The following is a 112,433-nucleotide window of genomic DNA, read 5'->3' on the forward strand; positions in this document are numbered from 1 at the left end:
CCGCATCGGAAACAGCCGTAAGCTGAGGGACACCAACGCCGGCCACGATCCGTGTGGTGCAGATCGAGCCTGGACCGATGCCCACTTTCACGGCATCGGCACCTGCATCGATCAGTGCACGGGTCGCATCATAGGTCGCAACATTGCCCGCCACGACCTGCGCATCCGGCCATTCGCGCTTCACGCGCTCGACCGCTTCGGCAACTTTGGAAGAGTGGCCATGGGCGGTGTCGATGACGAGGACATCGACACCAGCGTCGATCAGCGCAGCCGCGCGTTCATACCCATTGTCACCGACGGTGGAGGCGGCAGCGACGCGCAGGCGGCCTTCGGCATCTTTCACCGCATTCGGATGCCGCTCCGCATTCTCCATGTCCTTCACGGTGATGAGACCCACGCAGCGATTGTCGTCATCCACCACGATCACGCGCTCGATCCGCCGCTCGTGGATCAGGTCCCGAACGCTCTCCATATCGGCGCCAGCTTTCACCGTCGCGAGGTTCTCGGAGGTCATCAGTTCGGCGATCTTTTGGTGCGGGTCCTTGGCGAATCGCATGTCCCGGTTGGTCAGCACGCCAACCAGCCTGCCGATCCCCGCCTCGTCACGGTCCTCGACCACCGGGAACCCGGAGATCTTCCTGCTCGCCATCACGTCGCGCGCATAGCCGAGCGTGTCTTCCGGGGTGAGTGTCAGCGGGTTCACCACCATGCCGCTTTCATAGCGCTTCACTTGGCGGACCTGCTCGGCCTGCTCTTCGACCGTGAGGTTCCTGTGCAGCACGCCGATGCCGCCGAGCTGCGCCATGCCTATAGCCATGGGCGCTTCGGTCACGGTGTCCATGGCCGCGGACAGGATCGGGATGTTCAGGTGGATCGACCGGGTGAGGCGGGTCCTGACGCTGACCTCGGCCGGGAGAACCTCGGAGGCACCGGGCTCGAGCAGGACATCGTCAAATGTAAGGGCGTCGCGTATTTCCATGCGGGCGCATAGCAGCGACTCGAACGCTTGCAAACCTCCTCCCGCCCAGCCTTTCCGTTCTGAAAGACTGGTGCCGGCCGCCCGTCAGCGCGTGCCCCTGAAGCCTGTTCCCACGACATACATCTCGGCCGAGTCAGACCGGCTCGATTCGGGCTTTGCGTGGTGGACCTTGCTGAAATTCTTCTTCAGCCGGTCCAGCAATTCCTTTTCGGAACCGCCCTGCAGGACCTTGGCGACGAAAGCCCCGCCCGGCGCGAGCACTTCCTCCGCAAACGCCAGCGCTTCATCGGCGAGGGAGATGATGCGCAAGTGGTCGGTCGCCCGGTGGCCTGTGGTCGGGGCGGCCATGTCGGACATCACCACATCTGCCTGCCCGCCCAGCATTTTCTTCAATTCGACCGGCGCCTCTTCGTCCTGGAAGTCCATCTGCAGGAGTTCTGCGCCGGGGACATCTTCCATTTCGAGGTAGTCAATGCCGACGACCTTTCCCGTGCCGCCTGTCCGGGCGACGGCGACCTGGCACCAGCCTCCCGGCGCGGCGCCGAGGTCAACGACGCGGCCTCCCTTCTTGAAGAGACCGAATTTGTCGTCGAGTTCCATGATCTTGTAGGCTGCGCGGCTCTTGTAGCCCTCTTTCTTCGCCCGTGCGACGAAGGGATCGTTGAGTTGGCGCTCGAGCCAGAGCTTCGAGCCGAGCTTGCGCCCGCGAGCTGTTTTCACCTTCACCGTCAGCTCGCGGTCGGCGACTTTCTTCTTCTCAGGCTTCACCCGCCTCGTCGTGTCCTCGCCGCCAAGCGCGTTGGGCTTTCCGCCATGTCCTTTTTTCTTTGGCACAGGAGCTACTCCGCAGCTTGCACGGCCTGCCGGCCACCGGGGCGGGAGCCTTTGTCCGCCATCAGCTCCGTGATCAACCCCTCGCGCAAGCCGCGATCCGCGACGCGGACCCGCTCGAACCCGGTGGCATCCAGGATACCCTGCAGGATGGCCACGCCCGGCATGATGAGGTCCGCCCTGCCCGCACCGATGCAGGGCTGGGCAGCCCTTCCGAGATAACCGAGACCTTCGAGCCTGTCGGCGAGCCCGGTGATGTCCGTCGTGGTCAGCCAGCTCCCATCGACCTCCCGCCGCCGGTAGCGTTGAAGCCCCTTATGCATGGCGGCAAGGCTGGTGGCTGTGCCGGAGGTCCCGATGATGTGGTCGCGGCACGGATCGATCTCGAAGCCTTCCGGCATCCCTTCGAGCACGCCATCCCTGACCCGCTTTCTGATTCCCTTGAAATGCTCGCCCGCAAAGCCGCCCTCGGCCAGGCCCTCGCTCAGGCGGACAACGCCGAAGGGCATGGAGATGATCTCCTCCAGCGAGAACGAGGGCTTCGGTCGCGTCTGCTGCACGTCGAGAAAGCACACCTCGGTCGATCCGCCGCCGATGTCGAACAGCACGACCCGTTTCGCGCCGTGGTCTATCAGGCTCGCGCAGCCCGAAAGCGCCAGCAACGCCTCCTGCTCCGGCCCGATCACCTCGAGCTTCAGCCCTGTCTCTCGGCGCACCCGCTCGACAAAGGCGTCGCCATTGGCTGCGCTGCGGCAGGCTTCGGTGGTGACGGCGCGCAAGGCGGTCACTTCCCACCTTGCGATGATCTCCGCGCACATTTTCAGCGCATCGAGAGCGCGCTCCTCAGCAGCTTGTGAAATGCGGCCTGTCGAAGCGATCCCTTCGCCCAGGCGGACGATGCGCGAGAAGCTGTCGACGACGATGAATCCCGACCGGCGCGGAAAAGCGATCATCAACCGGCAGTTATTCGTGCCAAGATCCAGCGCCGCATAGGCTTTCCTCCTACGCGGTCCCGCTTTTTCTGCACAGTTGACCGTCGACAAGCTCATCTTGCCTGCGCGTACTCCACTTTCGGACTTGCGAAACAGCAGAATATCGCGGCAAAGGCATCGGCATGAAGCTCGACCAGATCGACCGCAATATCCTCCATCATCTGCAGCACAATGCGCGCATTACCAACGCAGAGCTAGCGGAAAAGGTGGGACTGTCCCCCACGCCGTGCCTGCGCCGCCTGCGCAGGCTGGAGACGGAGGGCATTATCAAGGGCTACCGAACCGAGGTGAACCGCGAGGCGGTGGGCCTGCCGGTGACCGTCATCATCCTCGTCAAGCTCGAGAAAGAGGACGAGGAGAGCCTCCGGATCTTCGAGGAAACGGTGAAGTCCAAGCCCGAGATCATGGAATGCCTGCTCGTGACCGGCAAGTTCGACTATTACCTCAAGGCCGTGCTGCCGACGCTGGGCAGTTACGAAGCCTTCCTGTCGGACAGCCTCCTGCGTACCGAGAATGTGGCCACCATTGAGTCGAGCTTCATGCTCCGCGAAGTCTCCAAGCGCGCGGCGCTGCCTTCGACCTAGGCCTCTTCCGGTTCCTCGACCGGTGGCCACGCTTCTTCGGGCTCGATGCAGCCGCAGGCCGGTTGCATCGAAGAACACCCTGCGAGGACAGCCAGCGCCGCCACGACGGTCACCAATTTTCTCACGGCCTCTCCCTCAATTCGTCCGGCTTGCCTGCCATTCCAGCAGATCGGCGAGCACTTGGGTATCCTTGCTGACATCCGCCAGCGCGGCGCGCGCCTCGTCATTGATCTGGGCGAGCTTGGCGCGGGTGCCGTCTTCTCCATACAGGCTGACAAAGGTCGCCTTTCCCTGGTCCTCGTCCCTTCCCGCAGGCTTGCCGATATCCTCCGCTGTCATCGTCACGTCGAGAAGGTCGTCGGCGACCTGGAAGGCGAGACCAAGCTGGCGTGCGTAGCGCCGCAATGCTTTGGTATCGGCCTCGGGCGCGCCGCCGACGAGACAGCCCATGGTCACCGCGGCCTCGATCAGGGCGCCGGTCTTCCGCGCCTGCAGCGCGATGATATGGGCTTCGTCATTCCCTTCGGGGTAGAGGTCCATCATCTGCCCGCCGACCATGCCCAGCATTCCCGAGGCGAGCGCCAGTTCGCGGCACAACGGCGCCGCAAGGGCGGCCTCGTAGCTCGTCAGCACCACGAATGCTTCGGTCAGCAGCGCGTCGCCCACAAGGATCGCGATGGCTTCGTCATAAGCCTTGTGGACCGATGGCTTCCCCCGCCGCAAATCGGCATCGTCCATTGCCGGCAGGTCGTCATGGACCAAGCTGTAGGCGTGGATCATCTCCAGCGCGACGGCGGCAGGCATTGCCTTCTCATCCGCCCCGTAAAGCGCGGCCGTCTCCAATAACAGGAACGGCCGCATGCGCTTTCCACCTTCGGTAAGCGCATATGCCATCGCCTCTTGCAAGCGCGCGATCGCCGCTTCATCGCTGTGAGGAGCTAACGCTTTTGTCAGCGCAAGTTCGACTGCGTCAGCACGCTTCTTCAATCTCTCAGCGATATCAGTCGGGATTTGATGCATTGCGGTGACCTTAATAATCGATACGCCTGGGAACGATCCCGTTTGAAGCGGCGTTTTGGGCAGAGTTCCATGATTTTATACCGCCTCACCCTTCTCGCGCTCGTTTTTGTGCTGGCGAGCGCCCTTCCCGGCGCGGCGTCCGCGCAGGGGCTCGAGGTGAAGGTCACCATCGAGGGCCTCGAGAAAGCACTTCAGAAGGAGCTTCGCCCCCTGTCCTCCCTCGCCCGCAAGCCTGAAAGCTTCAGCGCCCTCGCGCCGATCCGCAGGGCGGCGAACGCCGATGCCGAGGCCCTGCGCGCCGCACTCCAGAGCAAGGGCTACTACGCAGCCCTCGTCGAGCCGACCGTCGATCGCGAAGGCTCGGTCGTGAACGTCACTTTCCGCATCGAACCCGGAAAGCGCTTCCGGATCACCGGCTATGAGATCGACTATCTCGATGAACAGCCAGCAGAACGGATCGAGACGCTGGAAGAGGCAGGTATTTCACCCGACGGCTCGCCCACAGGCGAAGCCCTTCAGGAGATCGAAGCCCGGCTTCTCGACCATTACTGGGATGCGGGCTTTCTCGGCGCGGAGATCCGCCACCGCGAGGTCCTTTCTGACTTCAGTGAAGGCACCGGCGTTGCGCGCTTTCGCGTCCGCACAGGGCCGAAGGCGAGCTATGGCGAGATCAGGGTCGAGGGCCTCGAGCGCACCGACCCCGACTTTATCCGCCAGTTCAGGACCTTCGAGACAGGCGAGACGGCCCAGCGTTCCGAACTCGACACGTTCCGCGAGCGGCTCATTGAAACGTCCTTGTTCAACGAGGTCGATGTGCAGCCGCAGCTGCCCGCAGAGGACGGCACGACGGACATCCTCGTCCGCCTGCGCGAGCGACCGCACCGCACGCTCGGCGGTGGTGTGTCTTACGCGACAGACGTCGGTCCGGGGGCCAATGCTTTCTGGGAGAACCGCAATCTCCTGAGGCGCGGCGAGACCCTCCGTGCCGAGATCATCGCATCGGCGCCGGTGCAGGAGGGCTCCCTGAGCTTCCGCAAACGGCGGCCGCGCCTGCCTGGTTATTACACGTTCGCCACGGTCCTCAGGAACGAGGACACCGATGCCTTCAACGCCCAGACGGTCGAAGTCGGTGGTGCGCTCGCCAAGCTCTGGATGGACCGCAACCTGACCACTGAAGGCGGCGTGCGCTTGCAATACTCCGACATCACGGAGAAGGACTGCATCCTGCCGAGCGGCGTGCCGATCGATGTTGGCGAAGAGCAAACCTGCGAAGGCCGTGGCGGGACCCGGCGGGGCAGGCAGCGGACCTTCCAGGCCGTCAGCGTACCCATGTCCGTCCTCTGGAACAGCCAGAAGGAACCGCTCGACCCGCAGGACGGCTGGGCTGCCGGCCTCGTCGTCACGCCCTTCTTCGGCACGGTCGATTTCCAGCGCATCACGCTCAGCTATACCGACCGCGTCTTCTGGGGCCGACGCGACGGCGGCACGCTGGCAGGCCGCATGAAAATTGGCGCGATCTACGGGGCAGGCCGCGGATCCATTCCAGCAACCGAGCGTTTCTATGCAGGCGGCGGCGGCTCCCTGCGCGGCTTCGCTTTCCAGGAAGCCAGTCCCATCGATCGCCTGACCGGCGAAATCCTGGGCGGCGCCTCCCTCGGCGAGTTCAACATCGAACTGCGCCAGCACGTCACCGAAGCCATTGAACTCGCGGTCTTCAGCGATATCGGCGGCGCTTTCGAAGACAACACGCCTTCCTTCGACCAGGTCCTCGTCGGCGCGGGGGTCGGCGTCCGTTACCACACGGCCATCGGTCCGGTCCGGGTCGATGTCGCAGTGCCTGTCAATCGCCGCCGCTTCACCATCGCTGACACGATCCGCGATGAAAACACCGATCCTGATGTGGTTTTCGAGGATAGCGCTTTCGAGATCTATATCGGTCTGGGGCAGCCCTTCTGATGTTGCGCCGTGTCCTGACCTATATTGGCATCGGACTTCTGGTCCTGATCGGCCTCGTGCTCCTGTCGCTCATCCCGTTGACGCAGACAGCGCTCGGCATCTCGCTGGCTGACCGGTTTTCGCGCCCGATCATCGAAGACCTCGTCGCAGACCGGCTTGGCTCGGAGGTCTCCTATGCTCCTCTCGCAGGCCGCCTGCCCAATCAGATCGTCATCCGCGACCTCGAGCTGAGGAAGGACGGCGAGGTCTGGGCCCGTGCGGAGCGTTTCGCCTTGCGCTGGGACGCAATGAAGCTCCTCTCCGGCGAGATCCATATCCGCGAGATCGTGCTTGCCGATGCCGCACTCCTCGACGAACCGACCATCGAACCGAGCGAAAAGCCTGATGAAGATCCTGACGATGAACCCCTCAGCCTGCCCGACATCCGGGTCGACGCCCTGGTCATCGACGACTTTCTCATTGGCGAGAGAATCTTCGGCCAGCCCTACGGCTTCTCGCTCCAGGGCGAAGGCCGCTACCAGGACCCGGGCCTGCGCTTCTCGCTCTTCGCGGAGACTGATGAGGGCACGGACAGCCTAAGGATGAGCGGCCTCTTTGACGGAAAAGCCATCGACGGCGACATTTCTGTTCTCAGCCGCGACAACGGGATCATCTCCACCCTCGCAAAGGCCGAAGGCCCCATCGCTCTCGAAGCCGTCGCTACCGGCCCGCTCGAAAACCTCCGTGCTGAGATCAAGGCCGATGCCGCGATCTACGGCAAGCTGGAAGGCACGCTCGGCGGCTCGATGGACGAGATGGACGCTCTCTCCGCAACACTCACTTACGCGCCGGGCAGCCTCCTTCCCGAGGACGCTCGCAAGGCACTTGGCGATGCTGTTCGGCTCACCGCCACGGGTATCTACCGCGAGGAGCGCGCCACACTGACGATCGACACGTTCGAAGGCGCTTTCGGTGCCATCAATGGCGAGATTTCGGCGGATCTTGGCGAGGTCCGCGCCGCCAACGCGGTGCTCCGCGGTGAGATCGATCCCGATGTCCTCGCTCCTTACGACGCCGAAGAGCTCGGAGGAGCAATGGAGCTCGACGCGGGCATCGAGGAAAGCGGTGATGGTTTTCTCTTCTCCGGTGCCGTCACCGCAGGCCAGGCGCGCCTTGCGGTTCGCGAAGGCCAGTCATCAAACGAGGTCCCCTTCTCGGGCAAAGTCAACATTCGCGCTAAAGGCTTGACCATCCAAGACCCGCGCATCGACCCCATGCTGCGCGAAGGCGCCACCGTTGAAGCCATTGTCCGCTACAATGCAGACGGGCTCATTCGTGCCCGGAATATCAACGCAGTCATCGGCACGACGCAGGGCCGTCGCCTGATGCTGACGGGCGATGCGCGCTACGGCCTCGAAAGCACCGCTCTTGACGCCGATGTCACCCTGCGCGCAGGCCCCCAGGCTCTTGCTCTTCTCGCAGGCACTGGCTCCTACCAGTCACCTCTCACCCTCACCGCGACCGCCAACGGGACGGCCCAGCAGTTCAAGCTCGATGCCAACGCCGCCCTCCCCGCGGGCGCGATCGACGGCAATGCCTTCGGTGCAGGCAACCTCACGGCCCAGATCCGCGGCCTTCCCTCCGCGCCCTCGGGCACCATCAGGCTCACCTCGGCAGGAGATGACTATAACGGAGAAGTCGCCTTCGACGTGCGCGGCAAGGACCTCAACGTGACGCGCATTGACCTCAATGCAGGCGCGATCAGGGCCGAAGGGCGTGCCCGGATCAATCTTGACACGCAGGCCGCGACTGTGGACCTGACGATTGACGCAGGCCGCCGCTCGACCCTGGTCACGGGGCAGGTCGTCGGTGGACAGATCGATCTCGACGCGAATATCGGCAAGGGACTGAACCCTGTCGCAGTGACGCTCAGCGGCAGGGACCTTCGTTTCGAAGAGAACGAGATCGGCGACCTGACGCTTGATGCGAACGGCCCCCGCAGCGCTGTGCGCTTCAACCTCGCCACAACTGACATCAGCGCTGGTTCTGTCCTCCTGCAATCTGTCCAGAGCGAAGGCTCCATCGACTTGCGCGACGACCAGGCTCTTTATCTTGAGCGCCTGCGCATGACCCTTCTCGGAGACGATGACCAAGTGGTCGAACTCTCCACGCCGACGGTCATCTCGTGGCGCGAGGGCATCTCCATCGCTCCGACCACAGTCGATTATTTCGGCGGCGGCGAACTCAACCTCTCCGCCGACATCGGCAAGAGTCGCTGGCAAGCCAGTATCGACGCCAAAGCCATGCCCGTGCCCAGGGCCAACGCCATCGCGGACTTCAATCTCGATCTCGATACATCTGCCCCAACCCCGGCCACCTTTGCGCTTAAAGCGCAGGCGAACACCGATGACGACGAATACAGCCTCGTCGCTGACGGTGCATGGTCGGGCAGTCTCGTCACCCTCGATGCCGCGATCCTGCGCGGGACCAGCGAACAGCTCGGTACGATTGACGCCCAGCTCCCCGTGCGGCTCGTCCGTAGTCCGAGCATCGGCGTGGAAGTTGGCGACCGCGATCTCGATATCCGCATCGCCTATTCCGATCGAATTGCGCCGCTTTGGGCCTTCGTACCGATCGATGGCCAGCCGGTCACAGGGGAGATCGCGGCGGATATCCGCATTACGGGCTCCCCATCTGAGCCCCTCACGGAGGGCACGATCAAGCTCAAAGGCGGCCGGTTCGAGGAAAGCACGATCGGCATCACCCTGACGAACCTCAATGGCACGGCCAGCTTCAATGTCGCGCCCGGCGGAACCCGTGGAGAGGTGAACATCACCGGCTCAGGGGCCTCGGGACGCAACGAATCGGTCAGGCTTTCCGGAACTGTCAGCACACGCGGCACCGAATCCTCCCTCGACCTCAACCTCGATCTCGATAATGCCCAGATCGCGGACAGCCCCGAACTCGAAGCCCGCGTCACGGCCAGTCTCGACCTTGAAGGCAGCTTCACGGAGATGACGCTCAGCGGGCCAATTATCCTCGACGAACTCGACATCCACATCCCCGAGATCGAATCCTCCGACAGCGTCCCGACCTTCGCCCCTGTCAACGTCGTCCGCATCGACGGCACCGAAGAAGACCGTGCCAGAAAGGTCGAGACGCCCGATGAGACCCCTGTCACCGTCAATCTCGATATCTCCGTGGAGGCGCGCAATGGCGTCTTCATCCGCGGTCGCGGCCTTGAGAGCGAATGGGCCGCGGATCTCGAGATCCGAGGGACGGCAGATGCTCCGATCATCGGCGGCGACGTCAATCTGCTGGATGGTTCGCTCGACCTCGCAGGCCGCGAGTTCGACATCACCAAAGGCGCTATCGCTTTCCAGCGGACCAAGAAAATCGACCCGATCATCGAAATGGAAGCTGAGACCGAAGCTGGCGACCCGCCTGATACCGTCACCGCCATCGTCAATGTCTCAGGTCCGGCTTCGGACCCGACAATCTCGTTCCGATCGAACCCGAGCCTGCCGGAGGAGGACGTCCTTGCGCTCATCCTCTTCGGCCGCAGGGCATCCGAGCTGGGCGCAGGCGAGGCCCTGCAGCTCGCCCAGGCCGCCGCACAGCTTTCGGGCGCGTTTGGCGTCGGCCCCGGCATCGGCGGCACGCTCCGCTCTGGGCTGGGGCTCGACAGGCTCAGCATCGACCCGACCGGGCGGTCACTGACGGTCGGCAAATATGTCTCGGATGACGTCTATATCTCGGCGCGTCAGGGGTTCGGCACCGTCGGCACCGTGATCAGCGTGGTCTACGAAGTGTCCCGTTTCTTCAACCTCGAAGCGACGCTCCAGCCCGACGGCGCGCAGACCATCGGTGCGAACTACAAGCGGGACTACTGACCGAGCGAAGGACTGCCCGGTCTCGACACTTTGCAACTGCAAGATCACCTAATGGGGGAGCGACGACCTCTACGCAGTGCCAGAACGCCTGAATGGCCTTGAGATCAGGCTGAAAAACCAGATCGCAAAGATCAGGGCAGCGCTGACCATCGCCCAGATGATGACCAGCGCCGGGATCGCCATCAGGACTGACAGTTCTGCCTGAACGGCGAGGTTTCCGAAGGAGTCGCCGCGGATGCAGGATATGCCGGACCCCAGCGCGCCCTGGCACCCACCGAAAGCATAGAGCAGTCGCGCGAGAGCCACGAACAGGCCGTAGAGGATGGCGGGGCCGAAGATCAGCGCGAAGATCGCGAGGGCTTTTCCAAAGATCCGCATACGAAAACGGTCGCTGTGTTCTTGGCAGACGACAAGCTCTTTCAGCAGTGCAATGAAGACGTGTTTTCCACCTTGCAGCGCAAGACAAGGCGCGACAAGAAATCAAGGCTCGAGTTCGGTGTCCCAGTAGAGGTAGTCCTGCCAGCTTTCATGCAGGTAGTTCGGCGGGAACGACCGGCCCTTTTCATTGAGCTCGAACATGTTCGGCTGGCGCGGTGACTGTGCAGGCCACATGCGCGCGTCCCTCGGCATCTTCCCGCCCTTGCGAAGATTGCACGGGCTGCAGGCGGCAACGATGTTGTCCCAAGTCGTCTTGCCCCCCTTCGAACGCGGAATGACGTGATCGAAGGTCAGCTCCTCACGGTCCCCCTTGCCGCAATACTGGCAGGAAAAGCTGTCGCGCAGGAAGACGTTGAACCTCGTGAAGGCCGGCTTGCGGCTGTGGTTCACGTAGCTTTTCAGAGAGACGACGGAGGGCAACCGCATCGAGCGCGACACCGAATGCACTTCAGTGTCGTACTCCGCCACCACATCGACACGATCGAGAAAGACCGCCTTCAGGGTGTCCTGCCAAGACCACAGCGAGAGGGGGAAGTAGCTCAGCGGTCTGAAATCGGCATTCAGGACCAGAGCGGGACACCCATCGGGGGCTTGGCGGACGACGTTCATGGCTTTCTAGCTCCTGCACCTCGGGAAGCGCAGGCACCGCATTCGAAAGTGGCTTTCCATTCGGCCACTCACGAAAGGGATCATATGCAGGTCAGCGATGCTGAAGGCGCCCGGCTCCGTTGGTTCTTCCCATAAGGGTTACACCACAAAAGCTTAGCCGATTCTATGTGACAGTTCGATCATAACGCCCTGGCGGCAAACTTTTTCGCCCCGCAACGCAACATCCTGCTCAGAAGCGCAGTGAATCAAGGCTTTGTATAGAACTGGACGTCGTATCTACGGTTGCGAAGGCAGGCATCCGAAACCCCGGTCGTATCGGCCCAGAACTTCCCGACCTGCTTCACCGCTCGTTCGCCGAAACGGTCAGCGGGGATCTCGGCCAGCAGCCGCTCACCTTCCACCTTGCCGTCTCGGTTCAGGTGGAAGCCGACGATCACCGCGCCATTATATCCCGACTGGGACGCCGGGAAACGCATCGGGTTCTTCTTCCACTTGATCGCGTCGCAGCGTTCCGAGCGGATGATCCCGGTCCTTCTCCTTGGAAGGCTCGCGATGAAGGCCTCGACTCTCGGCCCGTTCGCATAGCTTCGGTAATAGGCCGTGGTGAGGCCCTCCGAGGCCTCGGTCTTGGCAAGGACGGGGTTGTAGGTCTCGATCGATTTCTGTGGTGGGAAGCGATTCATGTGCCGCCGCCAGTCGAAGAGCACTTTCTCCAATCGGTCGATGAACGTGTCCGCGCCCACTTCCGGCTGCAGGTTGGTGAACCGCTCACCGATCGGCAGGTCGGAAAACGCCGCCACCATTCTGAGCGACAGGTCCGCCTGCAGAGCTTCAAGGTCATAGCCCTCTTTAGAGAACGCCTGATCCGTCAGCGGCGTCATCAAGTCGAATGCCTTATCGCCTGCCTCGCGCTCAATAAGGCGTTTGGCGAGCAGCCGCCGCGCCAGCGCGCTGTGCGGCGCGAGGATGGCATTCCCCGTGACGCCCTCCGCAGCCTCAACCGCAGCGAGCGCGAGGGCCATGTTCCGCGGCTTCTCGGCAGACCGGACATAGGCCCTGAAGAACAGGAGGTTCGGCAGATCGTAATTCGACGTCCCGAACCCCTGCTCCGCGTGCAGAATGGCATCCTCCAGCGCAGGCAGCGCCGCTGCGGGATCATCCGAGAACATCGCAATGGTCGCGAAGTTCTGTGCAAGTGCCGCCCGGTTTTCCGAGACCGGGAGAGACACCTTCGCGTCCTCCCAAGCTGTGCGGGCGTGGACGAGAGCCGCCTGCCCGTCACCGGACTGCATCGCGGCCTGATAGGCCCGGTAGCTCTCTTTCCAGTCCGCAGACGCGAAGCCCAAGGAAAGCGCGGCCATGGCGAACGCAGCTGCGAAAGATCTCATATTGGTCCCCCGGGATAAGCTTGGCGTGGAACGATCAGATGCCGGCTTCGGTGTAGAAGCTGTGGATCTGGAGCTGATTGATCCGGCATTCCTCGCGGACATTGCTCACATCGGCGCGCCAGGTCGAGACGAACCGTTCGACCGCGTCGGCGAAACGCTTGCCGGGAGCCTCGGACAGTACACGGATGTTCGTGGTGCGACCTTTGTCGTCGAGGTCATAGGCATAGACCACGACGCCGTTGTAACCGAATTCGCTGGTTGGGAACCGGCCATCCCGCGGCTTGTACTGGATGGTCGGGCAGTTTGCGGGAACGTAGATCAGCGGCTTGCCGTTCCCGAGCCTGTCGAGGAACTTCCTGCCATCATTCGAACCGAGATAGCTGTACGCGAACGTCGCGAGGAACTCTTCATAGGCGAAGAGCTGCGCGAGATTGTCATCAAAGGACGTCACGCTCTGCTAGATCGGGTAGACGGCGCGGGCGCGCCGGATGGCACGAATGCCTTCGCCAACCCTGTCGAGGAACTCTCCGACCTTCGGGTCCTTCACCCGGGCACGCGATGTCGCAACGCCATTCTCGCCCAGCGGCTTGGTGTTCGAGATCGCCACGGCCCTGATGCCTTCGGCATTGACGATCAGGGAGCGCGCACCGCGAGCGTTCTGCAGGTCCTCGCTGAGCTGGCCGGCGAAGCTCGCCGCATCTTCCGGCCGGTTGTGCGACAGGAGGCGCCGCGCCACGAGCATTCGTGCAAGCACCACTTCGGGCAGCATCGCGTCGGCGGGATCGACCTTGCTGAACGCTTCGAAGGCACGGTTCGTCGCGCCGCGGTTGCGCTGGTTCAGCCATGCCTCGGCGGACTCGAGCAGAAACTGCAGCGTCGCCACGGGCATGTTGTCATTGCCATAGCCAAGCTCACCCAGGCGGACTGCGTCCTTCAGCGGCTCGATCGCGGCCTCCATGTCGGACTGGTAGACCAGCTCGACATAGTTCTGCGCGAGATAGGCTTTCGTGTCGCCGTCAGGCAGAGCCTTGCGGCTGCCCCGCCATGCGCTTTCCGCCGCCGTGCGGGCCTTGTCCCACTGCCGCGCCTCCATCGCCGCCGAATAACTCCGGTAGTCGTCCTGCCAATCCAGCGCCTGCGCGAAACCGGTTGCTGCCGCGACGCAAGCTGCGGCCCCAATCACTAGAATTTTCAATTTCTTGCCCCAAATTCTCGCCTCGAGCATTAAGGTTGAGAGACCCGAGATCAAACCCCTTCGGCAGAATTTGGCCTGCGGTCACGCGCTTGCCCTTTATCCCCGCGGCGTGGCACCGTCTGGGGGAACTTTTGTCGGATAGGGCCCACCATGCGCAGCCGTGTTTTTCTTTCGATCTCGCTTCTCGCAGCAGCCGCTGCTCCGGCACAGGCAGAGACCCTCCTTGTCACCGCCGACCGGCTCATCAATCCGGGTTCGGAGCGGATGGTCGAGGATGCAGCGGTGCTGATCGAGGACGGTGTCATCGTCGCGAGCGGTCCGGTGTCGTCCGTCTCCGCGCCGGAAGGAGCACAGACCATCGCGCTGGGCGCCATGACCCTCCTGCCCGGCCTCATCGACATGCACACCCATCTCGAAGGCCCCTCGGACAAGGGGCGGGGTTATGACCGCTATCAATATGCCCAGGACCGGGCGACGATCTGGGCCGTGGCAAACGCCAAGAAGACCCTCGACGCAGGTTTCACGACAGTGCGGAATGTCGGCGGAACCTTCGGCATGCTTTCGGTCCGTGACGCAATCAACGAGGGCGAGATCCCCGGCCCAAGGCTCTTCGTTGCAGGTCCGCCGGTAGGCGTCACGGGAAGTCACTGCGCCGATGACAACTATCTCCCCTATGACCGCCCGACGACCGGCGAAGGTGTCGCCGATGGCCCCTGGGCCCTGCGCGCCAAGGTCCGGCGAAACATCAAATACGGCGTCGACCTCATCAAGACATGCTCCACGGGCGGCGTTTTCTCCCGCGGCACGGTCCTCGGCGCGCCGCAGTCCACCCTGGAAGAGCTGAAGGCCATCGTCGACGAGGCCCATCTGCGAGGCTTGAAGGTCGCCGTGCACGCTCACGGGACCCAAGGTATCAAGAACGCCATCGAAGCGGGTGCCGACACGATCGAGCACGCCTCGATCCTCGACCGCGAGGCAATCCGCATGGCCGTCCGCAACGGCACCTTCTTGTCGATGGACATTTATAACACCGAATACACGCTCGCGAAGGGCGAGGAACTCGGCATCCCCGAGGAGAGCATGGCCAAGGAACGCGAGGTCGGCCAGGTCCAGCGCGAAAGCTTCCGCAATGCCGTCAACGCAGGTGCAAAGGTGATGCTCGGCACCGATGCTGCCATCTATCCGCATGGAGACAATGCCAAACAGCTACGCGTGATGACCGAGTTCGGCATGAGCCCGATGCAGGCCATCCGCGCGGCAACCATCGTGCCCGCAGAAGCCTTGGGCCGCGAAGGCAAACTCGGTTGCGTGACCGAGGGCTGTCATGCCGACCTCATCGCGGTCAGCGGCAACCCTCTCGAGGATATCCAGACGCTCGAAACCGTCAGCTTCGTGATGAAGGACGGCGAGGTGGTCAAGGGCGGTCAGTAGGCTGACCTCACCCTCTAACGAATGGTGTAGAGGCTGAGCACCGCTGTGCGGTCACGCATGCAGGTCCCGGAGAGGTTGGTGACATCGGCTTGCCACTTCGCCACCTGCTGCAACATGGCATCGCCGAACCGCTCGGAGGGCAACTCCGACAGGATGCGCAGCCCGGTCGTCCTGCCATCATCGTCGAGATGATAGCCGATCACCACGGCCCCGTTATAGCCGCTCATCCGATCGGGGAAGTCCAGCGGCTGCCGCTCCCAGGGAATTTCCATCTTGCAGGCCCCCTGCAGAACGGTGGGCGCCACCGGCATTCTCCGGTCCCTCCCCCGCGCATCTGGGTCGTAGGAGCCCTGATAAGCCGTGACCATGGTGTGCCACGCCATGGCCTGCGCCAGGAACGGATCGAACCGCTCAAGAGATTCCTGCGGCCCGATTTCCTTCTGGATCGCTGCAAAACGCTCGACGCTCGCATCCATCCTCTTGGCGTAGCGTCTCCCCTCTCGGCCCTCGTCCATCGTCGTTGCTCCGCGGTGGCCGTCGCGCGGTGGATCGGAGAGCACCGCAATAAAGCGCAGTGCTTCTGCTTCTATCTTTCTCTGTGCACTGACATCGGGCATCGAAGCGTAGTCGTCGCTCATGCCGCCAGCGACCGCCTCCAGCGAACCCCACTGGCGCTTCTCCTCGGAGAGGGAACGCAGGCGAATGCGGGCCTTGAGGATCGGCTCGGAGGTTCTCTCCTGTAGGGAGATACGAGGGATGAGGTCCGCGGCCCGACCGATCGTGCGTCCCGAAGGCGACATCGCAGCCTCCGCTTCGGCCACAAGAAAACGGAGCGTGTCCGGACCATAATTCTGCACGCCGAAACCCCGCTCGCTCAGGGCGAGCGCGTCCTTGAGCGCCGGAAGCGCTGCGCCCGGATCCGAAGTGCCGGCCATCAGGCCGGAATTTTGTGCCAGGAGAGCGCGGTTCTCGCCGGGTTCACGCTGCCTGCTCGCGGCAAGCCACGCAGCCTCTGCGTGCTGGATGGCAGCCGCCTCGTCACCGGCCGTCATCGCAGCGGCGAATGCCCGGTAGTGCTCGCGCCACGACGTCTCCCCCGCTTCGACAGGTGACATGCTGGCGAGAGTCAGGAACATCGCCGACAGGATTGAACGCATTGAGATTCCCTCGATCCAAACCAGTTACGCACAGGCAAGACCTCGGATCAACCGCCCCGTCAGAGCGGCGCGCGGCCCCGGACATGAGCGATCTGCCCCCAGAGGATGTGCGCCGCCACCCCGCGATGCGGGGCATAGAATTCCTCCGCCCACGCATCGAAGGCCTTGATGTCCTGCCGCCCGAAGGTACCCCCGGCCATTAGGTGGGCGGCAAGAAGCGCAACATCGCCTCTCGGCCAGAGATCGCGGCGGCCCTCGCAAAAGAGGAGATAAACCGCCGCAGTCCAGCGTCCGACGCCGAGAAGTCCCTCAAGCGCTTCGGACGCCTGCCGGTCATCAAGGCGCTGAAGCTCAGCGAAATCAAAACGGCCCTCCGTCACGTCCGCCGCCAGAACCTTCAGGTAACGGATCTTTGGCCGCGACAGGCCGAGGCTGCGCAGGTTGTCTTCACTGGTACGCAGCACATGCTCCGGGTCGAGGCCTGCGGTGGCTGCCTGCACCCGCTCAAGGATGGCGTTCGCGCTTGCGACCGAGAGCTGCTGCTCGATGATGATGCGAGAGAGGCCCTGATAGCCGCCCTCGCGGGCACGCCAGCGCGGCGGGCCTGTCACGTCGAGGATGTTGGACAGGACACGGCATCGCGCCGCCAGCTCCCGGCAGGCTTCCGCCGTCCGGCGGTCACCGCCGCGCAAGCCCGTCAAAAGGCGTAGCGCTCGAACAGGGTCCGTTGATCGGCCCCCGCCTCGACATCCCGCAGAAGCTGGCACGCGAAGCTCTCGCCCTTGCGCGCAATATCGAAAAGCGGGGCGAGGAAGCCGCTTTCATCCGCACCCATCGTGTCTTGTTCCGCGCGGCGCTTGAGCCCTGCACTGGAAATCTCCAGCGCCTTGAGCGCAACGTCCTGGACCTTGATGCGCCCGACCTCTGCCGCCATCCCGTCCTTGGCCGCAGCCCCGCGCAATGCCTCGCGCTCCTCTTGCGTCCAGTCCTTCACGAGGTCCCAGGCCTCGGCGAGGCTCTGGCTGTCGTAAAGAAGCCCGACCCACAGGGCAGGCAGGGCACAGATCCGGCCCCAAGACCCTGAGTCCGCCCCGCGCATCTCGAGAAACGTCTTGAGCCGCACCTCGGGAAACGCCGTAGACAGATGGTCTTTCCAGTCCTCGATATTGGGTTTCTGCCCCGGCGCGACATCGAGCTTGCCTTCGAGGAAGTCTCGGAAGCTTTTCCCGGTAGCGTCGAGGTACTTGCCATCGCGCCAGACGAAATACATCGGGACGTCCAGCATGTACTCCGTATAGCGCTCGAAGCCAAAATCGTCGTCGAAGACGAAATGGAGCATGCCCGTGCGGTCAGGGTCCGTGTCCGTCCAGATATGCGCCCGCCAGCTCCTGAAGCCGTTGGGCTTTCCTTCCGTCAGCGGAGAATTGGCGAACATCGCCGTTGCTATCGGCTGCAGCGCGAGGGACGTGCGGAACTTCTGCACCATGTCTTCTTCGCTCTCGAAGTCGAGGTTCACCTGCACGGTGGCGGTGCGGTGCATCATGTCGAGCCCGAGATTGCCGCGCTTTGGCATGTATCGCCGCATGATCTCATAGCGCGGCTTGGGGACCTTGGGCATTTGTTCCCTGGTCCAGTATGGCGCAGCGCCAAAGCCGATAAAACCGACATTCATCGGCTCACAGATGGTTTTCAGCTGGTCGAGGTGGTCATGCACCTCGTTGCAGGTCTGGTGGATGTGCGAGAGCGGCGCACCGGAAAGCTCGAACTGGCCGCCGGGCTCCAGGGTGATAGACGCGCCCTCCTTCTTCAGCGCCACGAGGTGGCCTTCTTCCTCGAGCCTTCCCCAGCCGAACTGCCGGGACAAACCATCGAGCACCGCCTGGATCGAGCGCTCGCCCGAGAAAGGCAGTGGCTCCAGCGTGTCGCGGAGGAAACCGAACTTTTCGTGTTCCGTTCCGATCCGCCACTGGTCCTTCGGCTTGCAGCCCGAGCGCAGATAGGCCGTCAGTTCGGCCTTGTCCTCAACGGGCTCGAGGTTCTGGCGGGCACTGGCGTCGAGCTGGGTCACGGCATCTCTTTCGGCAAACGCAGGGCCTGAACTTCGCCCTCCAGCGCCGTTGAGCAAGCTTCTTCTCGAGTGCGAAGGGAAAAATGCTGCCCAGCGGCGATAGATTCCCTCACGCAAGATCACCGAAGCGAAGCTGCCAGAGGGTCAGCGCCACGATCGCTGCCGTTTCCGCGCGTAGGATGCGCGGTCCGAGCGAGATCGGGAGCGCCCGCGAATCGGCCCGCAGCCTGGCCCGTTCCTCAGGCGTGAAGCCGCCTTCCGGGCCGATCAGGATTGCCCGCGGAGACGCATCCGTGGACCCGAAAACCTTTGCAGCGAGCGGGGCCCGCCCTTCATCGCCGCCCCACGGCTCGCTCTCGTTGTCACCGGCTTCGTCGCAGAACACGAACCCGTCGACCGCCGAAAGGGCCGCGTCCAGTGCAACCGGCTCTTCGACCCGCGGGATTGTCAGACGCTCGCACTGCTCGGCAGCCTCGATCGCGATGGTCTCCATCCGGTCGGTGCGCAGCTTGTCGCGATTGGTCCGCGCGGTGATGACGGGCTGGAGCGTGCCGACGCCGAGCTCGGTGGCCTTTTGGACAAGGATTTCCGTCGGCCCGCGCTTCAGCGGTGCGAAAAGAAGTGTCGGCCCTTCAGCCTCGACCTGCTCGCGCCGGTGCTCCAAGGGTCGGGCCTCGCCGGACCGCTTCGTGATCTCGGTGATCTCATAGACCCACTCGCCGTCCCTACCATTGAACAGGCGCACGGTATCCCCAGCGCCGAGGCGCAGGACCGATCCGAGATACCGTGCCTGGGCCTGGTCGAAGCTGAAGCTTCCACGGCCAAGGCCGGCTTCGGTGTAAAGGCGCGGCGCAGGACGCATCAGTCGCTCTTAGAACGGAATGTCGTCGTCCAGGTCGTAGTCATTGCCGCCGCGCTGCTGCTGGCCGCCACCCTGGCCGCCAAAATCACTGCCGCCGGAGATCTGCTGGCCGTAGCCGCCGCCCATCTGGTCACCGCCACCCGAACGGCCGTCCAGCATCGTCAGCTCCGAGCGGTACGGCCGCAGCACGACCTCGGTGGTATAGCGGTCCTGGCCGTTTTGGTCTTGCCATTTCCGCGTCTCGAGCTGGCCTTCGATGTAAACCTTCGAACCCTTTTTCAGGTAGTTCTGAGCCACCCGGATCAGCGGTTCGGAAAAGATGGCGACCCGGTGCCATTCGGTCTTCTCGCGCCGCTCGCCGCTTTGCTTGTCTTTCCAGGTTTCCGACGTCGCAATCGACAGGTTGCACACCTGCCCGCCATTGCCGAACTGCCGGACTTCCGGATCCTGTCCCAGATTACCGATCAGGATCACCTTGTTGACGCTTCCCGCCATCACCAACCTCCATACCTTGCCCACAGGCGTAGGGAGCATCGCCCTCCCCGGCCAAGTGCATGTTTTCCACTTGCGCGTTCGCAGAATGTTCCGGCGCCGTCAAATCTCTGCCACAGTTGGGGTGCATGACCGATTTTGAATTCCCGCAAGGCGAGTGCCTTGGGGTACGGTTAATTGATCGCTGCGAAAGCCACGGGGCGGGTGCGATCGCACGAAAGGGCACGTCATGAAAAAGCTTCTCCTCACCGCCGGTGTCGCGCTGGCCAGCATCTCCACGGCCCACGCGGGCGGCGGCTATATCCAGGTCCATGGCGGCCTTTTCCAGCCGACCGAAGACACGGTCGAGTTCGCAAGTGACAATTTCCTCGGCAACATCCTTGACCAGCAAGTGGATAGCGGTGCGGACATGGGCTACGCCGTCGGTGGCCTGATTGGCACCTACATCCTGCCCTTCATCGCTCTCGAAGGCGAAGTGACGCTCCGCACGACCAGCACGGATGACGTCTCCATCGGCAATGCCGGCGCGGCGATCACCGACGATCCCCGCACCATCGCCTTCATGGGCAACGCGGTCCTTCGCCCGACCCTTCCGCTCCTGCCAGACCCCTATATCGGCATTGGCGCAGGCTACCTCACCTCGAACCTCGAGACCGTCGATGGCGAGGATGTGGACGGCCAGTTCGCCTATCAGGTGAAGGCCGGCGTCGGCTTCGGCTTCCCGCTCGTGCCCGGCACGATCGGCATCGAGGCAAACTACCTCGCCACCGACGACTTCGATCTCTCTGGCGATGTCGGGACCGACATCGTCGAAGCCAACTTCGCCTATGGCGGCTTTACGGGTCTCGTGACCTGGAAGATTGGCTTCTAGGCCAACCTCGCCTACCCTCCTCCTCGGGACATCGGTCGATCTCGAGGAGGAGTGTTTCAGTGATCCGGTCGGCCTTGCTGCTCAGTGCAGCCATCTTCGCAACGTCCGCCGCACATGCGGGCGACAACTACATCCAGGTCCACGGCGGCTCGTTCTCGCTGACGGATGACGACATCCGCTTCCAGCAGAGTACGCTCACGGGCACACCGGTCAGCGGACCGGACGGCGGCGACTACGACTCGGGCAGCACCTTCGGTGTGCTCATCGGCTACCGCCTCTTTCCCGACATCGTGCTCGAAGGCGAAGCGACCAAGCGCACCGCCGATCTCGACATGCTCACCTTCTCGGGCGCGGAGCCTGCGGGCGTGACGCTCGAGAACGCGCAGGAGGCCTGGGCGTTCATGGCCAACGTCGTGTGGGAGCCTGACCTACCGATCCCGCTCGTCACCCCCTATGTCGGCGTCGGCATTGGCTACGCGCTACCGGCTCTTGAAGGTTTGCGCGGCGAGAATCCCGACGACACCATCGCCTACCAGATCAAGGGCGGCATAAGGATCAACGTCCCGGTCATCCCCGGCGAGGTCGGCCTCGAAGCCAACCACTTCGCCACCGAAGACGTCGACGTCCCCGGCCTCGTCGAGACCTCAGCAGGCATCGAGGAGACCGACTACATCTTCGCTTTCGGCGGAACGAGCGTCCTCTTCACTTACCGCATCGGTTTCTGACAGCACAGGCGAAATTGCGCTTGTAAATCCCTCAAATCAAGGGATGATTGCCACCGTTTCTCAACGGGACAATCATCCATGCTCCGCACCCTTACCGCTGGCATTGCCTGCGCCATCGCCAGCTTGTCTCTCGCTTCCGCGGAAGACGCCACGAACCCCTGGTATGTCGGCTACAACGCAGGTCTCGGCATTGAGTCCCGGGATTATTCGGGCAGCGAGACGCAAAACGGAATGATCACGCCGTTCGGCTTTACGAACGACGAGCCAGGACTTGCCACGAGCCTTTACCTCGGCCGCAGGCTGACCTCCGCTCTTTCAGCAGAACTTGAGACGTTTGCGCTGTCGAACGACTTCGACAGTCACCGGACCTTGGGGTTCAACCTCTCGGCCAAGGCTGATCTCGGCGAGCGGTTCTACGCCTATGCTGCGCCCGGCGGGGCCCTGCTTGCCCGAGACAACGTTCTTGGCGACGATGACGTCTCCCTCAGGCCGACCGTCAAGGCAGGCCTCGGCGTCAGGACCGGTGCGTATGGGTCGCTCGTTCTTGAGGCCCGCTGGATTTCTCTCGTCTCCAATGCCGAGGACTCTTTCTCCTATGATGTCGGAGGCGCGACGCCAGATCCGGTCGTCGTCCAACGGACCTTCGACGCCAGCGCTACGTCCTATACGATTGGCTACCGCTTCAACTTCTAAACCGTCACACACCTGCGCCCGTTCGTCCCTTGTTCTAGGGGGCGCAGGGGCATAGAGGCCTAGCTTTCCGGCAGAAGACGGTAAGGCGGTTTCATGTCCACGAAACACATCACGGTCACCGGTGCGCGGGAGCACAATCTCAAGGACATCACGGCGGAGATACCGCGTGATGCGCTGACCGTGATCACGGGCCTTTCCGGCTCCGGCAAGTCCTCCCTCGCCTTCGACACGATCTACGCCGAGGGCCAGCGCCGCTATGTCGAGAGCCTCTCGGCCTATGCGCGCCAGTTCCTCGAGCTGATGCAGAAGCCCGACGTCGACCAGATCGAGGGCCTCTCCCCCGCCATCTCCATCGAGCAGAAAACCACGTCCAAGAACCCCCGCTCGACCGTCGCCACCGTCACCGAGATCTACGACTACATGCGCCTCCTTTGGGCGCGGGTTGGTGTTCCCTATTCTCCCGCCACCGGAGAGCCGATCACTTCCCAGACCGTCTCCGAGATGGTCGATCGCCTGATGGCCGAGGGCGAAGGCAGCCGCTTCTACCTCCTCGCGCCGATGATCCGAGGCCGGAAGGGCGAATACCGCAAGGAACTCGCCGACCTCATGAAGCGCGGCTTCCAGAGGGTGCGCATCGACGGCGAGTTCTACGACATTGCGGACGCCCCTGCCCTCGACAAGAAGTTCAAGCACGACATCGACGTCGTCGTGGACCGCTTGGTCATCAAGGAAGGCATCGAAAGCCGCCTCGCGGAAAGCTTCGAGACCTGCCTCGAACTCGGCAATGATCTCGCCGTGGCCGAGAGCGCACCGAAGTCGGGCGAGGAGAAGAAGGTGATCACCTTTTCTGCAAAGTTCGCCTGCCCGGTTTCCGGCTTCACGATCGAGGAGATCGAGCCGCGGCTCTTTTCCTTCAACTCGCCTCAGGGCGCTTGCCCGAAATGCGACGGCCTCGGAACATCGGTCTACTTCGACCCGGACCTCGTTGTCCCCGACCACGACATCAACCTGCGCAAGGGCGCCATCGCTGCCTGGTCCAAGAGCCAGAGCCCCTATTATACCCAGACCCTCGAAGCCCTCGGCAAGAAGTACGGCTTCAACGTCGAGACCCCGTGGCGCAAGCTGACGAAGAAGCAGCAGGACATCATTCTTTACGGAACGGGCAAGGAGAAGGTGACCTTCGTCTACGACGATGGCCTGCGCCGCTACGAGACGACCAAGACCTTCGAAGGCGTCATCCCGAACCTGCAGCGCCGCTGGCGCGAGACCGACAGCTCCTGGGTGCGCGAGGAGATGGAGAAATTCCAGTCCATGCACCCCTGCGAGGCCTGCGACGGGGCGCGCCTCAAGCCCGAGGCCCTTGCGGTCAAGGTCGGCGGCCAGGACATCTCCCAGGTTGCCAGCCTCTCGATCCGCGAGGCCGATCTCTGGTTTGGCACCCTCGACACGCAGCTCACGGAGAAAGAGAAACAGATCGCCGTCCGTATCCTGAAGGAGATCCGCGACCGGCTGCACTTCCTCAACAATGTGGGCCTTGGCTACCTCACCCTCTCACGCTCTTCCGGCACGCTCTCCGGTGGCGAGAGCCAGCGCATCCGCCTCGCAAGCCAGATCGGCTCGGGCCTGACCGGCGTGCTTTACGTCCTCGATGAGCCGTCGATCGGCCTTCACCAGCGGGACAATGACCGCCTGCTGACGTCGCTGATGGGCCTTCGCGATCTCGGCAACACGGTCATTGTGGTGGAGCATGACGAGGACGCGATCCGCACTGCCGACTATGTCCTCGACATCGGCCCTGGCGCTGGCGTGCACGGAGGAACTGTCGTCGCCGCAGGCACCCCTGCCCAGATCGAGAAGAACAGGAAGTCGATCACCGGCGACTATCTCGCAGGCCGCCGCGAAGTCCCGGTCCCTGAGGAGCGCCGCGTCTTCGATCCGGAGCGCGTCATCACCGTCGAGGGGGCCTGTGCCAACAACCTGCGGAATGTCACGGCCCAGTTTCCCGTCGGCCTGATGACCTGCGTCACCGGCGTCTCCGGCGGCGGCAAGAGTACACTGACCATCGAGACACTGTATAAAGCCGCATCCCGCAAGCTGATGAACTCGAAGCAGGTTCCCGGCAAGCATGACCGGATCACCGGGCTCGAGCATCTCGACAAGGTCATCGACATCGACCAGTCACCCATCGGCCGGACGCCCCGCTCGAACCCTGCGACTTATACCGGCGCCTTCGGCCCGATCCGCGAGTGGTTCGCTGGCCTGCCCGAGGCGAAAGCCCGCGGCTACAAGCCCGGCCGCTTCTCCTTCAACGTCAAGGGCGGCCGCTGCGAAGCGTGCCAGGGCGACGGCGTCATCAAGATCGAAATGCACTTCCTGCCCGACGTCTACGTCACCTGCGACGTCTGTCACGGCAAACGCTACAACCGTGAAACCTTGGAAGTGAAGTACAAGGACAAATCGATCGCCGACGTCCTCGACATGACGGTCGAGGAGGCTTTCGAGTTCTTCAAACCCGTCCCCTCCATCCGCAACAAGATGGAGACCCTGAACCGCGTCGGCCTCGGCTATATCAAGGTCGGCCAGCAGGCGACGACCCTGTCCGGCGGCGAGGCCCAGCGGGTGAAACTCGCGAAGGAGCTCTCCAAGGTCGCCACCGGCCGCACCCTCTACATCCTCGACGAACCCACCACCGGCCTCCACTTCGAGGATGTCCGTAAGCTGATGGAAGTGATCCAGGAACTCGCCGACAACGGCAACACCGTCGTCATCATCGAGCACAATCTCGACGTCATCAAACAGGCCGACTGGATCATCGACCTGGGCCCCGAAGGCGGCGACGGAGGCGGCCAGATCGTCGCGGCCGGCACCCCTGAAGACGTGGCGGAGACAGAAGGTAGCTACACAGGCGAGTTCCTCGCCGAGGTCCTAGCCAGGCACGACGAACGAGCCGCGGCGAAGGAGGCGAAGAAGAAACCGCGTGCACGGAAGAAAAAGGCGGCTTAGACGAAACGCCCGCCCCTCTCCCGCAAGCAGGAGAGGCACTTTGAACCACTTCCCGATTTTTTTCACGCCGCCTTTCAATTCGCGCTGCCCTGCTGGTCGCTGCGGAGAGCCGCAGGGCGGTCCGCTTGCTCCACGGTCGCCGCGCGCGCCGCCGATCATTCCTGCGCGCTCCCTGACTGCATTTGATGGATGACACCTCTCGTGGCAGGCATAGACTTCCCGGCCGTAGGCTCACACAAAGGGAGAAAGCCATGTCACTCTCCAACATGGGCGGATCCGACCGGATCATTCGCCTCGTCGTCGGCGTCGCTATCCTCGCCCTGACATACTTCACGGGTGCCGTCCCGACCGGGCTGCTCACCATCATCGCCTATATCGTGGGCGCCATCATGGTGGTGACGGCCGTCACCGGGATCTGTCCGCTCTATACGTTGCTAGGGATCAAAACAAAGAAGGGCTGACAGGCCGACCGCACCCGCAATTCCGCCACGGCCAGAACGAGGTGAGCCCCCGCGGTTGCATCACCCCAACGCGGCAACTACCGTTGGCGGATGCACATCCTCGGGCTCCTCATCACCGTCCTTATCGGTATCTCTGTCTGGTGGTGGCGATTGCGCATGTTGAAGGAGGCGAGTGACACCGTCATCGACGCCGCGGACAGGTTCCGCGGCGCGCAGCGGCGGAAGGAAATCGCGAGCCGGACAGAGATGTCGCCGATTACGGCGATCGACCACCCGGTTACCGCCGCTGCCACCTACATCCACATGGTCATCGGTCGCGAGGACTGGCCCATGGCGAGCGGTCGCGTCAAGATGCAACTGGCCGAAGTCAGCAGCGAATCCGAAGCCGACGATGCGATCACCTATGCCGAATGGGCCGTGCGCCAACCAATCGACCAGCAGATGGCCCTCCGCCTGCTGACGGAAATGCTACGCGACTGGCTGACCCTCGAAGAGCGTGAGGATCTCGCCGAGATGCTGCGCAGCGCCGCCGAAAGCAGCGACGCCGTGGTCCAGTCCGAAGCCAGCCGACAGGCCATCGCCCTCATCAACTAGGGAAGCTTGCGCCGTGCCTCGACCGCTGCCTTGCGCAGCGCCACCAGCCGCGGCTGATCGCTGCCATAAAGCGTGACAATCATAGCGTTGAGGAACGCCCGCGTGTTGTGGAGCCTGCCAAGCCCGGCCTCCGAATTCATCGCTGCCTGCCACGTCCAGCCCGAAGGCTCGGCAAGCGAGAAGAAGGCTTCCCGCATCGCCTCGGCCTCGATCTCCGAGCCGAGATAGAGATAGGCTACTGCCCGCGCCACGCGTTCAGGTTCGCCGAAGCGGAAGAAGACCTTCCCCGGAGGCTGGATCTTTCCGGTCAGGACCTTGATGAGTTCCAGTCGCTGCTCGTCCGTCACCCGCGGGTTCAGTCCCAGTTGCATGGCGAGATCCGAGGCATGGGCGAGATGGTGACGCCAGCCCTGCTCATCGTCGAAGCCGCGAAAGTCGTTCACGTTGTAGATCACGAACTCGGTCAGATCGACGAGGTCAGCGAGTTCCTCGTCGGTCAGGAACGGCTCGATCCGGTCCACACGAACAATCTCGGTGAAGTAGAGCGTCAGGAACGAAGGGCGCAGGCCCCGGTTTTTCTTCCTGGTCCCGCGATCAAGATAGCGCGGCAGGATCCGAAGCAGCTCCGTGTACTGTCCGTAGAGCTCACGCACGGTCTCTTCACTGACATCGCCGCTGCGAAGGATCGTGGCCATGCCTTCATAGCCGATCCGGTCGCGCAGGAAGGGATCGGGCTCACCGGCGCAATCCGCGAGATCGAAAAGGAAGGCATCCCGCTCCTCCGCGCTCTCGATCGCGAACTCGGCATTGCGCAGTGCCTCCAGCCCGTCACGGTCTAGGCCCAGCGGCGAACAGGATGCAGCCAGTGCGGCGAGAAATGAGAGCACGGCTAGGCCTCCCGGAACTGGCGGACGATGGCCCCGAAAAACCCTGAGACAATGCCCAGCGTGAAAGCCTCGAAAAGGATCGAGATCCCATAGCCGATCAGCAGGCTCGTCCAGGTACCGAGCTCGGAAATCCAGCCCTCCGCTGCGAAATCGAGCCCGAAGCCACCCAGCAGCTGCGGAATGAAGGCAAAGAGCCCCGCGATGAAAAAGCCCAGCGAAGCGATCAGCTGCGCGGCCCACGACGTGACCCAGAACAGGAACCACAGGACCGCGAGCACGAGCAGAAGGCGAATGATGTTGAACCCGGCGCTCGCTTTCAGTGTGCGGCGGAAGACCTTCCCTGTGCCCGCCGCCACGAAGCTGGGAAGCAGGAGGAGTCGCAGGGCGACATAGCCCATGCCTGCGAAAGCGACGACAGTGATCGGCAATTCAAGGTTCCGGATCGGATGGCCGTCTTCGTAAAGCAGGTTCTTGCTGCCCTGGTGGAGGCTCCCCTCAACGAAGCGATAGACCTCGATCGTTTCCTGCTGTCGGGCGAAGGCGTCGAGGAATTGGAGGCTGTAATTGTAAGGTCCCCAGAGCAACAGGCCAACCATCCCGATCCCCAGAAGCCCCGACAGGACATAGAGGAATTCGCGCGGCCCGATTGCGAGATGGGCGCTGCGGTGATGCGGCGGATAGCCGTTCACCGCTGTCCTGATGAGCGCGACCATGACGCTGGCCTGCAGCAGCACCGAAAGAGGCGCGAAGATGAGCCAGAAAAGGAACTCCGGCTGGATGCCCCAGCCCGGTCCCTGCGCCACGGCAAAATTCGCGATCCCCGGCCCAGCCAGCATGATGAGAGCGATCGGGAGCCAGCTCAGGCGCAGGACTTCGCTGTAGCGGCCCGCGGCGAAGCCGAGCCCATCATGGAAGGCGCCGACAATGTCGATCTTCTGAAACATGTTAACAGCTTGGACAGGGAACTTCCGGGCCGCAAGCGCGAAATGCGCCGGAGGGCCTGCTAGCGCCTCAGAAGCGAGAAGGCGAAGTCCGTCCCGTGCCCCTGCTTGATCGCCAGGGTGATGACGAGCCAGGCCAGTTCTTCGAGCTGGCGTGCATGTTCGAGCCCCCGCACCACCACGGTGTCGAAGCCAAGATCGTCAGAGAGCTGACGGACGACAGAGGCTGCCACCTCGTCATTGGCGCAGACAAGGCTCAGCACCTTGCCACCGGGATAGTCCGCATTCGCCATGTTCGATGCGGTGGTGTGGTTGAAAGCCTTCACTACACGCGCCCTTGGCAGGAGCTGCTTGATGTATTGCGCGCCAGAATGGGCACCGCGGCGGTCGAGCCCGTCGAAGCTCTCGTTGATCGGGTTGGTGGCATCGACGAGGATACCCCCGAAATTCTCTCCGATCCCGGCGCAAGCGTCATCGATCGCGCTCCACGGTACGGCCAGCACGGTCACGTCGCTCTTCGTCAGGCCGCTTCCGACAGTCTTGCGCTTCTCTCCCGGAAGGTCCGCATATTTGGGATCGTCAGGATTCCGAAGGTTCCAGACGATCTCATGCCCGGCCCTGTGCCAGACCCCGCCAAGGGCCCGGCCCACATTGCCCGCTCCGACGATCGCAATACGCACTTCAGCCTCTCCTTCACCGGACACTTGCTAGCGTATTGTCCACCGCCAGACCTGTCCAGCATGGCATCGGCGACCCCGCCCTGAGGGGCAGGATCGCGCGTTCCATCAGTCAGCTGAGCGCCGATGCACGGGTTCACCGTCCAGAATGACTGCCGTGACATGGGTCCGGTACTCGAAGGGGTCGCCGTCGAACAGGACCAGGTCCGCGTCCCTGCCATCGGCAATGCTTCCTACACTGTCATCGACTCCCAGAAGCTCCGCAGGAGCCTTGGTCATCGCGGCGATCGCCGCTTCATCAGGCAGGCCATTCGCCACCGCCATCGCAGCTTCGAAAAGCAGGACCCGCGTCTTCGGCACGTATCCTTCCTGATGCGTGGCAAAGACGATCGGCACGCCTGCGTCATGCAGGATCGCCGCGTTCTCCAGCGACGCGTTCAGCGTCTCGAGGCTCCCCGCCGCGCGGCCGAGAACAGGGGTCACGATAACCGTCACCCCCTTCTCCGCCAGCTTGTCGGCGATAAGATAACCCTCTGTGCCGTAGGCGATATGCGGCGTGAAGCCGAACTCCTCGCCGATCCTAATCGCCGTCATGATGTCGTCGGCACGGTGCGCCGCGAACACGGCGTCGAGGTCGCCGGAAAGCACCTTGGCCAGCGCTTCCTTCTCGAGGTCGACGCCCGCGTCTTCCTTCTCCGACCATTCCTTGGCTTCAATAAAGGCCTTGCGGATGAGCGCGGCCGTCGCCATCCGTGTCGACGGACCGCCATTTCCTCCGTAGACGTTCTTCGGGGTCTCGCCGAGGTTGAAGAGGAGCGCCGCGCTCTCCGACAGCATGGCCTCGTCCAGCCGTTCGCCAACGGTCTTCATTACCGCCGACTGGCCGGAGATCGGGTTCACGTCGCCCGGCGTGACATGCATCGTCGTCACGCCATAGGCGCGGACATACTCGATCAGCGGCTCCAGCGGGTTGTAGGCGTCAATCACCCGCAGCTCGGCGCCATTCGGATCGGTGTCTTCGTCCGCATCCTGATCGGCATCGACATTGTAGAGGCCGTTGACCCCGACCACCGTGCGTCCGTCGACAAAGCCCGGCGTCACCACCGCAGCTTCCATCATCTCCGCATCGTCATCCCATTCCATGTCGTCAGCAGCGCCGACGTCCATGATCTTGCCGTCTTCGATCAGGACCGCGGCATCCTCGATCACGCCATCGCCGGTGAAGAGCTTGCCCGCCATCACCACCATGTCCTGGGCCGAAGCAAAACCAACGAGTGCCGCCGCCGAGGCGGCCGTCAGAAGAAACTTTCTCATCGTCCTTACTCCCCCCGGTCCGGATAGCGGTCGCCGGCATAGAACCCGCCGGTCGCATAGCGCCTGTCGTCTTCATCCGAGCGGTCGAAGACCTTCTCGCCTTCGATCCAGGTTTCAAGGACCTTGGTCCTGAGGGCGAAGGGCTCTCCGGACAGCACCACGAAATCCGCATCCTTGCCCGGCGTCAGCGTGCCGACCCGGTCCTCGAGACCCAGCATCACCGCACCATTGACCGTCAGAGCCTGGAGCGCGCCTTCTTCGCTCATCCCCTCACGGATCGCCAGCGCGCCCGTCCTCAGGAAGAACCGCGAGCCGATGATCGGGTCGTCCGTGTGAAGAGCGACCTTCACGCCAGCTTTCTCCATGATGCCCGCGCCCGAAAGCAGCAGGTTCACGGCCTCATGCTTACCGCCCGGCGCGTCGATCATGATGAAGCTCACCGGGATGTCCTTTTCCGCCAGCACGTCCGCCACCTTCCAGGCTTCTGAGCCGTGCTGGATCACCACCGGGAAGCCGAACTCCTCGGACAGCCGCACCACGGTCAGGATATCGTCCGCGCGGTGGGTGTGGTGATGAACGATCCGTTCACCCCGCATCGCTTCGAGCAGGGCTTCCTTGCCTAGGTCCCTGGGCGGAGAGGTGAAATCGTCCTCGTCATCATCGCCGCCGAAGACGCGCTCGATGAAGCCGGGTTCGTCCTCCTCGGGCGGGGTCGCCTTCTCGCCATATTCCTTGGCTTCGAGATAGGCTTTCCGCGCCAGGGCCGTGACGCCCATCCGCGTCGTCGGCGCAGAGCCCCTCCGGCCGTAGCCCTTGGGGTTTTCGCCATTGGCCATCTTCAGGCCGCCGATCTCGCCCTCGATCAGCATCTCGTCCAGCGTGTCGCCGCGATACTTCACGTAAGCCGTCTGTCCACCGATCACATTCCCGGAGCCGGGCATGATGTTCGCCGTCGTGATACCGCCCGATGTCGCCATGCGAATGCCGGGGTCTGCGGGATTGATGGCATCGATCGCGCGAAGCTGCGGCTGAACCGGACCGGAGCGCTCGTTCGAGTCGCTATCCCCGCCCCTCGTGCTGATGCCGACGTGGCTGTGCGTGTCCACCAGTCCGGGGATCACCACCTTGCCCGAGAGGTCTACCGTCTCGGCGTCCTCGGGCACGTCGACGTCGTCAGCCGTGCCGATCTCCGTGATCTTCCCCCCGGAGACCAGCATCACGCCGTCCTCGATCGCCTCGCCGTCCACCGGGTAGATTTTCGCCCCGGTATAGGCCGTCACTTCCTGGGCGCTTGCGAAGGACAACGACAGCGCCGTCCCCACCATCAGGCCGAACGCGGCCCTCTTCACTCCGGGCATAAGCCCTCCCTTGCGATACTCAGCAACGGCTAGCAGCGGGTGCGGTGCGGTAGGAAGGGGGGTGGGCAGTGACTGTGAATCAACCAGCCGAACGCAACGACCTTCTTCGAAACACCGGGATTGATCGCACTTGCTGGCTTCAGAGCTTCGTCTAAGGTCCCGTTCCGAGGGGCTATTCGGGGACCGGGGCAGTGTCGGATGATAACGTGATGGCTGACACGCCGATTGCGCGGCGTGCGTTCATGATGATCGGCGCGAGCCTTCTTCTCGCAATGGGATCGATGGCATCAGGTTTTGAGTGGAGAAGCTTTGGCACCGAGCCGGGCGAACTCCCACTTTCCATCTTTCTCGGCTTGAACGCCCTGACCTTCGTCCTCGCAGGTCAAGTGACGAAGAGAAACCCATTCCTCGCCTTCAACGTGGCTTTCCCGGCATCGATCGCCTGCCTCTTCGTTGGGGGCGCTCCATTTTTCTTAGATTATCCTGAAGGAAGCGAAGCTGCACGGGGAGGTATCACTGGGGAGCACGTCTGGGCGCTCGCGCTTTTCGCTCAGGGCCTGGTGGGCTTCGCTCCGTCATTGGCTATGATCATTTTCAGAAAGCCCGGTCTCGCCCAGGGCTCCGGAATGAGTGTCGATGAAGCGGCCGAGGCGTTCTCGGGAATCGATGAGGACGATCCGCCGACTTTCAGCATGCTGACGCCTTTTGGATACGCGCTGCTCACTCCGGCCGCGATGGTGGCGTTCTGCGTCGGTGCCGCAGGCGTGACCCTGTTGATCGACCGCCAATTCGACGAGATCATACTTCCAGCGTCGCAGTACTTGGCTGACTACGCGGAGATTTTTTCTGACGACGCCATCATAATTCTTATCGTGTTCGGGTCGATGGCTTATTTCGCGGCCGGGTGGGATACCGATTCTCTCCGCGAAGCTCCGTTACGCAAAACTCTCAAAATTGGGCACAGCAGCTTCAAGACCGTTCACTGCTGAGGAACGGGAGTTCGTCATGGACGCGGCCGAAAGGGCCGCTGATTGGATCGAAGAGGCTGTCCCGCCGCTCAAAGTCTCGTGGCAAGTCCTGCAGCAGGTTGCGGTCAGTGTACCCCTGCTCGGTTGGCCCATTTTCTTAGCGCTTGATCCGTTCAGCTTCGCCTTCTCCGATTTCTTTGCCGAGCGCCTTTTGACCGAGGAAAGCTTGCTGTTAATCGATGCGCCTGGACCAGGAGACGTCCTCTTCATCCCGGTAGGTCTGGCTACGGGAGGTCTTGCCGCTCTGACCTGGTGGAGCATCCGTTCGGACGAGGCAGCGGCGCTATCCCTTGCCAGCCAGCATGAGGGAATTCATTGCTGCAAGGCCAATCTCGAAACGCTCGGCCGCGAAATCCGCACAAAGACTGTTGATATTCGTCAGCCCTTCGACCCCGCAGCATTCTTCGCTCGTCGCCATAAAGCGTATGCTACCCTTGTCCTGCGCATTTCTATCCCCGTCTTCTTGCTCGGGGTCGTGTTCTTTGGCCTTGAGCGAATGACATACGTCGCGTTCTTCGAAACAAGGATTGAGTTCCGAACGCTGATGAACTTGTCCGCCACGAGCGTGGATTACCGTGATCTGTCCGAGCTAAGTGTCGTGTGCGGCGAGGGAGAGATCGAACCGAGGCTCGCCTGGACGCTCGATGGTCCGAAGGGGGAGGAACTTGGTCCAGCACCATCGCCAGGCGCCGTCCGATCGTTGGCGGAGGAAGACCTGGCAGTCTGGCGTCTGATCGACCGTGCCATCCGAACCGGCGGCGTGCCCTTCAATACCGAACGCTACGACCCTGAGACCTGCCCGGCGGAGCTGGCGGATTTCCTCGGCCCCGACTTGGCCCGCGAGGTGGAACCCCTCTTCACCCCGACCCCCTAAGGCCGGATCAGTCCTGCGGTCAGCGCCTTCGCCACCGCTTCGGGAAGCGTCCTCGCCCCAAGCTTCTGCCGCGCGGTCCTGAGGTGCACACTGACGGTCACTTCCGCCAGCGCCAGCCGGTGCGCGATGTCCGCGACCCGCGAGCCCATTGCGGTAAGGGTGAGACATTCCCGCTCCCGCGCGGTCAAGGCGCTCCAGCCTTGCGCCTCGCCATATATCATCGGCGTGAGCTGCTGCTCGACGGAAAGCAGGAAGGCGACGATTCCCGCGCCGTGGTTCTCCAGCAGCCTGTCGAAACCCTCTGCATCCTCAGAGCTCCAGAGCGCGAAGCCGCTCGCCACTTCCTCCTTCCCGATCCGCGACCAGCGCGGTACGGTCAAGCCACTGACGATCCCGACCTCTGCCTGCTCGTCGAACATCCGGGTCTCCGCGGCGGACATGTCATCATAGAGATCACTGTAGGCCTGTCCGACCTTCAGCATCGCCGGGTCGCGCTCGATCGCGTGCTTCCGCAGGCCGTAATCCGCCTGCGCCAGGTCCTCGGTCTGGTAATAAGCAAACCAGTCCGGATCGACATGGGCGATCCACTGCACGCCGAGCCGCCGGTGAGGCCCGGTTTCGCTCTCCTCCGCCGTGATCAAAGCCGCGGTGTAGGAATGGATGTCATACCGTTCGAGAAACCGAGCAACCGTCTCCACAAGCGCCTCGGCGCTCTCGGCGTCCTGCGCCGCTTGGATCGCATCAAGGACATGCGCATCGAGAATAGCCCGGTCCTCCCGGACCCGATCCTAGCGAGCGCACCGGCGAAAGCAAAAAAGGTGCGCAGTCCACGAGACATCCCACGGCCTTTCAAGGCGCTGGCTCAGGCGAGACTATCGTTTCTGATAATGGAACCGATGCTGGGCTTCCGGTATGAAGAGCTGTCCCTGAGGGGGGACCCTGACACCGGCGGGTTGCTTTCTCACCAGGGCAGCCCGTCGGAAGAGCTGCGTCTTCGGAGTCGGTTCGCGCGCAGCTCGCCAACCTCCGGCGGGTCGCGGCGGCAGAGCGTAACCCGCCCCTCTTTTCCCACGGCACAAGGCCACGCCTTTATTCACAGGTCCGCACCCGCTATCCCCCGGCCATGACAAAGATCCACATCATCGGCGCGGGGCTCGCAGGCTCCGAAGCCGCCTGGCAGGCTGCTGAAGCCGGTGCGCAAGTGACGCTCCACGAGATGCGCGGCGTGCGCGGCACCGAAGCGCACAAGACCGACCACTGCGCGGAACTCGTCTGCTCGAATTCCTTCCGCTCCGACGACCACGAGTACAACGCCGTGGGCCTCCTCCACGAGGAGATGCGCCGCTGCGGCTCGCTGATCCTGCGCGAGGCGGACAGCCACAAGCTCCCCGCCGGCGGCGCGCTGGCCGTGGACCGCGACGGGTTCTCCCAAGCCGTTACCCGCGCGCTGGAGGCGCACCCGAACATCACCATCGTCCGTGAGGAGATCAAGCGCCTGCCGCCCGAGGATTGGGGCCCGACCATCATCGCCACCGGCCCCCTGACCTCCGAAAGCCTCGCGGCGGAGATCCTGAAGCTCACCGGCGAGGACGAACTCGCCTTCTTCGATGCGATCGCCCCGATCGTCTACAAGGACTCGATCGACTTCTCGAAGGCGTGGTTCCAGTCGCGCTACGACAAGGTCGGACCCGGCGGTGACGGAAAGGACTACATCAACCTTCCGCTCGACGAAGATCAGTATAACGCGCTTCTCGATGCGATCATCGAGGGCGAGAAAACCGACTTCAAGGAGTGGGAGAAAGATACCCAGTACTTCGACGGCTGCCTGCCTATCGAAGAGATGGCCCGCCGCGGTCGCGAAACCTTGCGCTTCGGCCCAATGAAACCGGTTGGCCTCACCAACCCGCACAACCCGACCGTGAAACCCTATGCCGTCGTCCAGCTCAGGCAGGATAATGCTCTGGGTACGCTCTATAATATGGTGGGCTTCCAGACCAAACTGAAATACGGGGCGCAGGGCGACGTCCTGCGCATGATCCCGGGGCTGGAAAATGCCCGTTTCGCAAGGCTCGGCGGCATCCACCGCAACACCTTCATCAATTCGCCCAAGCTTCTCGATCGGGAAATGCGCCTCAAGGTGCGTCCCCAGTTCCGCTTCGCTGGCCAGATCACAGGTGTCGAGGGCTATCTCGAGTCAGCCGCGATCGGCCTGCTCACCGGCCGCCTCGCCGCTGCGGAAGCTCTCGGTACGGAAGGCCGCCTGCCCCCACGGACAACCGCGCTCGGCGCCCTCCACCACCACATCACCGAAGGCCACGTCGACGGCGGCAAGGGCAGCTTCCAGCCCATGAACGTCAATTTCGGCCTCTTTCCCGAGATCGAGCAGCCCACCAAGGACGCCGAAGGCAACCGCATCAAGGGCAAGGAGAAGGGCCGTGCAAGGAAGAAAGCCATGACGACGAGGGCGCTGGCAGATCTCGGCGCATGGCTGCAAGGCGATCTCAAGGCGGCCTGAGCGCGTCTCCGACAAGGTCCGATCCTTCATTCTCGCGGGAACGTCCGGCTTCTCGCCCTGTTCGCTCCTCGAAGACTTATTGAAAGGAGCACAGACATGGCGAAAAAGGTTCTCATGGTCCTCACATCGCACGACAAGCTCGGCGATACCGGTGAGAAGACCGGTTTCTGGCTCGAGGAGTTCGCGGCGCCCTATTACGTGCTGAAGGATGCAGGGGTGGAGGTCACCCTCGCCTCGCCCAAGGGCGGGCAGCCTCCCCTAGACCCGAAAAGCGACAGCGAAGACGCCCAGACCGACGCCACCCGGCGGTTCAAGAGTGACGAGGAAGCCCAGAAGCGCCTCACCAACACGGTAAAGCTGTCCGAAGTATCGGCCGACGATTTTGACGCCGTCTTCTACCCCGGTGGCCACGGCCCCCTCTGGGACCTCCACAATGACGAGAAATCGATCGAGCTGATCGAGACTTTCTGGGAGAGCGGCAAGCCCGTCGCCGCAGTCTGCCATGCGCCGACCGTCCTTCTCAATGCGAAGGACAAGGACGGTGCGCCCCTGGTCCGCAACCGCAAGGTCACCGGCTTTTCCAACAGCGAGGAAGAAGCCGTCGGCCTCAGCGATGTCGTGCCGCATCTTGTCGAGGACGCCCTCAAGGAAAAGGGTGGCCTTTACGCCAAGGCGGGCGACTTCGAGCCCTTCGTGCTGGAGGACGGCCACCTCATCACTGGCCAGAACCCGGCATCGTCCGAACCTGCAGCGAAGGCGCTCCTGAAGCAGCTTGGCCTTTGACCTCAGGCGGCGCGGTTGACGAAACCGCGCCGCGCGCCCACGCGAAGGGATGGCTTCCCTCTTCGAAGAACTCGATTACGCGGCGACGCCCATCGGTCCGATCACCCTGCGCCGCCGTTTCGACCCGACGCTGCGAAAAGACGTCTTCGAAGTGAAGCTCGGCGAGGAGTTCCTGATGTCGAGTGCCTACACGGCGTCGGAGGTCGCGCTCTCGAAACTCGCGCTCGATCGCCTCGAAGGCGAGAACCTCGACATTCTCGTGGCGGGGCTGGGCCTCGGTTACACCGCCAAGACCGCCCTCGATGACCCCAAAACGGGCAAGCTCCTGATCGTGGAGTATCTCGAGCCGGTCATCGACTGGCACCGCAGGGGGCTTCTGCCGATGGGTACAGCCATCCCCGGCGATCCGCGCACGGAGTTCGTTCTCGGAGACTTCTTCAGGCTCGTAGAGGGGCAGCGCTTTGGCTCAGCCTCCGGCCCACAGAGCCTCGACGCCATCCTTGTCGACATCGACCACTCCCCTGAAGCCCTCCTCTCAGACCACAGCAGGCCGTTCTACTCCAAGGAAAGCCTCGAAAGGCTCAGCACCATGCTCCGCCCCGGCGGCATTTTCGGTCTGTGGTCAGACGACCCACCAGACGAGCGCTTCACGCAGATCCTCGAAGCATCCTTCGGCAGCGCCACCGCCGAGCCCGTCACCATCGAACGCCCCCTCGCAGGCACCCCGATCATCCAGACGGTCTACCTCGCTCAGACCTGACCCCGTAGGGCGGATTGCGAAGCCATCCGCCGTCCGATCTTTCCAGCAGCGCAGCGCGAGGGCCCACTGCGGTTGGCTCTGCAATCCGCCCTACGCGCCCGCGACCTCTCATCGCCGAACAACGGGACTGCGACCGCCCATTGACTCACGTTTCGACGTTTATCTAAACATCAAAACATGAGCACGGTCTTCAAAGCCCTCTCGGACCCCACAAGGCGGAAAGTTCTCGAGCTTCTCCGCAAGGGCCCGATGTCCGCAGGGGACCTCGCGGACCACTTCTCAGTGTCCAAGGCGACCATGTCCTCGCACTTCGCGGTCCTCCGCGAGGCGGGCCTCGTCGTCTCGGAGAAGGACGGCAAGCAGGTCATCTACCACCTGCGCCTCACCGTCCTCGAAGACGCGCTCTTCGAATTCACCCGCCTCTTCGGCTGGAGCCTTGCGCCTGCGGAAGAAAAACCGACAGAGAAGGAGACGCCATGACAACGCCAGGCCGAGCATCCCTTATCGCAGGCGGCATCGTCCTCGCGCTCCTCGCGGCAGGCGTCGTCACGAAGCTCGGTATCGAGGGTGGCGACGGCGCGGCCCGCCTGGTCACGCTCAGCGCCTTCGGCCTTCTACTGGCCGTCCTCGGCAACCTCGTACCGAAGATCGCTCCGCCTGCGGACGGTGCCTCGGACCTCCGGCAGCGCAGCGCAGGCCGCACCCTCTTCCTGACGGGCCTCGCAGTCCTCGCGACGGCCCTCATCGCCCCGCCTGGCGCAGCCCTGGCAGCAGGTTCAGCCCTCGGCCTCCTCGGCCTCGCCTTCGCAGGCGGAACCATCTTCCTCAGCCGATCCAGAAAGGATCACACCACCATGTCGGAGAAACCATCCCCCATCAGCAGGGCCATCCTCCTCCTCTTCGTAGGCCTCGGAGGCGCCTTCGGGCTCATCATCCTCGACCGCCTCTTCGGCGACCAGGTCGCGCAGTGGAGCGCTGTCGTCTGGGTCCTGATCCTCGGCTTTGTCGCCGCGGCGACAACCACCGGCCTCCTCGGCAGGCGCTAGAAACCGGCTTCGACGGCTGGCCCCGGCCAGCGAGCCCCAGTCCAGCCGCCTCAGAGGCGCGACAACCGACCCGGCCTGACTCGCAGGACCGTAGGGCGGGAGGCCAAGCCATCCGCCACCGCACTTCTCAATTCACCGCCGCTGCAGAACACTGCAAGAACATTCTTGATGTTCTTTTTCTGTTCCCTTAGTCTCCGCACCATGCAAGCGCCACTGACCTTCGCCGTCGACAACCGCCTTCCGGAGATCCTCGAACGGGTGCTCCAGCTTCTGCCCAAGCAGCGCCCGGTCGCGGACACCAATCCGCTGGACCAGTTGCTCTACGGCGTCGTGGCCCAGGGGCTTTCGTCCGCTGGTGCCACGGCCTGCTTCCGACGGGTGAAAGAGCGTTTCCCCAGCTTCGTGTCCCTGCGCGATGCCGAACCCGAGACTCTCCGCAGCCTGATGGTGGGGGTGCCGTCCGCGGCACTCAAGGCCGCCGCGATCCCGGACATCCTCCGGCTGATCGAGGAGGCTTTCGGCAGTCTTTCCCTCGAGCCGCTGTCCCGGCTCGACCAGGAGCTGGCCTTGCGCTTTCTCACCCGCCTGCCTCGGGTGACCGAAGAGATCGCCGTGTCGGTGCTCCGTTTCACGGGCACCGACCGGCTGGTCCTTCACATAGACAGGGATGTCGCGCGGCCCCTCCGCCGCCTCGGCCTCGCCGAGCCCGGCGCGCCGCTCTCCGCCCTGCCGCGTCAGTTGATCGAGCGCTCACCGGTCGCGTGGCGCTCAGAGGATTTCGCAGCCCTCAGCCGCGGTCTCACCCGCGTTGCTGATCGCTTCTGCCACCAGGGTCGGCCCGATTGCTCGAGCTGCCCGCTGGCGAGCCTCTGTCCGGCTGCGGAGAAAACCGAAGGGAAAGTCGTCACCTTCCCCTTTGGCAAGCGAAAGGCCAGCCTCGCCTAGGCCCTGCCCGTCAGGACACCGCGAAGGATCGCCAGCTTCTGGCCCAGCGGATTCTTGATGCGGATCACCCGCTCGCCTTGCGCCTTCGTCAGGCGCAGCGGCAGCGCCGGCAGCGGAAGCTCCTTATCCCGACGGCTTGCGCGGTAGGATAGAATGGCCTGTGCCAACTCCGCTTCCAGGGTCTTGCTCCGCCCCAAGGCACGCGAGAACCGGCGCGCGGGCGGCTCCACACCGTCCTCGCCAGGCAGGGCGTCGCCGTCGGGCGCGCTGCGGCTGAGCGCGTGAAGGACGAGGCCATCGCCGCCGCCGGGCGTCCCTGCAAGCGCGCCGAGCGTTTCAGCCAGCGCGCCATAAACCGGACGCCGCACCTCAAGCGCTGCCTCGATCGAGCTGTCGGTGCCGTGGGAAAGGAAAGCCTCCATCCCGTCGATCACCTGCTCCAGCCTGGCGCGAAGCTCGACATGCGGACGAAGCGTCGTCGCCAGCGCCCCGACCCCCGGATGCTCGCGCACAGCGCCATCGCTGAACACCTCGTCCAGCGCCTCGCGCCACCATTGGAGCCTGATCCGCCCGAGCATGCCATTTGACACCCGCCCCGGCGCGCCGATCGCCTCGGCGGCAAAAGCGAGGACGGCCAGCCAACCGCCCCGTGCCTCGTCGGGCACATAAGGAAGAACAAGAGCCCAGTCCGGCTCAAACGCCTCCACCTGCGCGAGCAGGTAGGAGGCATCCTGAGGATCGAGCGGAGAAAACCCCTCCGGCTTCACGGCCGGGCGTCGGCCGTGGCCGGCGTCTTGTTCTCCGACCAATCCCGCTTCACCCCCGTCGAGACGAGCAGCGGCGCCGCGATGAACACGGTCGAATAGGTGCCGACCAGCACGCCCCAGATCAGCGCAAAGCTGAACCCGCGGAGGACCTCGCCGCCAAACAGGAACAGCGAAACCACCGCCAGGAGGGTCGTCAACGAGGTCATGATCGTCCGCCCGAGGGTCTGGTTGATCGACAGGTTGATCACGTCACGCAAGGGCATCGCCTTGTACTTGCGCAGGTTCTCCCGGATCCGGTCGTAAATGACGACCGTGTCGTTCATCGAATAGCCGATGATCGTCAGCAGCGCCGCGATGATGGCCAGCGTGAACTCGAACTGCGTGACGCAGAACACGCCGATGGTCAGGATGACGTCGTGGGTCAGGGCGAGGATCGCGCCGATCGAGAACTGCCACTCGAAGCGGAACCAGATATAGGCGAGCATGAGCAGGATCGCGACGACCAGCGCGGTGACCCCGGCCTGAACCAGCTCCCCGGAGACCGTCGGCGTCACCGAGTCCACCCGGCGCATCTCGATGTCGGCTCCGAGGGCTTGGCGCAGGGCTTCCTGCACTTCGCCGGCGACGGCGGCCTGCCGTTCCTGGCCACCCTGCTCTTCAGTGATCGCCTCGACCGCGACCACAATGCCATCCGCGGCGCCAGCGGTTCCGCCGATCGACTGCACCTGCACATCGCCAAGGCCAAGGGCTCCCACGGCGCTGCGCGCGGCGCTCAGGCTCTGGTCATCGAAGGTCTCGCCGGGTGGCGGCCCCACCTCGACAGTCACCCCGCCGCGGAAGTCGATGCCGAAATTGAGGCCCAAGGTGAAAAAGGCCGTGATCGAACCAATGATCGCCAGCGCGCTGATGACCTGCGCAATGCGACGGTACTTGATGAAGTCGATCTTCGTGTCGGACGGGATCAGCTGAAGTGCCATGCCAGCCTCCTCAAATCGCCAGCGTCTTCGGGCGGGCCTTGAGGACGTAATGGCCGGCGAAGATGCGGGTGATGACAAATGCAGTGAAAACGGAGGTGACGACGCCGATACCCAGCGTCACGGCGAAGCCGCGCACTGGCCCGGAGCCCAGCATGAACATGATGAACGCCGCGATCAGCGTCGTCAGGTTCGCGTCGATGATCGCTGACAGCGCATTGCGGTAGCCTGACTCGACGGCCGCCACCGGCCCTTTGCCGCTGGCCAGTTCCTCGCGGATCCGTTCGAAGATCAGCACGTTGGCGTCGACCGCCATGCCGATGGTCAGAACGATCCCCGCAATACCGGGAAGCGTCAGGGTCGCCCCAAGGAGCGACAGGGCGCCCGCGATCAGCAGGACATTGGCGAGAAGCGCGATGTCTGCGTAGATTCCGAACCGGCCATAGGTCACCGCCATGTAGATGATGACCAGGCCAAAACCGATCAGCAACGCGATCGTTCCCGCACGGACCGAGTCCGCGCCCAAGTTCGCGCCGACCGTCCGCTGGTCGAGAACCGTCAGCGGTGCAGGGAGCGCGCCCGACTTGATGAGAATCGCGAGCTCATTCGCTTCTTCAGGCGTGAACCGGCCGGTGATGCGGCCCGAACCGCCCAGGATCGGCGTCTGGATCGTCGGTGCCGAGATGATCTCGTCATCGAGGACGATGGCGAAGCGACGGCCAAGATTTTCACGCGTCACGTCGGCGAAGCGGCGTTGGCCCCGCGCGTCGAAGGCGAAGTTCACCTGGAAGCCGCCGCCGTCGGTGTTCGGCGTCGCCGACGCATCGGTAATCATGTCGCCGGTGATGTCAGCGGTTTCAAACAGCGCGAGCTGGCCGCCCGTATCGACATTGGGAAGCACGATCCGCCGCGGCGGGATGCGCCCTGCCGCGATATCGCTCGGGGAAACCGTGTCATCGACCATGTGGAAGGTCAGCTGGCCCGTTCGTCCGATCACGGACTTGAGGCGTTCGCTGTCGCCATCGCCCGGCACCTGCACCACGAGGCGGTCTTCGCCCTGGCGCTGGATCTGCGGCTCGGTCGTGCCGAGCGCGTCGATGCGGTTACGGACGGCGGTGATGGACGAGGTCACGGCATCGTCAATATAGAAGTCCTTCGCTTCTTCCGTCAGCGTGATCGAGAGGCGGCGATTGGCCTCGTCGGCGATGATCCGGGTGTCGCGGCCCGGCGCACCGGGTAGCGGGCGCGACAAGCGGCGCAGCCGTTGCTCGGCAGCCTTGAAGTCCTGCCCTTCCGGAATACGCATGGTGATCATGTCGCCTTCGCGGCGCAGCTCGGCAAAACGGATGCGCGGATTGGCGGTCCTGAATTGCCGGGTCACCTCACCGCGCAGGTTGTCGATCCGCGCGTCGATGACTTCCTCCGTACCCACACCGAGCAGGAGATAGGAGCCACCCTGCAGGTCGAGGCCCAGGGTCACGCCCGTGTCCGGAAAGCCGGGCACCGGTTTGTCCTTCGGGAAGAAGTTGGGAACCGTGACGTAGGCAGCGAGGGCTATCAGCACCGCGATGCCGATGATCTGCCAGCGGTTGAAGCGAAGCAAAGCGCTGCTCCCTTAGCTTTTCGTGTCGTTGGCAACCTCGGCCGGCTCGCCCTTGACGCGCACGTCGGCGAGAGTGGCCTTGATCACCTGGACCTCGACACCATCGGCGAGCTTGACGGTCACTTCGGGTCCATCGGAGACCTTGGTCACCTTGCCGACCAGGCCGCCGGCGGTAACGACAGTGTCGCCGCGCTTCACGCCTTCGACCATCTGCTGGTGCTTCTTCCGGGCCTGCTGCTGGGGCCGGATCAAGAGGAAGTAGAAGATCACGAAGATCAGAAGGAACGGGATCATCTGCGCGATAAGGCTGGGGGCGCCGGGGGCACCGGCATCCTGGGCTGCGGCCGTGCCGATGAAGAAGGTCAGAGCAAGCATGAGGCGGGCTTTCGTTGTGTGAGAAAGATCGTTTCGGATCAGCGAGGGCTATAAGCTGCCCTTGGGGCGGACCGCAACCATCCGCGGGTGTCCCGCAGCGTCCTGTTTCGTCCCGACATCCCTGCCGGGCAGTGCATCGCGGTAGATCGCCTCGGCGCTCTCGCCCTGGTCATGGCCGATTTCGATGAAGGCGGACCCCGAAGGCGCGAGCATGTTGGCGATGACCTGGGCCACTTCGCGGTGGGCGTCGAGGCCGTCTTCGCCGCTGAAAAGCGCTTCCTGAGGTTCGTGATGCGCGACGCTGACAGGCAGCTCTGTGCCTCTGGGAATATAGGGCGGGTTCGAGAGGATCAGGTCAAAGAGCTGCCCGCGCAGCATCACAGGCGCTTCGGAAAAGCGCATCTTCTGCAGCTCCGATCGGTCAGCGACGCGCAGGGCCTGCCTGTTCCGCTCCGCGATCAGGAGTGCCTCACCGCTGGCATCGATTCCGATACCGGTCGCCTCGGGGATCTCGAGCAGTGCGGAGAAGAGAAGACAGCCCGAGCCTGTCCCGAGGTCCAAAATTCGCCGGGCATGGAGGTGCTGGCACGCATCGATCAACATTTCGGTCTCGGGCCGCGGGATGAGCACGCCCGGCCCCACCGAGAAGTCGCGGCCATAAAATTCCTGCCGCCGCGTGATGTAGGCGACCGGCTCTCCTTCCCGCCGCCGCTTCAGATAGCCCGCATAGCGGTCGAGCACGTCGTCCGGCACGACATCGTTCCCATGGGCGATCAGCGCTGCGTGGTCGTAGCCTGAGGCCAGCATCATCAGGACCCGCGCGTCGAGGTCAGGGGTCGGCGACTCCCTCAGCCGCCGCCGCCCGCGCGCCAGCGCATGGGCGTAGGTCTCTTTGCGGAACATCATGATGGGTCGTCGTTCATCGCAGCCAGCCTCTCCGTCTGGTCCTGCAAGATCAGTGCATCGATGAGTTCATCAAGGGCCTCCCCGGCAATGATCTTGTCGAGCTTGTGGAGCGTCAGGCCAATCCGGTGGTCCGTCACCCGGCTCTGCGGGAAGTTGTAGGTGCGGATCCGCTCCGAGCGGTCGCCCGAGCCGACCTGGCTCTTGCGGTCTGCGGAGCGCTCGGCGTCGATCCGGGCCCGCTCGGCGTCATAGAGCCGGGCGCGGAGGACCTTCATCGCCTTTTCGCGGTTCTTGTGCTGCGATTTCTCGTCCTGCTGGCTGACCACGACCCCCGTGGGCAGGTGCGTGATGCGCACGGCGGAGTCCGTCGTGTTCACGGACTGGCCGCCGGGACCGGATGCGCGGAAAACATCGATCCTGAGATCACCTTCATTGATCTGGATGTCGACATCCTCGGGCTCCGGCAGGACGGCGACCGTCGCAGCCGAGGTGTGGATGCGCCCCTGCGTTTCCGTCTCCGGGACCCTCTGCACCCGGTGGACGCCGCTCTCGAATTTCAGGCGGCCGAAGACATTGTCGCCCTGGATCGAGGCCTGGATCTCCTTGTAGCCGCCGACGCCGCTCTCGGAGGCTTCCAGCACCTCGACCTTCCAGCCCTTGTCGGCGGCGTAGCGCTGGTACATCCGGAACAGGTCGCCTGCGAAGAGCGCGGCCTCGTCCCCGCCAGTGCCGGCCCGCACCTCGAGGATGACCGGTGCGTTGTCCGCCTTGTCCTTCGGCAACAGCATGATCTGCAGCCGCTCTTCGAGGGCGGGAATCCGCTCTTTGAGGGTCGCCACCTCCTCCCGCGCCATCTCCGCCATGTCGGCGTCGTCGCCAGCAGCCATCTCCTCGGCGTCTGCCAGCTCCTTCCGGGCCGCCGTCAGTTCCCGCGCCGCATCGGCAATCGGCTTCAGCTCGGCATGCTCCTTGGAGAGCTTGACGATCGCGTCCGCGTCCGAGGCGGTCTGCATCTCTTTTTCGACGGCATCAAATCGGGCGATGACGGCGTCGAGCTTGTCCTGAGGAATCATCCGCTGCGCTTAGAGCGATGCGCACGCGCTGTCAGCACAGGAAACCGGCGTGCTGGCACTCGCGGGTTTGCCACAGTCCGCAGCAGCGGTCGGTGCGAAGCTCCTGAGAGGGTTTTCAGCATCTCCAAGAGCACCGCGGCGGGCGCAGGCCTCGCCCAGCCTTCCGCGGGCTAGGCAGCTTCGGCACCGCTGGCCTCGGGCACCTTGTCCGTATAAAGATAGTCCCGCGTCAGGGGCACCACCTCGCGGCTTGCTGCAAGCTGGAGCTGGAACACAACTTGGTCTCCCGCCGTAAAGGCCGCCTCGGAGCCACAGAGATAGAAGCGCCAGAGCCGCACGAAGTCCTCGCCCTTCTCCCGCTCAATATGATCCGCGTGCTGTTCGAAACGCTCCCGCCAGGCGCGCAGGGTCTTGGCGTAGTGCAGCCGCAGCACCTCGAGATCGGTCAGCCAAAGCCCCGAACTCTCCAGCGGAGAGGCAAGGTCCGACAGCGCCGGAAGGTGCCCGCCGGGGAAGATGTATTTCTTGATCCATGGACTGGTCTGGCGCGGCGGTCCCGCCCTGCCGATGGAATGGACAAGGGCCGCCCCGTCCGGCTCCAGGAGCTGTGCCAGCCGCCGGAAATAGACCGGCAGGTCCCGCGGGCCGACATGCTCCAGCATACCCACGGACACCACCCGGTCGAAACGCTCCTCGATCTCACGGTAATCCGTAAGCAGAAAACGGACCCGACCGGAAAGGCCCGCACGCTCTGCGCGCGCCTCGGCGTGAGCAAGCTGGCTCGGCGACAGCGTGATGCCCGTCACCTCCGCGCCATAGTCCCGAGCCAGGGTCAGCGCCATGCCACCCCAGCCGCAACCGACATCGAGCACGCGCATCCCCGGCTTGATCAACAGCTTCTCGGCAATGTGCCGCTTCTTGGCCTCCTGCGCCTCCTCCAGCGTACGCACGCCAGGTCCCCAGTAGGCGCAGGAATATTGCAGGTCCTCGTCGAGGAAGAGCCGGTAGAAGTCGTTGCCGAGATCATAATGATGCTCGACATTGTGCCGGGAGGTTTCGGGCGGGTTCCGCCAACGGCTGAATCGCCTCGTCGGAGCACTCGGTCCGCCTCTCGGAGGCAGGAGCGCTTCGATCACTTCGACCAGCTCGCCGCGCAACAGCTCGATCTTGCCTTCCGTGTACAGCTCACCGAAGGCTAACGGCGGGTTCAGGCATAGCCGCCGCGCCGCGTCCTTGCCGTGGAGGGCAACCTCGAACGGTGTCTCCGCTCCCGTCGACGGGCGCAGAACGCGACCGCTCGGAAGATGAACAGTGAACAGATGGCCCGCGGCTTCACGCCGGATGGCGCGGGCGAGAAACACTTCCCACATAACGCACCGGTCTTCTATCGCACTTCGTTTGACCACATCAGCCTACCCATAGGCTTGTGTTGAATCAAATCCGAAGAACTCGCTGGTTGCAGTAGGTTTTATTCATGAATGCGTGAGCGAAAGCGCGATGAAGGTGATAAAGACACGGACCGCGCAGCTCAGGTCACAACCGGCAGCGTCGTGACCGACGGCACGTGTCCAGCCCCCGCGGCGAACATGCCGACGCGCCCGAAGTTCTACCCGTCTCCGCAGAAGTCGCAGCGCCAAGACGGCCTGGCGACATGGTTTGTTCTACCGCCGGCAGGACGGTGAATGATCGGCATTGATGGAGAGAGACGCGCGACCGATCCAACCGGCTCTGATTGCCCGCGATCGTGCCAAACGCGACATCGAGCTCCGCAGCAGGACCGTCATCCCCTGAAGGGACTATTCCGCAGCGGTCTGCGCGGCTTCGATCTCGGCTGCTTTCTCTTCACACAGAGCAACCAGCTTGTCGATCATGTCCTCGTTCTTGAGCTTCGAGGCCGGGACACCACCAAGATAAAGCATACCTGCCTCTGCGCCGCCGCCGGTGAAACCGATATCGGTCTCCCGCGCTTCGCCGGGGCCGTTCACGACACATCCGATCACGGACAACGACATCGGCGTCGAGATATGGCTGAGGCGCTTCTCGAGCTTCTCCACCGTGCGGATGACATCGAAGCCCTGCCGCGCGCAGGACGGGCAGGAAATGACGTTCACGCCGCGATGCCGGAGGCCGAGCGATTTCAGGATGTCGAAGCCGACGCGGATTTCTTCTTCCGGCTCGGCCGAGAGCGACACGCGAATCGTATCGCCGATGCCTGCCCAGAGCAGGTTGCCCAGGCCGATCGAGCTCTTGATCGTCCCCGACATCAGGCCACCTGCCTCGGTGATCCCGAGGTGCAGCGGCGCTTCCGTCGCTTCGGCCAGGGCATGGTAGGCGGCGACGGTCAGGAAGACATCCGACGCCTTCACCGAGATCTTGTAATCCTGGAAGTCGTGCTCCTCGAGGATGTTGGCATGATAGAGCGCGCTTTCCACCATCGCCTCGGGACATGGCTCGCCATACTGCTCGAGCAGGTGCTTTTCCAAGGAGCCGCCATTGACGCCGATGCGCATCGAGCAGCCGTGGTCCTTCGCGGCCTGCACCACCTCGGCCACCCGCTCCTTCGAGCCGATATTACCGGGGTTGATGCGCAGGCAGGCCGCACCGTTCATCGCGGCCTCGATGCCGCGCTTATAGTGGAAATGGATGTCGGCCACGATCGGCACCGGAGAATGCTTGGTGATCTCCTTCATCGCGGCGGTGGAGTCTTCGTTCGGGCAGGAGACGCGGATGATGTCCGCTCCGGCCTCCGCGATGCGCTCGATCTGCTCGAGGGTCGCCTTGGCGTCCGCGGTGTCAGTGTTGGTCATCGACTGGACCGCGATCGGGGCATCGCCGCCGACGGGAACGTTGCCGACCATGATCTGACGGGACTTGCGCCGCTCGATGTCTCTCCAAGGACGAACACTCATGCCGGATGGTCCTGCTGCCGCTTTCGCCCACAGTTAGGCCGCGCCGCCCTATTCCTCAACGGAAGAAAACCTGCCGCGTCAGTAGGGCCTGTCGAAGGAGAAGCGGGTGACCTGCCGCGCATTGTCCGCCGTCACGGTCGCCGGGTCGTAGCGCCAGCGCGTCAGCGCCGCCAGCGCCGCTCCGTTGAAGCACGGGTTGGTCGACGAGGTGATTCGCGGATTGATCGGCCTTCCCCGGCTCGAAACGGTGAAGGCCACGGTGACCGTCTCGATCTCGGCGGCCGCCGCCTCGCAAAGGGGCGGATAAACCGGATCAACGGCCACGAGACGACGGAGTTCCAAGGCTTCGGCGACCGGTTCTTCCTCTACCGGCACGGCCTGGTCGGCGGGTGCCGTCTCGGAAATGCCAACCTCCCCAGCGGCCGCATCCACCGCCGCAGCCATATCGGCACCCCCGGAGGGCCCGTCTTCGGCGACAGGCTCGTCGGCCGGGGCGGTGCCGTCCTCCACAGGCTCTTCGACCACGGTTTCGGTGACACCGACAGGCTCGTTCGCCGGGACGATCACAGCCGTCGCCGTGTCATCCTTGGTGAACGCAAAGCGGGACGAATCATCCGGCGTCTCGGGCGCAGCAGAAATCAGAAGCTTCCACGCGGCAAAGAGGACAAGTCCGAGGATCGCAAACAACGCGAGGAAGCTCAGCTCCCGTCCTCCTTCGGCGTCCCCTTCCCTGCGCACCGGCTTGATCCCCGGCGCGAAATCCCGGCGTTCGTAACCGGCCTGCTGACGGAAACGGTCCATCAGCGCCTCTTCGGGCAGCGCCACTTCCCGCGCATAGGCGCGCACGAAACCCATCGTATAGGGCTGCGAAGGCAGGCGCTCGATCGCCATCTCTTCGATCGCCTCGATATGGGAAGGTTTGATGTTCGTCCGGGCGGCGACATCGGCGATCGTCAGTTTCAACGCCTCCCGCGCCGCGCGCAGCATGCCGCCTGCGGTGTTGAGGGCGCTATCCGCTTCGGCGGCGCGCTTCTGGCGCTCGTCGTCGAGAGCGACGACATCGGCAACCGACTGCATGTCTGCCTGGCCCATCGAAACTTCCTTCCAGCGTAACCCGATACGCCCTCACGCAAAAGGGCGATCGGGCGGGTTCTTTCCCAGCCCCCGACAACCGATGCGAGAAATGTGCCGCGCCGGAGGCTTCGCCCTGAACCGCGAAACCTCCGCGCGCCCGAGAGTTCCCGCGCCTCGCAGGCTTGTTCGCCCTCCCCTCCAGTCTTGTTCCTTCCCAATTCCGCCGATCCGCCCCATCAAGGGACGGATGAACGAATTTCTCGACCTGCGAGGGCTTAGATGCCCGATTCCGGTGATCAAACTCGAAGCAGCGATGCGGAAATTGTCACCAGGCCAGCAAATCCGTGTCGCCGCGGATGATCCGCTGGCGAAAATCGACCTTCCCCATGCCGCCCAGGAGGCCGGAATGGCCTGTGAACCGTTGCCTTCAGAGCACCCCGGCAGCTTCGAATTCAGGATAATTGCGCCCGGTCGGTGAAAAGAGTGGCCGAAGGGGATGGGCGTTGGGGTAAAGAACTGTTAATACGTTCAACCAGCGACTCCTGTCCCAAGGTGGACAGAAGTGAAGGGCCAAGGCTTGGGGAGCTTGAACATGACGGCGTGGCGCAAGATTCAGGGGTTGGGAATCGCGACCATTGCTTCGGCATTGGCGCTGAGTGTCGCCCCCGCAGCGGCTGATTACGAGAACGCACTGGCGACGTATTTGTCGGCCAAGGACAGCGACGTCCGGGCTAATGCGGTGATTGGGGCGATCGACCTGTGGCAGAAATCGGCGCTGGCCGGTGATGTCCGGTCGGCGCGGATTCTCGGTGACCTCTACAGCTACCAGGACCTCCTGCCAGGCACGGCGGACATGCTGCCCGAAGACACGGGCGTCGTGCCGAACGACAAGGTCGAGGCGCTGGCGTGGTACATCATCGCCGCGACCCACGACTTCAAAGACTACCAGCAGTTCAACCCGACGCCTGACGCGATCGCCGCCAAGACCGTGGCCCAGCGCCGAATCCCCGAGCTTCGCATGCAGATGACCGATGCGGCCGTCGCTGGCGCCGAAGCCCGTGTCGAACAGTTGCTCGGTGGCGGTTCGGGCTTTGACCTGCTGCGTCTCGGCAAGATGCGGGCGGCGGGCAACGGCCTCGCCAAGGATAATATCGAGGCACTCAAATATCTCTATCTCGCCCGTGGCCGCGGTCGTGGCGCGAACCTCGAAGCGACCCGCCTGATCGAAAATCTCGAAGGCCTCATGGTCCGCAGCAGCGTGGAAGCCGCCGAGAAGCGCGCCGAAAGCTGGCAGCCGCCGCTGCCCGAAACCTATGCCGCCCTGACCCAGAGCGAGCGGAACGACGGCCAGCGCCTGACCGCACTCCAGTACCAGGAGCTGCGCGACAACCTCGAAGAGCTCAACCGACAGTTCAAAGGCAATGACGAAGTCATCGAAAAAGCCCTGCAAGCGCTCGGCTACTACTACGATGACGATAATGACGGGAAGCTCGAAAAGAACGAGAAGATGAACGCCATCAAGCGTTTCCAGACCTCGCTCTTCGTTGACCGCCGGGACAGCGACCGTCGGGGAGAGCCCCTCTCCGATGAAGAGCGCGCAATGGCCAAGGACATCGCCACCGGGACGCTGACCGACCTGCAGACTGTCGAGCTGATGCGCCAGGCTGCCAACCGCGGCCACGCGCCGTCGCAGCACATCTACGGCGTCATGCTCGGCCGCGGCATCGGCGTCCGCAAGAACGGTCAGGAAGCGATCGAAATGCTCCGCGCTTCGGCCGACCAGAACTATCCGCTGGCCCATTACTCCGCCGGCATTTTCTTCGTCGAGGGGATCACCGCCGAACAGCCGCTCCGCCCGAGTGTGCGCGAGGCGTGCTACCACTTCGCCACTGCTGTGGCACTCGAACCGGGCTACAAGCCGGCTTCGGATGCCCAGAAGCTTTACTGCACGTTCGACTAAGGGGACGGATGACCATGGGTAGGAACATCACGACCAAGGCCCTTCTCGCTGGCGCAGCGCTGGCCTTCGCCTTCCCGTCCGTAGCGGCGGCGCAGATCGGTGGCTTCGACACCGAGATCAAGAAAGAGAAGAAAGCGGCGAAGCCGAAAAAACAGGACATCGTCTATGTTTCGGTCGATCCGCGGCATCCCGGACCGAAATCGGTTTCCGACGCCCTCGATGTGGTCAAGGAAGGCGGCGAGATCATCGTCCACCCCGGCGTCTACCGGCCTGAGAACATCAAGCTAAGGAAGACAGTCAGCATCCGCGGCATCCGCGATGATTACGGCAAGGCCCCGACGCTGACCGCCTCGGGCGGCTGCCTCTCGGTCTCCCGCGTCGATGTGCAAGCCCGGGTCAGCGACCTCGTTTTCCGCGCCTCGGACCAGACCTGCATCTCCGTGACGAAGGGAAGCCTCGAGCTGATTGACAGCGAAATCCGCGGCAAACACGCAGGCTACGGCTACCAGCCGCAGTCGGACCACCTTCGTCCGTTCAACGAGGCGGCTGCGATCGGTGCGCGATCTGCCCTCGTCTCGATCAAGGGTGGCCGGGTGCGGATCGCCAACTCCGTCATTACAGGCGGTGAGACTGGCGTGAAGATCAGCCCCGTCGCCAGCGGCAACGGGTTCGAGCATGTCGAACTGCAGAACAACGTCATCTCTCAGATGATCGGCGCGGGCGTCGTCATGACGGGGAGTGTCGATGCGACGCTCGCCAACAACACGATCGTCAACAACCAGATGAGCGGTATCGTCTACTCGGCCGAAGGTCATGCGCGTCTGGTTGGCAACATCATCTCCAACAACGCCTATAACGGGCTCTATGTCTCCGCGGCCGGCGACGCGATCTCGATCGAGCGCAACAAGATCCACGGCAACACCGAGGACGGCATCGAAGTGCGTTCAGGCACGGCGATCCTCGTCGGCAATGAGATCGGCGAGCATAATGGCTGCCGCGTGAACCGGAACGCCTTCGCCGAGGGTACCAGCGGCCACCTCGCCAAGCCGCCGATCACGCTCCTCGCGGACCTTCAAGGCGTGAACACGTTCGATGCTTCGGCCACCTGCAAGCAGAAGCCGAAGAAGAAGCAGCGTTCCGGCCGTCGCACCCGCTAGGACTGTTCTTCAGCGCCCGAGGCAGCATGGAACGGATGGCGGATGTGCCCGAAGGGGTGCCTTCCGTTCGCCATTCCTGACGCCAATCGCGCGTTTCTAGCCCTTTCTTGTCATTCCGGCGCCTCGCGCAGCAGGAGCTCGGAATCCAAACGGTGCCGCCCATGGGTCCCGGGCCCGTTCTGCCGAGTGCCCTGGGATGACAGCCCATAAGGCGCTTCCCACGGCCAGGCCGTCGGGAGGGTCAGGACAGAAACCCCCGCACGCTCCAGCCAACATACCCTGACCGTCCTCACTGCTGTTCAGGACAATCCGGGTTCGTCACGGTTTGGCAGCAGGGCGGTGTTCCTCGACGCTACGGATGACAACCCTTGGGCGCTGGACGAGGGCTTAAGGTGCTCTGTGGGCCCCTTGCAGAAAAACACCGGGAGCGGACGCGAAAGGACCGCCTACAGATTATACGAGAAGCGAACCTTCGCGTCCGTTCCGTTACCTGCTCGCCGCTGTCCTCAAACAGCGAAGCGATAGGACAGACGAAAGGTCCTCAAACAGCGAAGCGATAGGACAGACGAAAGGTCCTCAAACAGCGAAGCGATAGGACAGACGAAAACCACAACCACCCACGGGTGGCTCAACCTGCTGCCTGTCAGCTCGAAGAGCCAGCCCGGGACCCTTGGCGTGGTCTTTCCCGGAGCGCCGGGCACAAAAAAGCCCGCGCCGGAGCGCGGGCTTTTTCAGCTTACTGAAAAGCTGGAACTCATGCAGTGCCGAGGGCGTCCTGCGGGTCGATCTTCACGCCCGGACCCATGGTCGAGCTGAGAGCGATTTTCTTGATGTAGGTGCCTTTGGCGCCGGAAGGACGAGCCTTCTGAATCGCATCAATCATGGCCCTGACGTTCTCGGCGATCTTCTGGGTGTCGAAGCTGGCCTTGCCCACACCGGCGTGGACGATGCCGTTCTTCTCCACACGGAACTGGACCGCGCCGCCCTTGGCGTCTTCGACGGCCTTGGCGACATTCGGGGTCACCGTGCCGACCTTCGGGTTCGGCATCAGGCCGCGCGGGCCGAGCTGCTTACCGAGGCGGCCGACGAGCGGCATCATGTCCGGGGTCGCGATCAGGCGATCGAAGTCCATCTTGCCGGCCTGGATCTCTTCCATGAGATCCTCGGCGCCGACGATATCGGCACCAGCAGCCTTGGCTTCTTCAGCCTTGGCATCACGGGCGAAGACAGCGACGCGGACGTTCTTGCCCGTGCCGTGTGGCAGCGAGGCCACGCCGCGGACCATCTGGTCGGCGTAGCGGGGGTCAACGCCCAGGTTCACGGCAAGTTCGATCGTTTCGTCGAACTTCGCCGTCGCCCGTTCTTTCACGGCGGCGGCGGCTTCTTCGACGGTGTGGAGCTTCTCGCGGTCGAGACCTTCGAGATTCTTGGCAACGCGCTTTGCAAGTTTCACCACGGCTTAGCCCTCCACCTTCAGGCCCATCGACCGAGCCGAACCGGCGATGATTTTCGCTGCCTGCTCGATGGTGTTGGCATTGAGATCGGCCATCTTGGCTTCGGCGATCTCTTCAAGCTGTTTCTGGGTGATCGTACCGGCAACCTCGCGGCCCGGAGTCTGACTTCCCTTTTGCAGCTTCGCTGCCTTTTTGAGGAAGTAGGACGCAGGCGGGGACTTGGTCTCGAACGTGAAGGACTTGTCCGAGTAGATCGTGATGATCGTGGGGATCGGCATCCCCTTTTCCTTGTCCTGCGTGGCGGCGTTGAACGCCTTGCAGAACTCCATGATGTTCAGGCCGCGCTGACCGAGAGCGGGACCGATCGGCGGCGACGGGTTCGCCGCCCCTGCGGGCACCTGAAGCTTCAGGTAACCGGCAATCTTCTTTGCCATGGGACACCTCTGTGTTTCGAAGTGAGCGTGGTCAGGGTGGCGCCCTCCCACGCGTAGGAACGCGGCGGATAAGCGAAGAACTGGGGAAAAGCAAGGCTGTCAGAAGCCTCTTCGGTCCGTGACATTTTCACGGCAGACCGGCACCACCGGCGACCAGTTATCCACCCCTCGCATGAGAGCCCTATAATGCGGAATTTCCTTCCCACAGTTGCACTTACCCTTGTGCTGACAGCCTGCACACACATCGACGACCCGGAAATCAGAGTCCCCACAGATTTCTCTGGTGCGGAGACCACGACGCTTGAGATCTCCGGCATCAATGGTTGGCGCAAGGGCACCTTCACCGCCGACGGCTATCGTGGCGCGGCGGACTGGACCGCCAGCCGCACTGGGCTGCTCGGTGGCCTCCGGACCTTCCGCAGTACGGTCTTCGCCACGGTGGAGGCTGAAGGCCTGCCCGAGCTATCCGCCCGGTGCGTTGCCGACGAGGCCGTCATCGCCGGCGAGCTGAAAGGCGTCGATGTCGCCATTCCCCTGAAGGAAGTAGGGCTGCACTGCTCCTTCGCGGAGGCGGGAAATGCCATCGAGGGCACCCTTCTCCTGCGTAAGGACGAGGGCCGTGGTCCGCTCGGCGCTGCAGCGTTCGGTCGAGACGGCCTCGTGCGCTTCGGGGCGAAGACCTGGAAGATCGACTCGATCCACCACCTCGCCACGGCAAGGGTCGGCGTGCCCGGGCCGATCGGCTACAGCCTCACCCGAGGCGATGAGACCCTGGCGGTGATCGACCAGACCGAGCGGAAACCCGAAGTGCAGATGCTGGACAGCCTGACCGATGTGGAGCGTCAGCGGGTCATGCTGACCGCCGTGATCCTCTCGACTTACGTCGATCCGACCGAGTTCTGAGGATGCGACGGGCTGATTCCTTAACAGTTATTGCCCCTCCCTATGTGACATCGTCGCATCACTGGTGCAGCTTTGCCACAAAGCCCCGTTGTCTTCGCCTTTCGGCAGCCTTCACTGAAGGAACTGTTCGACCGCAAGCGTGTCCACTGTTCTGATTGCAGAAAAGATGGCCCGCACGGTTTGAGTCGATTTTTAGAGAAATGTTACTTTCTCACATCATGGTCGGTTCAGCCCTGAAGGGAGGAAACGACCATGACGAACGACATCGCAGACATGCTGCCGGATTTCGACCAGGCTTCACCGCCGGCACGGCCCCTGTGTTCGGAGCCTCGTTTCAAGAAGCTCGCTTCGCTGCGCTCCTATGCCGAATCCGGCACGGCACCGCTCGTCGACGCGCCCGCCTGGGATCCTGACGACGACGCATCGCGTCCGTCGTCCTTTTTCGGCTAGACTTCCGGGTCAAGGCGTGCCGGTAGCGAGCAGGACGGCTTCGCGGTCAGCCTTCCTGCCCGGCCCGATGGGAGGCGCGTTGAGATCAGGCTCAACCCGGCGATGCGGGACGGACAGCGGCCATGGGATCGCCTGACATATCGTCCGTCCCCATCGCCTTGTCCCAGAAACGGAAGTAGAGGCCATAGTTCCTCTGAAACTTCGTGTGATGAAGATTGTGGTGGCGCGCGGTGATGAGCCAACGCCCCACCGGTCCGTCGAGGAAGCTTCTGGGAAAGATCTCCCACCCTGCGTGATTGGTCACGGCCCAGATCGTGGCAAGCGTGAGATAGGCCAACAACACGCCGAAGTGAATCGGCACCACGAAAGCGAGTGCCGGGACGAACCAGGCGGCAATGATCGCCTCCCACGGATGGAAAGCGAAGCTCGCAAAGGCCGTCGGCTGCTTCGAGATGTGATGGGTCTGGTGCGTCGCGCGGTAGAGCCGTGGATGATGCATCGCCCGGTGCGTCCAGTAGAAATAGGCATCATGGGTGAGCAGAAGCACTGCCAAGGAGCCAGGTAGCCACAGCCAGCCCGCCAGCGTCTGCGGCGCGTGGAGATAGAGCGCCGTCCCGCCTTCCTTGTACGCATGAATGAGGACCGTAGCGGGCAAGGCGTAGATGAGCGACGCGGCCAAGGCTGTCCTGCCTTCGCGCCAGAGATGCTCGGCCTGCGGCTTGTTCCTCGCAAGCCGGAACGCAAAAGGGGCGAGCTTTTGCCCGCCCCAAAAAAGACCGTGCACGGCGGAAGCCACAAGCACGTATCGGAGAAGCATCGGGATGAGCAGCCAGAGATAGGTTTCGATGAACCCGATGGCTGGCACCATGCTCCCCTTTTCGGTTTAGCTGAGTTGCGGTTTCAGCACGTTCTCAGCGGTGAGCTGGTGACGAACGGCGCGCCGGTCCAGGACATTGCGCCAGTTCCCCATCGACATCAACTGCGCGTACAGGATCGGCAGGATGTTCTGCTTGCGCAGGTCAAGGAACTTGTCATCGGCAAGGTCTTTCAGACGCTGCTCGTCGACACCGACATAGCGGGCGAAGGCCACCTGCTCCTTACCGTCCGGGGAGTACTGGGCCATCTGCTGCGTCAGGATGTCGAACTCCTTGAGCACATCGGCAAGACGCTGGGTCTGGATGCGGTCGCGCTCGTAGCTCTGGCAGAATTCCATCGCCTGCTGCATCTGCTCGGACGGTTTGTCGCCGTCGAAGAAAGGTGTGTCGCCACCCTCGACAATGCCTTCGTATTCGCGGTCGATGATGATCGCCATACGCGGGTTTTCCGGATCGCCGGTCTTGTCCGCGGCGAGGGCGAACGGATAGCGGCGGATATAGCCGGGAATGTAGGCGCCCTGCTCCCATTCTCCGTCTTCATTGATGAAGAGGTTCTCATCGTCGACGAGGCCGAGGACAGCCAGCGGGATCGGGTTTTCGACCGAGCTGAAGATCACGGGATAGAAACGCATTGCGGTCGTGATCTCGCCGATCGTCAGCGGCACGGCACGGGCCTTGGCGCAGAAGTCGAGCGGCTTCTCCGGGCGGGAAACGCCGAGATGGCCGTGATGCTCGCGGGTGACCAGCTCCGGCTTGCGGAAAAGGTACATCTGGCCTTCGACGGAAGGCGCGCTTGCAGGAGGGGTCTGGCTCATTGGTTAGTCCTGAACATCCAAGTGTGTTGTCGAAGCCCATGGGCGATAGCAAAGCCGGGCCTCGCGTCAAACCCTCGGCAAAGAAGACGTTAACAAATTTGCTCGCATCCAGGCCGCGACGCCCTGCGGGTCCTCCAACGGCAGCATGTGAGAGCCCTTCTCCTCAGTCAGGCGCGCGCCCAGTTTTCCGGCCCTCGCGCGCTGAGCCAGCGGAAAGGTCGTCGCCTTCTCGGCCGCGAGGATCGAGACCGGGACCTTGCGATCACACACATGCTTCAGGTGCGGCCAGAAGCCATGGCCCTGCGCGCCGAACATGGCGCTCTCCCAGTCGGGCCGGCAGGCGAGGGTGACGCCGTCCTTGGTGTCATGGAACCCCTCACCGACATAGCCTCTGAGGGCATCCTCATGCCACGAAGCGAAGAAGGGCTTTGCGCGGTAGGCCGCCAGGGCGGCTTCGCGGCTGGCAAAGTCCGTACGCCGTGCAGCGGCCCGCCGGGCGATCGGAAGCTGGCGCGTCGTGAAATGGCGCAGCGGTGTACGGGCAAGCCTCGCCACCACTGTCGGCACGACCACAGGCTCGATCATCAGGAGGAGGTCCGGGGCGATGTTCCGGGCGGCGAGCAGGGCCGTCACCGCTCCTGCAGAGTGCCCGGCAAGGACCAGCGGTCCGCCGTCCCTACGCGCGCCCACGAATCGCGTGATGTCATCGGCAAAGACATCCCAGGTGGTGAGGCCGAGCGCATCGGCAGGCAGGGTTGTCCTGCCATGGCCGCGCAGGGTCGGGACAATGACCTGTCCGTCAAATTCGAGAGCCTCGACCAGCGGCCTGTAGGCCGAGCCGTTGAGCCCGGTGGCATGGAGGAAGACGAGCGTCCCGTCGGGACCCTTCTCTCCGAAGATCTGGGTGAACAGCGGCGTCGAGCTCATTCAGGCTGTTTGCGCGACGCCGGCCTCCTCACGCAAGCGCACAACGACATCTTCCGCACGGTGAAGGCCTTGGAGATTGGCATCGGCCATCGGGTGGAGGCGGAAGTTCGGCTCGACACCAGCGGCCTTGTAGAGCTTGTAAAGCCAGAGACTGTCCGTCTCAGGCGCGCCCGCATAAACGTCACTCTGGCCAAGCGCTGCATTGAGGATGAGGCAGGCATCGAGCGCTGGCTTGCCCTCCTGAAGCAGGGTCTCGAGCCCGATCTTGTGATCCGCTTCGCAACCCTTGTTCCAGGCAGCAAGCGACCAGCTTCCTGCCGGTTTCAGCAGCATCGTCCTGATCTCTCCGGCAGCAAAGCCCCAGCCGACCTCGATCGGCCATGAGTCAGGAGACTTCCCGCAGCTGATGACGGAGAGATAGGAGGAAGGGCGCGAACTCTGAACCATCTTGTTGGAATGAATCCCTTCGCCGAAAGCGTCAAATGCCTTCGCCACCGCAGCAAAGTTCTCAATTCATTGAAGGAACGGGCGGTGCGTCAATCCTGCTCAGCGATGCCATAGACGCCGGTATGAGCATTTCGCTCGAGATCAATGACGTCCTTGTCCCGCATTCTGGCTGTACCCTTTCGCATCGTCCGGGCACGCTCGGGAGCGTTGCGCATCCGTTTGCGAAGCGCGCGGATGGCCTTGATCGAACCTGCGGTGACCGCAGCCGTCGCGAGAAGGGTGGCGAGCGCATTCATGCCCAAGGGGTAGCATCCGAACGCGGCGAAGTCATGTCGCCGCGCGTGATCGCTATCGTCCGAGCCGGGCATTCAGTCCATCGTTCTTGAGCCTGACTGCAACGGCATCGACGAGACCGCCCATGATCTGCGCTCCCAGCTTGCCAAGCAGGCCAGCGCGCTGGGCCGTGATCACCTTGATCTTCACATCGGTGCCATAGCGGCTTTTCAGGATCTGGCGCAGATCGCCGACACCGTCGACGAGGCCCAGTTCCTCGCCCTTCCCCGCGAGGAAGAAATCACCGCTGAAAATCTCGCTTTCGTCGCCTTTCAGGCGATCGCCGCGATGGGTTTTGACGAGATCGATAAAGATGCGGTGGGTTTCATCGAGGATGGTTTCGAGCTTCTCTGCGTCTTCAGGCTTCTCCGGCATGAAGGGATCGAGGCGGAGCTTTTTTTCACCCGCCGTATGGACCCGGCGCTCGACGCCGATCTTTGCGATTGCGTCGTGGAAACCGAAGCCGGCGGAGACGACGCCGATCGAGCCGACGATGGCGAAGGGATCGGCGAGGATTTCCTCGCCCGCCAGCGCGATGAGATAGCCGCCCGAAGCACCGACATCTTCGATGTAGCTGATGCAGGGGATCTGTTTTTCCAGCGCCAGCCCCCGTGCGCGCTCCATGATCATCCGCGCCTGTGCCGGGGCGCCTCCCGGCGAATTGATAGCCAGGACCACAGCCTTGGAACTTTTTCTCCGGAACGCCTTCTTCAGACTGCTCTCGACCGAATAGGCCGACAAGCCACGGCCCGGACGGGCCTCTATCCCAATAGGGCCTTGCAATTCGACGACGGTGACGGTCGGTTTGTCGGTGCCGAGAAGGCGGCGGAACGGGGCGCCAAGCGCGTTAAGGACGGAGGACATCAGGGCTGGCTCCTAGGGCAAAGCTCTTTAACGGTTCAACATGGGAGGTTCCGCGGCTAAGGCGCGCTTTGCCGCGTGCAATACGGTCGTTGAGAGCACACATAGTGACGACCGGCTCGAAGGAGAGGTTCCATGGCGCTTGCCGCTGAAACGAGAGATGACGCTCAGGGCCTGGCGTTCACCGAGGCCGCCGCGCAGCTGAAGTCTGCCCTGCGGCACGAACTGGACGCCACAAACGAGGTCATTCTCGCTCACCTTGGCAGCCGTGTGCATCTCATACCGGAGGTGGCGAAGCACCTGATCGGCGCGGGCGGCAAAAGGCTGCGGCCGTTGATCGCGCTCGCTTCGGCGAAGATCGCGGGCGCGGACATGACGAACGCGCGTTACCTCGCTGCTGCCGTCGAGCTTATCCATGCGGCCACCCTGCTGCACGACGATGTCGTCGATGACAGCGCCCTTCGCCGAGGTTTCAAGACGGCGAATGTCGTCTTTGGCAACAAGGAATCGGTCCTCGTCGGAGACTTCCTCTTCGCGCGGGCTTTCGAGCTGATGGTGAAGACCGGGCAGCTGCCGGTGCTGAACCTGCTCAGCCGGGCGAGCTGCACCATCTCCGAAGGCGAAGTCCTGCAGCTCGAAACGCAGGGCAATATCGAAACGACCGAGGCGATGCACCTCGATGTCATCCGGGCCAAGACGGCGATGCTGTTCGAAGCCGCTGCGCGCGCTGGGGCTATCTCGTCAGGCCCTTCGGACGCGGAAGAAGCGCTCGGTTCCTATGCCGAGAATTTCGGGATCGCCTACCAGCTGGTCGACGACGCGCTGGACTATGGCCATGGTGCGCTCGGGCTTGGCAAGACGATCGGTGACGACTTCCGTGAACGGAAGATGACCATGCCGGTGATTCTCGCCTATCGCGCTGCGCGGACGGACGAGGAACGGGAGTTCTGGCGCGAGGCCTTCTCGCGCGGGGATGCGGATTTCGACCGGGCGAAGAGCCTGATCGAACGCGATGGCATCGGGAAAGCTGCGCTGGAGCACGCGCAGGGCTTTGCCGATCTTGCGGTGAACGCCCTGACGGCGCTGCCAGATCATCCGCTCAAAGATGTTCTTCGGGAGATGGCTGCCGCTTCAGCGGAGCGTCCCTTCTAGGCCGGCGCCCCTGCGCAGCTTGATGAAGAGCATGCCGTAAAGCGCTGCGGCCCATAACAGAACGATGAAGAGCGCCGAAAGCCAGTAGACAGATGGCCTGTCGGCACAAGCTCGCCACATCGACGTGGCCACGAGCAGTGCCATCACCCCGGTGAAGAGCAGGGTGACCGACGCGGCCTGGTGCGACCAGCCTGCTGCCTTGATCCGTTGGTAGAGGTGCTCGCGATGCGGCTCGGACAACCGGGCGCCGCGGGCTGCGCGCCTGACCAGGGTCAGCGCGACATCGGCAATGAGCGGTAGGCAGACAAGCGGGATCAGCCAGAAGCCCCTGCTCTCTTCGTTTGCCACAAGGGGCGCCGCGCCGAGAAGGAAGCCGAGCGACAGACTGCCTGCATCGCCGAGAAAGATGCGTCCTTCGAAAACGTTGCAGAAGAGGAAACCGAGGACGGCGACCTGCGCGGCAAGGAGCGGCCAGGAAGGCTCGCTCCACAAGGTCCCTGCCGCGGCGAGGACAAGCACGGCGTAGGAGCCCGCGAGACCGTTGAGTCCGTCCATGAAATTGACGACGTTGACGATGGACAGGAGCCAGAAGCCCGCCACCACGACGCCAAGCCAGTGAGGGATGGCGACCCAGCCTGCCAAAGGGATCGGCAGCTCGGCCACCGGGCCGAGCAGCACGGCCCCTGCGAAGGCGAGGATATTCAGGAGCAGGATCTTCACCTGCGGGCGCAGGGTCAGGAAATCGTCTGCAATGCCGATCGCGCCTGCCGCCATGGTCAGGACAAGGAGCATCCCGCTTTCAGGACTGAGAAGCCCGGCCATGGCGAGAATCGTCGTCGCTCCGGCAAGCCCGCCAATGACCGCCATGCCGCCAAGGCGCGGCGTTGGCTGGCTGTGATTCGAACGCTCGGAGACGTGGTCGAGGCCGATCCGCGTGCGGATGGCGGCGAGACTGAGCGCATTGGAGAGAAGCCCCGCGAGGAGTGCTGCAAGGAGCCCCCAGACCACTGCGTCACTGACTGGCACGTTCTGCCCAGCCTCCCTCGCCCTAACCGGGCAGAATGAACGACGATTCGGCCCAATAGCCTCGCGCCTGAAGATCGCGGGTGGCCCGCACTGCCGACGCGCGGCTTGCATGGATGGCAAAGCAGGTAGCGCCCGAGCCGGACATGGCCGCCGTCTCCGTGCCCGGCTGGCCGGTCATCACGTCGAGCAGGTCAGCAATCTCCGGCGCGAGGGAAACGGCAGGCTGGAAGAGGTCATTGCCATTGGCGCGCTGGAGCAGCGAGACATCGCGGCCCGTGATCCTGACTTCCTCCAGTGGCTCCGGTCCATCCGAATCGAAACGGCTGAAAACCGCCCCTGTCGAGACCGGGACACCCGGATTGGCAAGGACGATGGCCTTTGGTTCGCAGCGGCCAAGATGCTCGACCTTCTCCCCGATCCCCCTTGCACGGAGGATGCCGCCGCCGTGGATCTGCCCGGCCATGCAGACCGGGCCATCAGCCCCGAGGCCGAGCGCGCGGCGCTCAAGCTGCCGCGCATCGAAGCCGAGCCCGAGCACTTCGTTCAGGAGCAGCATCGCAGCGACACCGTCAGCCGTTCCCGCTCCGATACCAGAGGCGATCGGCGTTTCCTTTTGCAGGAAAAAGCGGCCCTGGGGTTCGAGATCGAGGAGACGGAAGGCGCGCCAGAGAAGGTTGGTCTGCGGATCTTCGTTCGAGAGATCGGCACCGAAGGTGCCGCCGAAATCGATCCCTGCCTGCGCTTCGGGCTCGTAGGAGATGACATCCCCGATCATCGGGAAGACACAAAGCGTATCGACGGGATGGTAGCCGTCAGCACGCAGAGGGCCGACATGGAGCGCAAGGTTGATCTTGACCGGCGCGAAGATGGCCGGGGTCACGAGCGGTCCTCGCGCCCTGCGAGGGTCGCAAAGGTGCGGAAATCCTTGTCGAGCTTGGCCCGGACCTCTGCCCGGAGCTCGTCATCGGCGTCGTCGAGGGTCAGCACCCGCTGCCATTCGTAGCGCGCATCGCGGTCGCGCCCGACCATATAATAGGCATCACCCAGATGGTCCGTAATCACCGCATCGCCCGGCTCAAGACTGACCGCCTCTTCGAGATAGCGAACGGCCTCGGCGTAGTTGCCCCGTTGGAAATGCGCCCAACCCAGACTGTCCACGATGGCGCCGTTCTGTGGGTCGATGGCAAGGGCGCGCTCGATCATGCCGAAAGCCCGGTCGAGGTCCTCGCCCCGCTCGACATAGGTATAGCCGAGGTGATTGAGGATCACTGGCTCGTCCGGCGCGAGTTCCAGCGCCTTTTCGAGGTCAGCGCGGGCACCGGGCCAGTTGCCGCCCTCATGGCGGGCTGCGCCCCGCGCGAAGTAGTAGCGCCAGAGCGATGATGGCAGCACGCCCCAGCGTTCCGCCGCTTCGATGGCCATGGTGCCGTATTTGTCGGCCTCCTCGTAGCGCTCCTCCGAAGCAAGGTAGATATGCGCCTGCAAGGCCCATTGGGGGACCGGCGCTCCGTCAGTAGCGAGAGCGCTCTTCAGCGTTCGCAGGGCCGCCTCGGTGTCGCCGCTGTCGAACTGTGCCGTGGCGGTTTCGAGGACGGCATAGGTGTAGAGCCAGCTTGCCGGTCGGATGGCGCTGGAGGCTTTGATCGATTCTTCCGGGGTCTGATAATAGCCGAAGATCAGGGCTGCCAGATAGTTGGCAGTGTCGTTCTGGGGATCCACCGTACGCGCGAGGTTGGCGAGGCCGAGAGGGATCACCATCGCCGATCGGCGGACCTGCTCTGCCTGCTGGTTGCTGGCCTGGACACTCACGGCCTGCTCGAAGCCGAGCCATGCGAAACCGCTGAGCGCGTGGGAGAACACGGCCTTCGCATTGCGCGCCAGCGGTGGCTGGCGGTCCGCGGTGCGGGCGAAGCTCCTGCCTTCGTTCTCGAGCTTACCGAGGCGGACGAGGCCCATGCGCCCTGCCCGGCTGTAAAGCCCCGAATCCTGGATCATCCGTGTGTAGATCGTCGCTGCTTCCTCGCTACGCCCGTCACGTTCGAGGAGGCGGGCAAAGCCGAGGGCTGCGATTTCGCCGCGCGGGGCGCTGATCGCCTGCCTGTAGGCCGCTTCGGCCGACTGGGCATCGCCTTCAAGCTCGAACAGGAAGGCCGCGTGCAGCGGGACGAGACCGCGGAAGGAGCCGGGCTCCTGCTCTGCGAGAATTTTCGTGGCCGCCTCGATACCCTCGGCATCGTAGATCGCCGCGCTGCGCAACAGGACCGAGAGGGACTGGCCGAGGCTGGAACGCATGGGGCGGCTAAGAAGATCAGCCGCACGCTGTGAATCGCCGTCGCGCATCGCCGCGGCTGCGAGGGTCAGGCGCGGCATGTCGGCCTGGATGCCCGGCTCGCCCGTCTCGTCGCCTTCAGCGGCCAGGCGCTGGGCGATCACGAGCCGGGCCTGGCGCTCTGCCTCGTCGATGTCACCTGACGCGAGGGCGTAGCCGAATGCCGTGCGGCTGCCTTCCGGTCCCTCCGTCCGGCGGGCGACCTCCTCGAAAGCATCACCAGCGGTTGGAATGTCGAAAGCCTGCGCGGCGAAACGGCCCTGTAGATAGGCGCCGGAGACAGAGGCCTCGTCACTCTCCGAAGAAATCTGACGCCCCGACCCGAAGGTGGAGCAGCCTGCGAGGACCAGCACGAGCGCCAAGGGCGCGAGACAGCGAGAAAAACCCATGGCCTGCCGTCTGGCACGCGCCGCGGCTCTGGACAATGCGTCGGACACTAAACTGTCGTCAGCCTGAATCGCCGGAGCCTCCAGCAAGACGCGCTTCGACGCCGGACTGTTCGAAATAGTCATCGACGCCATCGGCAATCGCCGTTGCAGCTGAGCGCCGCCAGCTGCTGCTGGTCAGGTTGGCTTCATCCTTCGTGTTCGAGATGAAGGCGAGTTCGACCAGGACTGCCGGCACGTCCGGCGAGAGCAGCACGAGCAGCGCGCCGCGCCGCTTGGGGTTCTTCAACAGCGGCATGGTCGGCCGCATGTTGTCGATCAGCGCGGTCGCGAGGCGGTCGGAGTTATGCCGCGTGGCGGTCTGGGCGAGGTCGAGCAGGATGTCGCCGACACCGTCGTCATTCGAAACCTCGACATCGAAAAGCTGGAACTGTCCGTGGCTCCGGATCTCGTCTTCGAGCTTCTCCGAGCGGCGGGCCGAGAGCGTGTAAACCGAGCCGCCCCGAAGGGTCTTGTCCTCATGGCTGTCGGCATGGATCGACATGAAGAGGTCGGCCTGCATTTCGCGGGCGAGCCCGATGCGGTCCTCGTGCTTGACGTAGCTGTCGTCGTCGCGGGTCAGAAGAACGTCATAGCCCCGGCGTTCGAGAATGATCTCGAGAGCCTTGGCGAAGCTGAGCGTGACGCTTTCCTCGCGCGTGCCGTTCTGGCCGATGGAGCCAGGCTCATACCCGCCATGGCCAGGGTCGAGGACGATCAGCGGGCGTTGCTTGAGGATCGGCGCCACCGGCTCGGGTGGCAGCTCGGGCATGTCATAGACGAGAATATCCGGCTCATCCTCGACAAGAGGGACGGAGTTCGGGCGCTGCGGTTTGAGGGAGGGTGGCCCGAGGGATTTTGCCTCCGCCATCACCGGGTTTCGCTGCGGCTCCGCGACGGCTGGCATTGGCGCAGGTTCGGGATCGGGAAGGGCATGAAGCGGCTCCCGGAATTCCGAGGCCGCCTTTTCGAATTCGGTGGAGGAAACTCCGTCGAGGTCGATAACGAGGCGATAGTGCTCGATCTTGCCCGATGGCGGCAGGACGAAGCTCCGGGTCGGAAGGGCAAAGCCATCAAGCCTGATCCTGACAACGTCAGGAGCCCACTCGACGCGGTCGATGACGCCCTTGCCTTCCATGTCGCCGGTGCCGTTCGCGGTCATCGCGAAGCTGCCGCCGTCGAGATGGAGAACGAGCTCGGGCTCTACGCCCTCGACCGGGCCGACCATGAAGGCCGGGCGCTTGTCGAGATCGAGCACGATGCGTGTCTGCCCCTTGGCGTCGACGCCCATGCGGATGCCCGAAACCTCGACGCTCGATCCAGCCTCTTCCGACACGGCCAGGAAGCCGCAGAGGAGGACGATCAACAGCGGTGGAAGAACGAGCAGACGACGCATGGACACTCCTATACCCCGACTCGTGCGCTGGCATGCAGGGACTTAATGGGCCGTTAAGCCTACCTTGCGAGGACGAAACAATGGGAACCTCGCCTCCCCTTCTTGATGTTCATCGGGAAGTGGCGCAAAGGTTCTCTGTCCAGATCGGAGCCACCCCGCGCGAGCAAGATCGTCGCGGCCGCCCGGTCTGCCCGGCGGGCTTGCTTCGGCCCCCGCAAGGCCCGACCTCAGGTCGCCGGCGACGACGGAGCTTCCCGGTGCCTTTCCCGGCACCAAACCTAACACGCGCCACCCCGGACATTCGGGAGTGAGTGCATCCGAAAGACACGCGATGGCCTTGACGAGACCTCACACCGCGATCCGCCCCATGGGCGATCTGCGCGAGGCTGTCCGGCCTACCGCCCTCACCCGATCAAGGATCACGGCTGGCCCGGCGTATCGCCGCAGCCGCGGAGTAATTCATGCCCAAAACCATGCTGATCGACGCTTACCACCCGGAGGAGACGCGCGTTGCCGTCTGCCAAGGTGGCAAGGTCGAGGACTTCGACTTCGAGTACGCCTCCCGTAAGCCACTTCGAGGGAATATTTACCTGGCCCGGGTCACCCGGGTCGAGCCCAGCCTTCAGGCCGCTTTCGTCGAGTATGGCGGAAACCGTCACGGGTTCCTGGCGTTCAGCGAAATCCACCCTGACTACTACCAGATTCCGGTCGCAGACCGTGAAGTCCTGCGCAAGGCGGAAGCCCTGGAGGTCGAGCTGGCCAAGAAACTGGCCGAGCTGAACCAGGACGCCGATGCAGACGACATCGACCCCGACGAAGACGACCTGAGCCCCAAAACCGACCTGGACGAGGCGCAGGACGTTGATCAGGACGACACTGAGGCCGGGGCCGCCGATACGGGCGATGGCGAGGAACTACCTGCCGACTATGCCCCGGGCACGGACGAGCAGGACACCGGCGAATGGCACGGCGCCGACGAAAGCCTCCTCGAGGTGGTCGGCGCGCCTTCCGACGCAGCCTCCACGACGGACGATGACCAGGAGCAGGGCGACGCGCCGGATGCTTCCGCCGCCCTCGACATCGCCATCGAGAACGCCCTCAGGAGCTCCGAAGACGAGGTCGTCGTGAATGCCGAAGACGCTTCGGCTGACGAGGATGGCACCGCCTCTTCCACGTCCAGCGCTGACGGTGAAAAGGACGGCGAGCAGGAACTGTCGGAGGAAGAACTGGCCGCCCGCGAGCGCCAGAAGGAGATCGACGAGCTTCGCGCGCGCTATGAAGAGGCCAAGCGTGAACGCAACCGGCTCCTGCGCGCTTACAAGATCCAGGAAGTCATCAAGCGTCGCCAGATCATGCTGGTGCAGGTCGTGAAGGAGGAGCGCGGCAACAAAGGCGCGGCCCTCACCACCTATCTCAGCCTCGCAGGCCGTTACGGCGTCCTGATGCCAAACACGGCGCGCGGCGGCGGTATCTCCCGCAAGATCACTTCGCAGTCCGACCGCAAGCGCCTGAAGAAGGCGATGAGCGAGCTCGACATCGCGCCGAACATGGGCCTCATCATCAGGACCGCCGGCGCGAAACGCTCGAAGACCGAGATCAAGCGCGACTACGACTATCTCAACCGCCTTTGGGAGACGATCCGGGAAAAGACCCTGGAAAGCGTCGCGCCTGCGTTGATCTATGAGGAAGCGAGCCTGATGAAACGGGCCATCCGCGACCTCTATGACAAGGACACCGAGCAGATCATTGTCCAGGGCGACGAGGGCTACCGTGAAGCGAAAGACTTCATGAAGATGCTCATGCCGTCCCACGCCAAGAACGTGCAGCGGTACAAATCGGACATCCCGATCTTCCTGAAATACAAGGTCGAGCAGCAGCTCGATGAGATGTTCCAGCCGGTCGTGCAGCTGAAATCCGGCGGTTACCTCGTCATCCAGCAGACCGAGGCGCTCGTCTCGATCGACGTCAACTCGGGCAAGGCGACGAAAGAGCGGAACGTCGAGCAGACCGCGCTCAAGACGAACTCCGAGGCTGCCGTGGAAGTGGCGCGCCAGTGCCGCCTGCGCGACCTTGCGGGCCTCATCGTGGTCGATTTCATCGACATGGAGGAGAACCGCAACAACCGGGCCGTGGAGAAAAAGCTCAAGGACGCGATGAAGAATGATCGCGCCCGCACGCAGATCGGCTCGATCAGCTCCTTCGGACTTCTCGAAATGTCCCGCCAGCGCCGTCGCTCCGGCATCGTGGACGGCACCACCCAGGCCTGTCCGGTCTGCGAGGGAGCTGGCCACGTGCGCAGTCATGAGATGGCCGCACTCCGTATCCTGAGAGCTGCGGAAGGCGAGGCAGCCACCGGCAAGCACGGTCTCATCACGGTGAAGACCTCGACCGACGTCGCGCTCTACATCCTGAACACGAAGCGTGCATGGCTCGACCGGATCGAAAAGGTCTATGGCGTCAAGGCCAATGTCCTCGCCGATAGCGGAAAGTTCGGTGACCAGTACGAGGTCGCCGCCTCGGGCAGCCCTTCCGAAGCCGTGTCGCTGAAAGACACGATCGGCGATGACGGACCGCTCTCCGACTTCGAGGCGCCGGAGCTGCCGGGAGACAAGAGCGCGAAGGACAGTGACACCGCCTCTTCCTCCGATGACGAAGACAGCGACGACAAGCCCAAGCGCCGCCGTCGCCGTCGCCGCCGCCGGAAAGGCGACGCCGAGGACCGTGCCGAGGACGGACAGGAGAACGCCAAGGCCGACGACGAAGACGGTCAGTCTTCCGAGGACGCAACCGACGAGGCGGAAGCGAAGACCTCGGACGAAGTCGAAAGCGCAGACGAGGACGCTGATGGCGAGCCCAAGCGCCGCCGCCGTCGCGGACGCCGCGGGGGCCGACGGAACCGCCGCAAGTCCGAAGCCGCCAATGAGAATGGCGAGAACGCTGGTGACAATGGTGACGCTGACGATCAGTCGGCAGACGGGTCTTCCGACGACCAAGCCGCAGCGAAAGCCGATGACGGGGCGGAACCGTCCGAGGAGCCCAAGACCGAAGCGCCTGTAGCCGAAGCGCCTGCCGAGGACGGAAAGGCTGCCGAAGCCGACGCGACCGCCGAACCGGCGAACGACGAAGGCCAGACTGAAAGCGCGGACGACGCGCCGTCTACCGAAGCCACGGAACCTGCAGAAGTCGAAGCGACCGAAGCCGAGGACGAGCCTGAGCCTGAGCCCCAGCCCGAAGAGGCTCCGCGCCCCGCCGCGATCAGCCGTGAAGACACCAGGTCCGATGGCCCGCGCAGGCAGGGCTGGTGGCAACGCGCCTTCAACAAGAACTGAACTGACTGCGGCAGCCCGCGTGGGCTGCCGCCCGCCGGCCGGGGGGCATGGTGCCTGAGCTTTTCCTTGATCCGCGTTGGCAGAGCCTGATCGGTTTCGCCGTTTTCAGCGCCATTGCATGGGCGTTTTCCGAGCGGCATCTTCGCCTGCCTCCGCTCCGGCGTTTCATCGCCGTGTTCGGCTTCCAGGTCGGTTTCGCCGCGATCTTCCTGCGCATCCCTGCTGCGCGGGAAAGCCTGACCGGCCTCAATTCGGTCGTCGGCGCCCTCCGCGCAGCCGTCGAGTCGGGGACGAGCTTCGTCTTCGGCTATGCTGGCCGCTCCACCGGCCTGCCTTTCCCCGGAGCTGAGGACGGTGGCGGGTTGTTCTTCATCTTCGCCTTCCAGGCGCTGCCTCTTCTGGTGTTCGTGGGCGCGCTGGCAGCGGTGCTCTGGCACTGGGGGATCCTCAAGATCCTCGTCAGGGGGCTCGCCTTCACGCTGACCCGGCTCTTCGGCACCGGCGGCTCGGTCAGCCTCGCCGCCGCCGCGAACGTCTTGCTTGGCCAGACCGAGGCCCCGCTGCTGATCCGTCCGATGCTGGCGCGCCTCACCCGGTCCGAGCTACACGCTGTCATCACCTGCGGTTTCGCCACGGTGGCTGGCACGGTGATGGCCCTCTATGCGATCATCCTTGCGCCTGTGGGCGAAGCGGTGCTCGGCCATATCATCGTCGCCGCGATCATTTCGGTTCCAGCGGCGCTCCTCTATGCCGAGCTGATGGTCCCTCCGGCCGAGGGCGAGACCCCGACCCGCGTCGATGACGAGGATGATGGCGAGGGCTTCAACTACGCAGGGACCATGGACGCCTTCACCACCGGCGCCACGGAGGGCGGCAAGCTCTGGGCCGGCATCGTCGTCATGCTGATCGCGTTCATCGCCCTCGCGGCGCTCGTGAACAACGCCATCTCCGGCATCGAATTCCTCGGCGAACCACTGACCCTCGAGCGGATCCTCGGCTTTGTCTTCGCGCCCCTCGTGTGGCTCGCGGGCATCCCGTGGGATGAGGCAGGGGCTGCCGGCCAGCTCATGGGGATCAAGACGATCCTCAACGAGGTGATCGCCTATTCGACGCTTGCCGAGCTCCCCGCCGACACACTGGACGACCGGTCGACGCTCATCATGATCTATGCGCTGTGCGGCTTCGCGAACATTTCGAGCCTCGGGATCGTCATCGGTGGCCTGTCGGCGATCGAACCCTCGCGCCGTCCCGATATCCTGTCGCTGACACCCAAGGCGCTGATCTCGGGCACCCTCGCCACGCTGTCCTCGGGCGCTGCCATCGGCCTTGTGTATTGAATCGTAACCATGTCGCCAATTTCACGGTCGGAGCGGGACAAGCGCGGGCTCTTCGCGCTACCGTAAGGTTCGTCATGCAGGGTGTGTGGATGTTTCGCTGGCGTTCTTTCGTCCTTCTTTTCGCAGGCTGGGCGTTCTTCTGCGCCCAGGCTTCGGCCCAGGTGCTGCTTCGTGATGCCGAGATTGAAGAGTGGCTCTACGACATGTCGGAGCCGCTCTGGCAGGTCGCGGGCCTGCCGGACGGTTCGGTGGAGATCCTGCTGATCGGCGATCCGACGCCGAACGCCTTTGCCGGCGCGTCGAGCGGCCTGAAGATGGGTATCCATACCGGGCTCATCACCCTTGCCGACACACCCAACGAAGTCGAAGGCGTCATCGCCCACGAAACCGGCCACCTCGCCGGTGGCCACTCGGCCCGGACGGCGGAAGCAATGGCCAAGGCCAGCAAGCCGCGGCTTCTCGGTCTCATGGTCGGCGCAGCGCTGCTCGCTGCCGGGGCGCCTGCGGGTGCCGGCCTCACCGCCATGGGCCTCGGACAGGCCGCGGCGCTCGACACCTATCTCGGCTACAGCCGCGGCCAGGAGAGCGCGGCGGACCAGGCGGGCCTGACCTATCTCGACGAGGTGGGCAGCTCGGCCCGCGGTCTTCTCGACTTCTTCGACGTTCTCAAGAACCAGCAGCTCATCCGTGCGAACCAGCCGCAGCCCTATTTCCAGACCCACCCCCTCGCGGTCCAGCGGGTCGCCCGGCTGCGCAACCGCGCCGAAGCTTCGCCCTATTGGGACGAGCGCGACAGCCCCGAAGAGATCGCGAAGCTTCGCCTGATCCAGGCCAAGATCCACGGCTTCCTCAACGATCCGAACGTCACCTTGCGGATGTATCCGCTGACGGACCAGTCCGACGCCGCGCGCTACGCCCGTGCCGTCGCCTATTACCGCTCGTCCGACCTGCCAGCGGCGATGCGCGAGATTGACCGTCTGCTCGCGGATTACCCGGACAACCCGTACTATTACGAACTCAAGGGCCAGATGCTGTTCGAGCACGGGAAGGCAGCAGACGCGATCGCGCCGCACCGGACTTCGGCCGAGCTCGCCCCCCAGCACGCGCTCCTCAAGATCAACCTTGCCCGAGCGCTTGTCGCCACCGATCGCGACGAGAATGTCGCCGAGGCGATTGGTATCCTCGAAGAGGCCCTGCGTCTGGAGCGGGACAACGGCTTCGCCTGGGCGGTTCTCGCCCGTGCCCGCTCGCACCAGGGGGACGACACGCTCGCCCTCCTCGCCCAGGCCGAAGCCGAGTATCACAGCAATGACCCGGTCGCGGCGCACCGCTTCGCAAGCCTAGCGAAGGACAAGCTGACGGTCGGCACGCCCGAGCACCAGCAAGCCCTCGACATCATCGTCGCCACGGCCGAAATCGCCCAGCAGGCACGCCGCCAGCCTCGCCGGCGCTAAGCCCATCCGAACCTGCCCAAAGGAATTCCATGGCCCTTCGCTCCGCCCTGCTCTTCACCGCCGTTCTCCTGTCCGCATGCGGGGCATCGGCGCCTTCCGGCGCCGAAGCGCAGACCACGCAGATGAGCGACGAGGAGTTCGACCGCCGCCTGCGCGAATCGCTGATGCGCAACCCGGAAGTCATCCTCGAAGCGATCGAAGCGTATCGAGCGAGCCTCGAAGCCGAAGCGGCTCTCGCCACGCGCGAGTCGGTGGCGGGATACCTTTCCGAACTGGTCCGCGGCGAAGCTGGTCACGCCATAGGCGCGTCAGCGGACGAGGCCGATCTGGTCGTGGTGGAGTTCTTCGACTATCACTGCGGCTTCTGCCGGAGCGCTCTTGGAGACGTCCTTGCCTTGGTCGAGGGCGACCCGGGGGTCCGCGTGGTGTTCCAGGAGCTGCCCATCCTGCGCGAGGAATCCCGCGATGCGGCCGAGATTGCGCTCGCCGCCGCGAAGCTCGACAGCGACGCGTACCGCAAGGTGCATCAGGCGCTGTTCCAAGCCAGTGGCGTCCTTGATGACAAAGCGATCGACAACGCCATCAAGCGGGCTGGTCTCCGCCCCTCTACGGTCAGGAAGATCGCCAAGGAGCAGGCAGATGCCATCGACGCTACGGTCGACCGGTCAATGGAAATCGCTCAAGCCATCGGCGTTCAGGGAACGCCGTTCTTCATCGTCGCGAACCCCGACACCGGAACGTTCGACGTGCTCGAAGGCTTTCGGAGCGAGGAGTTCGCCGCCTTGGTCGAGAGCGTCCGCGGCCAGTAAGCACACCTCGAGCACTCCCGAATCAACAGGCCGCCGCAGGCCTGTCTTCGGACCGTCAGTGCGGTGCAGGTGCACTGTACCTGCAACCGGAGGATGGTTAACCGCGCCAATTGAGCATTTTATGCTAATTCATGAGGCGGGCGCGTGGCTCTGATGTTGTAAAAAAACATCATCGAGATAATTCGGGTCGCGAGCGTCGGTTTCCCTCGATCTGCCGCCGGTTAGCGAATTGACAGAAATATAACGGGGTCCATAAGTTTTGCGGAACTGGGACTATTAGGGCGGTAGCGAACTCCATCTGGCACGTCATCGTGCGGGGCATCCATCACCGAAAGAATCGGGCCGCGGGCATGCGGAAGCCGGTTCTGTTCATCGGTCTGGCTGCCAGGGTGCAACCTCCGAAAAGCTCCCGGGATACAAAGAATTGGCCGTAATCTGCGGTCAAGAAATCGGTGGCCATGGGGGTGCAAGTCCCAAGGGTCTCCGGTCGACATTGGTGTCGATAGAAAGGGGTAAACTACGTGAAAACCACTAACATGAGCAGTGCAGAGCAACTGAAGGCTCTCCTCGCGCTCACCACTTCGGTGGCTGCGCTGGGCCTCGGTGCCGCTTACGCACAGGACGGCGACGATCCGGTTGAGATCGCTCCGGCCGTTGAGGATGTGGACTCGGGCGATACCATCGTCGTCACCGGTTCGCGTATCCGTCGTTCGGAAGTCGAGGCTTCTGCACCGATCTTCACCTTCGGCGAAGAAGAAATCCAAGACCGCGGCTTCACCAACGTTGCCGAAGTCCTGAACCAGTCGCCGCTCTTCGGCGGTTCGCTGACGCCGAACGGCGCCCAGAACGGCTTCACCGCCGGTCAGAACCAGGTCAACCTCTTCGACCTCGGCACCGCGCGTACGCTGACCCTGATCAACGGCCGCCGGATGGTTTCCTCCAGCGCCGCTTCGTTCTTCAACGATGCTGGCGGTCAGGTCGACCTCAATACCATCCCGGTCAGCCTTGTTGACCGTATCGAGACCGTTCCGCTGACCGGTGCCGCGACCTACGGTTCGGACGCCATCGCGGGTACCGTGAACGTCATCCTGAAAGACGACTTCGAAGGCTTCGAAGTTCGTGGTCAGTACGGCGACCAGTTCGACGCCAGCGCGCCGAGCTATCAGATCTCGACCCTCATGGGCACCAACTTCGCTGACGGCCGCGGCAACGTGACCTTCTCGGCGGAATACACCCGTGACGAAGGCCTGTTCCTCTGCGAGCGCGAGTATCTCTGCGTCGACGACCCGAACTACGTCAACATCGGTAACCGTGCCCTCGACCTCGATGGCGACGGCCAGGCCGACAACCTTCTCAACGGCACGACCGACATCAACGGCGACGGCGTCAACAACGACGCAATCCGTCTGATCTACTTCAACCAGACGGTCCAGCTGTTCGGTCCGGGTGGTACGGCGTCGACCGCTGCGGTCATCCCGTCGTTCGGCATTGGTGCGTTCCCGGATGGCAACATCTACGAGTTCGACAACAATGGTGAACTCCAGCCTTGCGAACCGGGCATCACGCCTCCGGGTTCGTCGGCCTTCTTCGCCCAAGGCGGCACCTGCGGCATCGACTTCTTCGACAGCGTTGCCCAGATCCGTTCGCCTGTTGAGCGCTTCAACGCGTTCGCCGCGATGAACTACGACATCACCGACAACGTCAAGTTCCGCCAGGACTTCCTGTTCGCGAACACCTCGGGTGAAGAACTCGTCAACCAAGGCGGATTCCAGACCTGGGCCTTCGGTGGCACCTCGGCTGCCCTGACCATTCGGGACGACAACCCGTTCCTGAGCGCTCAGGCTCGTCAGGTCCTCGCCGACAACGGTGTGACGCAGTTCCTGCTGAACCGCTTCAACAACGACCTCGTTGGCCAAGGCGCGAACAGCAACGAGACCTTCGTCTGGCGTGTGTCGAACATCCTCGAAGGCCAGTTCGAGTATGGCGGTCGCAACTTCTACTGGGACGTCTCGGGTCAGTACGGCTCGTCGGACATCACCACGAAGACGTTCGGCATCGTCGACGGTCGCTTCATCAACGCGATCGACGCTCGTGTCGTTGACGACAACCTGCTCCAGGGCATTGTTGACGCCGGTGCTGCTACCGACCTTGACGACGCTCTCGCAGTGCTCCGCGCATCGAACCCGACCGTGGGTCTGGTCGACCGTGGCGACATCATCTGTGGTGCGTTCGCTGACCTTGCTGCTGGCACGCTGACCGGCTTCAACAGCCGAGCATCGGGCGGCGGTGTCACCGACGAAGACCTTCCGTTCCTCGATGGCTGTCAGCCGCTGAACCTGTTCGGCGCCGGCAATGCATCGCCGGAGGCGCTGGCCTTCATCAACGGTGGCACGCAGCAATCGCAATCGTCGAACGAGCAGACCGTCTACGCCGCCAACTTCGGTGGTGAAGCGTTCGAAGTTCCGGCTGGTATCGTCAGCTTCAACATCGGTGTCGAAAGCCGCCGTGAAGTTGTCGAATACGGTCCGGGCATGGGTCAGATCGTTCCGATCACCCGTTCGACGACCGCACGTCCGATCTCGGGTAAAGCTGTCACGAAAGAGATCTACGGCGAGGTTCTCGTCCCGATCGTTTCGCCTGACATGAACATCCCGCTGGTCCAGAACCTCGAATTCACTGGCGCCTATCGCAGCCAGGGCTTCGAAGTGACGGGTCCGGACGGTCAGAAGTCGGACACGGACAGCCAGGTTTACTCGGCTTCGCTCGCTTACGAGCCGACGGACTACCTGAAGTTCCGCGCGACCTACGCAACGTCCTTCCGGAACCCGCCGTTCAACGACCTGTTCTACCCGTCGACGCAAGCGTTCATCTCGGGTGCTGCCCCGTGTGACAACCGCTTCATCGGTGAAGGTCCGAACCCGAGTGTCCGTGCTGCCAACTGTGCGGCTGAGGGCATTCCGGCCGGCTTCGTGTCGAACATCTCGAACGCCACCATCTCGACCGGTCAGCAAGTCGGTAACCCGAACCTGCAGCCGGAAGAAACCAAGGCCTACACCATCGGTGCCGTGTTCACCCCGTCCTTCGTGCCGGGCCTGGAAATGGCGATCGACTACTACAACCTCGAAATCGAAGAGCAGATCAGCTTCCTCGAATTCGACGATCTCGCAGCGGTCTGCTACGACTCGACGGACTTCCCGAACGAGCCGGCATGTTCGACCTTCACGCGGGATTCGAACTTCCAGGTGATCACGGCGTCGGAAACCCCGGCGAACGCGGCCCTCTCGTCGTTTGAATCGGTTACGGCGCGTATCTTCTATGCCCGTGATGTTGCCGACATCATCCCGACGGACCGCGACTATGGTCGTCTGACCTGGAACTGGTTCATGCAGCACAACATCCAGAACGAAAGCCAGGCGACCCCGGCTTCCGAAATCCAGGATGATGTTGGTGACTTCGGAGACCCGAAATGGATCGGCACGTTCGATACCGCTTGGGACTGGGAAAACTGGCGCGTCACGCACCGTCTGCGTTACCGCTACGGCATGGACATCTCGACCATTGATGGCCGCTACTACGCGAAGGACTTCACCCTTCTCGACAATGGCGTCTACCAGGTCGAGATCGACAACAGCCTGGATCCGCGCTGGATCCAAGACGCTGGCGTCGCGTACACGTTCAACGACAAGTACACGATCCAAGCCAACATCCGTAACCTGACGGATCGCAAGCCGAACCGCCAAGAGTTTGCCGCCGGTGCCTTCGGCGTCGACGAGCAGCTTGGCCGTCGCTACACGATCCGCTTGGTTGGCCGCTTCTAAGAGCGCGTCACACCGGAAACTTGGGGCGGGCCTTCGGGCCCGCCCTTTTTTTCTGCGCCCTGTCAGAGCAGAAATTATCAGTCCGCGGCAGGTCAAGGCGTGCAGAAGCGCGGCGCGTGGCCGCGTGCGTCTTCAGGCGCCCGAAGAACTCTCCGTACTGGCTAGCTGATATACCCGCTCGTCGGAGAGCTGGCGGCGCCATAGGTCCTGACGGGCATACGGCCTGCAAGAAAGGCTTCCCGGCCAGCTTCAACCGCGAGCTTCATCGCTCGGGCCATGCGAACGGGATCCCGGGCCTCGGCGATGGCCGTGTTCATCAGCACACCATCACACCCGAGCTCCATCGCGATGGCGGCGTCCGACGCTGTCCCGACACCGGCATCCACGAGGACAGGCACCCGCGCCTGCTCGGCAATCAGCCGGATGTTGAGCCTGTTCTGGATTCCGAGACCGGAGCCAATCGGTGCGCCGAGCGGCATGATCGCCGCGGCGCCGGCATCTTCGAGCCGACGCGCCATCACAGGATCGTCGGAGCAATAGACCATCACGTCAAAACCGTCCGCGATGAGGAGCTCGAGCGCATGGAGCGTCTCGACCATATCCGGATAGAGCGTGTCGGGATCCGAGAGAACCTCGAGCTTCACGAGGTTCCAGCCGCCCGCCTCCCGCGCGAGGCGAAGGGTGCGGACAGCATCTTCCCCCGTAAAACAACCTGCGGTGTTCGGCAGGAAGGTGAAGCGGTCCGGTCTGAGATAATCGACGAGCATCGGCTCGTTCGGGTTTGAAAGGTTCACGCGGCGAACGGCAACCGTGACGATCTCCGCGCCGGCCGCCTCAGCGGCGGCGGCATTCTCGGCGTAGTCCTTGTATTTGCCCGTGCCGACGATCAGGCGTGACCGGAAAGTCCTGTCGGCCACCGTGAAACTGTCAGCGGAGCGCCGTGCTTCCCAAGATCCATCAGCCATCTCAGCCTCCACCGACAAAGCGGACAATTTCGATCACATCGCCGTCCTGCAGCATCTGCGTGTCGAAGGACGAGCGCGCCACGATGGCCCTGTTCCGCTCGACGGCGACCTTGCCGCCCACGATTCCGAGATGAGCGAGAAGGTCTGCCACCGAGGTGCCAAGCGGCATTGCGCGGGTTTCACCATTCACGGTGACCGCGATAGGCAAATCTTTGTGGTCATTCGTTTTGCTCATGCTCACGGAACGCAGCTAGAAGGCCCCGATGAGCACTTCAAGTGACAGCAAGACGATCGCCGTGCTGAATGGGCCGAATCTCAACCTCCTGGGGACGAGACAGCCCGAAATCTATGGTCGGCAGACCCTCGCGGATATCGAGGCGATGTGCGTCAAGCACTCGAAATCAAAGGGTTTTGACCTTCGGTTCCAGCAGACCAACATCGAGGGCGAGCTTGTCAGTATGGTGCAGGAGGCCAGGACCTGTGCCGCAGTCCTGATCAATGCAGCGGGCTATACCCACACGTCCGTCGCCTTGCTCGACGCCCTTTTGACGGTCGACGCACCCGTTATCGAAGTGCACCTCTCAAGTCCCCATAAACGCGAGGCGATTCGCCACCGCTCGGTGATTGCACCGGCATGCACCGGCGTCATTGCTGGCTTTGGGGCGCTCAGCTATCGACTTGCTCTTGACGCTGCCATCGCACTTGTCGATGGCTCCCTTGGAATTACTGAAGGATAAGAAGAATGGCGAAAGGCCTCGACGACGACCTCGCGATTGTTCGCGAGCTGGCGAATGTGCTGAACGAGACGGGTCTGACGGAAGTCGAAATGGAACGCGGTGGCCTGAAGCTGCGCGTTGCCCGTCAGTCTCAGAACACCTTCATCGAAGCGCCCCAGCCCATGCAGGCATCACCGGCACCGGCTGCAGCGGCCCCGGCCGCAGCCCCCGCTCCCGAGGCGCCGGCGGCCATCGCCTCGAAAGGGGAAGTGGTGCGTTCGCCGATGGTTGGCACGGCCTATCTCGCCCCCTCACCGGGCGCGGACAACTTCATCTCCGTCGGCGACATGGTGAAGGCCGGCCAGACGCTCCTGATCGTTGAAGCCATGAAGACGATGAACGAGATCAAGGCGCCGCGTGATGGCAAGGTGATCGAAATCCTGGCGCGCAACGCGGAGCCCGTGGAGTTTGACGAGCCGCTCGTGATCCTCGAGGCCTGAGCCCGATGTTCAAGAAAGTCCTGATTGCCAACCGCGGTGAGATCGCCCTGCGCGTTCACCGCGCGTGCCGCGAACTCGGCATCAACACGGTCGCCGTCCACTCGACAGCCGATTCGAAGGCGATGCATGTGCGCATGGCCGATGAGAGTGTCTGCATCGGCCCACCGCCTGCGAAAGACAGCTATCTGAACATCGCTGCCATCCTGTCGGCGGCGGAGATCACAGGCGCGGACGCGATCCATCCCGGCTACGGCTTCCTGTCGGAGAACGCCCGTTTCGCGGAGATCGTGAAGGCCCACGGCATCACCTTCATCGGTCCGTCTGCGGAGCATATTCGTACCATGGGCGACAAGATCGCCGCCAAGAAGGCCGTCGGGGAGCTTGGCATCCCTCTCGTTCCGGGTTCGGACGGTGCGCTGTCGAGCATCGACGAAGCGCGCGAGGCGGCGAAGGCCATCGGCTATCCGGCGCTGATCAAGGCCGCGGCTGGTGGCGGCGGGCGCGGCATGAAGCTGGTCGAGGACGAAAGCCAGCTCGAACAGCAGCTCCAGGCCGCGAGCCAGGAAGCGGAAGCTGCCTTCGGTGACGGCTCGGTCTACATTGAACGCTACCTCAAGACGCCGCGTCACATCGAGATCCAGATCGCCGCCGACAGCCACGGCAATGTCGTGCACCTTGGCGAGCGTGACTGCTCTCTCCAGCGCCGGAACCAGAAAGTCCTCGAAGAGGCGCCCTCGCCGGTTCTGACGCCCGAACAGCGGGCCGAGATCGGTGAGACCACCCGCAAGGCGATCGAGGGTCTCGGCTATCTCGGCGTTGGTACGGTGGAGTACCTCTATGAAAACGGCGAGTTCTTCTTCATCGAAATGAACACGCGCCTACAGGTTGAACATCCGGTTACGGAGCATGTGACCGGCATCGACCTCGTCCGTGAACAGATCTCGATCGCCGCGGGCAATCCTTTGTCCTTCAAGCAGGAGGACGTCAAGATCCAAGGGCACGCGATCGAATGCCGGATCAACGCCGAAGATCCCAAGACTTTCGTTCCCTCACCGGGCAAGATCAAGGAGTTCCATGCTCCCGGCGGTCTCGGCGTGCGTTTCGATTCGGCGGTCTATGATGGCTACGACATCCCGCCATTCTACGATTCCATGATCGGGAAGCTGATCGTCTTCGGGGACAATCGCGAACTGGTGCTCAACCGTCTCCGCCGCGCGCTTGAAGAAACCGTGCTCGCCGGGATCAAAACGACCATCCCGCTGTTCGAAGAACTGCTGGACGAGCCTGAGTTCCAGCGCGGTGACTACCACATTCACTGGCTGGGCGAATGGCTCGCCCGTCAGGAAGAGGAGACGTGATGACGCTTGCCAACAGGCTGACCCTCCTCCGCGCCGGCCTGGTGCTCCCTTACGCGGCGCTCGCGCTGTCCGGGGAACGCCTCGTTGCAGGCATCCTCTTCGCCATTGCAGCGGCCACCGACCTCCTCGACGGCTATGCAGCGCGGCGGATGAAGGAGGAGACAGCCCTTGGCAAGGTCCTCGACCCGATCGCGGACAAGATGTTGACCATCACGGCGCTGATCGTGCTGGTCGCCATGGGGACGCTGTCCGGCTGGATGCTGGCGGCGGTGATCATCATCGCCATGCGCGAGCTTTGGGTCTCTGGCCTGCGTGAAGGCCTGATCGCAGGCGGCGGCGAGCTTCCTGTCTCGAACCTCGCCAAGGCAAAGACGGCAACGCAGCTACTTTCGCTCTTCATTCTGACGCTGGGCGACTCGGTGATCGGCTACGGCCTGTTCTGGGCCTCTGCGCTCCTCACCCTAGTCACGGGCTATCAATACACTGCCGTCACCTTCCGGGTCCTCAATCTCGGTGCCGAGGAGCAGTCCAATAATCCGTAAGGGCTGACGCCTCGATCCGCGGGCGCTCCTTCGGCGCTTCGGTCGCTGTCCCGATATAGAGGAAGCCCACCACGCGTTCGTGGTCGGCAAGGCCAAGTGCGCTGCGGACATGATCGTCATAGGCGTACCACTCCGTCAGCCACTGGGCGCCATATCCGGCAGCCCCGGCAGCGATAAGGAGATTCTGCGCTACGGCTCCGGCAGTCAGGATCTGCTCCCATTCAGGTGTCTTGTGGGCGATATCGACCTTGCTGATAACCGCGACCACCAGAGGCGCGCGTTCGAAGCGGCTCCGCTCGATCTCCAACGCCTCGTCCGTGGCTTCTCCTTTCTGCTGCTGGAATGCCTGGACCAGAACGTCCCCGAACGCCCTGCGCGCCTCGCCCTCAAACACGAGGAACCTGAAAGGGTGCACGCGGCGGTGGTCCGGCACGCGAGCAGCCATGGCGAGGAGCGCGTCACGCTCTTCCGGCGACGGCCCCGGCTCCCCGAGCTGCGCGGCTGTCAGGGAGCGGCGCAGCGCAAGGTAGCGAAGGGTCTCTTCCTTCAGCTCCGGCTTCGGAAGCTCGTCACCGAGCTGGGGTTGTGCGGGCAGGTGTTTCGGCCAATCGGACATGGCGGCCATGTAGGGCGAAGCGGGCAAAGCTCCTAGAAGTTCCGCCGGAGCCAGGCGAGAACACCGCTCTTCTCTCTGGGTTTTGACAGGTGGAGCGCTGTCGCTGCCGTCCGGGGGATCGCGCCCGCGGCCAGCATCGACGCGCCCTTGGCAAAGGCGAGGATTGCAGGATCGGTCTTTTCGAGGGCGAGACCGGGACCCTGAACCGCTATTCCTTGTGCATGGAACGCCTCTTCCACCGGCGGCGCGATAGGCAATCCGAGCAGGATCACCCGCGATGCATCGATCCCTGCCGCCTTGGCGATTGTCGCTGTCCTTTGCGCGAGCTCCTCGAGGCGTGCGACAGCGACGAGGGAGGCTTCCTCCCGGCCCTGCTGCACCCGGCCGAGCACCATTTGGCGCGCAAGCTTCGCGGCCTCGTCATCGGGGATCCCGAAGGTCACGGCGAGATCGGCTTCGATATGTCCCGCCCCGACCCGGAAGACCGAGGAACGCGAGGGTGCCTCGTCCCGGAAGGCGATGATCTTGGTATGCCAGCGATCGACGAGGATAACCGGCAGGCTTACCTCATTCGCAAGCCTGAGGCTCGCGGCGGCGGCCTCCTCGAGCGGCAGGACGCCGGCGAGCGTCATCCCCGCTTCCTTCGTCACCCGTTCGAGCTGCGCAAGGAGGGAGAGCGGACTCAGGAACGCCGTGACCTCGACCTCAAGCGACTGCGCAGCCTTGCCGACCGCAGACCCCTTGGCCTCCTCGCCATCGAGCAGGATGCGCGACGGCTCGGCCGAGACGACGGCCCGGCCCTCCGCACCAGCCCTGCCAAGGGCTGCCTCGAGGGCGTCGGATATGTCGTTCTGGGTGACTTGCCGTCCGACGGTCGATTGCACGCGCAGGGTCTGGCAACTGGTCGCGCTCAGCGGCAGGCAGGCGACGACTGGCCCCTCCGCATCGAAATCCCTCAGGATCTCGCCAGCGGACGCCTTCAACGTCCCCTTCCGACCGAACAGGCTCGGCGCGGTGGGCCATGCGCCACCGCCGCCGTCATAGGCGGTGAGTGCGTCGCTCAGGAACAGCGTGCCGGTCACGGGGATCGCGTCACTTCTCCTTGGGCTTGTAGTAAGCCCATTCGGGATCGCGAAGGTCGATGTAGTCAAGGGTCGCTGCCAGTGAGCCTGTCCCTGCCTCGAGGCTGTCGAGCCGGGCAAGTGCGGCTGCAACATTGTCCTCGGGCAACTTGGCCACGAAGCCATTGCGGAAGCGGATGTCGAAGCGGCGTCCGCCGACGACCTGGATGCCGGCGGTTCGGGCGAAGAGCACCGGATGCCTGCGCAGCATCGCCATGAAAGCGGTCGCCTCGCCGGGGTTGTCGGTCCCCGAGATCGTCAGGAGCTCCGTATGCTGGGTCACATCTGCAGGACGGATGATGGCGCCGCTCTCGTCGATCACGAAGAACTCTCCGTCAGCATTCTGATAGAGCGCTTTCGGAGAACGTTCGATCACTGATATATGGATCGTGTTCGGAAGAAGCTTCGTCACTGCTGCGTGCTTGACCGGACCGAGAGCCTCGATCGCATCGCGCAGCTCGGAGGCGCTGAGCAGAGGCAGCGGACGGCCGATAATGCTTCCGGCCTTGTCATCGCGGAGGGCTGTCATGACCTCGCGGGTGGTGAGGCTCTCGCCGCCCTTGATGGTCACCTGCATCACGTTGAGGCCAAGCCCGCGGGCCGCCTGCTCGGGCATCGCGGCGATCTTTGCAGGAATGGTCCGCATCTGGCCGGAAAACACCGTATAGAGAAAAGCGAGAAGCGCCGCTGCGATCAACGCGAGAAACGCGCCCTGGAGCGCGGCCGTCGCCATCACGGCGCCGCCCTGATCGAGCCTGGCGCCGATCTGCTCCATCGTCCCCATCTGCCGCCGCGTGACGCGACGGCGCGGGGCCGCTTTCTTCTTCGCAGGAGCCTTGCGGCTTTTCTTTGCAGCTACCTTCGGCACGAGGCGTCTTCGACCATCCACTGGCACAGCTCTGCGAAGCTGATCCCGCGGTGCGCGGCCTGCTCCGACGCGAGCGAAGTTGGTGTCATCCCAGGTTGTGTATTCACTTCCAGGATAAACAGGCCGTTAACCCCAAGCTCCGGGTTCCAGCGGAAATCCACCCGGGAAAGACCGCGGCAGCCAAGGACCTGCCCCGCGCGCTGGGCCATGATGAGGGCCTCGGTGGTGATCTCGCCAGGGATCTCGGCCGGAATGACGTGGGGCGCGGCGTTCGAGGAGTACTTCGCCTCGTAGTCGTAGAACTCGGCCTTGATCTCGGTTACGGCGAGGGGCTCGTCGCCTTTGAGTGCCACAGTCAGCTCATGGCCGGGAATATAGGTCTCGATGATGGCACGGCCGTGATAGACCTCATCCATGAGAAGATCTGGCCGCGGCGCGGGTTCGCTCTCCTCACGGACAATCACCACACCGAAGGTCGAGCCCTCGGCCACCGGCTTCAGGACATAGGGCACAGGCATGGGGTGCTTCCCGACCAACTCATCCGTGCGCACCACCCGGCCTTGAGGCACGCGCAGGCCAGCGGCGTCGAGGATCTCCTTGGTCTTGTCCTTGTCCATGCACAGCGCTGAGGTCAGGCAGCCGGAATGGGTGTAGGGAATGCCCATCATTTCCAGCATACCCTGCACCGTGCCGTCCTCGCCGAAGGGACCATGCAGCGCGTTGAAAACGACGTCAGGCCCCTGCCCGCCGAAGCTGTTCCTGATCTGACGATCCACCTCGCGGGTCACGTCGACGGCTTCGACCTCGTAACCAGCCGTTTTCAGCGCTTCATACGCCGTCTTGCCTGAGACGAGGCTGACCCCTTTCTCCGAAGAGAAGCCACCCATCAGCACAAGGACTTTCTTGGTCATGCGGGCCTCCCGAGGCGCTTGATTTCCCATTCGAGCTCATAGCCGAGCTGAGCACGGACATCTGACCTGATGCTTTCGCCCAGGGATTCGAGGTCTGCAGCGGTCGCTTTTCCGCGATTGATCATAAAGTTGGCGTGAAGCTCCGACATCATCGCATCGCCGACGACGCGGCCGCGCCCGCCAACGGCGTCCACTGACTGCCATGCCGAGCGGCCGCCCGACACGCCAGGGTCAGGGTTCTTGAAGGTCGAGCCGCCCGTTTTCTCACGGATCGGCTGGGTCGCTTCGCGCTTGGCCATGATCTCGTCGATCTTGGCCAGTTCTTCCTCGGCGATACCCTTCCGGGCTTCGTAGGTCGCCTCGATGAGGACGAGATCGTCGGGCACGTCTGAATGGCGGTAGCGGAAGTTCATGTCCTCCGCCGTCAGCGTCACGATGCGGCCCTTTCGGTCGATGGCGCGCCCGCTGACGAAATGATCTTTCGTCTCGCCGCCATAGGCGCCGGCGTTCATCTTCATCGCGCCACCGATGGTACCCGGTATGCCGACATAGAAAGTGAGGCCCGCAAGCCCTGCCTTCGCCGCTTCCTTCGCGACCTTGGCATCGAGTGCTGCAGCACCGGCCGTGACCTTCGATCCGTCCACGGAAACCTTGCCGAAGCCCGGGCCGAGGCGGATGACCGTGCCTTCGATCCCGCCATCCCTGACGATGAGGTTCGAACCCACGCCAACAATTGTCAGAGGCTCCTTATCAGGTAGCTCGCGCAGGATCCCTGCGAGGTCTTCTTCCGAATTGGGAAGATACAGCCTGTCCGCGGGCCCACCGACACGAAGCCATGTGTAAGGCGCCAGCGGCGCGTTCTTCATCAGGCGCACGGTCATTTTCCGCGACCCTCACGGAGTTTTTGCAGCAACCGGAACGCATAAAGTGTCAGCGTAAGCATCAGCCCAAGGACGATCCACTGCACCGCGCCTTCAAGGAGCGGCGTGACGAGCGCGAGGACGGCGTTGATGGCGACGAGCCCGGCGACGAGAAGGGCCGTGCGCTGCGTGTGGTTCATCAAAGGCTCTCCAGCGCTTTCGGCAGGGCATGGGCGTGCCTGGTGATGTCACCGGCGCCCAGGCAGATGACGAGATCGCCCTCTTTCGCCTCGCCGGCTATCGCTTGGGGCATGTCCTTGATGTCCGTCAGTACACGAACGTCGCGGTGGCCTGCCTGGGTCATGCCATTGGCAAGGCTATCGGCGGACGCGCCGTCGATGGGTGCCTCACCCGCGGCATAGACCGGCGCGATGAAGACTGTGTCCGCCTCGTTGGCGCAGGTAGTAAAGCTGTCGAAGAGATTGGAAAGACGCGAATAACGGTGCGGCTGGATCACGGCGATCACCCGCCCCCCGGTAACGCCGCGCGCGGCTTTCAGCGTCGCGTTGATCTCCACCGGGTGGTGGCCATAGTCGTCGATGATCCGCACACCCCTCCATGTGCCCGTCTCGGTGAAGCGACGCTTCACGCCGCCAAACCTCGCGAAACCGTCGATGATCTTCTCGTCCGAACAGCCAAGCTCTCGCGCGACGATGGCGGCGGCGATCGCGTTCTGGAGGTTATGCTCGCCGGGCATGGGCAGGCGGATGCCTTCCAGCCTGTGACGGGTCTGCGCCCGCTCACGGAAATGGATGTCGAAGACTTGCACACCGTCCTCGACACGGATGTTCTCGGCACGGACATCGGCCTGCGGATTCAGGCCATAGGTCACGATACGGCGGTCGGTGATCCGCCCGACAAGGGCCTGCACCTCCGGGTGATCGAGGCAGACAACGCCGAAGCCATAGAAGGGCGTGTTCTCGATGAACTGGTCAAACGCCGCGCGCAGGTTGTCGAAACTGCCCCAGTGGTCGAGGTGCTCTGGATCCATGTTCGTGATGACACTGACGGTCGTCGGCAGGCGGACGAAGGTGCCGTCGCTCTCATCGGCCTCGACGACCATCCAGTCGCCATCGCCGGAGCGTGAGTTCGCGCCATAGGCGTTGATGACCCCGCCATTGATGACGGTCGGGTCGAGCGAGCCTGCATCCATCAGGGCCGCGATCATCGACGTAGTCGTCGTCTTGCCGTGGGTGCCCGCGACGCAGACATTCCATTTGAGACGCATCAGCTCGGCCAGCATGTCGGCACGGCGGACGACGGGGATGTGCTGTGCCCTCGCTTCGGCGACTTCGGGGTTCGACTGGCGGATCGCGGTGGAGATGACGACGGCCGCGGCGCCTTCGACATGGGCCGCGTCGTGGCCGATCTTCACCTCAATCCCCTTCTCCCGCAGGCGCTCGATGATGTCGCTCTCGGCGATGTCCGAGCCCGAGACCTCATAGCCGAGATTGTGCATGATCCGGGCGATGCCCGACATGCCGATACCGCCGATGCCGACGAAATGGATGCGGCCAACGGGGAACGGCAGGCGGATGGAGATATCGCGGTCAGTCAAAACAAGCCTCGTCGTCTGCAGCTCAGGCCGGGAGCCTGCCGGCGACAAGCTCCTCGGTCAGGTCGGCAAGCGCGCCAGCCGCGCCTTCCGCCATTCGGCCTTTTGCCGCCTCAGCCATCCGCGTCAAACGAGCGCTGTCTGACAAGAGGGTAAGAAGCGCCTTTTGTGCCGTCTCCGGCGTGAGATCATCTTCGAGGATCAGCCCGGCTGCCTCGACATCGGTCAACACCTGCGCGTTGATCCGCTGGTGGTCGTCCATGGCGATCTTGAGCGGGACCAGCAGCGAAGGCCTGCCGATCACCGAAAGTTCTGACACCGAAGACGCGCCGGAACGGGCGATGACCAGGTGGCTGTCGGCGATGCGCTGGGGCAGGTCATTGAAGAAGCTGGCAGTTTCCGCCTCGATCCCGGCCTTGCGGTAGGTCTCGAAGACCTCGGCCCTGCCCTCGTCGCTGACCTGATGGGTCACCTTGAGGCGGAGGCGCAGGTCCTCGGGCAGGGCTGCGAGCGCAGGCGCGAAGACCTTCGCGAAGAGCGAGGCGCCTTGGCTTCCGCCAAAGATGAGGAGGTTGAGCGGCCCGGTCCCCGGCGGGCTGAAGGGGGTGTTCGCCACATCAAGCACCGCCCGCCGGACCGGGTTCCCCGTCTCCTTCAGCCGAGCCGTGCGCTTCGGCACCCTGTCCAGCACGGGGAAGCCGTGGGCGACGAAACCCGCTTTCCCCGCTGCGAGCCTGTTCGCGCGTCCGAGGACGGCGTTCTGTTCGTGGATCCCCGTCGCGATGCCTGCCCGCTGGGCCGCAAGCATGGAGGGCGCCGAGGGGTAGCCGCCAAAGCCAATCACCGCGTCAGCGCCGAACGCTTTCAGCGCCTTCGAAGCGGTGGAGATGCCCCCCAGCAGGGCGAGCACCGCCGATGCCTTGGCGAAGATGCCCCGCGCCGAGGGGCTGGCTGCCTTGAGGAGCACTTTCCGCTCGCAGGGAAAGCTGTCCGTATAGCGGTCTCCGCGGGCGTCGGTCAGGAGCATGACCTCCCAGCCCCGAGCCTGCGCCTCTTCCGCGAGGGATTGGGCGGGGAACATGTGCCCACCCGTGCCGCCTGCTGCGAGGGCGATCCTCACGTCCGCTTCCTTCGCGTGAAGACGAGGAGCAGGCCGAGGGTGAAGCCGGTGGCCATCATCGACGTCCCGCCATAGCTGATGAGTGGCAGGGTCATACCCTTCGCTGGCAGCAAGCCGACATTGACGCCGATGTTGATCATTGCCTGCAGGCATAGCGAGGCGGTCAGGCCGGCGATCGCGGTGCGGCGGAAGACATCCTCCGTCGACAGCGCTGCCGTCAGGCCGCGGATCGCTATGATCGCGAAAAGAGCGAGGATGAAGAGCCCGATGAGGAGCCCGAACTCCTCCACCGCGACGGCGAAGACGAAATCCGTATGCGCATCGGGCAGCGACGCCTTGACGCCGGGCGCCTCATGCAGGTCATGGCCGAACACCCCGCCGGAGCTGATCGCTTCGGAGGCCTTCTGGGTCTGGTAGGCATCGCCTGAGCTCGGGTCGAGGAAGCGGTCGATCCTGGCCCTGACGTGCCCCCGGGTCAGGTAGCCGAGGCCCAGCGCCCCCGCGGTTGCAGCGCCGAGGCCCACAAGCCAGCTCGTGCTCCACCCCGCCACGAAGAACATGACGATCCAGATGCCCGTGAGGAGGAGCCACTGGCCGTAATCAGGCTGGAGAAGAAGGAGCGCCGAGGACAGGCCGTAGAGCGTCAGGCAAGCGACCGCGCCGGGGAAATTGTCGTCAGGCTTCGCCGAGAGGAACCACGCTGCGGCACAGATGAAGCCCGGTTTGAGGAATTCCGACGGCTGGAAGCTGAACCCGCCGAGATAGAGCCAGCGCTTGGCACCCTTGATCTCGGGACCGGCGATCAGGATCAGAATGATCGTCAGAAGCGCACAGGCAGCGGCGATGATACCGAGACGCCGAGCCTGCAGCGGGCTCAGGAACGCGGTCCCCGACGCAATGATGAGGGTCGCACCAAGAAAGATGACGTGCCGCTCCGTGAAGTGGAACGGCTCGGTGATGCCGATCCTCGCTGCGGCCACTGGGCCGGCGGCGAAGCTCAGGACGAGTCCTGTAAGCGCAAGCAGAGCGAAGGCGTAGACCAGCGCCATGTCGAAGCCGGCGAGCTGGCCCGCCCTGACACGGGCCGCGCTCGCCTCGAGCCGGGTGAGAACCGCTTCAACCATGCTTGCGTCCGTGATCGCTCAGATAGCTGAGCGCCTTGAGCCGGAAAAGCTCGCCCTGCCGGTCGAAGCCATCCGCCCCCGGAGAGAAGAGGATCACCGGTGTCGCCCCCGGCTGGCGGCGGATGAGATCGGCAGCAGCCCGCAGCGCGGCCGAGGTCGCGTCCTCCGCGTCCTTGAACGTCACGACATTATCCACGGGCGGGCCGAAGCCATCGGGCGCGGTGACATAGAACGCACCGCGCATGGCCGCGCGGGTCTTCTTCGAGACATCGCCCATCCGGTGGCCCACCCAGAAGACCTCGGGGCAGGCGTCGATGGCCGCCTTCGTCGATGCCGCACAGCGGGCGAAGCGGTCATCGACAAAGACCACGCGGCCTTCGGTACCGATGCAGTCAAAGCGGCCCTGAAGCCCGCGATAGGCAGCAAGTCCCTCGGCAATCTGGTCGTCCGTGACCCCGAAATGTCCCGCGACGGCGCAGGCAGCGGCGGCGTCCTGGGCGAAATGGTCACCCAGCAGCACCGCACTTTCGGCATAGCTGGCGATCCGCCGGGTCCGGCCGTTGCGCACGGAATAGACGACCCGGTCGATGGCGAAGTAGCCGTCGGAGAGGGTCGAGCCGCCAGAGATCGGGATGATCTCCCGTGCCGAGGAAGCGCTTTGCCTGCGCAGGGCCATGAGAAGCGCCTGCGCACCGCTGTCATCGGCGCCCAGCACGCCGAGGCGCGCGGCCGTCAGGAGACGGACACAGCTTTCCTTCGTCTTCGGCGAGACAGGGCCACCCTGCTCTTCGGTGAGGTTGAGGACGACGCCGACGCCTGCGGCGAAATCCTCCATATAGCGCACCGCCGAGGGACGGACGCGGATGATGAGGTTCTCCGCCCGCTTCGCCATGGCATTGAGAAAACCGCTCTCCGCACTCACCTGGGCACAGTCCTGTCCGCCCTGGGCGAGGATGCGCGCAAGGAGCGCAGCGGTCGTGGACTTGCCCGCAGATCCGGTAATCAGCACGCGCCGGGCATCGGGGACCGGCAGGTGCTGGGCGACCGCGCCGAGAAAGGCGAGGTCCGTGAAAACAGGCAGGTTCTTGCCCACTGCCTCGCGCTGCAGTGCTGCACTAACGGGGTGCTCGAGGCCAAGGCCATGGACGAACGCCGTCGCCCCTGCTGGCAGCTCCTGTGCGGGGCTATCCGTGTTCAGGACATCGAGTTCGAAACCGCGCATCTTCAGCGCGGCCAGGGCGCTCTCCTCGAGTGCCGGGCCAAGATAGGCAATGGGACCGCTGTCGGGGAGCTTGGCGGTCTCTGTCATCCGCTACCTCAGTTTCAACGTGCTCAGCCCAATCAGGGCCAGGATGAAGGCGACGATCCAGAACCGGATCACGATGGTCGGCTCTTTCCAGCCGAGCTGTTCGAAGTGGTGATGCACCGGAGCCATCTTGAAGACGCGCTTGCCGGTCAGCTTGAAGCTGGCGATCTGGATCATCACCGACAGCGCCTCCACGACAAACAGGCCACCGATAATGGCAAGCACGATTTCATGCTTGATGGCCACCGCAATCGCGCCAAGCGTTCCGCCAAGGGCGAGCGAGCCGGTGTCGCCCATGAAGATCATGGCGGGCGGCGCATTGAACCAGAGGAAGCCGAGCCCCGCGCCGATCACGGCGGCGCAGATGATGGCCAGCTCTCCCGCCCCCGGAACGTAGGTGATGCCGAGATACTCCGCATAGTCCGCGCGACCGGTCAGATAGCTGATGATGCCGAAACTACCCGCGGCGATCATCACCGGCACGATGGCCAGGCCATCAAGACCATCCGTGAGGTTGACCGCATTGGACGAGCCCACGATCACCACGGCCGCGAAGGGGAAGATCAGGAGGCCAAGCGGCAGGATTGCGCCCCAGAACGGAATGGCGAGGCCCGTCGCAATGTCGACATCGGCGCCCGCGCTGCTCTTCAACACGGCGACCGATGCCGCGCCCGCAACGAAGGCGATGGCAAACTGGAACAGGAGCTTCATGGAGCCCACCACACCGTCGGCGCTCTGCTTACGAACCTTCAGAAAGTCGTCATAGAAACCGAGCAGCCCGAAGCCGAGGGTCACGCCCATGACGATCCACACATAGGCATTGTCGAGCCGCGCCCAGAGCAGGGTCGAAATCACCAGCGCGACGAGGATGAGGAGCCCGCCCATCGTCGGCGTGCCGGCTTTCTCGACGATATGGCTTTGCGGTCCGTCCTTGCGGATCGGCTGGCCCTTGCCCTGCTTCACCCGCATCCAGTTGATGAGACCCGGACCGAAGATGAACGCGATCAGCAGCGCGGTCATGATGGCGCCGCCCACCCGGAAGGTGATGTATCGGAACAGGTTGAAGATCTGATATTCGTCCGCCAACGGAACGAGCAAATGGTAGAGCATTACCGCCTATGACCCGCCTTCAGGAGTTCCCCCACGAGGGCGCCGACCCTAGAGGCGTTCGATCCCTTGAAAAGTACTGTATCGCCTTCATTGAGATTAACTAACAAAGGCTGAACGAGATCAGTGGCTTTCTCCTCATGCACGCCGCGCTTTTCCTTCGGCAGGGCGTTGCGCAGGTGCTCCATCATGGCGCCGGCGGTGTGCACGATATCAGCGGCATCGGAAGCGGGGGCGGCCAGATCCGCATGGAAACCGGCGGAGCCTTCGCCGAGCTCTTTCATCTCACCCAGCACGGCCACTTTCCGGCCCGGCATGGCCTTGAGCACCGATAGCGCAGCCCGCATCGAAGCAGGATTGGCGTTGTAGCTCTCGTCGAGAACGGTGATTGTCTTGCCGTCGATTTCAAGCTGATAGCGCTCGCCCCTTCCCGCTCCCATGCGGAAGGCCGCGAGGGCGTCAGCGGCATCCTGGGCATCGACCCCGGTGCGCGCGGCGGCGAGGAGCGCCGCCAGGGCGTTGGATGCCATGTGGATGCCTGATGCGGCCATCAGGAAGCTGATGCGTTTGCCGAGGATCTCGGCCTCGATATGCAGGCCCTCTTCGCCCTCCTCGGCCCGGAACAGCTTCGCCGCCTTGCCCGTCGTGCCGAAGGAGAGGAGATCGCCCACGCCTGCTTCGCGGCAGCGCTTGGCCAGCCGCTCGTAGTAGGGGCTGTCGGCAGGCAGGATCATCGCGCCGCCCGGACGCACACCCTCGGCAATCTCCGCCTTGGCATCGGCAATCGCCTCCATGGAGCCGAGGAACTCGATATGTGCTTCCGCGATCGTCGTGATAAGCGCGAGATGCGGCTTCACGAGAGTGGTCAGGCCACGGATCTCGCCCGCATGGTTCATCCCCATTTCGAAGACGCCTGCCTTCGCGCTTGGCGGCAGCTCGGCCAGCGTCAGCGGGACTCCGATGTGGTTGTTGAAGCTTTTCTCTGCCGCGTGGACCTTCCCAAGGGGCGCCAGGGCGTAGCGGAGCATCTCCTTCGTCGTGGTCTTGCCCGCGGAGCCGGTGACGCCGACCAGCGGCGCGAAGCTGCGGTCCCGGGCGGCTTGCGCGAGCGCTTCGACTGCGCGGAGGGTGTCCGGAACGACGAGCTGCGGTCCCGCCCCCTTGACCTCTCGGGAGACAAGCGCTGCGGCCGCGCCTTTCTCGAAGGCCTGCGCCACGAAATCATGCCCGTCCCGTTCGGCCGTGAGGGCGACGAAAAGATTGCCGGGCTCGAGGCTGCGCGTGTCGATGGAAAGGCCGCTCGCAGCCCACCCATCGCCGTTCTTCAATGTGCCCTTGGTCGCGGCAGCGGCCTGGTAGGCGAGCCAGAGGTATTGCGCTGTCATGCGGCTACGCCCGGCTGCCTTGCGGCTTCCTGCGCCACCTCGATGTCGTTGAAGGGATAGGTCACCTCCCCGATGGTCTGGCCGCGCTCATGGCCCTTGCCGGCGATGACCAGCGTATCGCCCGGCTTGAGGCGCCTGGCGGCGGCGTGGATGGCTTCGCGGCGGTCGCCGATGACGAGCGCGCCGGGGGCGCCGGCAGCAACCTGCTCGCGGATCAACTTCGGGTCTTCTGTGCGCGGATTGTCGTCGGTCACGACGACATGTTGCGCGCCCTTCGCGGCAGCGGCACCCATCTGGGGCCGCTTGGCGGCGTCGCGGTCACCGCCTGCGCCGAGCACGATATGAATGTCGCCAGCCGTGTGCGGACGGATCGCTTGGAGCACGGTTTCGACCGCCGCTGGCGTGTGCGCGTAATCGACATAGATGCCGGCCTCGCCGCCGCGCATCTTGCGCACGGCTGCAAGCTCCATCCGTCCGGGCGCCGCGGAAATCTGCTCCAGCTTCGGCAGCACGAGCGCCGCGGGGTGCCCGCTCTCGATCACCAAGCCAGCCGCCACCAGCGCGTTGTCGGCCTGGAAACTGCCGACCAGGGGCAGGTGCAGGTCGTAGCCCTTGCCTTCAGCCGTGATCTCGACGCGAAGGCCGGTGGCCGTCGCTCGGACGCTTTCGAGCCTCAGAAGCTCGCCTTTCCGGCCCACGGTGACGGCGCGCCGACCGGCCTTCTCGGCGTCATCGGCAGCCCGGTCCGCAAACGGACCGTCCGTATTGATCACGACGGGGCAGCCGCGTGGCAGGAGCTGGGTGAACAGCCGGCGCTTGGCGGCGTAGTAATCCTCGAAGGTCTCGTGATAGTCGAAATGATCGCGCGTCAGGTTCGTGAAGGCCGCAAGGCCGATATTGACGCCATCCGCGCGGTACTGCGCGAGACCGTGGCTCGACACCTCCATGGCAAGGTGGGTCGTGCCGACCGTGGTCATGTTATGGAGGACCTGATGGATTTCCACCGGGTCCGGCGTCGTGTGCTTCAGCCGGTAGTCGAAGCCCGGCGCGATGGCACCCAGGGTTCCAAGGCTCCCCGCCCTGTGCCCGAGAAGGCTCCAGAGCTGGCTCGCAAAACGGGCGACGGAGGTCTTTCCGTTGGTTCCGGTGATCCCCGCGATGACCCGCGGCTGGCCCGGATGGAACACCATGGCGAGCTGCGCCAGTGTCAGGCGCGGCGCTTCGCTCTCCACCACGGGCACGGGGGCCTCGGTACCGGGCTTTGCCAGCACGGCGACCGCGCCATTCTCGATGGCCTGCGGGATGAACGCGCGGCCGTCGACCTTGGTGCCGGGCAGCGCGGCGAACAGCCAGCCCGGCTTGACGGCCCGGCTGTCAGCGGTGATGCCCTTGATGTCGACCTCTGGCAGCCTGCGCGCCAGTGCCGTCATGTCCTGAAGCTTCATCGTGCCTCGCCTTCGGAAGCGCTCCCGCCTCCCTGAGGCGTCGGCTCCTGTCCTGCACCTTCCAATACAGTCAGAAACCCGTCCGCGGCTACATCGTCACGCGCAGGAAAGATTCCCAGAACCGGTGCGAGGCGTTCAACAGTCCGTTTGAAAGCAGGCGCAGCGGTCCAGCCGGCCGTCGCGAAGCCATAGGTCTCCGGCGTGCCCTGCGGCTCATCGAGCGAGACCAGCAGGACATATTGCGGGTCGTAGCCGGGGAACGCGCCGATGAAGCTGGAGACCAGCGGGCCATTGTCATCATAGCCGCCAACCCCCGGTTTGTCCGCCGTGGCGGTCTTGCCGATCACGTAAAAACCCGGCGCTTCGGCCTTCCCGCCCGTGCCCTTGGTGACAGAAGTGCGGAGGGCCTTGCGCATCGCAAGGCTGACCTCAGGCGAAAGAAGCCGCTCACCATCCACTGGGTCGCTTGCGAGAAAACGCGGCGTGACTCGCCTGCCACCATTGACCAGCGCGGCAAAGGCTGCCGTCAGCTGCAGCGGCGAGACCGCGATCCCGTGGCCATAGGAGACCGTCGCAAGCTCGGCCGGCCCCCACTGCTGGGGCAGGAGCGGGCTGCGGCTCTCTGGCAGTGTCGTCGACATCCGCTCGCGCAGGCCGAACCTGTCGAGCGCGTCGGTAAAGCCGTCCTTTCCCATGAGAAGGGCGAGCTGCGCCGTGCCGATATTCGAGCTGTAGGCGAGGATTTCCTCGACCGTCAGGACATTGCCCTTCTCGGAATAGTCCTCGATGGCCCAGTCCCCGACCTGGAGCGGCGAAGTCACGTCAACGGGGGTGTCGAGATCGACGAGGCCCTGCTCCATCGCCAATGCGATCGTCACCGCCTTGAAGGCCGAACCCATCTCGTAAGTGTCGGAAACCGTGCGGTTCCGGCGCGCAGCGGCGGGGCTGGCACCGGGCACGTTGGGGTCGAAGTCAGGCAGGCTGACCATCGCGACCACCGAGCCGTCGCGCGCGTCCATCAGGACGCCCCATGCCGCCTTGGCGCCGAACTGCTCCTGCGCGCGGGCGAGCTCGCCCAACAGGATTGCCTGCGCGGCGATGTGCAGCGTGGTCTTCTGAAGGCCGGTCAGCTCCTGCGAGGATACGGCCGCCTCGAGCCCTGTCACGCCGCCACGGCCGGGGATCTGGTAGCCGACCACGTGGCTGAAGAGCCGTCCCTGCGGATAGGCACGGATGTCCTCCTCCGGGAAGGTCACCCCCGGCAGGCCCAGCGCCAGCACCTGCTCGCGCTGTTTCTCCGAGATCACACGGTCAATGACGACGCGCTGCTTGGCTTCGAGCTTGAGGCTCAGCTTGATCGGATCGACATGCGGGAAGATCCTGGCAATGCCCGCAGCCGCCTCGGCGGGGTCCCAGACCTCCTTGCCGTCGATCGCAAGGCCGAAGCCCTTCACCGTCAGCGCCAGCGCACGCCCCTCGCGGTCGAGGAGACGCGCGGGGCCCTGGTCCGCGGCAACGATTTCCGGCTTGTAAACCGGCGGCGGAGTGTCGAGGGCGAGCTGCGTGGTGCGCAGGCCGAGAATGGCGAACGCGGCCGCGAGGCCGGCGCCGCACATGATCAGTCGGCGGCGAATGCTTTCGCGCTGCTTCGCAGGGTCGATCTTCGGGCCACCTCGACGCGCGGCCAACTCATCGAAAACGACATCAACTTCGAAGCGCCCGGGGGACAGGGTGCTCACGGACGGTTCTCCATCCTCGCAGCGGGATCGATGACATCAAGCAACACGTCTCCATCTGCCAGCTGGCGCCCGCTGCCCGGCGCCAAAGGAAGACGACCCTGACTAAGTTCATTGAGTCGCGGTGCGGATTCCAGAACTTCCACCTCGAACTGGAGCCGGTCGATCTCCGCCTGGAGCTGCGCCTCCTGCCGCTCGAGCTTGGCGATAGCGCGAGCCTCCATGCGGACCTGGTGCTCTGCAGAGAGGCGGAAGATGGCCGAACCGGTGAGGATCGCGGCAAGGGCTGCAAAAGACAGAAGACGGATCATCGATGCTGGCTCCAGCGTTCTTGGAGGTCGGAAAAGACGAGTGACGGCGCCCCGAGGGACTGAAGACGGTCTCGGGCCCAAAGAGTCGGATCGGCATCGGTGCGGATGGCGGCGCGCAGCTTGGCGGAGCGGGCCCGCGGGTTCTCGGCAGCCTCGGCCTCGCTGGCGGCGAGGGCTTTTTTATTCTCGAGGATGAAGCTCGGCGCCGCGCGGCGAACCTCCGGCAGGTGGCGCGAACCCGTGCCTTCGTTCCCCGAAGCGATGGCCAGGAACTTCTTCACGATACGGTCTTCGAGGGAGTGGAAGGTCACGACGACCAGCCGCCCCCCCGGTTTCAGCGAGCGTTCCGCCGCCATCAGGGCACGGACCAGCTGGCCAAGTTCGTCATTAACGAAAATCCGTATCGCCTGGAACATGCGCGTCGCCGGATGGATCTTGTCCTTCGGGCGCTGCGGACCCGCGAGGGCTGCAAGCTGACCGGTCGTGGTGATCGGCGCCTTCTCCCGCGCACGGACGATCGCCGCGGCGAGCTGCCCTGCCCGGCGCTCCTCGCCATATTGCCAAAGGATCGTCTTGAGATCGTTCTGGTCGAGTTCGGCGATCACCTTCTCGGCCGACACGCCGTCACCCATCCGCATGTCGAGCGGGCCGTCGCGCATGAAGGAAAATCCGCGCTCTGACTGGTCGAGTTGCATCGACGAGACACCGAGGTCGAACACCGCGCCGTCGAGGCCGTCAGGCGCATGGATCGCCGCTTCCTCCGACAGGGTGTCGAAGGACCGGTGGATCAGGACAAGCCTGTCATGGCCCGCAAAGCGCTCGCGCCCCGCCTCGATCGCGGTGAGATCGCGGTCGAAAGCCAGCACTCTGGCGCCGCTATCGAGGATCGCAGAGGTGTAGCCGCCTGCACCGAACGTGCCGTCCGCAATGACCTGGCCCTTGCCGGGCTTCAGCGCCGCGAGGACCTCCGGCAGCATGACGGGGACGTGGGGAGCCTCGCTCATGGCTTCCTCCCCGCTTGCACAGAAGGGAGCATCCGCGCCCGGAGCGTGTCGCGATTGCGGTCCGCGGCCTCCCGCGCCCTCGCACGGCGATCGTCGAGATAGGCCTTCGTCGCAAGAATGAAGTGCCAGCCACGCCCCGCAAAGGCGATTGGCCCTTCGAGCTTGGCGAATTCCCGGAAGTCCTTCGGCAGCGACGTCCGCCCGGTGTCATCGATCGGCAGGGGTTGGACCCCGCCGGTGATCTCGTCCTCGAGGGCCCAGCGGTCCTCGTCATAAACGTCCTGCCCGGCCACCGCCTCCAGCAGGTCGTCCATCAGGCTCGCGGGACCGCACTGGATGACCGGCTCCGTCAGCGACTGGAAAACATGGATCTGCGGTGCGCCGAGGATCTGACGAAAATCTGCGGGCACGACGATGCGGCCCTTGGAGTCGAGCTTGCCATCAAAGCGCCCCGAAAAGCGGGCAGCACGGCGCGTCCCCTGACGCTCAACGACCTGTCCCTCGCCAGCGCTCATGCAGCCATTGTCCTCTTCGCGTGCGTTCTGCCCTCAGAGCCCCGGTCCCTGTCCGGTCTACGGAGCTTTCCGGGCCAATTCTTCGGCCCTCAATGGTTTCAGATGGGCTAACATGGGCTGAGTTGGGAAACAACGGCACATCGCAGATGTGCAAAACTCGTTAATGAGCCATGAATGCTCGCTCAGCCATCTGAAATAGCTGAGAGAATACAGCTCGGACATTGTGGAAAGAGGCGTCAGGCGGCCGGTAAGCCGGGTTCTGTCGGGGGCCTCACGGCCCGCTGGACGACCATTCATCTCGGGCGTCCTCTTGCGAGGGCGCTCCTGCAACCAACCCGGACGGCTCAGCCTGGCGGCGGACCTGTGTTGCCACGCGCCGTCCCTATTCGGTCTTGCTCCGGGTGGGGCTTGCCTATGCCCGCGCCATTGCTGGCCCGGCGGTGCGCTTTTACCGCACCTTTTCACCCTTACCCCCCGCCAAGGGGGGCGGTTGTTCTCTGTGGCGCTTTCCCGCAGCTCGCGCTGGCCGGGCGTTACCCGGCACCCTGCCGCCATGGAGCCCGGACTTTCCTCGAGGCTCGCGCCCCGCGGTCGCCTGGCCACCTGACACCCCGGGATGTGGGCATTTTACGCCGACGTGTCCATAGGTAGGAGCGCGGCAGGAACGCGAGGAACCATGGCACTGAGGATCGGCATTGTCGGAACCGGCAAGATTGCAAGGCAGCACGCGGCAGCGATGGGCATGACCGATGCTGTCGAGATCGTCGCCGTGGCCAGCCGTTCGAAGGCGACCGCCGAAGCCTTCGCGGCTGATTTCGGCCGTGCCGAGGCCGTGGAAGGCACCCATGCCCTCCTCGCCCTTCCTTCGGTGGAGGCGGTCTACATCGCAACGCCCACCTCCGCGAAGGAAGGGATCGCCCTCGCCGCCATTGAAGCAGGCAAGCACGTCCTCGTGGAGAAGCCGCTCGCCAGCGACTCATCGGCGCAGAAGCTTGCCGAGGCAGCGAAGGCCATGGGCGTTGCCGTGATGGATGCCACCCACTTCACTCACAACCCGCGCACCCACACCATCCGCAAGCGGAAGGCGAAGGACATCGGCACGCCACAGAGCCTGTTCTCGGTCTTCCACGCCCATGTCGGCGGGCCGGAGAACATCCGCTTTGACACCGAGCTCGAACCGCAGGGCGCGCTTGGCGACCTTGGCTGGTATTGCTGCCGCGCCGTCATCGAGCTTCTCGAACCGCGAGGCGCTCTCGCCAGCGCCGAGGCCCGCGGCACGTGGGAGGGCGACGCGCTGACCGCCGTCACCGCCCTCCTCGATTTCGAGGACGGCACCCGCGCCTCTTTCGATTGCGGGTTCCGGGCAGGCGCATTCAGCCAGGACCTGATCCTCGTCGGCAGTGAAGGCATCCTGTCCATGGACGATTTCGTCCATGATTTCGAGCGCGGCCACCTCCTTGCACCGCACCCGGACATTCCCTCGGGCTACACTCTCCGTAAGGGGAGGATGGCGCGGCATGACCGCCTTTATATCGAGACACCTGCGCCGAAGAGCCATGTGATCCTGCTTCTCGAAGAGTTCGCGCGCCTCGCCGCCGATCCACGGGGCGAGGCGACGCTGGCGGCGGGCGCGCGTATGGGGGATACGCAAGCGCTGGTCGATGCCGCCTGGCGGGCAGCCATCGCTGCCCGGTGAGGAGACGCTAATCTGCCCTTAGAGCCTCCTCGGTCTGCGCCGCGCCAGGGCAGCGACGAGGATGCAGCGTGACCTGGCCATCGTTCTGCCTCCCTGGTTCTCGGCACGCTGCTTCTCGACCTGGCTTGGGGGAACTGCCAATGACACCCGCAGCCAGCCGTGAGCGAAAAGCGCTACGTCACAGCCTTTTCAGGGCCTTGGTTTGGGTAAGGACAATTTGAAGAGAATGGCCGCGCCGCGGAGGAGGAACGCCGCCCCGCCCCCTGCCGCGAAGGCCAAGGCTTCGGTCGCCGGGGACATGGCCATCAAGGCATAGACCAATGCGCCAAAAAGCGCTGCGGTTGCGTAGATGTCTTCCTTGAAGATCAGTGGCTCGCGGTTGGCGACAACGTCGCGCAGAAGCCCCCCGAAAGTCGCCGTGATCGTCCCCATGACCAGTACTATGACGATCCCATAGCCGAGCTCCGCCGCCTTGGCCGCGCCCGTGACCGCGAAAAGCGCCAGCCCAAGGGCATCGGCCCAGCGCAGCGGCTTCCAGGCATCGACGGCGTTCGCGGCAAAGAAGGCCACCAAGCCACCGGCCGCAGCAAACGCAAGCACCACGGTGTCCTCCAGCCAGAACACAGGCTGGTCCAGCAGCAAGTCCCGCAGCGTCCCTCCCCCCACAGCAGGCAGGAAGGAAAGCATGATGACCCCGAAAAGATCCATGCGCAGCCGGACAGCAGCGACGCCACCTGACAGCGCGAAGACGAACGTCCCCGCGCGGTCCGCGATCAGGAGCAGGAGTTCGGGGGTCAAGGATCAGGCGTTCTTCTGGCGAAGGATCTCGAGTTCGACATCGCCCAGCCGGTCCTTGCCGAAAAACAGCTCGTCTCCGACGAAGAAGCTCGGCAGGCCGAACACCCCGCGCGTCACAGCGGCATTGGTCATCTCCGCGAGCTTCGCCTTCACCTCGGGCGACTGCGCCTTTTGAAGGATCGCCGAGCCGCGCAGGCCTTCCTTGTCGAGGCGGTCGGTGAAGACGTCGACATTGTCCATCTGCAGGTTCTCTTCCCACATGCCGCGGAAACAGGCCCGGTCATAGGCTTCGCCCTGCCCGGTTTCATGGGCGGCGACGGCACCGCGCATCATCAGCAGCGAGTTCTGCGGGAAGTTGTGGTTCATCTGGAAGTCGGTGATCTTGTGCTTCTTCATGAAGCGCCGCATTTCCAGCATCTCGTATTCCATGCGTCCCTTCACCGGGCCGAAGCGGTAAAACGGTGACTGGTTGCCGGTCTCCTTGAAGATTCCTCCCAGCAGGACCGGGGTGCGCCTGAAGACGACATCCGTCCGCGCCTCGATCTCCGGCAGGACCCGCCAGGCGAGATAGGCGTTCGGGCTTCCGTAATCATAGAGAAACTCAGGGGTCATCACCAATTCTCCTTCCACGGACGAAGGTCGAGCTCATGCGTCCAGGAATCACGCGGCTGCTTGTGCAGCATGACATAGTTCCGTGCGATATGGTCGGGGTTCAGCAGCCGGTCATCAGCGCGGCGCTCGTCGGCATCGGGCACGTTCTCGCGGATGAACCTAGAATCGATCATGCCATCGACGATGACATGCGCGACATGGATGCCCTCGGGGCCCAGCTCCCGCGCCATGGACTGCGCGAGCGCCCGGAGCGCGTGCTTGGCTCCCGCGAATGCCGAGTAGCCTTTCCCTCCGCGCACGGAGGCCGTGGCACCGGTGAAGATGATCGTCCCGCGCCCCCGCTCCATCTGGCGCTTGGCGACTTCACGGCCCATAAGGAACCCGGCGAAGGCCGCCATTTCCCACACCTTGCGATAAACCCGCGATGTCGTGGCGGTGATCGGGAAATTGACGTTCGCACCGATATTGAAGACCGCAACCTCTATCGGCCCGACCTCGCGCTCGATCCTGCCGATGAGAGCGATGACCTCGTCTTCGTCCCGCGCATCCGCAGGCATGGCGAGGGCGTCATGGCCCTCGTCGCGGATCGACTTCGCCAGTTTCTCAAGATCATCCTTATGCCGAGGACGACGCACGAGACAGCTCGTCAGCCCTTCTCTTGCGAAGGCGCGCCCGACCGCAGCGCCGGTGTCGTCACCGGCGCCGATCACCAGGCAGGCTCTGCGGCTCATGTGCCGCCGCCTTTCTCAAGCTGTGCCATTCTCAGGAGGAGGTATCCAGCGAACGCGGTTGCAACGCCGGGAACGAAGGCGACAGGAATGAAGACCCAGCCATGCCTGATCCCCAGGCTCGATCGTTCATAGAGGATCCAGACGATCAGGATCAGACCACAGATTATCGTATCGAGCGAGTAGCCCGCAGCGAACGGGTTCACGAATCCTGCCGCGAACGCGCCGACAATATCGCCGCTTTCGAGCGCTGGCGGCAGGACATAGATGAGGAAAAAGAGCGTGAAAGCCGCGCCGAGCGCCGCAATGAGCCCTCTGAACGCGGCCATGTTCATCAGCCTTCGACCGGGTCGAGCCAGCCGTACTTGTCTTCGGTCTCGCCGTTGAAGAGGCCGAAGAAGGCATTCTGCAGGGCCTTGGTGACCGGCTTGTTTCCTTGTTCACCGATCGCGATCCCATCGAGGGTCTTGATCGGCGTGATCTCTGCCGCCGTGCCGGTGAAGAACAGCTCGTCCGCACCGTAGAGCGCCTCGCGGGCGATGTCCTGCTCGACCAGCTCGTAGCCCATGTCCCTCGCCATGGTGATGACCGAATCGCGGGTGATGCCGACAAGGATCGAGGCCGCCGTCGGCGGCGTGATGATCTTGCCGTCCTTGACCATGAAGAGGTTCTCGCCCGCACCTTCGGAGACCATGCCCGAATGGCTGAGACCGATGCCTTCGACGCAGCCCCGTGCTTTGGCTTCGGTGGTGATGAGGCGGCTGGAGAGGTAGTTGCCGGCCATCTTCACGCCCGCCGGGATCGTTCCGGGTGCGGAGCGGCGCCAGGAGGTGACGGCAACATCGATACCGTTCTCGATCGCTTCGGCGCCGAGATAGCGGCCGAAGGCAAAGGCGATGACATCCAGCTCGTTCGGACAGCCGGTGGCTGACGGCGACATCTCGCCATAGCCGAGATAGGCGTTCACGCGGAGGTAAGCCGAGCTGAGCCCGTTCTCCCGCACGGTGGCGCGGCAGGCTTCCATGATCTCTTCCTTCGAGAACTCGACGCCGATGCCATAGATCTTGGCGGAGTAGACGAGACGTTCGGCATGGGCATCGTTGCGGAAGATGCAGGTGCCCTTGTGGGTCTCATAGGCACGAATGCCCTCGAAGGCGCAGGTGCCATAGAGAAGGCCATGGGTCATCACGTGGGTGGTGGCCTCCGCCCAGGGGACCATCTTGCCGTTCCGCCAGATGTATTTCGACTCTTTGATGGGCATCGGAGACCTCCAGAAATTCGTCTGCCAGCCCTCTAGAGGAGGGGGACGGGCGCTGCCAAGCAGCTTCGCGGCGAAGCTCAGCCAGCGGACTTCTGCACTGCACACCACGAAGCGATATCCTGCGTGACAGGCGAGGACCGGAGCGCCAATCATCCCGCCGGGCGGGCTGGAAGCAACCGCATCCCGCCGCCCAAGCCCATTTGGCCGTCGCCGCGAAAAACTGTACGGCGACGGCTCCGCATCGCTGGAGAGCCCTCTTCCATGGCCAAGACCCCGCCCCAAGACGTTCGCTCGATCGATGGATTGAAGGAGTTGATGGCGAAACTGCGCGATCCCGATGGCGGCTGTCCCTGGGATGTGGAGCAGGACCACAAGTCGATCGCGCGCTACTGCATCGAAGAGGCTTATGAGGTCGTCGACGCCATCGAGAACGGCACCGATGCCGACCTTGTCAACGAGCTGGGCGATCTCCTCCTGCAGGTCGTCTTCCACGCCCAGATGGCCAAGGAACGCGGGGCCTTCACCTTCGAGGACGTGGTCGAGGGCATTGTCACCAAAATGGTGAGCAGGCACCCGCACGTCTTCGAAGAACCCGACGGACGCGATGCCGAGGGCCAGACCGTGCTGTGGGAGGAGATGAAGGCCAAGGAGCGCGCGGAGAAGGGCAAGGACGAAAGCCTTCTCTCCGATGTCCCCGTCGGCCTTCCTGCCCTCACCCGTGCCGAGAAGCTCACCAAGCGCGCAGCGCGGGTCGGTTTCGAATGGGAGAAGCCCGAGCACATCCTCGACAAGCTCGAAGAGGAGCTGGGCGAACTGCGCGAGGCCATGGCCTCAGGCGACATGGTGCACACGGAGGAGGAGCTGGGCGACCTCGCCTTCTGCGTCGCCAATATCGGACGCCGGCTGGGCATCGACACAGAGACGGCCCTGCGCAGGACCAATGAGAAATTCGAAAAGCGTTTCCGCCATATCGAAGCCAGGGTTGCAGGGTCCGGGCGCGAGTTCGGCGATCACAGCCTCGAAGAGCTCGAGGAATACTGGACCGAGGCCAAAGCCAAGTGACCAAGCTCGAGATCATCCGCCCTGAAACGTCACTCTCCCCGAAAGCAGGCGATGGCCTGACTGTCGCTCTCGGCCAGATCGCGCCGGTCTGGCTCGATCGCAAGGCGACGACCGCGAAGGTCGCCGCCACCGTCGAACACGCTGCGGACAACGGCACGGAGATGGTCTGCTTCGGCGAGGGTCTCCTTCCCGGCTACCCCTTCTGGGTCGAGCGGACCGACGGGGCGGTCTTCGAGAGCGACGACCAGAAAGCTTGGTACGCGCATTATCTCGACCAGGGTGTGGTCATCGAACGCGGTGATCTTGCCGAGATCCAGAAGCTCGCGAGAGACCGCAGGATCGCGGTCTATCTCGGCATGATGGAACGGGCACCCGACCGTGGCGGGCACACGCTCTACGCCACCCTCGCCTATATCGACCAGACCGGCGAGATACGCTCCGCCCACAGAAAACTGCAGCCGACCTATGAGGAGCGGCTCGTCTGGGGACAGGGCGATGGCAACGGGCTGCGCGTCCATCGTCTCGGCCCGTTCACTGCGGGCGGGCTCAATTGCTGGGAGAACTGGCTGCCCCTCGCGCGTGCTGCGCTTTACGGCCAAGGCGAGGATCTCCACGTCGCGGTCTGGCCCGGTGGACCTCAGAACACGGAGAGCCTGACCCCGGTCATCGCCCGCGAGGGGCGCAGCTTCGCGCTGTCAGTATCGGGCTTCATGGATCCCAAGACCATTGCTCTCGACCTTCCGGGGGCGGACGAGATGAAGCAGTCCGACCTGCTCTTTGCCCGTGGCGGGAGCTGCATTGCCGGGCCTGACGGCAAGTGGCTGATCCCGCCGATCAATGACAGGGAGGCCCTTCTCATCGCCACGCTCGATCATGGCGCAGTGCGGCGAGAGCGGCATAACTTCGATAGTGTGGGTCACTACTCCCGGCCCGACGTGCTGCAACTGCACGTCAACCGGGAGCGTCAGTCTACGGTCCGTCTCAAGGACTAGGACCTAGCCCGGCAGCTCGGTGGCGCTGTGCACCACCTTATTGACCAAGCCGTAGTCGATGGCCTCTTCCGGGGACATCCAGTGGTCGCGGTCGGTGTCTTGCTCGATCTTCTCGAAGGACTGGCCCGTGGCCTCGGCGAAGAGCCTGTTGAGACGATCGCGCATACGGATGATCTCGCGCGCCTGGATCTCGATATCCGAAGCCGGACCGCCTGCGCCGCCGGAGGGCTGGTGGAGGAGGAATCGGGTGTTCTGCGTGCAGAACCGGCGCTCCTTAGGCACGGAGATGTAAATCAACGCGCCAGCCGAAGCGACCCAGCCCATACCGAGCATGCTCACCTTCGGTTTGATGAACTTGATCGTGTCATGGATCATGTCGCCCGATTCGACGTGTCCGCCCGGCGAGGAAACAATGACCGTGATCGGATCATCCGAAGCGTGGGCGAGCGCGAGGAGGCGCTGGCAGACGTCCCGCGCAAGATCCATGGTGATCTGACCGACGATCAGGACCTGGCGCGAGGCGAAGAGGTTCTTGTCGATGACAGGCGTCGGACGGTCCGGCGAGACCTTGTCGTCGTCATTGTCGTCGAGGCGGCGTTCGTCAGCCATGGTGTTCTCTCCCTTGGTTGGCCGCGAAGATAGGCTTCTTCGCAGCCCGTAGCAAACTGTCAGGTGGCCGCCATGAGGCGATCCGCATACCCCTGCCAAGCCTCCGCGCTGGCAGTCCCGAGCATCGGGCGGTCGCCCCGGCCGACAGGCGTGTAGGGCTCCCCGCCTGGCAGGAAGCCGAAACGGCCGCCCGCCTCCTCGACGAGGAGTTGCCCCGGCGCGTGGTCCCACGGCGTCATCTTGTACTGGACGACATAGTCGATCAGGCCACGCGCGAGGTCGCCATAGGCGTAGGCGGAGCAATGCCCCGCACGAGCGCCCGCACTCTCCTCCACGGCTTGGGCGAAAGCCGAGCGGTAGGGCTCATCGACATAAACCGGACTGAAATCGCCACGGGCCTCCGCCCACGGTTTCGCCGGATGCAGGCCGAGGCGCTCGCCCCCGAAAGTGGCGCCTGCGCCCTTCTCCGCGACCATGCAGCGGCCGTCCACGGGAAAGAGGATCCAGCTCTTCACCACTTCACGGTTGCGGATGAAGGCGCACATCACCCCGAAACGCTCCGATCCCTGAACGAAGTTCCACGTGCCGTCGACAGGATCCACCAGCCAGAGATCGCCTTCCGAGTGTAGCGCATCGATCGAGATTTTCCCTTGGCTGACGGCTTCCTCGCCCACGACGGTCGAGCCGGGAGCCAGCTTCTTGAACGCAGGCGTCAGCAGCTCTTCCGCCTCCCGGTCCGCGATCGTCACGAGGTCGCCGGGTCCGTTCTTCTCCTCGATGTCGCCATCGGAAAGCGAGCGGAAGCGCGGCAGGATCACCCGGTCCGCCACATCGCGGAGCAGCGCTTCCACCTCGTCGAGTTTCGGATCAGACATTTCCCGGGCCTTTCAAGCGGTAGCGGATCACGCCTTTCACGGTCTCGGCATCGACGGGCTTGCCCTTCTTCGTGACCTCGATCCGGCCCTCGGCGGCGAGCTCGCGCCCGGCTTGCCGGACCGGCTTCATCAGGGGCCGCCACGCGCCCTCCCCCGCCGCGCGCCGTGCAGCCTCGGAAGGGCAGATCGTCTTGCCCGGCTCGCGCTCCTCAAGGAGCGAAAGGATCGCGTCTTTCAAATCCATGGTGCGGAGCTAGCCCTTCTTCGGCCAAGCGCAAGTGTCATGATCCCTCGCCACGGGGTACAGGATAACTAAGGTGACGCCTGACCGAAGGCCCGCGAAGATGGGCGCAACGATATAAGGGAGAGACCATGGCCTACGATGCCCTGCGCACGCCTGATGAACGCTTCGAGAACCTGCCAGGCTTTCCGTACGCGCCGCATTATCTCAAGAACATGCCTGGCTATGAGGGCCTGCGCATGGCCTATATCGACGAGGGCCCTAAGGACGCGCCGGTCTTTCTCTGTCTTCATGGCGAGCCGAGCTGGTCTTATCTCTACCGGAAGATGATCCCAGTCTTCCTCGACGCCGGGGCGCGGGTGGTGGCCCCGGACCTTTTCGGTTTCGGCCGGTCCGACAAGCTCAAGACGCAAGAAGAGTATTCCTATTCCTTCCACCGCAGATCGCTCCTCGAGCTGATCAAGCAGCTCGACCTCACCGACATCACGCTCGTCTGCCAGGACTGGGGCGGCGTCCTCGGCCTGACCCTGCCGATGGAGGAACCTGAGCGCTGTAAGCGGCTCCTCGTCATGAACACGGCTCTGCCGATGGAGCCCGAAAGCAGCATCGTCGCCGCCGATCTCGAGCGTCCCGCCGATGAACGCCAGACGGGCTTTGGCCGCTGGCAAGCGATCTCTCAGCGGACGGATGACATGCCCGTAGGCCATATTCTCAACATGGGCTCGGGCCAGATGCTGACCGAGGGTGAAATCGCCGCCTATGACGCGCCTTTCCCGGACAAAAGCTACAAAGCCGCCGCGATCGTCTTCCCCCTTCTCGTCCCCTTTTCCGAGAAGCAGGACGGCTACGCGGTCGGTCGCAAGGCGCTCGCATTCTGGAACGGATGGCAGGGCGAGAGCTTCATGGCCATCGGCGCCGCCGATCCCGTCCTGGGCGAGAAACCGATGCGCCGCCTGCAAGCAGAGATCAAAGGCTGCCCCGAGCCGATGGTCATCAAAGAGGCCGGCCACTTCGTCCAGGAGTGGGGCGAAGAGATCGCGCGCGCGGCCCTTCGATCCTTCGGCGGTGTCTAACCTCCCCTAACCTTTGCCTCTTACGCCGCAGCAAGCTAGCTGAGGCGCAGATCAACGAGGATAACTCCATGACCGAGACCATCTCCGTCGCAGGACTTGAGGTCGAGAAACCACTCTACGACTTCATCGCAGGCGCAGCGCAGGGCGCAGGCATGTCCGTCGAGGACTTCTGGCGCGCCGTGGCGAAGATCGCCGAAAAGCATACAGGCACGAATGAGGCACTGCTCCAGAAGCGGGAGGACCTCCAGTCGAAGATCGACGCCTGGTACATCGAGAACGGACCGCAGGGCCCGGCTGAGCAGGAGAAATTCTTGCGCGAGATCGGCTACATCGTCGACGAAGGCCCCGACTTCGCGATCGAGACCACCGGCGTCGACCCCGAAATCGCCGAAATCAACGGCCCGCAGCTCGTCGTCCCCGTCAAGAACGCCCGCTACGCCCTCAACGCCGCGAATGCCCGATGGGGCTCGCTCTACGACGCTCTCTATGGCACCGACGTCATCCCCGAGGAAGGCGGCGCGGAAAAGGGCAAGGGATATAACCCGAAGCGCGGCGCCAAGGTCATCGAATTCGCGAAGAACTTCCTCGACGAGCATTTTCCGCTCACGGAGGGCAGGCATGCTGACGTGACCCGGTACACCGTGCAGGGTGGCCATCTCGTCGCCGACCTGCCCGGCGGCAAAGCCGCCTTTCTCGAAGAACCGAGCAAGTTCCGTGGCTACCAGGGCAGCGACAGCGATCCGGCCACCATCCTTCTCCGTAATAACGGCCTTCACGCCGAGCTGCGCATCGATCGCAGCCATCCGGTCGGCAAGGATGACCCCTCTGGTCTCGCCGACATCCACCTCGAAAGCGCGATCACCACGATCATGGACTGCGAGGACTCCGTCGCCGCGGTGGACGGAGAGGACAAGGCCGAGGTCTACGCCAATTATCTCGGCCTGCTGAAAGGTGACCTGACCACCAGCTTCGAAAAGGGTGGCCAGACGGTGTCGCGCGGCCTCAATGAAGACCGGGTCTACAAGGCGTCGGACGGCTCCGAACTGGTCCTCAAGGGCCGGGTCCTGATGCTGATCCGGAATGTCGGGCACCTGATGCGCACCCCTGCCGTGCGCCTGCCGAATGGCGACGAGATGTTCGAAGGCATGCTCGATGCCTGTGTCACCGCGCTTCTCGCCAAGTACGATGTCGGCGAAAGGAAGAACTCCGTGCACGGCTCGACTTACATCGTGAAGCCGAAGATGCACGGGCCAGAAGAGGTGGCCTTCGCCATCGCTCTCTTCGAAGACGCGGAGAAAGCGATGGGCCTCCCTGCGAAGACCCTCAAGATCGGTATCATGGATGAGGAACGCCGCACCACGGTGAACCTCAAGGAGTGCATCCGCCAGGCCAAGGACCGCGTGATCTTCATCAACACCGGCTTCCTCGACCGCACCGGGGACGAGATCCACACCTCGATGAAAGCCGGGCCTTTCATGCGCAAGGCGGAGATCAAGACCGCCCCGTTCATGATCGCCTATGAGGCGTGGAACGTCGACATCGGCCTCGCATGCGGCTTCCAGGGCCGGGCCCAGATCGGCAAGGGCATGTGGGCGATGCCGGACCTGATGGCCGACATGCTCGAACAGAAGATCGGCCACCCGAAAGCAGGCGCGGACTGTGCCTGGGTCCCCTCGCCCACCGGCGCGACGCTGCACGCGCTGCACTACCACGCCGTCGATGTCGATGCCGTGCAGGAAGAGCTGCGTGACCGTCCGCGGGCGAAGCTTTCGGACATCCTCACCGTGCCGCTGGGCGATCCCAAGAGCTGGTCGGACCGGCAGGTGCAGGAAGAACTGCAGAACAACTGCCAGGGCATCCTCGGCTATGTCGTCCGCTGGGTCGATCATGGCGTCGGCTGTTCCAAGGTGCCCGACTATCACGATGTCGGCCTGATGGAGGACCGCGCCACCTGCCGGATCAGCTCGCAGCACGTCGCGAACTGGCTCGAACATGGCATCGTCACCGAGGACCAGGTCCGCGAGACCCTGAAGCGCATGGCGATCAAGGTGGATGGCCAGAACGCAGGTGATCCGACCTACAGGAACATGGCCCCTGACTATGACGGCTCCCTGGCCTTCCGGGCCGCCAGCGAACTGATCTTCGAAGGCGCGAAGCAGCCTTCCGGTTATACCGAGCCGATCCTCCACAGGACGAGGCTCGAGCTCAAAAGAGCTCGCTGATCTGGAAGGCGCGCCGGGTGGCCCCGCGCGCCTTCTTTTTGCCCCGAAGGGCTGTTTAGAGATCGTCGCGTGCAGCAGCTCTGACGGTGTGGTAAGCTATGCTCATGTCCATGGGTGAAACGACCGCTATCAAAGAAGCTTTCAAGGGCCATCCTGAAAGCGTCGGCGAGACCTATGTGGGTCACGCGAAGCAGGCGAACAAAATCGGCTGGCTGATGATCGGGACGGGCATTTGCTGCCTCGTGCACGCGGTGTTCCCGTTCCTCTTCACGCGCACGGCGAGCCAGCGAATTCGATACCTGAACATGGTCGCGCGGAAGCGGAAGCCTCAGCGGGCTTAGGCCGCTCCAAGCAGAAGATCGCTTCTCGCGCGAGATTGCACGCCTACTGGACGGTCTCACGATATATCGTGAGAGGCAGCATGTCTTGGTCTTTGCGAGGATCAATTCCGCATTCGTAGGTGCTTCGTTGCATGTATGGGTCACCAGACGAAGCTGCTTGCGCGCTAGCCCAATCGCGGCAGGCTTCAACGGTTCCGATGTCGAGGGCTCTTACCAATTGGGTAAGGTCGTTCGCATCCGGATAATAGAATGCATCAACGCGTTTCTCATAGGCTCCGCCGCACCCAGAGATCGATACCGACAGAAAAATCGTCAGTATAAATCTCAAAGCTAATCTCAGCGACATCTTCCCTTGCGCTTACCAAGCTTAGAGCAGCATCGCCGCGGGGTCTTCGCAGAAGAGCTTGAACTTCTGCAGGAACTCCGCGCCCGTTGCACCATCGACAACGCGGTGATCGCAGGTCAGGGTCACGGTCATCATCGTACGGATGACGATCTGGCCGTCCCGGACGACCGCCCTCTCCTCCGCTGCACCGACCGACATGATCGCGCCGTGGGGCTGGTTCACGATCGAGGCGAAGCTCTTGATGCCGAACATCCCGAGATTCGAGACCGAGAAGGTGCCGCCCTGGTATTCTTCCGGCTTGAGCTTCTTCTCGCGGGCGCGCTTGGCCATATCCTTCACCTCGGCCGAGATCTGCAGGAGGCCCTTGGTTTCGGCCTTCCAGACGATCGGGGTGATGAGCCCCCCTTCAATGGCCACGGCAACGCCGATATCGGCGTGCTTGTGGAGAAGGATCGCCTCGTCCGTGTAGGTCGCATTGGCCTGCGGCACGGCCTTCAGCGCCATGGCCGAAGCCTTCAGGATGAAGTCGTTGACCGAAAGCTTGTAAAAGCCTTCCTCGCCCTTGGGCGGCGATGCAGCATTGATCCGTGCACGGGCATTGAGGAGGTTGGTAAGCTCCACATCGATGTTGAGAGGGAAGTGCGGGACTTCCTGGTTGAAGCTCTGGTGCAGGCGCTTGGCGATGGTCTTTCGCATGCCATCGTTTTTGACCGCCACATAGCTGTCCGCCGGATAGAGACGCTCGTCAATGCCAGCGGCGGGCATTGCAGCCGGAGCCGAGGCCGCGGGCGCGCCAACGCCTTCCTTCAGTGCGTTCTCGATGTCGCGCTTGACGATACGCCCGTGCGGGCCTGTGCCCTTGATGGCCGCAAGGTCGATGCCTTCCTGTTTGGCCAGGCGCTTGGCCAGCGGCGAAGCCTTGATCCGCCCGTCGCCCGAGGGCGCGGACTGCCCGCCTACCGGCCCTGGTGCCGGCGTGCCGGCGGAGGCTGCGGCCATCGGTTCGGTCGCGCCCTGCGCGGCCTTGCTTTCCGCGGTCGGCTGGGGCTCGGGCTGGGCCTGCGCACCGCCGCCGAGGGAGGACAGGTCGATGTCGTCGGCACTCTCGCCATCCTCGAGGATCACGGCGATGGGCTCGTTGACCTTAACGTTCTCTGTGCCCTCCGGGACAAGGATCTTGCCCAGGGTGCCCTCGTCGATCGCCTCGACTTCCATGGTCGCCTTGTCGGTCTCGATCTCGGCGATCACGTCGCCCGAAGAAACCGTATCGCCTTCTTTCTTGAGCCACTTTGCAAGGGTGCCCTCCTCCATCGTCGGGGACAGGGCGGGCATGAGAACTGGGATGGGCATCGACTAACTCCGAGGTGCTCGCGGCGGCGGACCATAACGATTGTCGCCGCGCTGGCTAGGGATGAGATACAGCCAAAAGAGATGGATCGGGAGGAAAATGAGAATGGTCGAAAAACCACCAAGGCCATTGGCCGTCAGGTCATCGTCGGTGGTGACCGGATCCTGGCCGTCAAAGAGCTTTGCCCAGCCCCCTTCAGCAGCGGCGTACTCGCCGAGGAGGAAGACGAAACCAATCAGATAGGCGAAGAGGAAGACGAGGTTCCACTTGCCCGTGCGGCCCTGGTCGTGAAGCCGCTTCCACGGCGTCGCGATGAACAGCGGCCAGGCAATCACGGCCCAGGCGAGCGCCGTGAAAACCGCGCTGTTGCTAAGATCGATGAG

110 protein-coding genes and 1 other RNA gene (2 of these 111 running past the window's edge) are annotated in these 112,433 nt (G+C 63.8%); 39 read left to right on the forward strand and 72 right to left on the reverse strand.

Annotated features, from left to right (window positions below; translation table 11 throughout):
• From guaB to IE053_RS03480, 3 genes are all read right to left on the reverse strand, one after another.
• Positions 1-979 carry the 5' portion of an IMP dehydrogenase gene (gene guaB / locus IE053_RS03470; protein WP_189571817.1) on the reverse strand. 497 nt of this gene lie to the left of the window's left edge, so the window shows 979 of its 1,476 coding nt (coding positions 1-979); it begins with the start codon at positions 977-979; the stop codon falls past the left edge of the window.
• 84 nt (positions 980-1,063) lie between these two features.
• Positions 1,064-1,747, reverse strand: a complete 684-nt coding sequence (locus tag IE053_RS03475) for an RlmE family RNA methyltransferase (RefSeq protein ID WP_373302866.1) — start codon at positions 1,745-1,747, stop codon at positions 1,064-1,066.
• Positions 1,748-1,818: 71 nt separating this feature from the next.
• Positions 1,819-2,763 (reverse strand): Ppx/GppA phosphatase family protein, encoded by a 945-nt coding sequence (locus IE053_RS03480; RefSeq protein WP_189571820.1) that lies wholly within the window; start codon positions 2,761-2,763, stop codon positions 1,819-1,821.
• A gap of 161 nt (positions 2,764-2,924) precedes the next feature.
• Here IE053_RS03480 and IE053_RS03485 point away from each other — a divergent pair, with 161 nt between their 5' ends.
• Positions 2,925-3,386 (forward strand): Lrp/AsnC family transcriptional regulator, encoded by a 462-nt coding sequence (locus IE053_RS03485; RefSeq protein ID WP_189571823.1) that lies wholly within the window; start codon positions 2,925-2,927, stop codon positions 3,384-3,386.
• On the opposite strand, the gene IE053_RS14560 is transcribed toward IE053_RS03485, so the two are convergent.
• Both IE053_RS14560 and IE053_RS03490 read right to left on the reverse strand, forming a co-directional pair.
• Positions 3,383-3,511 carry a hypothetical protein gene (locus IE053_RS14560; protein WP_268249041.1) on the reverse strand — a complete coding sequence of 43 codons (129 nt, stop codon included), beginning with the start codon at positions 3,509-3,511 and terminating at the stop codon, positions 3,383-3,385. The genes IE053_RS03485 and IE053_RS14560 overlap by 4 nt on opposite strands.
• Before the next feature lie 10 nt (positions 3,512-3,521).
• Positions 3,522-4,406: a polyprenyl synthetase family protein gene (locus tag IE053_RS03490; protein ID WP_268249042.1), complete on the reverse strand. Its 885-nt coding sequence runs from the start codon at positions 4,404-4,406 to the stop codon at positions 3,522-3,524.
• A 69-nt stretch (positions 4,407-4,475) separates the two neighbouring features.
• On the opposite strand from IE053_RS03490, the gene IE053_RS03495 reads away from it, so the two are divergent.
• Positions 4,476-6,362 carry an autotransporter assembly complex protein TamA gene (locus IE053_RS03495; RefSeq protein ID WP_189571826.1) on the forward strand — a complete coding sequence of 629 codons (1,887 nt, stop codon included), beginning with the start codon at positions 4,476-4,478 and terminating at the stop codon, positions 6,360-6,362.
• Entirely contained in the window at positions 6,362-10,234 is a 3,873-nt protein-coding gene (locus tag IE053_RS03500) for a translocation/assembly module TamB domain-containing protein (RefSeq protein WP_189571841.1), read from the forward strand. The genes IE053_RS03495 and IE053_RS03500 overlap by 1 nt, the downstream gene beginning before the upstream one ends.
• A 69-nt stretch (positions 10,235-10,303) precedes the next feature.
• Here IE053_RS03500 and IE053_RS03505 read toward each other — a convergent pair whose 3' ends face one another.
• From IE053_RS03505 to IE053_RS03525, 5 genes are all read right to left on the reverse strand, one after another.
• Positions 10,304-10,612 (reverse strand): hypothetical protein, encoded by a 309-nt coding sequence (locus IE053_RS03505; protein ID WP_189571844.1) that lies wholly within the window; start codon positions 10,610-10,612, stop codon positions 10,304-10,306.
• 102 nt (positions 10,613-10,714) lie between these two features.
• Positions 10,715-11,281, reverse strand: a complete 567-nt coding sequence (locus IE053_RS03510) for an HNH endonuclease (protein WP_189571847.1) — start codon at positions 11,279-11,281, stop codon at positions 10,715-10,717.
• 245 nt (positions 11,282-11,526) lie between these two features.
• On the reverse strand, positions 11,527-12,669 hold the full coding sequence (locus tag IE053_RS03515) for a hypothetical protein (protein ID WP_189571850.1): 1,143 nt from the start codon (positions 12,667-12,669) through the stop codon (positions 11,527-11,529).
• Between the two features lie 34 nt (positions 12,670-12,703).
• Positions 12,704-13,120, reverse strand: a complete 417-nt coding sequence (locus IE053_RS03520) for an energy transducer TonB (RefSeq protein WP_189571853.1) — start codon at positions 13,118-13,120, stop codon at positions 12,704-12,706.
• Positions 13,121-13,126: 6 nt separating this feature from the next.
• Positions 13,127-13,864: a hypothetical protein gene (locus IE053_RS03525; RefSeq protein WP_189571856.1), complete on the reverse strand. Its 738-nt coding sequence runs from the start codon at positions 13,862-13,864 to the stop codon at positions 13,127-13,129.
• Between the two features lie 150 nt (positions 13,865-14,014).
• Between IE053_RS03525 and IE053_RS03530 the strand changes: the two genes are divergently transcribed.
• On the forward strand, positions 14,015-15,295 hold the full coding sequence (locus tag IE053_RS03530) for a Xaa-Pro dipeptidase (RefSeq protein ID WP_189571872.1): 1,281 nt from the start codon (positions 14,015-14,017) through the stop codon (positions 15,293-15,295).
• Positions 15,296-15,309: 14 nt separating this feature from the next.
• Here IE053_RS03530 and IE053_RS03535 read toward each other — a convergent pair whose 3' ends face one another.
• The 5 genes from IE053_RS03535 to ssb form a co-directional block, all read right to left on the reverse strand.
• Positions 15,310-16,452 carry an energy transducer TonB gene (locus tag IE053_RS03535; protein WP_189571875.1) on the reverse strand — a complete coding sequence of 381 codons (1,143 nt, stop codon included), beginning with the start codon at positions 16,450-16,452 and terminating at the stop codon, positions 15,310-15,312.
• A 59-nt stretch (positions 16,453-16,511) separates the two neighbouring features.
• Positions 16,512-17,153: a DNA-3-methyladenine glycosylase family protein gene (locus tag IE053_RS03540; RefSeq protein WP_189571878.1), complete on the reverse strand. Its 642-nt coding sequence runs from the start codon at positions 17,151-17,153 to the stop codon at positions 16,512-16,514.
• Positions 17,150-18,520, reverse strand: a complete 1,371-nt coding sequence (locus tag IE053_RS03545) for a glutamate--cysteine ligase (RefSeq protein WP_189571881.1) — start codon at positions 18,518-18,520, stop codon at positions 17,150-17,152. Before IE053_RS03545 ends, IE053_RS03540 begins: the two co-directional genes overlap by 4 nt.
• Before the next feature lie 109 nt (positions 18,521-18,629).
• Positions 18,630-19,382 carry a 16S rRNA (uracil(1498)-N(3))-methyltransferase gene (locus tag IE053_RS03550; protein WP_189571883.1) on the reverse strand — a complete coding sequence of 251 codons (753 nt, stop codon included), beginning with the start codon at positions 19,380-19,382 and terminating at the stop codon, positions 18,630-18,632.
• A gap of 9 nt (positions 19,383-19,391) precedes the next feature.
• Complete coding sequence (gene ssb, locus IE053_RS03555) at positions 19,392-19,877, reverse strand: single-stranded DNA-binding protein (RefSeq protein WP_189571886.1); 486 nt, start codon at positions 19,875-19,877, stop codon at positions 19,392-19,394.
• A 226-nt stretch (positions 19,878-20,103) separates the two neighbouring features.
• Here ssb and IE053_RS03560 point away from each other — a divergent pair, with 226 nt between their 5' ends.
• From IE053_RS03560 to IE053_RS03585, 6 genes are all read left to right on the forward strand, one after another.
• The gene (locus IE053_RS03560) at positions 20,104-20,745 is read left to right on the forward strand and encodes an outer membrane beta-barrel protein (protein ID WP_189571889.1); all 642 of its coding nucleotides are present in this window, start codon (positions 20,104-20,106) and stop codon (positions 20,743-20,745) included.
• A gap of 59 nt (positions 20,746-20,804) precedes the next feature.
• Positions 20,805-21,470, forward strand: a complete 666-nt coding sequence (locus IE053_RS03565; RefSeq protein ID WP_189571891.1) for an outer membrane beta-barrel protein — start codon at positions 20,805-20,807, stop codon at positions 21,468-21,470.
• A gap of 78 nt (positions 21,471-21,548) precedes the next feature.
• Positions 21,549-22,163 carry a hypothetical protein gene (locus tag IE053_RS03570; protein WP_189571894.1) on the forward strand — a complete coding sequence of 205 codons (615 nt, stop codon included), beginning with the start codon at positions 21,549-21,551 and terminating at the stop codon, positions 22,161-22,163.
• A gap of 93 nt (positions 22,164-22,256) precedes the next feature.
• Positions 22,257-25,166 carry an excinuclease ABC subunit UvrA gene (gene uvrA, locus IE053_RS03575; protein ID WP_189571897.1) on the forward strand — a complete coding sequence of 970 codons (2,910 nt, stop codon included), beginning with the start codon at positions 22,257-22,259 and terminating at the stop codon, positions 25,164-25,166.
• 251 nt (positions 25,167-25,417) lie between these two features.
• Positions 25,418-25,627, forward strand: coding sequence for a YgaP family membrane protein (locus IE053_RS03580; RefSeq protein WP_189571900.1), 210 nt, complete (start codon positions 25,418-25,420; stop codon positions 25,625-25,627).
• Between the two features lie 90 nt (positions 25,628-25,717).
• Positions 25,718-26,221: a hypothetical protein gene (locus tag IE053_RS03585; RefSeq protein WP_189571903.1), complete on the forward strand. Its 504-nt coding sequence runs from the start codon at positions 25,718-25,720 to the stop codon at positions 26,219-26,221.
• Here the strand turns inward: IE053_RS03585 and IE053_RS03590 are convergent.
• The 5 genes from IE053_RS03590 to IE053_RS03610 form a co-directional block, all read right to left on the reverse strand.
• On the reverse strand, positions 26,218-27,108 hold the full coding sequence (locus IE053_RS03590; protein WP_189571905.1) for a DUF2785 domain-containing protein: 891 nt from the start codon (positions 27,106-27,108) through the stop codon (positions 26,218-26,220). The genes IE053_RS03585 and IE053_RS03590 overlap by 4 nt on opposite strands.
• A 2-nt stretch (positions 27,109-27,110) precedes the next feature.
• Positions 27,111-28,052, reverse strand: a complete 942-nt coding sequence (locus IE053_RS03595; RefSeq protein WP_189571909.1) for a hypothetical protein — start codon at positions 28,050-28,052, stop codon at positions 27,111-27,113.
• Positions 28,053-28,111: 59 nt separating this feature from the next.
• A complete protein-coding gene (locus tag IE053_RS03600; RefSeq protein ID WP_189571912.1) occupies positions 28,112-28,729 on the reverse strand; it encodes an NADPH-dependent F420 reductase in 618 nt (205 codons plus the stop codon).
• Between the two features lie 105 nt (positions 28,730-28,834).
• Positions 28,835-30,040, reverse strand: coding sequence for an amidohydrolase family protein (locus IE053_RS03605; RefSeq protein ID WP_189571926.1), 1,206 nt, complete (start codon positions 30,038-30,040; stop codon positions 28,835-28,837).
• Positions 30,041-30,045: 5 nt separating this feature from the next.
• The gene (locus IE053_RS03610) at positions 30,046-31,398 is read right to left on the reverse strand and encodes an amidohydrolase (RefSeq protein ID WP_189571929.1); all 1,353 of its coding nucleotides are present in this window, start codon (positions 31,396-31,398) and stop codon (positions 30,046-30,048) included.
• Between the two features lie 209 nt (positions 31,399-31,607).
• Here IE053_RS03610 and IE053_RS03615 point away from each other — a divergent pair, with 209 nt between their 5' ends.
• Both IE053_RS03615 and IE053_RS03620 read left to right on the forward strand, forming a co-directional pair.
• A complete protein-coding gene (locus IE053_RS03615; protein WP_189571933.1) occupies positions 31,608-32,387 on the forward strand; it encodes a hypothetical protein in 780 nt (259 codons plus the stop codon).
• Between the two features lie 16 nt (positions 32,388-32,403).
• Complete coding sequence (locus IE053_RS03620) at positions 32,404-33,300, forward strand: hypothetical protein (protein ID WP_189571936.1); 897 nt, start codon at positions 32,404-32,406, stop codon at positions 33,298-33,300.
• Here the strand turns inward: IE053_RS03620 and IE053_RS03625 are convergent.
• The gene (locus IE053_RS03625) at positions 33,297-33,998 is read right to left on the reverse strand and encodes a helix-turn-helix transcriptional regulator (protein ID WP_189571939.1); all 702 of its coding nucleotides are present in this window, start codon (positions 33,996-33,998) and stop codon (positions 33,297-33,299) included. The genes IE053_RS03620 and IE053_RS03625 overlap by 4 nt on opposite strands.
• Positions 33,999-34,423: 425 nt before the next feature.
• Here IE053_RS03625 and trmFO point away from each other — a divergent pair, with 425 nt between their 5' ends.
• From trmFO to IE053_RS03655, 6 genes are all read left to right on the forward strand, one after another.
• On the forward strand, positions 34,424-35,815 hold the full coding sequence (trmFO, locus tag IE053_RS03630; RefSeq protein ID WP_189571942.1) for a methylenetetrahydrofolate--tRNA-(uracil(54)-C(5))-methyltransferase (FADH(2)-oxidizing) TrmFO: 1,392 nt from the start codon (positions 34,424-34,426) through the stop codon (positions 35,813-35,815).
• A gap of 96 nt (positions 35,816-35,911) precedes the next feature.
• On the forward strand, positions 35,912-36,598 hold the full coding sequence (locus IE053_RS03635; protein ID WP_189571945.1) for a type 1 glutamine amidotransferase domain-containing protein: 687 nt from the start codon (positions 35,912-35,914) through the stop codon (positions 36,596-36,598).
• A 49-nt stretch (positions 36,599-36,647) separates the two neighbouring features.
• Complete coding sequence (locus IE053_RS03640; RefSeq protein ID WP_189571948.1) at positions 36,648-37,358, forward strand: polyamine aminopropyltransferase; 711 nt, start codon at positions 36,648-36,650, stop codon at positions 37,356-37,358.
• A gap of 177 nt (positions 37,359-37,535) precedes the next feature.
• Positions 37,536-37,838 carry an autorepressor SdpR family transcription factor gene (locus tag IE053_RS03645; RefSeq protein WP_189571951.1) on the forward strand — a complete coding sequence of 101 codons (303 nt, stop codon included), beginning with the start codon at positions 37,536-37,538 and terminating at the stop codon, positions 37,836-37,838.
• Positions 37,835-38,404, forward strand: coding sequence for a hypothetical protein (locus IE053_RS03650; protein WP_189571954.1), 570 nt, complete (start codon positions 37,835-37,837; stop codon positions 38,402-38,404). Before IE053_RS03645 ends, IE053_RS03650 begins: the two co-directional genes overlap by 4 nt.
• A 201-nt stretch (positions 38,405-38,605) precedes the next feature.
• Entirely contained in the window at positions 38,606-39,349 is a 744-nt protein-coding gene (locus tag IE053_RS03655; RefSeq protein ID WP_189571957.1) for a hypothetical protein, read from the forward strand.
• Here the strand turns inward: IE053_RS03655 and IE053_RS03660 are convergent.
• The 9 genes from IE053_RS03660 to IE053_RS03700 all read right to left on the reverse strand — a co-directional run bounded on the left by IE053_RS03660 (position 39,346) and on the right by IE053_RS03700 (position 49,048).
• The gene (locus tag IE053_RS03660; RefSeq protein ID WP_189571960.1) at positions 39,346-40,116 is read right to left on the reverse strand and encodes a squalene/phytoene synthase family protein; all 771 of its coding nucleotides are present in this window, start codon (positions 40,114-40,116) and stop codon (positions 39,346-39,348) included. The genes IE053_RS03655 and IE053_RS03660 overlap by 4 nt on opposite strands.
• Complete coding sequence (secF, locus tag IE053_RS03665) at positions 40,113-41,093, reverse strand: protein translocase subunit SecF (protein ID WP_189571963.1); 981 nt, start codon at positions 41,091-41,093, stop codon at positions 40,113-40,115. Before secF ends, IE053_RS03660 begins: the two co-directional genes overlap by 4 nt.
• A 10-nt stretch (positions 41,094-41,103) precedes the next feature.
• Positions 41,104-42,693: a protein translocase subunit SecD gene (secD, locus tag IE053_RS03670; protein ID WP_189571966.1), complete on the reverse strand. Its 1,590-nt coding sequence runs from the start codon at positions 42,691-42,693 to the stop codon at positions 41,104-41,106.
• A gap of 12 nt (positions 42,694-42,705) precedes the next feature.
• Positions 42,706-43,068 carry a preprotein translocase subunit YajC gene (gene yajC, locus IE053_RS03675; RefSeq protein ID WP_189571969.1) on the reverse strand — a complete coding sequence of 121 codons (363 nt, stop codon included), beginning with the start codon at positions 43,066-43,068 and terminating at the stop codon, positions 42,706-42,708.
• 48 nt (positions 43,069-43,116) lie between these two features.
• Complete coding sequence (gene prmC / locus IE053_RS03680) at positions 43,117-43,974, reverse strand: peptide chain release factor N(5)-glutamine methyltransferase (RefSeq protein WP_189571972.1); 858 nt, start codon at positions 43,972-43,974, stop codon at positions 43,117-43,119.
• Positions 43,971-45,047, reverse strand: coding sequence for a peptide chain release factor 1 (gene prfA / locus IE053_RS03685; protein ID WP_189571975.1), 1,077 nt, complete (start codon positions 45,045-45,047; stop codon positions 43,971-43,973). Before prfA ends, prmC begins: the two co-directional genes overlap by 4 nt.
• Positions 45,048-45,217: 170 nt before the next feature.
• The gene (locus IE053_RS03690; RefSeq protein WP_189571978.1) at positions 45,218-46,417 is read right to left on the reverse strand and encodes an SAM-dependent methyltransferase; all 1,200 of its coding nucleotides are present in this window, start codon (positions 46,415-46,417) and stop codon (positions 45,218-45,220) included.
• Positions 46,418-46,843: 426 nt separating this feature from the next.
• Positions 46,844-47,956: a flavodoxin-dependent (E)-4-hydroxy-3-methylbut-2-enyl-diphosphate synthase gene (ispG, locus tag IE053_RS03695; protein ID WP_189571981.1), complete on the reverse strand. Its 1,113-nt coding sequence runs from the start codon at positions 47,954-47,956 to the stop codon at positions 46,844-46,846.
• Between the two features lie 78 nt (positions 47,957-48,034).
• Positions 48,035-49,048 (reverse strand): TonB family protein, encoded by a 1,014-nt coding sequence (locus tag IE053_RS03700; RefSeq protein ID WP_189571984.1) that lies wholly within the window; start codon positions 49,046-49,048, stop codon positions 48,035-48,037.
• A 229-nt stretch (positions 49,049-49,277) separates the two neighbouring features.
• Between IE053_RS03700 and IE053_RS03705 the strand changes: the two genes are divergently transcribed.
• The 3 genes from IE053_RS03705 to IE053_RS03715 all read left to right on the forward strand — a co-directional run bounded on the left by IE053_RS03705 (position 49,278) and on the right by IE053_RS03715 (position 52,147).
• The gene (locus IE053_RS03705) at positions 49,278-49,508 is read left to right on the forward strand and encodes a sulfurtransferase TusA family protein (RefSeq protein ID WP_189571987.1); all 231 of its coding nucleotides are present in this window, start codon (positions 49,278-49,280) and stop codon (positions 49,506-49,508) included.
• A 114-nt stretch (positions 49,509-49,622) separates the two neighbouring features.
• The gene (locus IE053_RS03710; protein WP_189571990.1) at positions 49,623-50,990 is read left to right on the forward strand and encodes a tetratricopeptide repeat protein; all 1,368 of its coding nucleotides are present in this window, start codon (positions 49,623-49,625) and stop codon (positions 50,988-50,990) included.
• A 14-nt stretch (positions 50,991-51,004) separates the two neighbouring features.
• Positions 51,005-52,147: a right-handed parallel beta-helix repeat-containing protein gene (locus IE053_RS03715; protein ID WP_189571993.1), complete on the forward strand. Its 1,143-nt coding sequence runs from the start codon at positions 51,005-51,007 to the stop codon at positions 52,145-52,147.
• A gap of 754 nt (positions 52,148-52,901) precedes the next feature.
• On the opposite strand, the gene rplA is transcribed toward IE053_RS03715, so the two are convergent.
• Positions 52,902-53,603, reverse strand: coding sequence for a 50S ribosomal protein L1 (rplA, locus tag IE053_RS03720; protein WP_189571996.1), 702 nt, complete (start codon positions 53,601-53,603; stop codon positions 52,902-52,904).
• Between the two features lie 3 nt (positions 53,604-53,606).
• The gene (rplK, locus tag IE053_RS03725) at positions 53,607-54,035 is read right to left on the reverse strand and encodes a 50S ribosomal protein L11 (protein WP_189572000.1); all 429 of its coding nucleotides are present in this window, start codon (positions 54,033-54,035) and stop codon (positions 53,607-53,609) included.
• A 186-nt stretch (positions 54,036-54,221) separates the two neighbouring features.
• Between rplK and IE053_RS03730 the strand changes: the two genes are divergently transcribed.
• A complete protein-coding gene (locus tag IE053_RS03730) occupies positions 54,222-54,938 on the forward strand; it encodes a hypothetical protein (RefSeq protein WP_189572003.1) in 717 nt (238 codons plus the stop codon).
• A gap of 252 nt (positions 54,939-55,190) precedes the next feature.
• Positions 55,191-55,388, forward strand: coding sequence for a hypothetical protein (locus IE053_RS03735; protein ID WP_189572006.1), 198 nt, complete (start codon positions 55,191-55,193; stop codon positions 55,386-55,388).
• A gap of 91 nt (positions 55,389-55,479) precedes the next feature.
• On the opposite strand, the gene IE053_RS03740 is transcribed toward IE053_RS03735, so the two are convergent.
• The 6 genes from IE053_RS03740 to IE053_RS03765 all read right to left on the reverse strand — a co-directional run bounded on the left by IE053_RS03740 (position 55,480) and on the right by IE053_RS03765 (position 59,649).
• Positions 55,480-56,256, reverse strand: a complete 777-nt coding sequence (locus tag IE053_RS03740) for a sterol desaturase family protein (RefSeq protein WP_189572009.1) — start codon at positions 56,254-56,256, stop codon at positions 55,480-55,482.
• Positions 56,257-56,271: 15 nt separating this feature from the next.
• Positions 56,272-57,078 (reverse strand): SapC family protein, encoded by an 807-nt coding sequence (locus IE053_RS03745; protein ID WP_189572012.1) that lies wholly within the window; start codon positions 57,076-57,078, stop codon positions 56,272-56,274.
• Positions 57,079-57,144: 66 nt separating this feature from the next.
• A complete protein-coding gene (locus IE053_RS03750; RefSeq protein ID WP_189572015.1) occupies positions 57,145-58,005 on the reverse strand; it encodes an alpha/beta fold hydrolase in 861 nt (286 codons plus the stop codon).
• A complete protein-coding gene (locus IE053_RS03755; protein ID WP_189572018.1) occupies positions 58,006-58,452 on the reverse strand; it encodes a hypothetical protein in 447 nt (148 codons plus the stop codon).
• Positions 58,453-58,541: 89 nt separating this feature from the next.
• Positions 58,542-58,820 (reverse strand): hypothetical protein, encoded by a 279-nt coding sequence (locus IE053_RS03760; protein ID WP_189572031.1) that lies wholly within the window; start codon positions 58,818-58,820, stop codon positions 58,542-58,544.
• Positions 58,801-59,649 carry a S49 family peptidase gene (locus tag IE053_RS03765; protein WP_189572034.1) on the reverse strand — a complete coding sequence of 283 codons (849 nt, stop codon included), beginning with the start codon at positions 59,647-59,649 and terminating at the stop codon, positions 58,801-58,803. Before IE053_RS03765 ends, IE053_RS03760 begins: the two co-directional genes overlap by 20 nt.
• A 132-nt stretch (positions 59,650-59,781) precedes the next feature.
• Between IE053_RS03765 and IE053_RS03770 the strand changes: the two genes are divergently transcribed.
• Positions 59,782-60,798, forward strand: coding sequence for a polyprenyl synthetase family protein (locus tag IE053_RS03770; RefSeq protein ID WP_189572037.1), 1,017 nt, complete (start codon positions 59,782-59,784; stop codon positions 60,796-60,798).
• Here the strand turns inward: IE053_RS03770 and IE053_RS03775 are convergent.
• Genes IE053_RS03775 through IE053_RS03790 form a run of 4 tightly spaced genes read right to left on the reverse strand, consistent with a single transcriptional unit; the run spans position 60,778 to position 65,974 of the window.
• Positions 60,778-61,824: a glycosyltransferase family 4 protein gene (locus tag IE053_RS03775; RefSeq protein WP_189572039.1), complete on the reverse strand. Its 1,047-nt coding sequence runs from the start codon at positions 61,822-61,824 to the stop codon at positions 60,778-60,780. The two genes, IE053_RS03770 and IE053_RS03775, sit on opposite strands and share 21 nt — an antisense overlap.
• A gap of 22 nt (positions 61,825-61,846) precedes the next feature.
• Positions 61,847-62,704: a 4-(cytidine 5'-diphospho)-2-C-methyl-D-erythritol kinase gene (locus IE053_RS03780; RefSeq protein ID WP_189572042.1), complete on the reverse strand. Its 858-nt coding sequence runs from the start codon at positions 62,702-62,704 to the stop codon at positions 61,847-61,849.
• Positions 62,701-64,542, reverse strand: a complete 1,842-nt coding sequence (locus IE053_RS03785) for a tetratricopeptide repeat protein (RefSeq protein ID WP_189572045.1) — start codon at positions 64,540-64,542, stop codon at positions 62,701-62,703. The genes IE053_RS03780 and IE053_RS03785 overlap by 4 nt, the downstream gene beginning before the upstream one ends.
• Before the next feature lie 58 nt (positions 64,543-64,600).
• On the reverse strand, positions 64,601-65,974 hold the full coding sequence (locus IE053_RS03790) for an N-acetylmuramoyl-L-alanine amidase family protein (RefSeq protein ID WP_189572048.1): 1,374 nt from the start codon (positions 65,972-65,974) through the stop codon (positions 64,601-64,603).
• A 461-nt stretch (positions 65,975-66,435) separates the two neighbouring features.
• Between IE053_RS03790 and IE053_RS03795 the strand changes: the two genes are divergently transcribed.
• The 5 genes from IE053_RS03795 to IE053_RS03815 all read left to right on the forward strand — a co-directional run bounded on the left by IE053_RS03795 (position 66,436) and on the right by IE053_RS03815 (position 76,721).
• On the forward strand, positions 66,436-69,303 hold the full coding sequence (locus IE053_RS03795; protein ID WP_189572051.1) for a ribonuclease E/G: 2,868 nt from the start codon (positions 66,436-66,438) through the stop codon (positions 69,301-69,303).
• Positions 69,304-69,350: 47 nt separating this feature from the next.
• The gene (locus IE053_RS03800; protein ID WP_189572053.1) at positions 69,351-70,640 is read left to right on the forward strand and encodes a NupC/NupG family nucleoside CNT transporter; all 1,290 of its coding nucleotides are present in this window, start codon (positions 69,351-69,353) and stop codon (positions 70,638-70,640) included.
• A gap of 89 nt (positions 70,641-70,729) precedes the next feature.
• Positions 70,730-72,094, forward strand: a complete 1,365-nt coding sequence (locus tag IE053_RS03805) for a M48 family metalloprotease (protein WP_189572056.1) — start codon at positions 70,730-70,732, stop codon at positions 72,092-72,094.
• A gap of 29 nt (positions 72,095-72,123) precedes the next feature.
• A complete protein-coding gene (locus IE053_RS03810) occupies positions 72,124-72,903 on the forward strand; it encodes a DsbA family protein (RefSeq protein WP_189572071.1) in 780 nt (259 codons plus the stop codon).
• A 536-nt stretch (positions 72,904-73,439) separates the two neighbouring features.
• The gene (locus tag IE053_RS03815) at positions 73,440-76,721 is read left to right on the forward strand and encodes a TonB-dependent receptor domain-containing protein (protein ID WP_189572074.1); all 3,282 of its coding nucleotides are present in this window, start codon (positions 73,440-73,442) and stop codon (positions 76,719-76,721) included.
• Between the two features lie 161 nt (positions 76,722-76,882).
• Here the strand turns inward: IE053_RS03815 and IE053_RS03820 are convergent, their stop codons facing one another.
• Together IE053_RS03820 and thiS are read right to left on the reverse strand one after the other, a co-directional pair.
• Positions 76,883-77,686: a thiazole synthase gene (locus IE053_RS03820; protein WP_189572077.1), complete on the reverse strand. Its 804-nt coding sequence runs from the start codon at positions 77,684-77,686 to the stop codon at positions 76,883-76,885.
• Between the two features lies 1 nt (position 77,687).
• Positions 77,688-77,921: a sulfur carrier protein ThiS gene (thiS, locus tag IE053_RS03825; RefSeq protein WP_189574704.1), complete on the reverse strand. Its 234-nt coding sequence runs from the start codon at positions 77,919-77,921 to the stop codon at positions 77,688-77,690.
• A gap of 28 nt (positions 77,922-77,949) precedes the next feature.
• Between thiS and IE053_RS03830 the strand changes: the two genes are divergently transcribed.
• From IE053_RS03830 to IE053_RS03845, 4 genes are read left to right on the forward strand one after another with little or no spacing between them, the layout of a single operon-like run.
• Complete coding sequence (locus IE053_RS03830) at positions 77,950-78,423, forward strand: type II 3-dehydroquinate dehydratase (RefSeq protein WP_189572080.1); 474 nt, start codon at positions 77,950-77,952, stop codon at positions 78,421-78,423.
• 5 nt (positions 78,424-78,428) lie between these two features.
• Positions 78,429-78,902 (forward strand): acetyl-CoA carboxylase biotin carboxyl carrier protein, encoded by a 474-nt coding sequence (gene accB, locus IE053_RS03835; RefSeq protein ID WP_189572083.1) that lies wholly within the window; start codon positions 78,429-78,431, stop codon positions 78,900-78,902.
• Positions 78,903-78,907: 5 nt separating this feature from the next.
• Positions 78,908-80,260, forward strand: a complete 1,353-nt coding sequence (gene accC, locus IE053_RS03840; RefSeq protein WP_189572086.1) for an acetyl-CoA carboxylase biotin carboxylase subunit — start codon at positions 78,908-78,910, stop codon at positions 80,258-80,260.
• On the forward strand, positions 80,260-80,802 hold the full coding sequence (locus tag IE053_RS03845) for a CDP-alcohol phosphatidyltransferase family protein (protein WP_189572089.1): 543 nt from the start codon (positions 80,260-80,262) through the stop codon (positions 80,800-80,802). The genes accC and IE053_RS03845 overlap by 1 nt, the downstream gene beginning before the upstream one ends.
• On the opposite strand, the gene IE053_RS03850 is transcribed toward IE053_RS03845, so the two are convergent.
• The 18 genes from IE053_RS03850 to rnpB form a co-directional block, all read right to left on the reverse strand.
• The gene (locus IE053_RS03850; RefSeq protein WP_189572092.1) at positions 80,765-81,418 is read right to left on the reverse strand and encodes a nitroreductase family protein; all 654 of its coding nucleotides are present in this window, start codon (positions 81,416-81,418) and stop codon (positions 80,765-80,767) included. The two genes, IE053_RS03845 and IE053_RS03850, sit on opposite strands and share 38 nt — an antisense overlap.
• 32 nt (positions 81,419-81,450) lie before the next feature.
• Entirely contained in the window at positions 81,451-82,500 is a 1,050-nt protein-coding gene (locus tag IE053_RS03855) for a cell division protein FtsA (RefSeq protein ID WP_189572095.1), read from the reverse strand.
• A 10-nt stretch (positions 82,501-82,510) separates the two neighbouring features.
• Complete coding sequence (locus IE053_RS03860; RefSeq protein ID WP_189572098.1) at positions 82,511-83,407, reverse strand: cell division protein FtsQ/DivIB; 897 nt, start codon at positions 83,405-83,407, stop codon at positions 82,511-82,513.
• Positions 83,395-84,318, reverse strand: coding sequence for a D-alanine--D-alanine ligase (locus IE053_RS03865; protein ID WP_189572101.1), 924 nt, complete (start codon positions 84,316-84,318; stop codon positions 83,395-83,397). Before IE053_RS03865 ends, IE053_RS03860 begins: the two co-directional genes overlap by 13 nt.
• Positions 84,315-85,199, reverse strand: coding sequence for a UDP-N-acetylmuramate dehydrogenase (murB, locus tag IE053_RS03870; RefSeq protein ID WP_189572104.1), 885 nt, complete (start codon positions 85,197-85,199; stop codon positions 84,315-84,317). The genes IE053_RS03865 and murB overlap by 4 nt, the downstream gene beginning before the upstream one ends.
• The gene (locus tag IE053_RS03875; protein ID WP_189572107.1) at positions 85,196-85,378 is read right to left on the reverse strand and encodes a hypothetical protein; all 183 of its coding nucleotides are present in this window, start codon (positions 85,376-85,378) and stop codon (positions 85,196-85,198) included. The genes murB and IE053_RS03875 overlap by 4 nt, the downstream gene beginning before the upstream one ends.
• A complete protein-coding gene (gene murC, locus IE053_RS03880; RefSeq protein WP_189574705.1) occupies positions 85,378-86,775 on the reverse strand; it encodes a UDP-N-acetylmuramate--L-alanine ligase in 1,398 nt (465 codons plus the stop codon). The genes IE053_RS03875 and murC overlap by 1 nt, the downstream gene beginning before the upstream one ends.
• Before the next feature lie 43 nt (positions 86,776-86,818).
• Entirely contained in the window at positions 86,819-87,913 is a 1,095-nt protein-coding gene (locus IE053_RS03885; protein WP_189572110.1) for a UDP-N-acetylglucosamine--N-acetylmuramyl-(pentapeptide) pyrophosphoryl-undecaprenol N-acetylglucosamine transferase, read from the reverse strand.
• Complete coding sequence (locus IE053_RS03890; protein ID WP_189572113.1) at positions 87,910-89,037, reverse strand: FtsW/RodA/SpoVE family cell cycle protein; 1,128 nt, start codon at positions 89,035-89,037, stop codon at positions 87,910-87,912. Before IE053_RS03890 ends, IE053_RS03885 begins: the two co-directional genes overlap by 4 nt.
• Entirely contained in the window at positions 89,030-90,346 is a 1,317-nt protein-coding gene (locus IE053_RS03895) for a Mur ligase family protein (RefSeq protein WP_189572116.1), read from the reverse strand. The genes IE053_RS03890 and IE053_RS03895 overlap by 8 nt, the downstream gene beginning before the upstream one ends.
• Positions 90,347-90,349: 3 nt before the next feature.
• Complete coding sequence (gene mraY, locus IE053_RS03900; RefSeq protein ID WP_189572119.1) at positions 90,350-91,453, reverse strand: phospho-N-acetylmuramoyl-pentapeptide-transferase; 1,104 nt, start codon at positions 91,451-91,453, stop codon at positions 90,350-90,352.
• Positions 91,453-92,835, reverse strand: a complete 1,383-nt coding sequence (locus IE053_RS03905; protein ID WP_189572122.1) for a UDP-N-acetylmuramoyl-tripeptide--D-alanyl-D-alanine ligase — start codon at positions 92,833-92,835, stop codon at positions 91,453-91,455. Before IE053_RS03905 ends, mraY begins: the two co-directional genes overlap by 1 nt.
• Entirely contained in the window at positions 92,832-94,280 is a 1,449-nt protein-coding gene (locus IE053_RS03910; protein ID WP_229786041.1) for a UDP-N-acetylmuramoyl-L-alanyl-D-glutamate--2,6-diaminopimelate ligase, read from the reverse strand. Before IE053_RS03910 ends, IE053_RS03905 begins: the two co-directional genes overlap by 4 nt.
• Positions 94,277-96,019, reverse strand: coding sequence for a peptidoglycan D,D-transpeptidase FtsI family protein (locus tag IE053_RS03915; protein WP_189572125.1), 1,743 nt, complete (start codon positions 96,017-96,019; stop codon positions 94,277-94,279). The genes IE053_RS03910 and IE053_RS03915 overlap by 4 nt, the downstream gene beginning before the upstream one ends.
• Positions 96,016-96,327, reverse strand: coding sequence for an FtsB/FtsL family cell division protein (locus IE053_RS03920; protein WP_189572128.1), 312 nt, complete (start codon positions 96,325-96,327; stop codon positions 96,016-96,018). The genes IE053_RS03915 and IE053_RS03920 overlap by 4 nt, the downstream gene beginning before the upstream one ends.
• Positions 96,324-97,331 carry a 16S rRNA (cytosine(1402)-N(4))-methyltransferase RsmH gene (gene rsmH, locus IE053_RS03925; protein WP_189572131.1) on the reverse strand — a complete coding sequence of 336 codons (1,008 nt, stop codon included), beginning with the start codon at positions 97,329-97,331 and terminating at the stop codon, positions 96,324-96,326. Before rsmH ends, IE053_RS03920 begins: the two co-directional genes overlap by 4 nt.
• Positions 97,328-97,846: a division/cell wall cluster transcriptional repressor MraZ gene (locus IE053_RS03930; RefSeq protein WP_189572134.1), complete on the reverse strand. Its 519-nt coding sequence runs from the start codon at positions 97,844-97,846 to the stop codon at positions 97,328-97,330. The genes rsmH and IE053_RS03930 overlap by 4 nt, the downstream gene beginning before the upstream one ends.
• Before the next feature lie 232 nt (positions 97,847-98,078).
• Positions 98,079-98,453: RNase P RNA component class A (gene rnpB, locus IE053_RS03935), an RNA gene on the reverse strand.
• Between the two features lie 69 nt (positions 98,454-98,522).
• Here rnpB and IE053_RS03940 point away from each other — a divergent pair.
• Positions 98,523-99,542 (forward strand): Gfo/Idh/MocA family protein, encoded by a 1,020-nt coding sequence (locus tag IE053_RS03940; RefSeq protein ID WP_229786042.1) that lies wholly within the window; start codon positions 98,523-98,525, stop codon positions 99,540-99,542.
• Positions 99,543-99,731: 189 nt separating this feature from the next.
• Here the strand turns inward: IE053_RS03940 and IE053_RS03945 are convergent, their stop codons facing one another.
• Genes IE053_RS03945 through IE053_RS03965 form a run of 5 tightly spaced genes read right to left on the reverse strand, consistent with a single transcriptional unit; the run spans position 99,732 to position 102,941 of the window.
• Positions 99,732-100,340: a trimeric intracellular cation channel family protein gene (locus tag IE053_RS03945; protein WP_229786043.1), complete on the reverse strand. Its 609-nt coding sequence runs from the start codon at positions 100,338-100,340 to the stop codon at positions 99,732-99,734.
• Between the two features lie 3 nt (positions 100,341-100,343).
• A complete protein-coding gene (locus IE053_RS03950) occupies positions 100,344-100,952 on the reverse strand; it encodes a 2-hydroxychromene-2-carboxylate isomerase (protein WP_189572140.1) in 609 nt (202 codons plus the stop codon).
• A complete protein-coding gene (locus IE053_RS03955) occupies positions 100,952-101,683 on the reverse strand; it encodes an SDR family oxidoreductase (protein WP_189572143.1) in 732 nt (243 codons plus the stop codon). The genes IE053_RS03950 and IE053_RS03955 overlap by 1 nt, the downstream gene beginning before the upstream one ends.
• Positions 101,680-102,009 (reverse strand): DUF2834 domain-containing protein, encoded by a 330-nt coding sequence (locus IE053_RS03960; RefSeq protein ID WP_229786044.1) that lies wholly within the window; start codon positions 102,007-102,009, stop codon positions 101,680-101,682. The genes IE053_RS03955 and IE053_RS03960 overlap by 4 nt, the downstream gene beginning before the upstream one ends.
• A 5-nt stretch (positions 102,010-102,014) precedes the next feature.
• Positions 102,015-102,941, reverse strand: a complete 927-nt coding sequence (locus tag IE053_RS03965; RefSeq protein WP_189572149.1) for a branched-chain amino acid transaminase — start codon at positions 102,939-102,941, stop codon at positions 102,015-102,017.
• Between the two features lie 261 nt (positions 102,942-103,202).
• Here IE053_RS03965 and mazG point away from each other — a divergent pair, with 261 nt between their 5' ends.
• A complete protein-coding gene (gene mazG / locus IE053_RS03970; protein WP_189572152.1) occupies positions 103,203-104,003 on the forward strand; it encodes a nucleoside triphosphate pyrophosphohydrolase in 801 nt (266 codons plus the stop codon).
• Complete coding sequence (locus IE053_RS03975; RefSeq protein ID WP_189572154.1) at positions 104,000-104,995, forward strand: carbon-nitrogen hydrolase family protein; 996 nt, start codon at positions 104,000-104,002, stop codon at positions 104,993-104,995. The genes mazG and IE053_RS03975 overlap by 4 nt, the downstream gene beginning before the upstream one ends.
• A 3-nt stretch (positions 104,996-104,998) precedes the next feature.
• On the opposite strand, the gene IE053_RS03980 is transcribed toward IE053_RS03975, so the two are convergent.
• Genes IE053_RS03980 through IE053_RS03990 form a run of 3 tightly spaced genes read right to left on the reverse strand, consistent with a single transcriptional unit; the run spans position 104,999 to position 106,723 of the window.
• Positions 104,999-105,604, reverse strand: coding sequence for an ATP-dependent Clp protease proteolytic subunit (locus tag IE053_RS03980; protein WP_189572157.1), 606 nt, complete (start codon positions 105,602-105,604; stop codon positions 104,999-105,001).
• A 59-nt stretch (positions 105,605-105,663) separates the two neighbouring features.
• A complete protein-coding gene (locus tag IE053_RS03985) occupies positions 105,664-106,479 on the reverse strand; it encodes an inositol monophosphatase family protein (protein ID WP_189572160.1) in 816 nt (271 codons plus the stop codon).
• Entirely contained in the window at positions 106,472-106,723 is a 252-nt protein-coding gene (locus IE053_RS03990) for a DUF3253 domain-containing protein (RefSeq protein ID WP_189572163.1), read from the reverse strand. Before IE053_RS03990 ends, IE053_RS03985 begins: the two co-directional genes overlap by 8 nt.
• 128 nt (positions 106,724-106,851) lie before the next feature.
• Between IE053_RS03990 and IE053_RS03995 the strand changes: the two genes are divergently transcribed.
• From IE053_RS03995 to IE053_RS04005, 3 genes are all read left to right on the forward strand, one after another.
• A complete protein-coding gene (locus tag IE053_RS03995; RefSeq protein ID WP_189572166.1) occupies positions 106,852-107,793 on the forward strand; it encodes a haloalkane dehalogenase in 942 nt (313 codons plus the stop codon).
• Between the two features lie 68 nt (positions 107,794-107,861).
• Positions 107,862-110,015: a malate synthase G gene (locus tag IE053_RS04000; RefSeq protein WP_189572169.1), complete on the forward strand. Its 2,154-nt coding sequence runs from the start codon at positions 107,862-107,864 to the stop codon at positions 110,013-110,015.
• 110 nt (positions 110,016-110,125) lie between these two features.
• On the forward strand, positions 110,126-110,356 hold the full coding sequence (locus IE053_RS04005; RefSeq protein ID WP_189572173.1) for a DUF6356 family protein: 231 nt from the start codon (positions 110,126-110,128) through the stop codon (positions 110,354-110,356).
• A 367-nt stretch (positions 110,357-110,723) separates the two neighbouring features.
• Here the strand turns inward: IE053_RS04005 and IE053_RS04010 are convergent, their stop codons facing one another.
• Complete coding sequence (locus IE053_RS04010; RefSeq protein ID WP_189572176.1) at positions 110,724-112,052, reverse strand: pyruvate dehydrogenase complex dihydrolipoamide acetyltransferase; 1,329 nt, start codon at positions 112,050-112,052, stop codon at positions 110,724-110,726.
• Positions 112,053-112,055: 3 nt separating this feature from the next.
• Positions 112,056-112,433, reverse strand: partial view of a DUF805 domain-containing protein gene (locus tag IE053_RS04015; RefSeq protein ID WP_189572180.1) — the 3' portion only. Its footprint extends 105 nt past the window's final position; the window shows 378 of its 483 coding nt (coding positions 106-483); its start codon lies off the right edge, out of view; its stop codon occupies positions 112,056-112,058.

This window comes from Parvularcula lutaonensis, from assembly GCF_014651915.1.
In the GTDB taxonomy this organism is placed as follows: Bacteria; Pseudomonadota; Alphaproteobacteria; order Caulobacterales; family Parvularculaceae; genus Parvularcula; species Parvularcula lutaonensis.

Coding starts and splice junctions, on each gene's coding strand:
- IE053_RS03480 (WP_189571820.1), bottom strand. CDS start 2,763: ATGATCGCTTTTCCGCGCCGGTCGGGATTCATCGTCGTCGACAGCTTC.
- IE053_RS03485 (WP_189571823.1), top strand. CDS start 2,925: ATGAAGCTCGACCAGATCGACCGCAATATCCTCCATCATCTGCAGCAC.
- IE053_RS03490 (WP_268249042.1), bottom strand. CDS start 4,406: ATGCATCAAATCCCGACTGATATCGCTGAGAGATTGAAGAAGCGTGCT.
- IE053_RS03495 (WP_189571826.1), top strand. CDS start 4,476: ATGATTTTATACCGCCTCACCCTTCTCGCGCTCGTTTTTGTGCTGGCG.
- IE053_RS03500 (WP_189571841.1), top strand. CDS start 6,362: ATGTTGCGCCGTGTCCTGACCTATATTGGCATCGGACTTCTGGTCCTG.
- IE053_RS03505 (WP_189571844.1), bottom strand. CDS start 10,612: ATGCGGATCTTTGGAAAAGCCCTCGCGATCTTCGCGCTGATCTTCGGC.
- IE053_RS03510 (WP_189571847.1), bottom strand. CDS start 11,281: ATGAACGTCGTCCGCCAAGCCCCCGATGGGTGTCCCGCTCTGGTCCTG.
- IE053_RS03515 (WP_189571850.1), bottom strand. CDS start 12,669: ATGAGATCTTTCGCAGCTGCGTTCGCCATGGCCGCGCTTTCCTTGGGC.
- IE053_RS03530 (WP_189571872.1), top strand. CDS start 14,015: ATGCGCAGCCGTGTTTTTCTTTCGATCTCGCTTCTCGCAGCAGCCGCT.
- IE053_RS03535 (WP_189571875.1), bottom strand. CDS start 16,452: ATGCGTTCAATCCTGTCGGCGATGTTCCTGACTCTCGCCAGCATGTCA.
- IE053_RS03550 (WP_189571883.1), bottom strand. CDS start 19,382: ATGCGTCCTGCGCCGCGCCTTTACACCGAAGCCGGCCTTGGCCGTGGA.
- ssb (WP_189571886.1), bottom strand. CDS start 19,877: ATGGCGGGAAGCGTCAACAAGGTGATCCTGATCGGTAATCTGGGACAG.
- IE053_RS03560 (WP_189571889.1), top strand. CDS start 20,104: ATGAAAAAGCTTCTCCTCACCGCCGGTGTCGCGCTGGCCAGCATCTCC.
- IE053_RS03570 (WP_189571894.1), top strand. CDS start 21,549: ATGCTCCGCACCCTTACCGCTGGCATTGCCTGCGCCATCGCCAGCTTG.
- uvrA (WP_189571897.1), top strand. CDS start 22,257: ATGTCCACGAAACACATCACGGTCACCGGTGCGCGGGAGCACAATCTC.
- IE053_RS03580 (WP_189571900.1), top strand. CDS start 25,418: ATGTCACTCTCCAACATGGGCGGATCCGACCGGATCATTCGCCTCGTC.
- IE053_RS03585 (WP_189571903.1), top strand. CDS start 25,718: ATGCACATCCTCGGGCTCCTCATCACCGTCCTTATCGGTATCTCTGTC.
- IE053_RS03595 (WP_189571909.1), bottom strand. CDS start 28,052: ATGTTTCAGAAGATCGACATTGTCGGCGCCTTCCATGATGGGCTCGGC.
- IE053_RS03605 (WP_189571926.1), bottom strand. CDS start 30,040: ATGAGAAAGTTTCTTCTGACGGCCGCCTCGGCGGCGGCACTCGTTGGT.
- IE053_RS03610 (WP_189571929.1), bottom strand. CDS start 31,398: ATGCCCGGAGTGAAGAGGGCCGCGTTCGGCCTGATGGTGGGGACGGCG.
- IE053_RS03615 (WP_189571933.1), top strand. CDS start 31,608: ATGGCTGACACGCCGATTGCGCGGCGTGCGTTCATGATGATCGGCGCG.
- IE053_RS03620 (WP_189571936.1), top strand. CDS start 32,404: ATGGACGCGGCCGAAAGGGCCGCTGATTGGATCGAAGAGGCTGTCCCG.
- trmFO (WP_189571942.1), top strand. CDS start 34,424: ATGACAAAGATCCACATCATCGGCGCGGGGCTCGCAGGCTCCGAAGCC.
- IE053_RS03635 (WP_189571945.1), top strand. CDS start 35,912: ATGGCGAAAAAGGTTCTCATGGTCCTCACATCGCACGACAAGCTCGGC.
- IE053_RS03640 (WP_189571948.1), top strand. CDS start 36,648: ATGGCTTCCCTCTTCGAAGAACTCGATTACGCGGCGACGCCCATCGGT.
- IE053_RS03645 (WP_189571951.1), top strand. CDS start 37,536: ATGAGCACGGTCTTCAAAGCCCTCTCGGACCCCACAAGGCGGAAAGTT.
- IE053_RS03650 (WP_189571954.1), top strand. CDS start 37,835: ATGACAACGCCAGGCCGAGCATCCCTTATCGCAGGCGGCATCGTCCTC.
- IE053_RS03655 (WP_189571957.1), top strand. CDS start 38,606: ATGCAAGCGCCACTGACCTTCGCCGTCGACAACCGCCTTCCGGAGATC.
- secF (WP_189571963.1), bottom strand. CDS start 41,093: ATGGCACTTCAGCTGATCCCGTCCGACACGAAGATCGACTTCATCAAG.
- yajC (WP_189571969.1), bottom strand. CDS start 43,068: ATGCTTGCTCTGACCTTCTTCATCGGCACGGCCGCAGCCCAGGATGCC.
- prmC (WP_189571972.1), bottom strand. CDS start 43,974: ATGATGTTCCGCAAAGAGACCTACGCCCATGCGCTGGCGCGCGGGCGG.
- prfA (WP_189571975.1), bottom strand. CDS start 45,047: ATGATTCCTCAGGACAAGCTCGACGCCGTCATCGCCCGATTTGATGCC.
- IE053_RS03690 (WP_189571978.1), bottom strand. CDS start 46,417: ATGTGGGAAGTGTTTCTCGCCCGCGCCATCCGGCGTGAAGCCGCGGGC.
- ispG (WP_189571981.1), bottom strand. CDS start 47,956: ATGAGTGTTCGTCCTTGGAGAGACATCGAGCGGCGCAAGTCCCGTCAG.
- IE053_RS03700 (WP_189571984.1), bottom strand. CDS start 49,048: ATGGGCCAGGCAGACATGCAGTCGGTTGCCGATGTCGTCGCTCTCGAC.
- IE053_RS03705 (WP_189571987.1), top strand. CDS start 49,278: ATGAACGAATTTCTCGACCTGCGAGGGCTTAGATGCCCGATTCCGGTG.
- IE053_RS03710 (WP_189571990.1), top strand. CDS start 49,623: ATGACGGCGTGGCGCAAGATTCAGGGGTTGGGAATCGCGACCATTGCT.
- IE053_RS03715 (WP_189571993.1), top strand. CDS start 51,005: ATGGGTAGGAACATCACGACCAAGGCCCTTCTCGCTGGCGCAGCGCTG.
- rplK (WP_189572000.1), bottom strand. CDS start 54,035: ATGGCAAAGAAGATTGCCGGTTACCTGAAGCTTCAGGTGCCCGCAGGG.
- IE053_RS03730 (WP_189572003.1), top strand. CDS start 54,222: ATGCGGAATTTCCTTCCCACAGTTGCACTTACCCTTGTGCTGACAGCC.
- IE053_RS03735 (WP_189572006.1), top strand. CDS start 55,191: ATGACGAACGACATCGCAGACATGCTGCCGGATTTCGACCAGGCTTCA.
- IE053_RS03740 (WP_189572009.1), bottom strand. CDS start 56,256: ATGGTGCCAGCCATCGGGTTCATCGAAACCTATCTCTGGCTGCTCATC.
- IE053_RS03745 (WP_189572012.1), bottom strand. CDS start 57,078: ATGAGCCAGACCCCTCCTGCAAGCGCGCCTTCCGTCGAAGGCCAGATG.
- IE053_RS03750 (WP_189572015.1), bottom strand. CDS start 58,005: ATGAGCTCGACGCCGCTGTTCACCCAGATCTTCGGAGAGAAGGGTCCC.
- IE053_RS03755 (WP_189572018.1), bottom strand. CDS start 58,452: ATGGTTCAGAGTTCGCGCCCTTCCTCCTATCTCTCCGTCATCAGCTGC.
- IE053_RS03760 (WP_189572031.1), bottom strand. CDS start 58,820: ATGCCCGGCTCGGACGATAGCGATCACGCGCGGCGACATGACTTCGCC.
- IE053_RS03765 (WP_189572034.1), bottom strand. CDS start 59,649: ATGTCCTCCGTCCTTAACGCGCTTGGCGCCCCGTTCCGCCGCCTTCTC.
- IE053_RS03770 (WP_189572037.1), top strand. CDS start 59,782: ATGGCGCTTGCCGCTGAAACGAGAGATGACGCTCAGGGCCTGGCGTTC.
- IE053_RS03785 (WP_189572045.1), bottom strand. CDS start 64,542: ATGGGTTTTTCTCGCTGTCTCGCGCCCTTGGCGCTCGTGCTGGTCCTC.
- IE053_RS03790 (WP_189572048.1), bottom strand. CDS start 65,974: ATGCGTCGTCTGCTCGTTCTTCCACCGCTGTTGATCGTCCTCCTCTGC.
- IE053_RS03795 (WP_189572051.1), top strand. CDS start 66,436: ATGCCCAAAACCATGCTGATCGACGCTTACCACCCGGAGGAGACGCGC.
- IE053_RS03800 (WP_189572053.1), top strand. CDS start 69,351: ATGGTGCCTGAGCTTTTCCTTGATCCGCGTTGGCAGAGCCTGATCGGT.
- IE053_RS03805 (WP_189572056.1), top strand. CDS start 70,730: ATGTTTCGCTGGCGTTCTTTCGTCCTTCTTTTCGCAGGCTGGGCGTTC.
- IE053_RS03810 (WP_189572071.1), top strand. CDS start 72,124: ATGGCCCTTCGCTCCGCCCTGCTCTTCACCGCCGTTCTCCTGTCCGCA.
- IE053_RS03815 (WP_189572074.1), top strand. CDS start 73,440: ATGAGCAGTGCAGAGCAACTGAAGGCTCTCCTCGCGCTCACCACTTCG.
- IE053_RS03820 (WP_189572077.1), bottom strand. CDS start 77,686: ATGGCTGATGGATCTTGGGAAGCACGGCGCTCCGCTGACAGTTTCACG.
- thiS (WP_189574704.1), bottom strand. CDS start 77,921: ATGAGCAAAACGAATGACCACAAAGATTTGCCTATCGCGGTCACCGTG.
- IE053_RS03830 (WP_189572080.1), top strand. CDS start 77,950: ATGAGCACTTCAAGTGACAGCAAGACGATCGCCGTGCTGAATGGGCCG.
- accB (WP_189572083.1), top strand. CDS start 78,429: ATGGCGAAAGGCCTCGACGACGACCTCGCGATTGTTCGCGAGCTGGCG.
- accC (WP_189572086.1), top strand. CDS start 78,908: ATGTTCAAGAAAGTCCTGATTGCCAACCGCGGTGAGATCGCCCTGCGC.
- IE053_RS03845 (WP_189572089.1), top strand. CDS start 80,260: ATGACGCTTGCCAACAGGCTGACCCTCCTCCGCGCCGGCCTGGTGCTC.
- IE053_RS03850 (WP_189572092.1), bottom strand. CDS start 81,418: ATGTCCGATTGGCCGAAACACCTGCCCGCACAACCCCAGCTCGGTGAC.
- IE053_RS03865 (WP_189572101.1), bottom strand. CDS start 84,318: ATGACCAAGAAAGTCCTTGTGCTGATGGGTGGCTTCTCTTCGGAGAAA.
- murB (WP_189572104.1), bottom strand. CDS start 85,199: ATGACCGTGCGCCTGATGAAGAACGCGCCGCTGGCGCCTTACACATGG.
- IE053_RS03875 (WP_189572107.1), bottom strand. CDS start 85,378: ATGAACCACACGCAGCGCACGGCCCTTCTCGTCGCCGGGCTCGTCGCC.
- IE053_RS03890 (WP_189572113.1), bottom strand. CDS start 89,037: ATGGTTGAAGCGGTTCTCACCCGGCTCGAGGCGAGCGCGGCCCGTGTC.
- IE053_RS03895 (WP_189572116.1), bottom strand. CDS start 90,346: ATGACAGAGACCGCCAAGCTCCCCGACAGCGGTCCCATTGCCTATCTT.
- mraY (WP_189572119.1), bottom strand. CDS start 91,453: ATGCTCTACCATTTGCTCGTTCCGTTGGCGGACGAATATCAGATCTTC.
- IE053_RS03905 (WP_189572122.1), bottom strand. CDS start 92,835: ATGACAGCGCAATACCTCTGGCTCGCCTACCAGGCCGCTGCCGCGACC.
- IE053_RS03910 (WP_229786041.1), bottom strand. CDS start 94,280: ATGAAGCTTCAGGACATGACGGCACTGGCGCGCAGGCTGCCAGAGGTC.
- IE053_RS03920 (WP_189572128.1), bottom strand. CDS start 96,327: ATGATCCGTCTTCTGTCTTTTGCAGCCCTTGCCGCGATCCTCACCGGT.
- rsmH (WP_189572131.1), bottom strand. CDS start 97,331: ATGAGCGAGGCTCCCCACGTCCCCGTCATGCTGCCGGAGGTCCTCGCG.
- IE053_RS03930 (WP_189572134.1), bottom strand. CDS start 97,846: ATGAGCGCTGGCGAGGGACAGGTCGTTGAGCGTCAGGGGACGCGCCGT.
- IE053_RS03940 (WP_229786042.1), top strand. CDS start 98,523: ATGGCACTGAGGATCGGCATTGTCGGAACCGGCAAGATTGCAAGGCAG.
- IE053_RS03950 (WP_189572140.1), bottom strand. CDS start 100,952: ATGACCCCTGAGTTTCTCTATGATTACGGAAGCCCGAACGCCTATCTC.
- IE053_RS03955 (WP_189572143.1), bottom strand. CDS start 101,683: ATGAGCCGCAGAGCCTGCCTGGTGATCGGCGCCGGTGACGACACCGGC.
- IE053_RS03960 (WP_229786044.1), bottom strand. CDS start 102,009: ATGGCCGCGTTCAGAGGGCTCATTGCGGCGCTCGGCGCGGCTTTCACG.
- IE053_RS03965 (WP_189572149.1), bottom strand. CDS start 102,941: ATGCCCATCAAAGAGTCGAAATACATCTGGCGGAACGGCAAGATGGTC.
- mazG (WP_189572152.1), top strand. CDS start 103,203: ATGGCCAAGACCCCGCCCCAAGACGTTCGCTCGATCGATGGATTGAAG.
- IE053_RS03980 (WP_189572157.1), bottom strand. CDS start 105,604: ATGGCTGACGAACGCCGCCTCGACGACAATGACGACGACAAGGTCTCG.
- IE053_RS03985 (WP_189572160.1), bottom strand. CDS start 106,479: ATGTCTGATCCGAAACTCGACGAGGTGGAAGCGCTGCTCCGCGATGTG.
- IE053_RS03990 (WP_189572163.1), bottom strand. CDS start 106,723: ATGGATTTGAAAGACGCGATCCTTTCGCTCCTTGAGGAGCGCGAGCCG.
- IE053_RS03995 (WP_189572166.1), top strand. CDS start 106,852: ATGGCCTACGATGCCCTGCGCACGCCTGATGAACGCTTCGAGAACCTG.
- IE053_RS04000 (WP_189572169.1), top strand. CDS start 107,862: ATGACCGAGACCATCTCCGTCGCAGGACTTGAGGTCGAGAAACCACTC.
- IE053_RS04005 (WP_189572173.1), top strand. CDS start 110,126: ATGGGTGAAACGACCGCTATCAAAGAAGCTTTCAAGGGCCATCCTGAA.
- IE053_RS04010 (WP_189572176.1), bottom strand. CDS start 112,052: ATGCCCATCCCAGTTCTCATGCCCGCCCTGTCCCCGACGATGGAGGAG.